This is a genomic window from Pseudomonas sp. Sample_20, from assembly GCF_004307585.1.
Taxonomy (GTDB): Bacteria; Pseudomonadota; Gammaproteobacteria; order Pseudomonadales; family Pseudomonadaceae; genus Aquipseudomonas; species Aquipseudomonas atacamensis.
In genome coordinates this window covers 1-112,875 of the sequence record NZ_RCOA01000073.1, presented here as the reverse complement: position 1 = coordinate 112,875, position 112,875 = coordinate 1, and the positions used below count along the sequence as shown (strand labels likewise).

General features: G+C 60.6%; 106 protein-coding genes (1 of these 106 only partly in view). 48 read left to right on the top strand and 58 right to left on the bottom strand.

The features are described 5' to 3' along the window. The 3 genes from D8U70_RS16525 to D8U70_RS16515 all read left to right on the top strand — a co-directional run. Positions 1–542, top strand: the 3' portion of a protein-coding gene (locus D8U70_RS16525; RefSeq protein ID WP_162999803.1) for an arylesterase. The gene continues 64 nt to the left of window position 1, outside the view; 542 of the gene's 606 nt are visible here — the last part of the coding sequence; its start codon lies off the left edge, out of view; the stop codon is at positions 540–542. A 57-nt stretch (positions 543–599) separates the two neighbouring features. Beyond that, positions 600–893 carry a hypothetical protein gene (locus tag D8U70_RS16520; protein ID WP_016770881.1) on the top strand — a complete coding sequence of 98 codons (294 nt, stop codon included), beginning with the start codon at positions 600–602 and terminating at the stop codon, positions 891–893. A gap of 212 nt (positions 894–1,105) precedes the next feature. Further along, the gene (locus D8U70_RS16515; protein WP_024013783.1) at positions 1,106–2,077 is read left to right on the top strand and encodes a L,D-transpeptidase family protein; all 972 of its coding nucleotides are present in this window, start codon (positions 1,106–1,108) and stop codon (positions 2,075–2,077) included. A 125-nt stretch (positions 2,078–2,202) separates the two neighbouring features. Here D8U70_RS16515 and oprI read toward each other — a convergent pair whose 3' ends face one another. Beyond that, complete coding sequence (gene oprI, locus D8U70_RS16510; RefSeq protein ID WP_003183784.1) at positions 2,203–2,454, bottom strand: outer membrane lipoprotei OprI; 252 nt, start codon at positions 2,452–2,454, stop codon at positions 2,203–2,205. A gap of 639 nt (positions 2,455–3,093) precedes the next feature. Here oprI and D8U70_RS16505 point away from each other — a divergent pair. Further along, on the top strand, positions 3,094–3,375 hold the full coding sequence (locus D8U70_RS16505) for a GNAT family N-acetyltransferase (RefSeq protein WP_016770879.1): 282 nt from the start codon (positions 3,094–3,096) through the stop codon (positions 3,373–3,375). Positions 3,376–3,435: 60 nt separating this feature from the next. Here the strand turns inward: D8U70_RS16505 and D8U70_RS16500 are convergent, their stop codons facing one another. Further along, positions 3,436–4,512 carry a 3-deoxy-7-phosphoheptulonate synthase gene (locus D8U70_RS16500; protein WP_130929314.1) on the bottom strand — a complete coding sequence of 359 codons (1,077 nt, stop codon included), beginning with the start codon at positions 4,510–4,512 and terminating at the stop codon, positions 3,436–3,438. Between the two features lie 129 nt (positions 4,513–4,641). After that, positions 4,642–5,085: a PilZ domain-containing protein gene (locus tag D8U70_RS16495; protein ID WP_130929313.1), complete on the bottom strand. Its 444-nt coding sequence runs from the start codon at positions 5,083–5,085 to the stop codon at positions 4,642–4,644. Between D8U70_RS16495 and D8U70_RS16490 the strand changes: the two genes are divergently transcribed. The 5 genes from D8U70_RS16490 to cysB all read left to right on the top strand — a co-directional run bounded on the left by D8U70_RS16490 (position 5,084) and on the right by cysB (position 9,040). Next, positions 5,084–5,470 carry a thioredoxin family protein gene (locus D8U70_RS16490; protein WP_073472427.1) on the top strand — a complete coding sequence of 129 codons (387 nt, stop codon included), beginning with the start codon at positions 5,084–5,086 and terminating at the stop codon, positions 5,468–5,470. The genes D8U70_RS16495 and D8U70_RS16490 overlap by 2 nt on opposite strands. After that, complete coding sequence (locus D8U70_RS16485; protein WP_130929312.1) at positions 5,467–6,423, top strand: putative 2-dehydropantoate 2-reductase; 957 nt, start codon at positions 5,467–5,469, stop codon at positions 6,421–6,423. The genes D8U70_RS16490 and D8U70_RS16485 overlap by 4 nt, the downstream gene beginning before the upstream one ends. A 22-nt stretch (positions 6,424–6,445) precedes the next feature. Further along, a complete protein-coding gene (locus D8U70_RS16480; protein WP_039759920.1) occupies positions 6,446–7,351 on the top strand; it encodes a 5'-nucleotidase in 906 nt (301 codons plus the stop codon). Positions 7,352–7,448: 97 nt separating this feature from the next. After that, positions 7,449–7,952: a universal stress protein gene (locus D8U70_RS16475; protein WP_016770874.1), complete on the top strand. Its 504-nt coding sequence runs from the start codon at positions 7,449–7,451 to the stop codon at positions 7,950–7,952. A 113-nt stretch (positions 7,953–8,065) separates the two neighbouring features. Continuing rightward, positions 8,066–9,040, top strand: a complete 975-nt coding sequence (gene cysB / locus D8U70_RS16470) for an HTH-type transcriptional regulator CysB (protein ID WP_016770873.1) — start codon at positions 8,066–8,068, stop codon at positions 9,038–9,040. A 9-nt stretch (positions 9,041–9,049) separates the two neighbouring features. On the opposite strand, the gene D8U70_RS16465 is transcribed toward cysB, so the two are convergent. After that, on the bottom strand, positions 9,050–9,532 hold the full coding sequence (locus D8U70_RS16465; protein ID WP_110646061.1) for a GreA/GreB family elongation factor: 483 nt from the start codon (positions 9,530–9,532) through the stop codon (positions 9,050–9,052). A gap of 2 nt (positions 9,533–9,534) precedes the next feature. Then, the gene (locus D8U70_RS16460) at positions 9,535–9,951 is read right to left on the bottom strand and encodes a hypothetical protein (protein ID WP_056788478.1); all 417 of its coding nucleotides are present in this window, start codon (positions 9,949–9,951) and stop codon (positions 9,535–9,537) included. Positions 9,952–10,076: 125 nt separating this feature from the next. On the opposite strand from D8U70_RS16460, the gene earP reads away from it, so the two are divergent. Both earP and D8U70_RS16450 read left to right on the top strand, forming a co-directional pair. Next, positions 10,077–11,219 carry an elongation factor P maturation arginine rhamnosyltransferase EarP gene (gene earP, locus D8U70_RS16455; RefSeq protein WP_130929311.1) on the top strand — a complete coding sequence of 381 codons (1,143 nt, stop codon included), beginning with the start codon at positions 10,077–10,079 and terminating at the stop codon, positions 11,217–11,219. 48 nt (positions 11,220–11,267) lie between these two features. After that, positions 11,268–11,837 carry an elongation factor P gene (locus tag D8U70_RS16450; protein ID WP_003226785.1) on the top strand — a complete coding sequence of 190 codons (570 nt, stop codon included), beginning with the start codon at positions 11,268–11,270 and terminating at the stop codon, positions 11,835–11,837. A 178-nt stretch (positions 11,838–12,015) separates the two neighbouring features. Here D8U70_RS16450 and D8U70_RS16445 read toward each other — a convergent pair whose 3' ends face one another. The 4 genes from D8U70_RS16445 to D8U70_RS16430 all read right to left on the bottom strand — a co-directional run bounded on the left by D8U70_RS16445 (position 12,016) and on the right by D8U70_RS16430 (position 15,301). Then, positions 12,016–13,026 (bottom strand): alpha/beta hydrolase, encoded by a 1,011-nt coding sequence (locus D8U70_RS16445; RefSeq protein WP_122707264.1) that lies wholly within the window; start codon positions 13,024–13,026, stop codon positions 12,016–12,018. A gap of 37 nt (positions 13,027–13,063) precedes the next feature. Further along, complete coding sequence (locus tag D8U70_RS16440; RefSeq protein ID WP_007940002.1) at positions 13,064–13,483, bottom strand: organic hydroperoxide resistance protein; 420 nt, start codon at positions 13,481–13,483, stop codon at positions 13,064–13,066. 329 nt (positions 13,484–13,812) lie between these two features. Continuing rightward, a complete protein-coding gene (locus D8U70_RS16435) occupies positions 13,813–14,268 on the bottom strand; it encodes a MarR family transcriptional regulator (RefSeq protein ID WP_073472431.1) in 456 nt (151 codons plus the stop codon). A 76-nt stretch (positions 14,269–14,344) separates the two neighbouring features. Then, entirely contained in the window at positions 14,345–15,301 is a 957-nt protein-coding gene (locus D8U70_RS16430; protein ID WP_016770867.1) for a LysR family transcriptional regulator, read from the bottom strand. Positions 15,302–15,409: 108 nt separating this feature from the next. Between D8U70_RS16430 and D8U70_RS16425 the strand changes: the two genes are divergently transcribed. Further along, the gene (locus tag D8U70_RS16425) at positions 15,410–16,159 is read left to right on the top strand and encodes a sulfite exporter TauE/SafE family protein (RefSeq protein ID WP_016770866.1); all 750 of its coding nucleotides are present in this window, start codon (positions 15,410–15,412) and stop codon (positions 16,157–16,159) included. On the opposite strand, the gene D8U70_RS16420 is transcribed toward D8U70_RS16425, so the two are convergent. Continuing rightward, positions 16,149–17,003 (bottom strand): LysR substrate-binding domain-containing protein, encoded by an 855-nt coding sequence (locus D8U70_RS16420; protein ID WP_172667885.1) that lies wholly within the window; start codon positions 17,001–17,003, stop codon positions 16,149–16,151. The genes D8U70_RS16425 and D8U70_RS16420 overlap by 11 nt on opposite strands. A 97-nt stretch (positions 17,004–17,100) precedes the next feature. On the opposite strand from D8U70_RS16420, the gene D8U70_RS16415 reads away from it, so the two are divergent. Together D8U70_RS16415 and D8U70_RS16410 are read left to right on the top strand one after the other, a co-directional pair. Continuing rightward, positions 17,101–17,322 carry a DUF1127 domain-containing protein gene (locus D8U70_RS16415; RefSeq protein WP_130929310.1) on the top strand — a complete coding sequence of 74 codons (222 nt, stop codon included), beginning with the start codon at positions 17,101–17,103 and terminating at the stop codon, positions 17,320–17,322. 64 nt (positions 17,323–17,386) lie between these two features. Further along, complete coding sequence (locus D8U70_RS16410) at positions 17,387–18,613, top strand: winged helix-turn-helix domain-containing protein (protein ID WP_130929309.1); 1,227 nt, start codon at positions 17,387–17,389, stop codon at positions 18,611–18,613. Positions 18,614–18,744: 131 nt separating this feature from the next. Here the strand turns inward: D8U70_RS16410 and D8U70_RS16405 are convergent, their stop codons facing one another. Continuing rightward, positions 18,745–20,091, bottom strand: a complete 1,347-nt coding sequence (locus D8U70_RS16405; protein WP_038861070.1) for a 3-deoxy-7-phosphoheptulonate synthase class II — start codon at positions 20,089–20,091, stop codon at positions 18,745–18,747. 151 nt (positions 20,092–20,242) lie between these two features. Between D8U70_RS16405 and D8U70_RS16400 the strand changes: the two genes are divergently transcribed. Next, complete coding sequence (locus D8U70_RS16400) at positions 20,243–20,998, top strand: spermidine synthase (protein WP_024013768.1); 756 nt, start codon at positions 20,243–20,245, stop codon at positions 20,996–20,998. Between the two features lie 109 nt (positions 20,999–21,107). On the opposite strand, the gene D8U70_RS16395 is transcribed toward D8U70_RS16400, so the two are convergent. Beyond that, positions 21,108–21,899 carry a crotonase/enoyl-CoA hydratase family protein gene (locus D8U70_RS16395; protein WP_073472434.1) on the bottom strand — a complete coding sequence of 264 codons (792 nt, stop codon included), beginning with the start codon at positions 21,897–21,899 and terminating at the stop codon, positions 21,108–21,110. A gap of 419 nt (positions 21,900–22,318) precedes the next feature. Between D8U70_RS16395 and D8U70_RS16390 the strand changes: the two genes are divergently transcribed. Further along, positions 22,319–23,992 (top strand): DEAD/DEAH box helicase, encoded by a 1,674-nt coding sequence (locus tag D8U70_RS16390; protein WP_130929308.1) that lies wholly within the window; start codon positions 22,319–22,321, stop codon positions 23,990–23,992. Between the two features lie 106 nt (positions 23,993–24,098). Here the strand turns inward: D8U70_RS16390 and D8U70_RS16385 are convergent, their stop codons facing one another. After that, positions 24,099–24,866 carry a class III extradiol ring-cleavage dioxygenase gene (locus tag D8U70_RS16385; protein WP_130929307.1) on the bottom strand — a complete coding sequence of 256 codons (768 nt, stop codon included), beginning with the start codon at positions 24,864–24,866 and terminating at the stop codon, positions 24,099–24,101. Between the two features lie 103 nt (positions 24,867–24,969). Between D8U70_RS16385 and D8U70_RS16380 the strand changes: the two genes are divergently transcribed. Continuing rightward, complete coding sequence (locus D8U70_RS16380) at positions 24,970–25,626, top strand: thiopurine S-methyltransferase (protein ID WP_130929306.1); 657 nt, start codon at positions 24,970–24,972, stop codon at positions 25,624–25,626. A gap of 172 nt (positions 25,627–25,798) precedes the next feature. Here D8U70_RS16380 and htpX read toward each other — a convergent pair whose 3' ends face one another. After that, positions 25,799–26,686, bottom strand: a complete 888-nt coding sequence (gene htpX, locus D8U70_RS16375) for a protease HtpX (protein WP_007908619.1) — start codon at positions 26,684–26,686, stop codon at positions 25,799–25,801. A gap of 303 nt (positions 26,687–26,989) precedes the next feature. Next, entirely contained in the window at positions 26,990–28,201 is a 1,212-nt protein-coding gene (locus D8U70_RS16370; protein ID WP_016770856.1) for a pyridoxal phosphate-dependent aminotransferase, read from the bottom strand. Between the two features lie 224 nt (positions 28,202–28,425). Between D8U70_RS16370 and msrB the strand changes: the two genes are divergently transcribed. From msrB to D8U70_RS16355, 3 genes are all read left to right on the top strand, one after another. Continuing rightward, the gene (gene msrB / locus D8U70_RS16365) at positions 28,426–28,821 is read left to right on the top strand and encodes a peptide-methionine (R)-S-oxide reductase MsrB (protein WP_016770855.1); all 396 of its coding nucleotides are present in this window, start codon (positions 28,426–28,428) and stop codon (positions 28,819–28,821) included. 104 nt (positions 28,822–28,925) lie between these two features. Beyond that, entirely contained in the window at positions 28,926–29,411 is a 486-nt protein-coding gene (locus D8U70_RS16360) for a glutathione peroxidase (protein WP_016770854.1), read from the top strand. Next, a complete protein-coding gene (locus D8U70_RS16355; protein WP_130929305.1) occupies positions 29,408–29,866 on the top strand; it encodes a MarR family transcriptional regulator in 459 nt (152 codons plus the stop codon). Before D8U70_RS16360 ends, D8U70_RS16355 begins: the two co-directional genes overlap by 4 nt. Here D8U70_RS16355 and D8U70_RS16350 read toward each other — a convergent pair. Beyond that, positions 29,850–32,171, bottom strand: coding sequence for a response regulator (locus D8U70_RS16350; protein WP_130929304.1), 2,322 nt, complete (start codon positions 32,169–32,171; stop codon positions 29,850–29,852). The two genes, D8U70_RS16355 and D8U70_RS16350, sit on opposite strands and share 17 nt — an antisense overlap. Positions 32,172–32,336: 165 nt before the next feature. Here D8U70_RS16350 and D8U70_RS16345 point away from each other — a divergent pair, with 165 nt between their 5' ends. Next, positions 32,337–33,227, top strand: coding sequence for an ATP-binding protein (locus tag D8U70_RS16345; protein WP_073472440.1), 891 nt, complete (start codon positions 32,337–32,339; stop codon positions 33,225–33,227). Beyond that, complete coding sequence (locus D8U70_RS16340; RefSeq protein ID WP_073472444.1) at positions 33,224–33,706, top strand: GAF domain-containing protein; 483 nt, start codon at positions 33,224–33,226, stop codon at positions 33,704–33,706. The genes D8U70_RS16345 and D8U70_RS16340 overlap by 4 nt, the downstream gene beginning before the upstream one ends. Here the strand turns inward: D8U70_RS16340 and D8U70_RS16335 are convergent, their stop codons facing one another. The 8 genes from D8U70_RS16335 to D8U70_RS16300 all read right to left on the bottom strand — a co-directional run bounded on the left by D8U70_RS16335 (position 33,707) and on the right by D8U70_RS16300 (position 45,075). Further along, positions 33,707–36,652 carry an HD domain-containing phosphohydrolase gene (locus tag D8U70_RS16335; RefSeq protein WP_130929303.1) on the bottom strand — a complete coding sequence of 982 codons (2,946 nt, stop codon included), beginning with the start codon at positions 36,650–36,652 and terminating at the stop codon, positions 33,707–33,709. It lies immediately after the preceding gene. A gap of 49 nt (positions 36,653–36,701) precedes the next feature. Continuing rightward, positions 36,702–40,346 (bottom strand): transporter substrate-binding domain-containing protein, encoded by a 3,645-nt coding sequence (locus D8U70_RS16330; RefSeq protein WP_130929302.1) that lies wholly within the window; start codon positions 40,344–40,346, stop codon positions 36,702–36,704. A gap of 8 nt (positions 40,347–40,354) precedes the next feature. Then, on the bottom strand, positions 40,355–40,981 hold the full coding sequence (locus tag D8U70_RS16325; RefSeq protein ID WP_016770847.1) for a response regulator transcription factor: 627 nt from the start codon (positions 40,979–40,981) through the stop codon (positions 40,355–40,357). Positions 40,982–41,354: 373 nt separating this feature from the next. Next, on the bottom strand, positions 41,355–42,683 hold the full coding sequence (locus D8U70_RS16320; RefSeq protein WP_016770846.1) for a deoxyguanosinetriphosphate triphosphohydrolase: 1,329 nt from the start codon (positions 42,681–42,683) through the stop codon (positions 41,355–41,357). A gap of 69 nt (positions 42,684–42,752) precedes the next feature. Then, entirely contained in the window at positions 42,753–43,916 is a 1,164-nt protein-coding gene (locus tag D8U70_RS16315) for an EAL domain-containing protein (RefSeq protein ID WP_016770845.1), read from the bottom strand. Positions 43,917–44,036: 120 nt separating this feature from the next. Beyond that, positions 44,037–44,375, bottom strand: a complete 339-nt coding sequence (locus D8U70_RS16310; protein ID WP_016770844.1) for a hypothetical protein — start codon at positions 44,373–44,375, stop codon at positions 44,037–44,039. Then, positions 44,372–44,758, bottom strand: coding sequence for a phage holin family protein (locus D8U70_RS16305; RefSeq protein ID WP_008079909.1), 387 nt, complete (start codon positions 44,756–44,758; stop codon positions 44,372–44,374). The genes D8U70_RS16310 and D8U70_RS16305 overlap by 4 nt, the downstream gene beginning before the upstream one ends. 2 nt (positions 44,759–44,760) lie before the next feature. Then, positions 44,761–45,075 carry a YqjD family protein gene (locus tag D8U70_RS16300; protein WP_016770842.1) on the bottom strand — a complete coding sequence of 105 codons (315 nt, stop codon included), beginning with the start codon at positions 45,073–45,075 and terminating at the stop codon, positions 44,761–44,763. A gap of 301 nt (positions 45,076–45,376) precedes the next feature. Here D8U70_RS16300 and D8U70_RS16295 point away from each other — a divergent pair, with 301 nt between their 5' ends. Then, positions 45,377–46,585, top strand: coding sequence for an ammonium transporter (locus D8U70_RS16295; protein ID WP_130929301.1), 1,209 nt, complete (start codon positions 45,377–45,379; stop codon positions 46,583–46,585). Here the strand turns inward: D8U70_RS16295 and D8U70_RS16290 are convergent. Next, positions 46,582–48,294: a monovalent cation:proton antiporter-2 (CPA2) family protein gene (locus D8U70_RS16290; protein WP_016770839.1), complete on the bottom strand. Its 1,713-nt coding sequence runs from the start codon at positions 48,292–48,294 to the stop codon at positions 46,582–46,584. The two genes, D8U70_RS16295 and D8U70_RS16290, sit on opposite strands and share 4 nt — an antisense overlap. Before the next feature lie 198 nt (positions 48,295–48,492). On the opposite strand from D8U70_RS16290, the gene D8U70_RS16285 reads away from it, so the two are divergent. The 3 genes from D8U70_RS16285 to D8U70_RS16275 all read left to right on the top strand — a co-directional run bounded on the left by D8U70_RS16285 (position 48,493) and on the right by D8U70_RS16275 (position 50,120). Further along, positions 48,493–48,732, top strand: coding sequence for a glutaredoxin family protein (locus D8U70_RS16285; RefSeq protein ID WP_130929300.1), 240 nt, complete (start codon positions 48,493–48,495; stop codon positions 48,730–48,732). A 109-nt stretch (positions 48,733–48,841) separates the two neighbouring features. Beyond that, complete coding sequence (locus D8U70_RS16280; protein WP_016770837.1) at positions 48,842–49,159, top strand: hypothetical protein; 318 nt, start codon at positions 48,842–48,844, stop codon at positions 49,157–49,159. 70 nt (positions 49,160–49,229) lie between these two features. Then, complete coding sequence (locus tag D8U70_RS16275; RefSeq protein ID WP_110646798.1) at positions 49,230–50,120, top strand: pseudouridine synthase; 891 nt, start codon at positions 49,230–49,232, stop codon at positions 50,118–50,120. Positions 50,121–50,202: 82 nt separating this feature from the next. Here the strand turns inward: D8U70_RS16275 and D8U70_RS16270 are convergent, their stop codons facing one another. Next, positions 50,203–50,424 carry a YgdI/YgdR family lipoprotein gene (locus D8U70_RS16270; RefSeq protein WP_016770600.1) on the bottom strand — a complete coding sequence of 74 codons (222 nt, stop codon included), beginning with the start codon at positions 50,422–50,424 and terminating at the stop codon, positions 50,203–50,205. Between the two features lie 78 nt (positions 50,425–50,502). Next, positions 50,503–51,105 carry a molybdenum cofactor guanylyltransferase MobA gene (mobA, locus tag D8U70_RS16265; RefSeq protein WP_130929299.1) on the bottom strand — a complete coding sequence of 201 codons (603 nt, stop codon included), beginning with the start codon at positions 51,103–51,105 and terminating at the stop codon, positions 50,503–50,505. An 81-nt stretch (positions 51,106–51,186) separates the two neighbouring features. Between mobA and moaB the strand changes: the two genes are divergently transcribed. Together moaB and glp are read left to right on the top strand one after the other, a co-directional pair. After that, entirely contained in the window at positions 51,187–51,726 is a 540-nt protein-coding gene (gene moaB, locus D8U70_RS16260) for a molybdenum cofactor biosynthesis protein B (protein ID WP_016770598.1), read from the top strand. Next, positions 51,710–52,936 (top strand): gephyrin-like molybdotransferase Glp, encoded by a 1,227-nt coding sequence (glp, locus tag D8U70_RS16255; RefSeq protein WP_130929298.1) that lies wholly within the window; start codon positions 51,710–51,712, stop codon positions 52,934–52,936. Before moaB ends, glp begins: the two co-directional genes overlap by 17 nt. A gap of 59 nt (positions 52,937–52,995) precedes the next feature. Here glp and D8U70_RS27755 read toward each other — a convergent pair whose 3' ends face one another. After that, positions 52,996–53,304, bottom strand: coding sequence for a hypothetical protein (locus D8U70_RS27755; protein ID WP_016770834.1), 309 nt, complete (start codon positions 53,302–53,304; stop codon positions 52,996–52,998). A gap of 315 nt (positions 53,305–53,619) precedes the next feature. On the opposite strand from D8U70_RS27755, the gene yegS reads away from it, so the two are divergent. Then, on the top strand, positions 53,620–54,537 hold the full coding sequence (gene yegS / locus D8U70_RS16245) for a lipid kinase YegS (RefSeq protein ID WP_122700120.1): 918 nt from the start codon (positions 53,620–53,622) through the stop codon (positions 54,535–54,537). Here the strand turns inward: yegS and D8U70_RS16240 are convergent. The 3 genes from D8U70_RS16240 to D8U70_RS16230 all read right to left on the bottom strand — a co-directional run bounded on the left by D8U70_RS16240 (position 54,521) and on the right by D8U70_RS16230 (position 57,005). Further along, positions 54,521–55,180, bottom strand: a complete 660-nt coding sequence (locus tag D8U70_RS16240; protein ID WP_130929297.1) for a response regulator transcription factor — start codon at positions 55,178–55,180, stop codon at positions 54,521–54,523. The two genes, yegS and D8U70_RS16240, sit on opposite strands and share 17 nt — an antisense overlap. Further along, positions 55,177–56,070, bottom strand: coding sequence for a sensor histidine kinase (locus tag D8U70_RS16235; RefSeq protein ID WP_073472462.1), 894 nt, complete (start codon positions 56,068–56,070; stop codon positions 55,177–55,179). Before D8U70_RS16235 ends, D8U70_RS16240 begins: the two co-directional genes overlap by 4 nt. Positions 56,071–56,534: 464 nt before the next feature. After that, the gene (locus tag D8U70_RS16230) at positions 56,535–57,005 is read right to left on the bottom strand and encodes a hypothetical protein (RefSeq protein ID WP_110601741.1); all 471 of its coding nucleotides are present in this window, start codon (positions 57,003–57,005) and stop codon (positions 56,535–56,537) included. 454 nt (positions 57,006–57,459) lie between these two features. Here D8U70_RS16230 and D8U70_RS16225 point away from each other — a divergent pair, with 454 nt between their 5' ends. Then, positions 57,460–58,395: a chemotaxis protein CheV gene (locus D8U70_RS16225; protein WP_016770829.1), complete on the top strand. Its 936-nt coding sequence runs from the start codon at positions 57,460–57,462 to the stop codon at positions 58,393–58,395. A 186-nt stretch (positions 58,396–58,581) separates the two neighbouring features. Beyond that, positions 58,582–59,388, top strand: a complete 807-nt coding sequence (locus D8U70_RS16220) for an MOSC domain-containing protein (RefSeq protein WP_130929296.1) — start codon at positions 58,582–58,584, stop codon at positions 59,386–59,388. Between the two features lie 72 nt (positions 59,389–59,460). Here the strand turns inward: D8U70_RS16220 and D8U70_RS16215 are convergent, their stop codons facing one another. From D8U70_RS16215 to D8U70_RS16180, 8 genes are all read right to left on the bottom strand, one after another. Continuing rightward, positions 59,461–59,745 (bottom strand): pyrimidine/purine nucleoside phosphorylase, encoded by a 285-nt coding sequence (locus D8U70_RS16215; protein WP_039759849.1) that lies wholly within the window; start codon positions 59,743–59,745, stop codon positions 59,461–59,463. Between the two features lie 71 nt (positions 59,746–59,816). Beyond that, on the bottom strand, positions 59,817–60,359 hold the full coding sequence (locus tag D8U70_RS16210) for an exonuclease domain-containing protein (RefSeq protein ID WP_016770826.1): 543 nt from the start codon (positions 60,357–60,359) through the stop codon (positions 59,817–59,819). 70 nt (positions 60,360–60,429) lie between these two features. Further along, the gene (locus tag D8U70_RS16205) at positions 60,430–62,391 is read right to left on the bottom strand and encodes an acetyl/propionyl/methylcrotonyl-CoA carboxylase subunit alpha (protein ID WP_130929295.1); all 1,962 of its coding nucleotides are present in this window, start codon (positions 62,389–62,391) and stop codon (positions 60,430–60,432) included. 112 nt (positions 62,392–62,503) lie between these two features. Beyond that, positions 62,504–63,301 carry an enoyl-CoA hydratase-related protein gene (locus D8U70_RS16200; RefSeq protein ID WP_130929294.1) on the bottom strand — a complete coding sequence of 266 codons (798 nt, stop codon included), beginning with the start codon at positions 63,299–63,301 and terminating at the stop codon, positions 62,504–62,506. Continuing rightward, positions 63,298–64,455: a citronellyl-CoA dehydrogenase gene (gene atuD, locus D8U70_RS16195; protein ID WP_056788533.1), complete on the bottom strand. Its 1,158-nt coding sequence runs from the start codon at positions 64,453–64,455 to the stop codon at positions 63,298–63,300. Before atuD ends, D8U70_RS16200 begins: the two co-directional genes overlap by 4 nt. 30 nt (positions 64,456–64,485) lie before the next feature. Further along, positions 64,486–66,102, bottom strand: coding sequence for a geranyl-CoA carboxylase subunit beta (atuC, locus tag D8U70_RS16190; RefSeq protein ID WP_130929293.1), 1,617 nt, complete (start codon positions 66,100–66,102; stop codon positions 64,486–64,488). Between the two features lie 3 nt (positions 66,103–66,105). Continuing rightward, positions 66,106–66,975, bottom strand: a complete 870-nt coding sequence (locus D8U70_RS16185; RefSeq protein WP_130929292.1) for an SDR family oxidoreductase — start codon at positions 66,973–66,975, stop codon at positions 66,106–66,108. 12 nt (positions 66,976–66,987) lie between these two features. Further along, positions 66,988–68,772, bottom strand: coding sequence for an acyclic terpene utilization AtuA family protein (locus D8U70_RS16180; protein ID WP_130929291.1), 1,785 nt, complete (start codon positions 68,770–68,772; stop codon positions 66,988–66,990). 184 nt (positions 68,773–68,956) lie between these two features. Between D8U70_RS16180 and D8U70_RS16175 the strand changes: the two genes are divergently transcribed. From D8U70_RS16175 to D8U70_RS16165, 3 genes are all read left to right on the top strand, one after another. Beyond that, entirely contained in the window at positions 68,957–69,580 is a 624-nt protein-coding gene (locus D8U70_RS16175) for a TetR/AcrR family transcriptional regulator (RefSeq protein ID WP_122707222.1), read from the top strand. Between the two features lie 93 nt (positions 69,581–69,673). Further along, on the top strand, positions 69,674–70,471 hold the full coding sequence (locus D8U70_RS16170) for a transporter substrate-binding domain-containing protein (RefSeq protein WP_122707220.1): 798 nt from the start codon (positions 69,674–69,676) through the stop codon (positions 70,469–70,471). An 85-nt stretch (positions 70,472–70,556) separates the two neighbouring features. After that, complete coding sequence (locus D8U70_RS16165) at positions 70,557–71,570, top strand: GNAT family N-acetyltransferase (RefSeq protein WP_130929290.1); 1,014 nt, start codon at positions 70,557–70,559, stop codon at positions 71,568–71,570. 136 nt (positions 71,571–71,706) lie between these two features. Here the strand turns inward: D8U70_RS16165 and D8U70_RS16160 are convergent, their stop codons facing one another. Beyond that, entirely contained in the window at positions 71,707–72,261 is a 555-nt protein-coding gene (locus D8U70_RS16160) for an RNA polymerase factor sigma-70 (RefSeq protein ID WP_008088195.1), read from the bottom strand. A 370-nt stretch (positions 72,262–72,631) separates the two neighbouring features. Between D8U70_RS16160 and D8U70_RS16155 the strand changes: the two genes are divergently transcribed. From D8U70_RS16155 to D8U70_RS16145, 3 genes are all read left to right on the top strand, one after another. Further along, the gene (locus D8U70_RS16155; protein ID WP_130929289.1) at positions 72,632–85,630 is read left to right on the top strand and encodes a non-ribosomal peptide synthetase; all 12,999 of its coding nucleotides are present in this window, start codon (positions 72,632–72,634) and stop codon (positions 85,628–85,630) included. 192 nt (positions 85,631–85,822) lie between these two features. Further along, on the top strand, positions 85,823–86,638 hold the full coding sequence (locus D8U70_RS16150; RefSeq protein WP_130929288.1) for an alpha/beta fold hydrolase: 816 nt from the start codon (positions 85,823–85,825) through the stop codon (positions 86,636–86,638). Between the two features lie 168 nt (positions 86,639–86,806). Continuing rightward, complete coding sequence (locus D8U70_RS16145; RefSeq protein ID WP_073472493.1) at positions 86,807–87,835, top strand: ParB/Srx family N-terminal domain-containing protein; 1,029 nt, start codon at positions 86,807–86,809, stop codon at positions 87,833–87,835. Positions 87,836–87,865: 30 nt separating this feature from the next. Here D8U70_RS16145 and dsbG read toward each other — a convergent pair whose 3' ends face one another. The 4 genes from dsbG to D8U70_RS16125 all read right to left on the bottom strand — a co-directional run bounded on the left by dsbG (position 87,866) and on the right by D8U70_RS16125 (position 92,016). Further along, on the bottom strand, positions 87,866–88,636 hold the full coding sequence (gene dsbG / locus D8U70_RS16140) for a thiol:disulfide interchange protein DsbG (protein WP_095182173.1): 771 nt from the start codon (positions 88,634–88,636) through the stop codon (positions 87,866–87,868). Further along, positions 88,612–89,493 carry a TlpA disulfide reductase family protein gene (locus D8U70_RS16135; protein WP_130929287.1) on the bottom strand — a complete coding sequence of 294 codons (882 nt, stop codon included), beginning with the start codon at positions 89,491–89,493 and terminating at the stop codon, positions 88,612–88,614. Before D8U70_RS16135 ends, dsbG begins: the two co-directional genes overlap by 25 nt. Continuing rightward, positions 89,493–91,226 carry a protein-disulfide reductase DsbD gene (gene dsbD, locus D8U70_RS16130; RefSeq protein ID WP_130929286.1) on the bottom strand — a complete coding sequence of 578 codons (1,734 nt, stop codon included), beginning with the start codon at positions 91,224–91,226 and terminating at the stop codon, positions 89,493–89,495. Before dsbD ends, D8U70_RS16135 begins: the two co-directional genes overlap by 1 nt. 97 nt (positions 91,227–91,323) lie before the next feature. Continuing rightward, a complete protein-coding gene (locus D8U70_RS16125) occupies positions 91,324–92,016 on the bottom strand; it encodes a hypothetical protein (RefSeq protein WP_130929285.1) in 693 nt (230 codons plus the stop codon). Between the two features lie 253 nt (positions 92,017–92,269). Between D8U70_RS16125 and D8U70_RS16120 the strand changes: the two genes are divergently transcribed. From D8U70_RS16120 to D8U70_RS16100, 5 genes are all read left to right on the top strand, one after another. Further along, a complete protein-coding gene (locus D8U70_RS16120; RefSeq protein WP_016770812.1) occupies positions 92,270–92,950 on the top strand; it encodes a response regulator in 681 nt (226 codons plus the stop codon). Next, positions 92,950–94,272, top strand: coding sequence for an ATP-binding protein (locus tag D8U70_RS16115; protein ID WP_038860405.1), 1,323 nt, complete (start codon positions 92,950–92,952; stop codon positions 94,270–94,272). The genes D8U70_RS16120 and D8U70_RS16115 overlap by 1 nt, the downstream gene beginning before the upstream one ends. 215 nt (positions 94,273–94,487) lie before the next feature. Then, on the top strand, positions 94,488–95,009 hold the full coding sequence (locus tag D8U70_RS16110) for a GNAT family N-acetyltransferase (protein ID WP_122707202.1): 522 nt from the start codon (positions 94,488–94,490) through the stop codon (positions 95,007–95,009). A 106-nt stretch (positions 95,010–95,115) separates the two neighbouring features. Then, the gene (locus tag D8U70_RS16105; RefSeq protein WP_122707200.1) at positions 95,116–96,528 is read left to right on the top strand and encodes an aspartate aminotransferase family protein; all 1,413 of its coding nucleotides are present in this window, start codon (positions 95,116–95,118) and stop codon (positions 96,526–96,528) included. 82 nt (positions 96,529–96,610) lie between these two features. Continuing rightward, the gene (locus D8U70_RS16100; RefSeq protein WP_122707198.1) at positions 96,611–96,835 is read left to right on the top strand and encodes an MbtH family protein; all 225 of its coding nucleotides are present in this window, start codon (positions 96,611–96,613) and stop codon (positions 96,833–96,835) included. Positions 96,836–97,011: 176 nt separating this feature from the next. Here D8U70_RS16100 and D8U70_RS16095 read toward each other — a convergent pair whose 3' ends face one another. From D8U70_RS16095 to soxR, 10 genes are all read right to left on the bottom strand, one after another. Further along, positions 97,012–97,917 carry a zinc ABC transporter substrate-binding protein gene (locus tag D8U70_RS16095; protein WP_024013667.1) on the bottom strand — a complete coding sequence of 302 codons (906 nt, stop codon included), beginning with the start codon at positions 97,915–97,917 and terminating at the stop codon, positions 97,012–97,014. After that, positions 97,918–98,817: a metal ABC transporter permease gene (locus D8U70_RS16090; RefSeq protein WP_007917717.1), complete on the bottom strand. Its 900-nt coding sequence runs from the start codon at positions 98,815–98,817 to the stop codon at positions 97,918–97,920. After that, the gene (locus D8U70_RS16085) at positions 98,817–99,668 is read right to left on the bottom strand and encodes a metal ABC transporter ATP-binding protein (protein WP_130929284.1); all 852 of its coding nucleotides are present in this window, start codon (positions 99,666–99,668) and stop codon (positions 98,817–98,819) included. The genes D8U70_RS16090 and D8U70_RS16085 overlap by 1 nt, the downstream gene beginning before the upstream one ends. Continuing rightward, a complete protein-coding gene (locus D8U70_RS16080; RefSeq protein WP_056788579.1) occupies positions 99,665–100,594 on the bottom strand; it encodes a metal ABC transporter substrate-binding protein in 930 nt (309 codons plus the stop codon). The genes D8U70_RS16085 and D8U70_RS16080 overlap by 4 nt, the downstream gene beginning before the upstream one ends. 35 nt (positions 100,595–100,629) lie before the next feature. Next, positions 100,630–101,205, bottom strand: a complete 576-nt coding sequence (locus tag D8U70_RS16075; RefSeq protein WP_110646819.1) for a DUF6162 family protein — start codon at positions 101,203–101,205, stop codon at positions 100,630–100,632. After that, positions 101,202–101,540, bottom strand: coding sequence for a hypothetical protein (locus D8U70_RS16070; RefSeq protein ID WP_110646820.1), 339 nt, complete (start codon positions 101,538–101,540; stop codon positions 101,202–101,204). Before D8U70_RS16070 ends, D8U70_RS16075 begins: the two co-directional genes overlap by 4 nt. Continuing rightward, positions 101,537–102,079, bottom strand: coding sequence for a thiamine pyrophosphate-binding protein (locus D8U70_RS16065; protein WP_073472512.1), 543 nt, complete (start codon positions 102,077–102,079; stop codon positions 101,537–101,539). Before D8U70_RS16065 ends, D8U70_RS16070 begins: the two co-directional genes overlap by 4 nt. Beyond that, the gene (locus D8U70_RS16060; RefSeq protein ID WP_130929283.1) at positions 102,076–103,275 is read right to left on the bottom strand and encodes a PepSY domain-containing protein; all 1,200 of its coding nucleotides are present in this window, start codon (positions 103,273–103,275) and stop codon (positions 102,076–102,078) included. Before D8U70_RS16060 ends, D8U70_RS16065 begins: the two co-directional genes overlap by 4 nt. A gap of 214 nt (positions 103,276–103,489) precedes the next feature. Beyond that, on the bottom strand, positions 103,490–103,948 hold the full coding sequence (locus tag D8U70_RS16055) for a VOC family protein (RefSeq protein ID WP_130929282.1): 459 nt from the start codon (positions 103,946–103,948) through the stop codon (positions 103,490–103,492). Positions 103,949–104,059: 111 nt separating this feature from the next. Further along, entirely contained in the window at positions 104,060–104,512 is a 453-nt protein-coding gene (gene soxR / locus D8U70_RS16050; RefSeq protein WP_122881004.1) for a redox-sensitive transcriptional activator SoxR, read from the bottom strand. Between the two features lie 93 nt (positions 104,513–104,605). Between soxR and D8U70_RS16045 the strand changes: the two genes are divergently transcribed. The 5 genes from D8U70_RS16045 to D8U70_RS16025 all read left to right on the top strand — a co-directional run bounded on the left by D8U70_RS16045 (position 104,606) and on the right by D8U70_RS16025 (position 109,304). Beyond that, complete coding sequence (locus D8U70_RS16045) at positions 104,606–104,968, top strand: antibiotic biosynthesis monooxygenase (protein ID WP_110646821.1); 363 nt, start codon at positions 104,606–104,608, stop codon at positions 104,966–104,968. A gap of 101 nt (positions 104,969–105,069) precedes the next feature. Then, on the top strand, positions 105,070–105,339 hold the full coding sequence (locus tag D8U70_RS16040; RefSeq protein WP_073472521.1) for a hypothetical protein: 270 nt from the start codon (positions 105,070–105,072) through the stop codon (positions 105,337–105,339). Positions 105,340–105,440: 101 nt separating this feature from the next. Continuing rightward, entirely contained in the window at positions 105,441–106,055 is a 615-nt protein-coding gene (locus D8U70_RS16035) for a LysE family translocator (protein WP_130929281.1), read from the top strand. 205 nt (positions 106,056–106,260) lie between these two features. Continuing rightward, entirely contained in the window at positions 106,261–107,427 is a 1,167-nt protein-coding gene (locus tag D8U70_RS16030; RefSeq protein WP_073472526.1) for an aminotransferase class V-fold PLP-dependent enzyme, read from the top strand. A gap of 68 nt (positions 107,428–107,495) precedes the next feature. Then, on the top strand, positions 107,496–109,304 hold the full coding sequence (locus tag D8U70_RS16025) for an aminopeptidase P family protein (RefSeq protein WP_130929280.1): 1,809 nt from the start codon (positions 107,496–107,498) through the stop codon (positions 109,302–109,304). A gap of 44 nt (positions 109,305–109,348) precedes the next feature. Here the strand turns inward: D8U70_RS16025 and D8U70_RS16020 are convergent, their stop codons facing one another. Both D8U70_RS16020 and D8U70_RS16015 read right to left on the bottom strand, forming a co-directional pair. Further along, the gene (locus tag D8U70_RS16020) at positions 109,349–109,945 is read right to left on the bottom strand and encodes a 2-hydroxychromene-2-carboxylate isomerase (RefSeq protein WP_130929279.1); all 597 of its coding nucleotides are present in this window, start codon (positions 109,943–109,945) and stop codon (positions 109,349–109,351) included. Between the two features lie 41 nt (positions 109,946–109,986). Then, positions 109,987–110,715 carry an SDR family oxidoreductase gene (locus tag D8U70_RS16015; RefSeq protein WP_041478480.1) on the bottom strand — a complete coding sequence of 243 codons (729 nt, stop codon included), beginning with the start codon at positions 110,713–110,715 and terminating at the stop codon, positions 109,987–109,989. 91 nt (positions 110,716–110,806) lie between these two features. Here D8U70_RS16015 and D8U70_RS16010 point away from each other — a divergent pair, with 91 nt between their 5' ends. Further along, complete coding sequence (locus tag D8U70_RS16010) at positions 110,807–111,376, top strand: TetR/AcrR family transcriptional regulator (protein ID WP_130929278.1); 570 nt, start codon at positions 110,807–110,809, stop codon at positions 111,374–111,376. On the opposite strand, the gene D8U70_RS16005 is transcribed toward D8U70_RS16010, so the two are convergent. Together D8U70_RS16005 and rhtA are read right to left on the bottom strand one after the other, a co-directional pair. Further along, positions 111,377–111,658, bottom strand: coding sequence for a hypothetical protein (locus D8U70_RS16005; protein ID WP_016770791.1), 282 nt, complete (start codon positions 111,656–111,658; stop codon positions 111,377–111,379). It abuts the gene before it with no gap. A gap of 169 nt (positions 111,659–111,827) precedes the next feature. Further along, positions 111,828–112,715 (bottom strand): threonine/homoserine exporter RhtA, encoded by an 888-nt coding sequence (gene rhtA / locus D8U70_RS16000; protein ID WP_016770790.1) that lies wholly within the window; start codon positions 112,713–112,715, stop codon positions 111,828–111,830. Positions 112,716–112,875 lie beyond the last annotated feature (160 nt).

Sequence of the window (112,875 nt, the reverse complement as noted above, 5' to 3'; positions counted from 1 at the left end):
GTACTGTCCTGATCGTTGGCGATAGTATCAGCGCCGGTTTCGGCCTGGATACCCGTCTGGGGTGGGTGTCGCTGCTCGAGCAGCGGCTCAAACAGGAGGGTTTCGACGATAAAGTGGTCAACGCCTCGATCAGTGGCGACACCAGCGCCGGAGGCCAGGCGCGGCTGCCGGCGCTGCTTGCAGAGCATAAGCCGGAGTTGGTGATCCTCGAGCTGGGTGGCAATGACGGCCTGCGCGGGATGCCGCCAACGCAATTGCAACAAAATCTTGCCTCGATGATCGACAGCTCGCGGCAGAGCGGCGCGAAAGTGCTGCTGCTCGGCATGCAGTTGCCACCCAATTATGGCAAGCGCTACACCGATTCGTTCGCCGAGGTTTACGGCAAGCTCGCCGAAGAGAAAAACATCCCGTTGGTGCCGTTTTTTCTCGAAGGTGTCGGTGGTCATCCGGAGCTGATGCAGGCCGACGGTCTGCACCCGGCCGCCGGGGCTCAGGGCAAGTTGCTGGAAAATGTCTGGCCGACGCTAAAACCGCTGTTATGAGGCTTTTCTAGAGGCAGGCTTTCGGCTAATGTGGCGCCCCCTAATTTGGAGCCCCCGATGCCGCGTCCTGCCTGGTCCCTGTTTGCCTACCAACTGATCGAGCCTGACGAGCAGCTGGATCTGTTCGCCTGCCAGGAAGTGCGGGTGCATCTGGTGACGCGTCAGCTGGAACTCGGTGGCTCGGCCGATCGCACGCTGTGCGGCACTCTGCTGCCGGCGCAACCGCGCTGGTCGAATGTTGATCGGCGGGTGTTCCAGGATCAGCGTCTGTGCTCGCTGTGCCGGGCGATTCTCGAATCGCAGAAGCGCGGCACCTCGCCGATCTGGCCTGAGCTGCGTTTCGAACTCTGAGCGCTGAAGATCAAAGTGTGGGAGCGAGCCTGCTCGCGAAGGGGTTTTATCAATCGACATTTATGGTCGCTGATACACTGCTTTCGCGAGCAGGCTCGCTCCCACCTTGAACGCACCCTGTCGCCAATAGCGGTGCTACCTCCCCGAATCCCCAAGCCGCGGTGTACAATCGCGCCCTTATACCCTTGATGATCATGCGAAGGATTTTCCGGATGTTGCCGCGCTTTCCTGCCGTCACCCGCTGCCTGTCACTTGCCGCCCTGTGTGTGGCCGGCCCCGTTGCTGCATTGGAGCTTCCCTTGCCACCACCCGGCGAAGACATCGTCGGCCAGGTGCAGGTGATCAAAGCCAAGTACGAAGACACCTTCGCCGATCTGGGTACCACCTACGATCTGGGTTATTCGGAAATGGTTGCGGCCAACCCGGGCATCGATGCCTGGCTGCCGGGCGCCGGTACCGAGATCGTCCTGCCGACGCGCTTCATCCTGCCGCCTGGCCCGCGTGAAGGCATCGTCATCAACCTCGCCGAATACCGTCTCTATTACTACCCGAAAGGCCGTGACGTGGTGTACACCTTCCCGCTGGGTATCGGCCGTGAAGGCTGGGGCTCGCCGATCGCGCACACCTCGATCATCGCCAAGACACCGAACCCGACGTGGACGCCTCCGGCCTCGATCAAGGCCGAACACGCCGCTGACGGTGATCCGCTGCCGAATGTGGTGCCGGCCGGTCCTGATAACCCGCTGGGGCCGTTCAAGTTCACCCTCGGCACGCCGGGCTACCTGATCCACGGTTCGAACAAGAAGTTCGGCATCGGCATGCGCACCAGCCATGGTTGCTTTCGCATGTTCAACAACAACGTGTTGGAGATGGCCGGCATGGTCCCGGTCGGCACCTCGGTGCGCATCATCAACGACCCGTACAAGTTCGGTCGCAGTGGCGGCAAGGTCTATCTGGAAGCGCACACGCCGCTCGACGACAAGGGCAATCCGTCGGTAGTCGACAAGCACACCGCGGTAATCAACGCGATGCTCAAGCGTGAAGACATCACCAGCAACCTGCGCATGAACTGGGATGTGGTGCGTGATGTGGTTGCCGCCGAAGACGGCCTGCCGGTAGAGATCGCCGTGCCGAATACCTCGGCGCCAATGGTGAGCAGTGCACCGATCGACCTGCAGCAATAAGAGCTGATCGAAACCCGCCGATGCGTGCAGCGTCGGCGGGTTTTTTATTGCCCGGAGAAAAGCACCGGGCACAAAAAAGCCGACCCGGAAAACCGGATCGGCTCGATAACAATCCCGAGGGATTATTACTTGCGGCTAGCTTTTTCCAGCATGCGCAGAGCACGCTCGTTAGCTTCGTCAGCAGTCTGTTGTGCTTTTTGAGCAGCAGCCAGAGCTTCATCAGCTTTACGGTAAGCTTCGTCTGCACGAGCCTGGGAGCGAGCAGCTGCGTCTTCAGTAGCGGTCAGACGTGCTTCGGTTTCTTTCGATGCGCTGCTGCAACCGGTAGCCAGAACTGCGGCCAGAGCCAGAGCAGAGAATTTCAGAACGTTGTTCATCGTGTTCCCCTTCAAGGACTTTCAAATTAAGTGGCTGTCTCCTCACGATTGAGGAAATAGCCGGCGTACATACTACCCATTACTTGTAGTAAGTAAACTGACGTAGCGCAAGAAGCAAAAAAAATTGTAGGCGTTGATTCTTTTTCGAGCAACTTTTAACTGCGCTGTATAAAAAATATCCAGCTGCAAGCCCCGGCGTGAGCGACTCAAACGGAAAAAGTTCCCGCCCTCGTGCGCTGTTTTTGCGACTTCGGCTAAAGTCTTTCTAAATGAATTCGTCCACACTTTTGTTCAGGTTCTGCGAAGCGCTTCGCGTATCTTTGTTGATGTACAGGTGACTTTAAAAAAGGTCGCACGTCTTAAGTCTCAACATTCCGGCAATGTTCAGGCAAACGGCACGCAAAGATTGTCTTGCGGCCGAACCTGCGACCATCGATGCCAATGCACGCAAACCATCCGATGACGAGCGTACCTTGAGCATTTTCGCCAATGGTGCCTACTATTCAGCAGGTGTCAGATTGCGCGAGATCGGTGTGGCTCTTCTCAGTGTCCATCAGGCACGGGGTGGCGTAGATGTTCCTTCGCCGGAAAAACATCGGTAAGGTAGGGGTCACAATTCAAGACCCGCGAGGAGTAGTGATGAGCGAGGCGTTGTCCATCCACCATGACCAGGCTGGTCATCAATTCGAGACCACTGTGGACGGTCATCGTGCTTACCTGACCTACATGGATCTGGGCAAGCAGACCCTGGATATCTATCGCACCTTCGTGCCCAACGCCCTGCGCGGCCGTGGCATTGCCGCAGCGCTGACTGAACGCGCGCTGCAATACGCCGAAGAAATGGGCTACACGGTGATCCCGTCATGCTCCTACGTCGAGCGCTATATGGAACGTCATCAGCGCCGCGCTGCGAAGATTTGAACCGCACACACAAAAACGCCGGACAATGTCCGGCGTTTTTTTATGCGCGTAAAACGCAGCTTACGTGCGCTGACGCTTCGGCAATACGTCCTTGAGCTTGGCGTGCATGCTGCGCAAGGTGTTTTCGGTGGCGGACCAATCGATGCAGGCATCGGTGACCGACACGCCGTATTGCAGGTCGGCGAGATCTTTCGGGATTGCCTGGCAGCCCCAGTTCAAATGGCTCTCAACCATCAGGCCGATGATCGACTGGTTGCCTTCGAGGATCTGGTTGGCGACGTTTTCCATCACCAGCGGTTGCAGGGCCGGGTCCTTGTTGGAGTTGGCGTGGCTGCAATCGACCATGATGTTCGGCTTGATCTTCGCCTTGTTCAGCGCCTGCTCGCACAGCGCCACGCTGACCGAATCATAGTTCGGCTTGCCATTACCGCCGCGCAGCACCACGTGACCGTAGGCGTTGCCTTTGGTGGTAACGATCGACACGCCACCTTCCTGGTTGATGCCGAGGAAACGGTGCGGGCTGGACACCGACTGCAAGGCGTTGATCGCCACGGTCAGGCCGCCATCGGTGCCGTTCTTGAAGCCGACCGCCGAGGACAGGCCGGAAGCCATTTCGCGGTGAGTCTGCGATTCGGTGGTACGCGCGCCGATGGCCGACCAGCTGATCAGATCCTGCAGATACTGCGGGGAGATCGGGTCGAGGGCTTCGGTGGCAGTCGGCAGGCCTTTCTCGGCCAGGTCGAGCAGCAACTGACGACCGATGTGCAGACCGTCCTGGATCTTGAACGAGTCGTCCAGATACGGATCGTTGATCAGACCTTTCCAGCCGACGGTGGTACGCGGCTTCTCGAAATACACACGCATGACCAGATACAGCGTGTCGGAGACTTCCTCGGCGAGCACCTTGAGTCGATCGGCGTATTCGTGGGCAGCCTTGATGTCGTGAATCGAGCACGGGCCGATCACGACGAACAGACGGTGGTCGGTGCCATCGAGAATGTTGCGAATGACTTCGCGGCCCTTGGTGACGGTGCGCAGGGCGGCGTCGCTCAGGGGGATATCACGCTTGAGCTGATCGGGAGTGATCAGGGTCTCGTTAGAGGCGACGTTTAGGTCGTTGATCGGTAAATCAGCCATCGTTTACTCGTCAGGTCACGGGTGCCGGCCGCCAGCGATCCCCGCGCGGCGGAGCACAGCAGATTTAGCGCGTCGGGGGAGCCGAACCTTAGCGCGTCAGAGGCGGCTCGACAATGGGCAAACCGTGCTTTAGTCCAGCGCTGGCTGCGCAAAAGCCTTGCGCAGGTTGTCGTGGGAGAACTCTTCGGCGTGCTTCTCGACCCATTGCAGGGCCAGCGCCTGACTATCCTGCAGATCGTCGTGGCTGTCCTGCATGCGCGAATAGCGTTCGATCTGACACACCTGCTCACCCATTCGCGCGCTGAACAGGGTCTGTTCATCAGTGAAAGCGATGCCCACCAGATAGCCTTTTTTACGCCGCAGACACCAGGCCACATAGCCCGGATAACAGAAGTCGGCATTCAGCGTCGGCATGCGCACTTGCAGCGCAGTGCCATGGCGCCAGGCGCGGTGGTAATTGCAAGCGATGCCGCCGAGGCTGATAGTGTGCAGCTGTTGTCTGGAAATGCATTCAGGCTTGAGTAACGTCAATTCAACCGGCACTTCGTCCGGATGAGGAATGAAACGTCCCATGAGCACAGACTCCCTGTGTCGGCCATCTGACATTGTTTCCCCCAGTATAGTGGTCGAATCCGAGCTGACCGACTTCGACGCCGACCAGCGGCTGCTGGCGATGCGCGGGGTTTCTCTGGTGATCTTCACCAGCGTCGGCTGTGCCAGTTGTCGTTATGCCCGCGAGGTGTTGCCGGGATTGCCGCTGGCGATCGATCGGCTGTGCTGGATCGACGCCGGCAACAACGGCGGCCTGGTCGAGCGTTATCAGGTGTTTCATTTGCCGGCGCTGTTTGTGGTGCGCGACGGCGAGTTCTTTGGCGCAGTGCACAGCCGCCTGACGGTTGCCGAGCTCAACCAGGCAGTGGCACAGGCGCTGGGTCGAATTGCAGAGGAGTTGCCATGAGCGAGACAGTCAGCAAACCGGTGGTGGGAATTATTGGCACCGGTGCGATCGGCGGGTTTTACGGGGTGATGCTGGCGCGTGCCGGTTTCGATGTGCATTTCTTGTTGCGCAGCGAATTTTCCGCAGTGGCTGAGCGCGGTTTGCAAATCAACAGTGCGGTGCACGGCCCGTTGACGCTGCATCCGGCCAATGCCTATTCCGCTGCCGAAGACATGCCTCCCTGTGACTGGCTGCTGGTCGGCACCAAGACCACCAGCAACGCCGGTCTGGCCCCGGCGATCATTCAAGCGGCCAAACCTGATGCAAAAGTGCTGTTGCTGCAGAACGGTCTGGGTGTCGAAGACAGCCTGCGACCACTGTTGCCGGATTCGCTGCATCTGCTCGGTGGTCTGTGCCTGATTTGCGTGCACCGCGAAGGGCCGGGGCAGATCACCCATCAGGCCCTTGGCGCGGTGAATGTCGGTTATCACAGCGGCTCGGCCATTGATGAAGTAGCGCGCATGGCGATCGTCGAGGAGGGCGCCGGACTGTTCCGTGCCGCCGGCATCGACTCGCAGGCGATGGCCAACCTGCATCAGGCGCGCTGGCAGAAACTGGTGTGGAATATTCCTTATAACGGACTTTCGGTATTGCTCGGCGCGGGAACCGAAGCGCTGATGGCTGATGCTGACAGCCGCCTGTCGATTCAGGCGTTGATGGCGGAAGTGGTGCAGGGCGCCCGGGCCTGTGGATACGAGATCCCGCCCGGCTATGCCGAGTACCTGTTCACCATGACCGAGAAAATGCCCGATTACTGGCCGAGCATGTACCACGACTTTGCACACAAACGCCCGCTGGAGCTGGAGGCGATCTACGCCCGGCCACTGGCGGCGGCGAAAGCGGCGGGGTGCGAGTTGCCGCGCATCGAGGCGTTGTATCGCCATTTGGGTTTTATCGGCCGACGCAATACCTGAGTCGGTTGTTCTGGGGGAAGGCATGGCCAATAACATCGATGACAAACTGGTGCTGGCGATTTCCTCGCGCGCCTTGTTCGACCTGAGCGAAAGCCACAAGGTCTACCTGTCGAGCGGCGTCGAAGCCTATCGGCAATATCAGATCGAGCACGAAGACGAAATCCTCGCGCCGGGCGATGCGTTCCCGCTGGTGGAAAAACTCTTGAGCCTGAACAGTCGCCTCGGCCGCGCGCGGGTCGAGGTGATTCTGGTCTCGCGCAACAGCGCCGACACCGGTCTGCGCGTGTTCAATTCGATTCATCATTACGGCCTGGCGATTTCTCGTGCGGCGTTCGTCGGCGGGCGCAGTCCGTATCCGTATCTGAAAGCGTTTGGCTGCGACCTGTTTCTCTCGACCCACGCCGAAGACGTGCGTGCCGCGCTGGACGCCGGGTTCGCCGCCGCGACGATTCTGTCCGGTGGCGCCAGCCGCGCGGCCAGCGATGAATTGCGTATCGCCTTCGACGGTGACGCGGTGATCTTCTCGGACGAGTCCGAGCGCGTCTATCAGTCCGGCGGCCTGGAAGCGTTTCAGGCCAAGGAACGCGAATCGGCGCGCGAGCCATTGCGTGGTGGGCCGTTCAAGGGCTTTCTGGCAGCGCTCAATCTGTTGCAGCGCGAGTTTCCCGATGACGATTGCCCGATCCGCACGGCGCTGGTGACCGCGCGTTCGGCGCCGGCCCATGAGCGGGTGATTCGCACCTTGCGGGAATGGGATATTCGTCTCGATGAGTCGCTGTTTCTCGGTGGCCTGACCAAATCGGCGTTCCTCGAAGCCTTCGCCGCCGACGTGTTCTTCGATGACCAGACCGGCCATTGCGAACTGGCTCGCGAAGTGGTCGCCACCGGCCACGTGCCCCATGGCATCAGCAACGAACCGTCGATCTAGAGCCTTTTCATTCAGGACGTTGCGTCGCACGTCGTACTCGCCAAGGCACTGCTAAGCTGAATCAATCTCCGCCATCGTTGGCTCGCGAGGAGGTCCCATGATTCGCTCAATGCTGTATGCCACCGACCTCGGTCTGTACGCACCGTTCGTGATGCAGCATGCCCTGGCCTTGGCGCGCACCTTCAATGCCGATCTGTATGTAGTACACGCGGTGGAACCCATGGGCCTGTTTGCCGAGTCGGTGCTGCAAAGCTATCTCGACGAACAGGCATTGAACGAATTCCATAGTCAGGGTCTGAAAACAGTCATCGCCAATATCGAACAACGGGTGCTCGACAGCTTTCGTGAAGAACTGGGGGACGACGGCGAACAGGATCTGCAGCGCATTCGCGCGGTGCGCGTGCTGCAGGGTGATCCGTCGCAGGTGATTCTCGACCAGGTGCACAAGCTCTCGGTCGATCTGCTGATCGTCGGCAGTCACAGCCATGGCGTCGGCGCGGAAACGCCGTTGGGGCGCACGGCGGCGCGGGTCCTGCAGTTGGCCAAGGTGCCGGTCTATCTGGTGCCGCTGATGGAACGTCGGCGGCGTGAGGATCGCTGAAGCAGGAATAATGGCGTTTTGATAAAAAAGTTCTAGATTTATTCTTCGAACCATTAATATAGTTATATACCGTCGCTGATGCCCGTGGCGTCTACCTGCTTTGAGGGATTGATATGAAGCTTCAACAACTGCGCTACATCTGGGAAGTGGCGCACCACGACCTCAACGTTTCCGCTACCGCTCAAAGCCTGTACACCTCGCAACCGGGCATCAGTAAGCAGATCCGCCTGCTGGAAGACGAGCTGGGCGTCGAAGTCTTCGCCCGCAGCGGCAAGCACCTGACCCGCGTCACCCCGGCCGGCGAGCGCATCATCACCACCGCTGGCGAGATCCTGCGCAAAGTCGAAAGCATCAAGCAGATTGCCCAGGAATTCTCCAACGAGAAGAAGGGCACCCTGTCGATCGCCACCACCCACACCCAGGCGCGTTATGCGCTGCCGCCGGTGATCAGCAATTTCATCAAGCAATACCCGGACGTGGCCCTGCACATGCATCAGGGCTCGCCGATGCAGATCGCCGAAATGGCCGCTGACGGCACCGTCGATTTCGCCATTGCCACTGAAGCGCTGGAGCTGTTCGGTGATCTGGTGATGATGCCGTGCTACCGCTGGAACCGCTGCGTGGTCGTACCCCATGGCCACCCGCTGACCAAGCTGCCGAAGCTGACTCTCGAAGCGCTGGCCGAATATCCGATCGTCACTTACGTGTTCGGTTTCACCGGCCGTTCCAAGCTCGACGAAGCCTTCAGCCATCGTGGCCTGACGCCGAAAGTGGTGTTCACCGCTGCTGACGCCGACGTGATCAAAACCTACGTGCGTCTGGGGCTGGGCGTGGGCATCGTCGCTAAAATGGCGGTCGACACCAAGCTCGATAACGATCTGGTGGTGCTGGATGCCAGCGAACTGTTCGAGTCGAGCATCACCAAGATCGGTTTCCGTCGTGGCACCTTCCTGCGTGGCTTCATGTGCGACTTCATCGAGAAATTCGCCCCGCACCTGACCCGCGAAGTCATGGCCAAGGCCATTCAGTGCCACAACAAGCAAGAGCTCGAAGAGCTGTTCGACGGCGTCGAACTGCCCGTTCACTAAGCACCCGCTTCAGAGCACCTCGGTGACAGCAAACTGTTGCCGGGTGCCCGCCACCAGAATCTCCACCTCATCGCCCGCGAACTTGCCCAGCAGGCTTTTGCCCAGCGGCGAGCGCGGGGTGATGACGGTAACCGGCTGACCGACCACGTCGACTTTCAGCCCCGCCGCATCCGGCGCCAGAAACAGCCATTGCTCGCGACCCTTTTCGTCCTCCAGACCGAGCAGGGCGCCGACTTCGATGCCGCGATTTTCATCGTAGGCACGCAAGGTCAGGTTCTGGCACAGCGCCAGTGACTGACGGATTTCCTCAACCCGCTTCGCCTGACCCGCCGCCAGATACGACGCCTCCAGCCCCAGCGTGTCGTACTTGTTTTCGGCGATGTTTTCTTCGTGGGTCGCGGTTTCGTAAGCGGTTTGCGCGGCGCGCTCGGCGATGTCGAGGTCAATGCGCAGCTTGTCGAGAATCAACTGGTGGACACTGTGTTTGTTCATGATCAATCGCAGAATTGCAAAACGTTGGCGCGGCTCTTTTCCGTCGGCGCGGTCTGGTCCTGCTGCAGCCAGAACTGGCATTTCGGGTTCGACGCATTACGCGAATTGGCGCGCGCCTGATCCAGTCGGGCCTGCTGTTCATTCTTGCGCAGGTTTTCTTCGTACTGTTGGAACAGCGGACTTTGCGGCGGAATGTCCGGCTGAACCTGCACGGGCGCCACAGCCGGGGGATTGACGCGCTGCTGCACCGCTTGCGCGACAGGGGCCAGTTGCTCGGGAAAGATAAAGCGCGAAAGCAGCCAGCAGGTCAGCGCAATCGCCAGGAACCCCAGCCACAGGCCCAGCGCAATGCTGCCGGTCAGATGCAGCGCGCTAAGCTGAACAGGCAAGGGACGACGGGGATTGGGACGGTAGGGCATGGCGGCCTCCTGGCGGATGGTTGCGGGCAAGCGGCGATTGTCGCACGAAGATTAATCGCCGTCGGCTCTTCTGCGCGAGCGCATTTATGCGGACAATCGAGGTTTTTTGCCAACGGGAGAACGGCATGGCTAAAGCGAAACCCCGCTGGGATATTTTTTGCACCGTGGTCGATAACTTCGGCGACATCGGCGTGACCTGGCGCCTGGCCCGGCAGCTGGTGGCCGAGCATGCCTTGCCGGTGCGCCTGTGGGTGGATGATCTGCGCGCGTTCGAGCGCCTCTGTCCTGAGATCGATATTGATCTTGCGCAGCAGTGGCAGCAGGGTGTCGAGGTGCATCAGTGGCCGAGCGAATGGCTGCACGCCGAGGCGGCCGACGTAGTCATCGCCGCCTTCGCCTGTCAGTTGCCCGCCGACTACATGGACAGCATGGCCGCACGGGAAACGCCACCGCTGTGGCTCAATCTCGATTATCTCAGCGCCGAAGACTGGGTCACCGGCTGCCACGGCTTGCCGTCGGTAAAATACAAAACGGTGCAGAAGTTCTTTTTCTTTCCAGGCTTCAAACCGGGCACCGGTGGCCTGCTGCGCGAACGCGGACTGCTCGAACAGCGTCGGCAGTTTCAGCAGGATCGACCGGCTCAGCGACATTTCCTGCAAGGTCTGGGTATTGATCCCGCGCCCGATGCGCAACTGATCTCGCTGTTTGCTTATGAAAACGCCGGGTTGGCCAGTTGGCTGGATGTGCTGGCGGCCGATGCACGGCCGACTCACCTGCTGGTGCCGGAAGGGCGGATTCTCGGCGATGTGGCGCGCTGGCTGGAGGTAGAAACCCTGACGGTCGGCGCAATTCACGTGCGCGATTCGCTCACCGTGCAGGTGCTGCCGTTCGTCCGGCAGGACCAATACGACCATCTGCTCTGGTGCTGCGATTTCAACGCGGTGCGCGGTGAAGATTCATTCGTTCGCGCGCAATGGGCGGGGCGGCCGATGCTCTGGCACATCTATCAGCAGGACGATGACATCCATCTGGACAAGCTTGATGCTTTTCTCGCGCTCTACACCCAAGGCCTTCCGCCCGCTGCGGCGCAGGCGATGAACGGTCTGTGGCGAGCGTGGAGTGCCGGGCAACCGATCGGCGAGCACTGGCTGGCGGTGCGAAATCATTGGCCGGAACTCGAGAAAAACGCCGAGGCATGGTGTCTGGAACAGGCCTTGCAGGCGGATCTTGCCACGGCGCTGGTACAGTTTTATGTAAATTGGATATGATACGCGGCCTAGATTTTTGTAAATCCCATCCAAATTCGGATATTCGCAATGAAAACTGGTAAAGAACTCAAACCCGGTACCGTGATCCGTATCGACAACGATCCTTGGCTGGTTCAGAAAGCTGAATTCACCAAGTCGGGCCGTAACAGCGCGATCATGAAGACCAAGCTGAAGAACCTGCTGACCGGTTACAAGACCGAAACCGTTTACGGTGCGGACGACAAACTGGACGACGTGATCCTGGATCGTAAAGAAGCCACCCTGTCGTTCATCAGCGGTGACACCTACACGTTCATGGACACCACTGACTACACCATGTACGAGCTGAACGCCGAAGACATCGAAAGCGTTCTGCCTTTCGTTGAAGAAGGCATGACCGACGTTTGCGAAGCCGTGTTCTTCGAAGAGCGTCTGGTTTCCGTAGAGCTGCCGACCACCATCGTGCGTCAGGTTGACTACACCGAAGGCTCCGCTCGCGGTGATACTTCCGGCAAGGTGATGAAGCCTGCCAAACTGAAGAACGGTACCGAGCTGTCGGTTGCCGACTTCATCGAAATCGGCGACATGATCGAGATCGATACCCGCGAAGGCGGTTCCTACAAAGGCCGTGCGAAATAAGCACTGCTTTTTGCGGAAAGAAAAAACCCGACCATTGAGTCGGGTTTTTTTGTGCCTGTAAGAAACACTCGGAACCCTGTGGGAGCGAGCCTGCTCGCGAATGCGGTGTGGCATTCAATGAAGCGCTGTCTGACGGGACGCTTTCGCGAGCAGGCTCGCTCCCACAATGGGACGGTGGTTACTTCAAGTGTTGCTTCAGTTCTTCAGACGCCTGCAACATCGCCGAACGCACCGCCGGTACCTGGCTGACCACGTTGAGCAAACCGTAATCGTGGATCATGCCGTTGAACCGCACCGACGTTACCGGTACTCCGGCCTCATCGAGTTTGCGCGCATAGGCTTCGCCTTCGTCACGCAACACGTCGGCGCTGGCAGTCTGCACCAGTGCAGGCGGCAGACCTTTGAGTTGCGCGGTGGTGGCGCGCAGCGGTGAAGCGTAGATCTCGTTGCGCTGCTTGGCGTCGGTGGTGTAGTTGTCCCAGAACCACTTCATCATGTTGCGGGTGAGGAAGTGCCCTTCGGCGTACTGGTTGTACGAACCGGTGTCGAAGTTGGCATCGGTCACCGGCCACAGCAGTACCTGGAATTTGATCGCCGGGGTGCCCTTGTCCTTGGCCATCAGCGCAACCACTGCGGCCATGTTGCCGCCGACGCTGTTGCCGGCCACGGCCAGGCGCTTGCCGTCGACATTGATCTCTTTACCGTGTTCCGCCACCCATTTGGTCGCAGCGTAGGCCTGGTTGATCGCCACCGGGTAATGCGCTTCCGGCGAAGGGGTGTAGTTGACGAACACCGCCGCCGCACCCGAACCGACCACGAGATCGCGCACCAGACGTTCGTGAGTCGGGAAGTCCCCCAGCACCCAGCCGCCGCCATGGAAGAACATGAACACCGGCAGCTCACCCTTGACCCCGGCCGGCCGGACGATGGTCAGGCTCAGCGGTTGGCCATCGACCTGGATGGTCTTCTCGCTGACATCGGCTTTGGGCAACGTCAACTTGACCCCGGACTGCGCGCCGACCAGCACGGCGCGGGCATCCTTGGGCGACAGCTGCTCGATCGGCTTGCCGCTGCCTGAATTCAGCGCATCGAGGAATGCTTGGGTGTTGTGTTCGACATCACCGGCGAAAGCGCTGTGTACCGACAGGGCGAGAAGGGTACCGGTCAAGACTTTGCTGAAAGTGTTCATGTTCATTTTTCCTTGTTCGGGCCGGGGGCTTGGGTGATTACACAGTCACGTGCAGACGGACATCGACGTTGCCACGGGTGGCGTTGGAGTACGGGCAGACCTGGTGAGCGGCGTCGACCAGCGACTGCGCGTCGGCTTGTTCCAGGCCCGGCAGGCTGATGTGCAAATCGATGTCCAGACCGAAACCGCCAGGGATTTGGCCGATGCCGACATGGGCGGTAATCGACGCGTCGTCAGGAATCTTGCGCTTGGTCTGGCTGGCGACGAATTTCAGTGCGCCGATGAAGCAGGCCGAGTAACCGGCAGCGAACAGTTGCTCAGGGTTGGTCGCCGCACCGCCAGCACCGCCGAGTTCTTTCGGGGTGGCCAGTTTGACGTCGAGTACGTTGTCGCTGGAGATCGCACGACCGTCACGGCCGCCAGTGGAAGTTGCGATTGCGGTGTAGAGAGTTTGCATGGTGTGAGCCTCATTGGTTGTGGTTTTGTGCGCTAATTGTTTGCGCGCTAAGTAGGTGTGAAGAGAATGTATAGCGCTAATGTTTAGTGCGCAAGATAAATTTTTAATAAAAATCGCGTTTTGCTCAAGGGCATAGCGTGGAAGGGGCGGGTAAGGCTTGATTTAGAGCGCTTGGCGAGGGAATGCAGGCGGGGAAAATTTTTTTTGTTGGCGCTGAAATCACTGTGGGAGCGAGCCTGCTCGCGAAGGCGGTGGAACATTCAACGACTCGCTGTCTGATCGGACGCTTTCGCGAGCAGGCTCGCTCCCACAGGGGAATGTAGCGGGGCTTAATTCAGGCTGTCTTGCAGATGTCCGCGCAGCGCTTGCAGCTCGGCCTGCAATTTCTGCAGACGTTCCAGGGTGAAGCCACTGGCGCCAAGAATGCACTGCGGCACCGTCTGCGCCTTGTCTCGCAAGGCTCGGCCCGCTGCGGTCAGTTCGACAATCACCACCCGCTCATCTTCGCGACTGCGGGTGCGGCTGAGCAGGCCTTCGGCTTCCAGGCGTTTGAGCAATGGCGTCAGCGATCCCGGATCGGTCAGCAGGCGTGCGCTGATTTCTCCGACAGTCAAACCGTCCTTCTCCCACAACACCATCATCGCCAGATACTGCGGATAGGTCAGGCCCAGCGCCTGCAACAGCGGCTTGTAGACCTTGGTCATCATCAGCGAGGTCGAATGCAGGGCGAAGCACGCCTGATTGTCGAGCAGAAGGTCGTCGCAGTTGTCGCGTTCGCAAGTCATTGTCAAAGCCTTGATCGTTGATCGTTTTTTAATCTAGCGCTCGAATCTTTAAGGCGCCAGATAAATATGTCCGGCGTCAGTGCCGGGCGAATTGCCGTTGCAGCGCCAGATCCCACGGCGGCACCGGGCTGAAGCGGGTTTTCAGATATTCCAGCAACAACCGACTGCGCGAATGGACCTGCTGTTCCATGCGCAGCGCGTAAATGCCGGTGGACTCCGGAGGCGGCAGGCCATTTTCACAAAACAGCGGCACCAGCTCGCCACGCAGCAGGTATTCGCTGGCCAGCCAGGTCGGCAAGTGTGCGACGCCCAGACCCGCCGCCGCGCCACACGCCAGAGCTTCGGCATTGTTGGCGCTCAGACGCACCCGCGATGGCCGGTGCAATTGCATTTGCCCGTCCACTTCGAATTTCCAGGCAAACGGCGGCGCAAGGCCCTCCCAGTCGAGCCCGTCGTGTTCACTCAACTGCGCCGGGTGCTCGGGCACGCCGCGCTGCTTGAGATAGTCAGGGCTGGCGCAGGCGACGCGGACCATGCTCGCCAATGGCGTGGCGACCAGGCGCGAGTCAGCCAACTGGCCGGTACGCAGCACCAGATCGACTTTGCCCAGGCTGCTGCCGGCCATGTCGCTGAAGCTGTCGATCAGATGCATCTGCACATCCAGTCCCGGGTACAGCAGGAGAAAATCGGCAATCACCGGCGCCAGATGCCGCCTCCCGAAAGCTGCTGGCGCATCGATGCGGATCAGGCCTTCCGGTGCGCTGCTCAATGACACCGCTTCGGCACGCGCCAGTTGCAACTCGGCGATGATCCGTCGCGCCCGCTCGGCAAAGGCCAGGCCGGCCGAAGTCGGCAGCACGGCATGGGTGCTGCGCACGAACAGCTGACTGCCGACGGCACTTTCCAGGCTATCGATGCGCCGGGCTACGGCGGAAGGTGTCAGCGGATGGCGGCGCGAAGCGGCAGAAAAGCTGCCACTCTCCAGCACATCGAGAAACAGGCCGAGCTGATCGGTCAATTGGTTGGGATTCATGGAAACCACGCTTGTGCAAAATCGGCATAGCCATTGTGCGTTGCTATGCGTTTCCCCGCTAGGCGCGAGTGCGTAGCATTGGTTGCCTGTCGTTAGAGGATTACCGTTGTGATGGATTTTCTGTTGTACCTGCTGTTCGGCGCCGCCCTGGGCACATTGGGCGGGATTTTTGGCATTGGCGGTGGCTTGATCGCGATTCCGTTGCTTGGTGTTTGGTTTGGGCTTGATCAGCAGATCGCCCAAGGTACGGCGCTGGTGATGGTAGTACCGAACGTGATGCTGGCGCTGTGGCGTTATCACCAGCGCAATCGCATCGAATTGCGCCATGCGCTGCCGCTGGCAGTGATGGGTTTCTGCTTTGCCTGGCTCGGCTCGATCTGGGCGGTGGGCATCGATGCGCAGACCATGCGCATCGGATTTGTCGCCTTTTTGGTAGCACTTTCGGCCTACAACCTGTTGAAGATGTTCGGTCCGCGACCAGCGCCGACTGCCGAGATGCGCTATTCGTGGCCGTGGTTGGGCGTGCTCGGCGCCGCCTCGGGGACCATGGGCGGTTTGTTCGGCGTCGGCGGCGCAGTGGTGGCGACGCCGGTGCTGACCAGCCTGTTCGGCACCAGCCAAGTGGTTGCTCAGGGATTGTCGCTGGCGCTGGCCCTGCCGAGCACTGGTGTAACCCTGGTGACCTACGCCGTGCACCATGAAGTCGACTGGATGATCGGTCTGCCTCTGGCGGTCGGAGGTCTGCTCAGCATCAGTTGGGGCGTGAAAGTTGCCCACGCCATGCCGGAAAAAATTCTGCGTGGGCTGTTCTGCGGCTTTCTGGTGCTGTGTGCGGTGATGCTCGCGTTTAAAGTTTGAAGCCCTCGACGATGTGCTCGGCCAGGCACTCGGTGATCGGCGACGGGTTGTTCAGATTGCGGATCAGCATGATGCTCGCCTCGGGCAACAGTGGCAGGTCTTCGGCGGCGCCAAGGATGCGCATGTCCGGGGTGATCAGGCTTTCGAGTTGCGCGGTGATCGCCAGCCCCGCGCTGACTACCGCCATCAGCGCCGACAGGCTGCTGCTGTTGTAGGCGATGCGGTAATCGCGGCCCATCGCGTCCAGCGCATTGCACGCCCACAGGCGGCAGAAACAATCACTGTTGAACATCGCCAGGGGCAGCGGCGTCTGTTCATGGGCGCTGAAGTTCTGCGCCTCGGCCCAGACAAAGCGCTCCTTGCGCAGCAACTGGCCGATCTCGTTGCCCGGCTCACGGGTGACGATCGACAAGTCCAGATCGGTGCGTTGCAGCAACTGCTTGCTCGACTCGCAATGCACCTCGATCTGGATCAGCGGATAGAACTGCGCGAACCGCGACAGGATTCCCGGCAGAAAACGCATCACATAATCATCCGGCGTACCGATGCGCACGGTGCCGACCATGTGCGGCTCGCGCAGGGTGTTGAACACCTCACTGTGCAGTTTGAGGATGCGCCGCGCATAACCAAGCAGCACTTGGCCTTCAGCCGTAAGCCGCACCTGACGGCCATCGCGCTCGAACAGCTGGCGCTGCAACACGTCTTCTTCCAGACGTTTCATCTGCATGCTCACCGCCGACTGGGTGCGGTTGACCATCTCGCCAGCACGGGTGAAACCGCCCTGATCGGCAATCGCGACGAAGGTGCGCAGGACATCGGTATCGATACTGGGGTAGGCGGACAATTGATGAATCTCCGTGATGCATGCCATCAGAAACATTCGTTGGATTGATCTTAGCGCCGGCGCGAGACTTGAGCCATCCACAAAAGGAGGCAAGGCGATGAAAGGTCAAAGAGAGTATGCAAACCAAGAGCAGCTGTCCGGCCACGGCCATATCGTGTCCGATCTGCTGCACAAATTCAGCCGTTGGTATGAGCTGCATCGCGAACGGGAAATGCTCGCCGGTCTGAGCGATGAGGCGCTGAAGGACATCGGCATCAGCCGCGCCGATGTCGAACACGAAACCGTGCGGCCGTTCTGGGACGACCCGATGCATAAATGATGAGGCTATCGCTACACAAACCCCTTTCAGGTGAGGTAGGTTGCGAGCAGACATGGAGGAATAAATGCCCGCGACAGTGTCCTTTTCCCTCAAACAGGCGCGACGTCTGGCGCTGGCTGCCCAAGGGTTCAACGGGCGCCAGCCGCCGAACGTCAATGCCAGTCATCTCAACCGGCTGATCGAACGGCTGGGTCTGCTGCAAATCGATTCCGTCAATGCCGTGGTGCGCTCGCACTACCTGCCGCTGTTTTCCCGTCTCGGTTCCTATCCATCTGACTTGCTCGACCAGGCTGCCTGGAGTTCGGGGCGTCGGCGCACGCTGTTCGAATACTGGGGCCATGAAGCGTCGCTGTTGCCGCTGTCGATGTACCCGTTGCTGGGCTGGCGTATGCAACGGGCCAAGCGTGGCGAAGACATCTATCAGCAATTGGCGAGGTTTGGTCGCGAACAACAGGAAACCATTCGCCGCGTGCTGACTGCGGTTGAGGAGCGGGGCGCGCTGGGTGCCGGCAGTCTGTCGACCCGCGAAGACAAGGCCGGGCCATGGTGGGACTGGAGTGCCGAGAAACATGCGCTGGAATGGTTGTTCGCCGCTGGTGAAGTCACAGTGGCGGGGCGACGCGGTTTCGAGCGCTTGTACGATTTGCCCGAGCGGGTGATTCCTGCTGCGATCCTGCAACAGCCCACGCCGGACGAGGCCGAGGCGCAACGCGGTTTGCTCTTGCATGCGGCGCAAGCATTGGGCGTTGGTACGCAAAAAGACCTGCGCGATTACTTTCGCCTGAACCCTGCGGATGCGCGCCCGCGTCTGACTGAGTTGGTTGAAGCTGGTCAATTGCAGATGTGTGAAATCGCCGACTGGCGGCAGATCGCCTATTGCCTGCCGGAGCCCAAAGTGCCGCGCAAGGTCATTGCCAGTGCGCTGCTGTCGCCGTTCGATTCGCTGATCTGGGAGCGCAGCCGCACTGAGCGCCTGTTCGATTTCCGCTATCGCCTGGAAATCTACACACCGCAGCCCAAGCGGGTTTACGGCTATTACGTGCTGCCGTTTTTGCACAACGAGCGGATCGCCGCGCGGGTTGATCTGCGTGCCGAACGGGCGGCAGGGCAGTTGGCGGTGCATGCGGTGCATGAGGAAGAATCGGGACTGGACGAGGAGGGCAGGCTGGCGCTGGCGCTGAATTTGCGGCGGATGGCGGGTTGGCTGGGGCTTGAGCGGGTGCAGTTGAATTGTCGACGGGAGAGTGCAGCTCGGCTTGGGGTGGCATTGGCGCAGATCGGGTGCGACTGAGCTGACGCCATCGCTGGCAAGCCAGACTCCCACAGGTTCTGTGCCGGATACATAAATTGCATACGACACGAACCCTGTGGGAGCGGGCTTGCCCGCGAAGAGGCTAGTTCAGGCAATAAAGAACGCCAACCTCATCGCCGGACCTGCTTCAGAGTCTCGGCAATCAAAAACGCCAATTCCAGCGACTGGTCGGCATTCATCCGCGGATCGCAGTGGGTGTGATAACGATCGGACAAGCCATCCTCGGTAATCGGCCGCGCGCCGCCGATGCACTCGGTGACGTTCTGTCCGGTCATCTCGATATGAATGCCGCCGGCATAACTGCCTTCCGCTTCGTGCACCTGGAAGAACTGCTTCACTTCGCCCAGGATCTGCGCGAAGTCACGGGTCTTGTAGCCGCTGCTGGCCTTGATGGTGTTGCCGTGCATCGGATCGGAGCTCCACAGCACCTGCTTGCCTTCGCGCTGGACCGCGCGGATCAGTGCCGGCAGATGATCGCCGACCTTGTTCGCGCCCATCCGTGCGATCAGGTTCAAGCGGCCCGGATCGTTATCCGGGTTGAGCACGTCGATCAGGCGGATCAGGTCATCAGGGTTCATGCTCGGGCCGACTTTGACCCCGATCGGGTTGTTCACCCCCCGCAGGAATTCGACATGCGCGCCGTCGAGCTGGCGGGTGCGGTCGCCGATCCACAGCATGTGCGCCGAGCAATCGTAGTAGTCGTTGGTCAGGCTGTCGCGGCGGACGAAGGCTTCTTCGTAATTCAGCAGCAGCGCTTCGTGGGCAGTGAAGAAACTGGTTTCGCGCAGTTGCGGCGAGCTGTCCATGCCGCAGGCGCGCATGAACGCGAGGGTTTCATCGATGCGGTCGGCGAGGTGGCTGTACTTCTCCGCCAGCGCCGAGTTGGCGATGAAATCCAGGTTCCACTTGTGCACTTGATGCAGGTCGGCAAAACCGCCCTGGGCGAAAGCGCGCAACAGGTTCAAGGTTGCTGTGGACTGATGATAGGACTGCAGCAAACGCTCCGGATCCGGCACGCGGCTCTTTTCGTCGAAGCCGATGCCGTTGACGATGTCGCCACGGTAGGCCGGCAGGGTTACGCCGCCGATGGTTTCGTCGTTGGCCGAACGCGGTTTGGCGAACTGGCCGGCCATGCGCCCGACCTTGACCACCGGGCAGCCAGCGGCGAAGGTCATGACGATTGCCATTTGCAGCAACACTTTGAAGGTGTCGCGGATCTTCGCGGCGGAAAATTCGGCGAAGCTTTCCGCGCAATCGCCGCCCTGCAACAGGAACGCGCGACCCTGGGTGACTTCGGCGAACTGGCGGCGCAGCTCGCGCGCTTCGCCGGCGAACACCAGTGGCGGATAGCTGGCCAGGGTTTGCTCGACCTGGCGCAGGTGCGCGGCGTCGGGGTATTGCGGTTGTTGCTGGATCGGCAGGGCGCGCCAGCTGTCAGGGCTCCACGGTTGGCTCATCACGGTCTCGAAGTTCGTACGCAGGGAAGCGCCATGTTAGCAGCAATTAGTGCGTGACCTGCTCCCGCCCCATCGCCGACAATCGCCGCTTTGCCACGGCGCCACAGCGGTGCCATCGCGTCACCGCGCCCGGTGACCATCAGGAGACGAAATGACTGAGGAGCGCGTCGAGCATCTGCTCGCCGAAGTACAGGATGAGTTCGGCGTGATTCGCGTGCTGGAAGTGGCCGATTACCGCTTTCTCGAGTTCGGCGATGCGATCGAGCAGAGCTGCGTGTTCACTGCCGACCCGAGCTGGCTGGAGTACGACTACACCCGCGCCATGCTGATCGGCGCGCTGTGCCACGAGCAGCCGGAGAGCGCGCTGTTTCTCGGTTTGGGTGCGGGCACGCTGACCCAGGCTTGCCTGAAGTTTCTGCCGCTGGAAGACGTCGAAGCCATCGAACTGCGCCCGGACGTGCCGCGCCTGGCCATTGAATATCTCGGTCTGGATGATGATCCGCGGTTGTATATACGCGTCGGCGATGCGCTGGAATTGCTGCCGACTGCCGAGCCGGCGGATCTGATTTTCGTCGACCTCTATACCGATGTCGGTCCCGGTGTCGGGCATCTGGCCTGGAGTTTTCTCGGCGATTGTCAGAAGCGCCTGAATCCGGGCGGCTGGCTGGTGATCAACCAGTGGGCCACCGACGATGGCAAACCGCTGGGCGCGGCGTTGTTGCGCGGGCTCTATCACCGGCATTACTGGGAGTTGCCGGTGAAGGAGGGCAACGTGATTCTGATCGTTCCGGCGGATCTCGATCAGGCGCTGGACATGCAGGCGCTGACCCAGCGGGCCGAAGCGCTGGCGCCGCAGCTGGGTTATTCGTTGCAGTCGTTGATCAACGCGATTCGCCCGGCGACCTGAGCCGGCAGGACCGCCCCCTTCGCGAGCAGGCTCGCTCCCACATTTGAAATGCGTTCTACCTGTGGGAGCGAGCCTGCTCGCGAAAAGGCCCTGACAGGCAGCAGAATCTTCAGATGCCTTTGAAGATCCCCGGACGCCGCTCCACCAACGACCGCACCCCCTCCCGGGCATCCTCAGTGGCGAGCAACTTCTTCACCAGCGCCGGTAATGCCTGCGCCGCCGCTGTCTCACCCTCATAACGCGCCTGTCGCGCTGACATCAAGGTCGCCTGCACGCCCAGCGGTGCCTGCCGGGCAATCCGTTCGGCCAGCTCGATCGCGCGGGGCAGCAAGTCTTCGCTGGCCATCACTTCCTGGACCAAGCCCAGATGCAACGCATCGTGGGCATCAAATTCATCGCCAGTGAGCAACCAGCGCATCGCATTGCCCCAGCCGGCAATCTGCTGGAAACGCAAAGTCGCGCCGCCAAACGGAAAGATCCCACGCTGCACTTCCATCTGCGCGAAGCGAGTATTGCTCGCGCACAGGTTGATGTCCGCCGCCAGCATCAGCTCGATGCCGATGGTCAGGCAGTAACCCTGCGCGGCGACGATGACCGGTTTGCTCACTCTCGGGCCGACGAAAACACCCCAGGGATCGCAACCGCCGCTTGGAACCTGCCAGCCTTCGGCCAGCGCCGCGCTGGCATTGACCAGATCGAGCCCGGCGGTGAAGTGTTCGCCATGGCCGAACACCACGGCGACCCGCGCTTCGCGGTCGGCTTCGAATTCGCCGTAGGCCAGGCTCAGGTCGTTGAGCAGGTCGATATCGAAAGCGTTGCGCTTGGCCGCCCGATCGAGGCCGATCAAGTGCACATGACCACGACGTTCTCGGCTGACGCGGCCGGCGCAGGGCTGATTCATGGCTAAATCCTCAAGCGGGAAGGGCGGGTGCGCGGCGCTTTGCCGCAGGTCGGTGAACCGTTTAAGCGTCATCGCCCGCAGGGCCGGGCCTTTGCAAAATAGACCGTTGCGCGATTATCCGCAAAACCCCGTTACACGGCGGTGACACACGGATAAGGGCCACAAAAAAAGCTCCCTTTTCGGGCGAAATCCGGTATAGTGCGCGCCGGCCTTTAACCGGGCCGCGTTTAGGTAGCGCATTTCCCGAAGTCAGCTTCGGCTGCACGTCCGCATTGCGGGCTCTTCCTTGACGATTCATCTTCATTCATTCGTTTTCGCAAATCCCCGCCGACAAAGCTGCCAGGGCGACTCTTGAGTCTCAACACGGCATGCGCAGCTTTGGAGCATGGGTCTTTGCGGATGCACTTAGAGGCAGACCCATGACCCAGGAAACCGGCGGATTCGCCGCTTTTAATCTCAACCCGAATATTCTTGCAGCCGTCGCAGCGACTGGCTACGAAGAGCCTTCGGCGATTCAGCAGCAATCGATCCCGATCATCATGGCCGGCCAGGACATGATTGGCCAGGCGCAAACCGGTACCGGTAAAACCGCCGCGTTCGCACTGCCTATTCTGCACCGCATCGATCCTGCCAAGCGCGAACCGCAAGCCCTGATCCTGGCGCCAACCCGAGAGTTGGCGCTGCAAGTAGCAACCGCTTTTGAAACCTACGCCAAGCAAATGCCAGGCGTCACCGTCGTGGCTGTCTACGGCGGCGCGCCGATGGGCCCGCAACTCAAGGCAATCCGTAATGGCGCACAGATTGTTGTCGCTACTCCGGGTCGTCTGTGCGACCACCTGCGTCGCGACGAGAAAGTCCTGTCGACCGTGAACCATCTGGTTCTCGACGAAGCTGACGAAATGTTGAAGCTGGGCTTTATGGATGACCTGGAAGTCATCTTCAAGGCTCTGCCATCGACCCGCCAGACCGTGCTGTTCTCGGCGACCCTGCCGCAGTCGATCCGCGCCATTGCCGAACGCCACCTGCGCGATCCGCAACACGTCAAGATCCAGACCAAGACCCAGACCGTTACCGCGATCGAACAGGCTCACCTGTTGGTTCACGCTGACCAGAAAACCTCGGCCGTACTCAGCCTGCTGGAAGTCGAAGACTTCGACGCCCTGATCATGTTCGTGCGCACCAAGCAAGCGACCCTGGACCTGGCCAGCGCCCTGGAAGCCAAAGGCTACAAAGCCGCTGCGCTGAACGGTGACATTGCCCAGAACCAGCGTGAGCGCGTCATCGACTCGCTCAAGGATGGCCGTCTGGACATCGTTGTCGCGACCGACGTTGCTGCCCGTGGTCTGGACGTTCCGCGCATCACTCACGTGTTCAACGTTGACATGCCGTACGACCCGGAATCCTACGTACACCGTATCGGCCGTACCGGCCGTGCCGGTCGCGAAGGTCGTGCACTGCTGCTGGTGACTCCACGTGAGCGCCGCATGCTGCAAGTGATCGAGCGCGTAACCGGGCAGAAAGTTGCCGAAGTACGCCTGCCAGACGCTCAAGCCGTTCTCGATGCACGCATCAAGAAACTGACCAACAGCCTGTCGCCGCTGGTTGCTGATGCCGAATCGACTCACGGTGAACTGCTTGATCGCCTGACTGCCGACATCGGTTGCACCCCGCGTGCACTGGCTGCTGCGCTGCTGCGCAAGGCTACCAACGGTCAAGCGCTAAACCTGGCAGCGATCGAGAAGGAACGTCCACTGGTGCCGAACAACGCACCGCGTGGCGACCGTCCTGAGCGTTCCGGTGATCGTCCTGATCGTGGTGACCGCGAGCGTCGCGCGCCAATGCCTTTGGGCGAAGGCCGTGCTCGTTGCCGTACCGCGCTGGGTGCGCGTGACGGTATCGCTGCGAAAAACCTGCTGGGCGCCATCCTTAACGAAGGCGGTCTGGCCCGTGAAGCGATCGGTCGCATCCAGGTGCGTGACAGCTTCAGCCTCGTCGAGCTGCCGGAAGAAGGTCTGGAAAAACTCCTGACCAAGCTGAAGGACACTCGCGTGGCTGGTAAGCAGCTCAAGCTGCGTCGCTACCGCGAAGATTGATCCGCCTTTGGGCTGATTGATCGAACATAAAAAATCCCCGACTGGTTCGGGGATTTTTTTTGCCTGTTCATTGGCTACCGTGGGAGCGAGCCTGCTCGCGAAGGCCTCAACCGAAGCGATAAATATCCATGCCCAGCGCCCCCATCGTGAAACCCTGATGCGCCACGCTGAAAACCCCGCCAGCACCGCGAGCAAAATACAACGGCAACAGATGCTCATCACTGGGGTGACTGCGCACGGCGTTCGGCGCCTGCTGGCGATAATCATGCAGCGCCGTTTCATCGTCGGCCGCCAGTTTGTCGATCATCCAGTCACGAAAATCCCGCGCCCACGGTTCAATGCTTTCCGGGCCGGCATGCCAGTCCAGCTCGCGGAGGTTGTGGGTGATGCTGCCGGAGCCGATCAACAGAATGCCGTGTTCGCGCAGGCTCGCCAGTGCACGGCCAACCCGCGTCTGTAACGTCGGTCCGCCGCGACTCGGCAGCGAAACCTGCACCACCGGAATGTCGGCTTGCGGATACATCAACGACAGCGGCACCCAGACACCATGATCGAACGGTCGTTGCGGATCGAGCCGCGCCGGCAAGTCATGGGCGCTCAGCAGTTCAGCCACTTCTGCGGCCAGATGCGGATTGCCCGGTGCCGGGTACTGCACTTCAAACAGCGCACGGGGGAAACCGCCGAAGTCGTGCCAGGTTTCCGGATGCGGGTGGCTGCTGACCAGCAGTTCCTGGCTTTCCCAGTGCGCCGAGACGATGACGATGGCTTTGGGGCGCGGCAGTTCAGCGGCCAGTCGCGCCAGTGCCGGGCCGCTGGCACCGGGCTCCAGCGCGAGCATCGGTGAACCGTGGGAGATAAACAGGCTGGGCAACATGGACGGGCTCCTGAGCGCTAAGATGAGCCATCTTCAGTCAGATCATCGATCTGAATCCAATATAAGTTTCTGCGGTTTTTCATCGGTTTTTCGGGAGTGATCCATGCAGCCTGAGTTTTGGTACAAGAAATGGGATTCGAACCAGATCGGCTTTCATCAGGCCGAGGCCAACCCGTATTTGCAGCGCTATTGGCCGGAGCTGACGATTGCACCGTCGGCCCGTGTGCTGGTGCCGCTGTGCGGGAAGAGTCTGGATCTACTCTGGCTTGCCGGGCAGGGACACCAGGTGATTGGGGTTGAGCTAGCGGAAAAGGCTGTCGAGGAGTTTTTCAGCGATCATCAATTGCAGCCGCAGATCAGCGAGAAGGGCGCATTCAAGATTTACCGCAGTGATGCCATCGAACTGTGGTGCGGGGATTTTTTCGCGCTGACGGCAGAGGATGTTGCCGGTTGCACCGCGCTGTACGACCGCGCCGCGCTGATTGCCTTGCCGGACGCGATGCGCCAGCGCTACGCGGCGCATTTGCAGCACTTGCTGGCGCCGGAGATGAAAGGGCTGGTGATTACCCTGGATTACGATCAGACGCAGATCCCGGGACCGCCGTTTGCGGTGAATGATGATGAGGCGCAGCGGCTGCTGGGCCAGGGTTGGCAGCTGGAGAAACTGGAAGAGCGGGATATTTTGGCTGAGAGCCCGAAGTTTGTGCAGGGCGGGGTTGAGTGGTTGGTGGAGCGGGTTTATCGGGTTTCTTCCAGATAGTTTTCTGTCAGCAGCTCCGGCGTCTTCGCGAGCAGGCTCGCTCCCACAGGGGAATGCATTTCAAAGGTGGGAGCGAGCCTGCTCGCGAATGGGACTTTGCCGACAACGCATGATCTGAAGAAACAAAAAAAGGCCCGCATCGCTGCGGGCCTTCTTTTTCACTTCGGTCAAATCAACCGCGACGACGCAGTGCGTCAATACGCTCTTCCAGCGGCGGGTGGCTCATGAACATGCGGGCGAAGCCCTGTTTGATGCCACCGTTGATGCCGAAGGCGTTCAGGGTGTCGGGCATGTGCACCGGCAGGCCCTGTTCGGCACGCAGACGTTGCAGAGCGCCAATCATCGCGCTGGTACCGGCCAGGCGGGCGCCGGCTTCGTCGGCACGGAATTCGCGTTTGCGCGAGAACCACATGACGATTGCGCTGGCGAGGATGCCCAGCACCAGTTCGGCGAAGATGGTCGCCACGTAGTAGGCGATGCCCTGGCCTTCTTCGTTCTTGAAGATGACCTTGTCGACGAAGTTGCCGATGATCCGCGCGAAGAACATTACAAAGGTGTTCACCACGCCCTGGATCAACGCCAGCGTGACCATGTCGCCGTTGGCGACGTGACCGATTTCGTGGGCCAGTACGGCTTTCACTTCATCGGGCGAGAATCGCTCGAGCAGGCCCTGGCTGACCGCGACCAGCGCGTCGTTCTTGTTCCAGCCGGTAGCGAAAGCATTCGCTTCGTAGGCCGGGAAAATCCCGACTTCAGGCATCTTGATCCCGGCTTCGCGGGACAATTGCTCGACCGTTTGCAGCAGCCATTGCTCATGACGGGTGCGTGGCTGGCTGATGATTTGCGTGCCGGTGCTCATCTTCGCCATCCACTTGGAGATGAACAGCGAGAACAGCGAGCCGGCGAAACCAAAGACCGCACAGAAAACCAGCAGCTGACTGAGGTCGAGGTCGACCCCGTTGGCCGCCATGAACCCGTTGAAGCCGAACAGGCTCAGGGTGATGCTGGCTATCAGCACGACCGCCAGGTTAGTGGCCAAAAACAGCAGGATGCGCATCATGGTTGTAGAACTCTCCTCAAGCTAAAGATGTAGCGTACTGCGGGGTATATAAGGTGCGGCACCGGGCTATTCAACCGAGTGACTATTTCAAACTGTGTCCTACAGCGGTTTCTTGAGGAAAAAGAAAATTCCCACCCTCGATTCCGACACGGATGACACAGCCTTTCGCCCCGCCGCCATTAGGTCAGATACGTCTGTACGGCTCGCATCGCAAGTGTAGAAGGGCTGCAAAGGCGCGGAACAAAGATGTGTTGCTGAATCAGACAGTGCGCAACAGTCAATCCGTTGCGCACTGCTGGCCCATTACTGGCGGTAGGACTTGAGGAAGTTGCCGATGCGGCCGATGGCCATTTCCAGATCATCGACGCGGGGCAGGGTGACCACGCGGAAGTGGTCCGGCCACGGCCAGTTGAACGCTGTGCCCTGCACCACCAGCAGCTTCTCGGAAAGCAGCAGATCAAGCACGAATTTCTCGTCGTTATGGATCGGGCAGACCTTCGGGTCGATTTTCGGGAACGCATACAACGCGCCCATCGGCTTCACGCAGCTGACGCCGGGAATGTCGTTGAGCAGTTCCCACGTGCGGTTACGCTGCTCCAGCAGGCGACCCTGCGGCAGCACCAGATCGTTGATGCTCTGGTAGCCGCCCAGCGCGGTCTGGATCGCGTGCTGGCTCGGCACGTTGGCGCACAGGCGCATATTGGCCAGCATGTCGATGCCTTCGATGTAACTCTGCGCGTTGTGTTTCGGCCCGGAAATGGCAATCCAGCCGGAGCGGAAACCGGCCACGCGGTAGGATTTCGACAGGCCGTTGAAGGTCAGGCAGAGCAGGTCCGGCGCCAGAGAAGCGGTGCAGATATGCACGGCGTCGTCATAAAGAATCTTGTCGTAGATCTCGTCGGAGAACACCACCAGATTGTGCGCCCGGGCGATTTCCAGCATGCCCAGCAACACTTCCTTCGAGTACACCGCACCGGTCGGGTTGTTCGGGTTGATGATCACCATGGCCTTGGTGTTCGGGGTGATCTTGGCCTTGATGTCGGCCAGATCCGGGAACCAGTCGGCGCCTTCGTCGCACAGATAATGCACAGCGTTACCGCCAGCGAGGCTGACGGCAGCGGTCCACAGCGGATAGTCCGGGGCTGGCACCAGCACTTCGTCGCCGTTGTTGAGCAGCGCCTGCAGCGACATCACGATCAGCTCGGACACACCGTTGCCCAGATAGATGTCTTCGATGCCGACACCTTCAACCTGCTTCTGCTGGTAGTACTGCATCACCGCCTTGCGCGCGCTGAACAGGCCTTTGGAATCGCTGTAGCCCTGCGCGGTCGGCAGGTTGCGGATCACGTCCTGGAGGATTTCGTCCGGCGCTTCGAAACCAAACGGCGCCGGGTTGCCGATGTTCAGCTTGAGGATGCGCTGGCCTTCCTCTTCCAGTCGTTTGGCGTGCTTGAGCACCGGGCCGCGAATGTCGTAGCAGACGTTGGCGAGCTTGTTCGATTTGCTGAACTGCATGGCGATGTGATCCCGAAAATGAACGATCCAGGCGGCAAATGGACAACCGTACTGGGATTGCTGCGTCTTCGCACAGGCGGAGGTCTGGCGCTTTTGCGCTCAGAATCCGTTTGAATGCGCCCGGTCTGGCTGCCAGACTGGCGCGTGACGAGGCGCAATCATACGTGCCGCCCGATCCGTGGAAAAGGTACAGATCGGGCTTTTTCAGCCGCTGAGGTGTGATGATGGAAAAGTTGCAGAAAACCCTGGAAGAATGGCGTGCCATGCTCGACCCCGAGCAGTACAACGTCTGCCGTCTGAGTGCCACCGAGCGTCCGTTCTCGGGCAAATACAACGACACCAAAACCGACGGTGTCTACCACTGTGTGTGCTGCAACGAGCCTTTGTTCGACTCGAAGACCAAATTCGACTCCGGCTGTGGCTGGCCGAGCTTTTACGCGCCGATCGGCGATAGCGCGATGGCTGAGATCCGCGACACCAGCCACGGCATGATTCGCACTGAAGTGAAGTGCGCGCGCTGCGATGCGCATCTGGGGCACGTGTTCCCGGATGGCCCGCCACCGACTGGCTTGCGTTATTGCATCAACTCGGTGTGCCTGAATCTCGAGCCGCGGGAATAACCGAAACAGGCGACATCGCGTCGCCTTTTTATCGAGCAATTAGATTGCACGCAATTCAATTGCTCGTTATGTTTGCGCCTTCCTCACCATTGCGGAGCCGACCCATGAGCGACAACCTGCTGAATATCCCGTGCACCACCATCAAGGGTGAGCAAAAGACCTTGGCCGATTTCGCCGGTAAAGCGGTGCTGGTGGTCAATACCGCGAGCAAGTGTGGCTTCACTCCGCAATACAAGGGCCTCGAAGAACTCTGGCAAACCTACAAGGATCAAGGGCTGGTGGTACTGGGTTTCCCCTGCAACCAGTTCGGCAAGCAGGAGCCGGGCAATGAGGGCGCCATCAGCGAATTCTGCGAACTGAATTTCGGCGTCAGCTTCCCGCTGTTCAAGAAGATCGACGTCAACGGCGCCGATGCTCACCCGCTGTTCGTGCAGTTGAAGAAGCGCGCCCCGGGCCTGCTCGGCTCGCAGGGCATCAAGTGGAACTTCACCAAGTTCCTGATCGGCAAGGATGGCCAGTTGGTCAAGCGTTTCGCCCCGACGACCAAGCCGCAGGACCTGAGCGGCGAGATCGAAGCTTTGCTGAAATGAGTCAGCCGAGTGATTCGCTGAAGCTCGACAGCCAGTTGTGCTTCAAGCTGTACGCGGCCTCGCGGGCGGTGATTCGCGCCTACAAGCCGATGCTCGATCAGTTGGGCCTGACGTATCCGCAGTACCTGGCGATGCTGGTGCTGTGGGAATGGCAGGATGCTGCGCCGGAGCAACCGACGGTCAAGGCCTTGGGCGAACGTCTGGCGCTGGACTCGGGGACGTTGACGCCATTGCTCAAGCGTCTGGAGCAGATCGATCTGGTCCAGCGTCGGCGCTCGGCACGTGATGAACGCGAAGTGCATTTGAGCCTGACCCCTGCCGGAGCAGCATTACGCGAGCAGGTCGGGCCACTCAAGGCGCGCCTGCTCTGCGACAGTGGCGTTGATCTTGACCGGCTCAACGACTTGCGCGCCGGCCTCGATCATTTGCTTGGGCAAATCAAAGCGCTGACGTAGTCGGCATCCACTGATCGAGCAGCGCGGCGAGTTCTTCGCGGCGAAACGGTTTGGCCAGATAGTCGCTCATGCCCGCCGCGCGGCAGCGTTCGCGTTCCTCGGACATGGCATTGGCGGTCAGCGCGACAATCGGCAGATTCGGCCAGCGCCCGCTCTGGCGAATCTGCCGACTGGCTTCATAGCCATCCATCACCGGCATATTGCAGTCCATCAGCACCAGATCGAAATCGGCAAACTCCAGCTGATCCAGCGCCTCGGCGCCATGCCCCGCCACCACCACATCGCAGCCAAGCTTGCCAAGCATGCCTTTTGCCACCAGTTGATTGACCGGGTTGTCCTCGACCAGCAGCACCTTGCCCCGGCGCGCGGATGGCGAGGCGTCCGCTTGCGCTTCGGTGAGGGCGGCGACCTCCGGTTGCAGAATCCGTCGCAGATGCTGGTACAGCGCGTTGCGCGCCAGCGGCCGGGCTTGCTGCTGCAAGGGGGCGAGGGCGGCGGCTTCTTCGCTGGGCAGAAAACTGCCGTAAGCAGTCACCAGCAGAATCGGCGCAGTGATGCTCGGGCGCAGACCGAACAGGCATTCCGGACAATCGGTGATCAGCACATCCGGATTCAGGCCCAGCAGCGAATCATCAATGGTGCGCTGCGTGTATTCCAGGCCCCACACCGGCAACAGGCTTTTCAGCAATTCCGCCAGACCACTGCTGGCAGCGGTGATGGCGAGGACCTTGCCGCGTAATGGCTGCGGTGGGAGGGCGCGGGTGTGAGAGGGCAGTGGCAGTTCGGCGCAGAACTGGCTGCCGAAGCCGCTTTCGGAGCTGATGGTCAGCCGACCCTGCATCGCCTCGCACAGGTTGTACGTCAGCGCCAGTCCCAGCCCGGTGCCGCCGTACTGACGGGTGATACCGGCGCCGGCCTGGGTGAACGGCTGGAAGATTTTCACCTGCGCTTCCTGGGCAATGCCGATGCCGGTGTCGCAGACTTCGATGCGCACGCCACCCTTGTACGCCGACAGACGCACATCGACCCGACCGAAGCGGGTGAATTTCAGCGCGTTGGACAGCAGGTTGCTGACGATCTGCCGCACCCGGGTGGGGTCGCCCAGCACCAGCGCCGGGAAGTGCGGCTCGATCAGACAGGTCAGCTCGACGCTTGGCGCGGCGTTCTGCGAGAGCAGGTTGGCAGTGTCTTCGATCAGCGAACCGAGGTCGAAGGGGATGTTTTCCAGCTCCAGTTGCCCGGCGTCGAATTTCGACAGGTCAAGAATATCGTTGAGCAGTTCCACCAGCACCTTGCCCGAGTCGTGGGCGATCGACAGTTGTTGCTGCTGCTCGGCGTTGAGCGGGCCATCCAGCGACAGTGCGATCATCCCCAGCAAACCGTTGAGCGGTGTGCGGATTTCATGGCTCATATTGGCCAGAAACGCCGAACGCGCTTCGGCCATGTCCAGCGCTGTGCGGCGTGCTACTTCCAGTTCTTCGTTTGATTGACTGAGGCGGGCGTTGATTGCCTTGAGCTCGGCGGTGCGCGCCGAGACGATGTCTTCCAGTTGCGCGAGGTATTCGGTCAGGCGGTTTTCCGCGGTTCGCCGCTGCTGGATTTCGGTGGCGATGTTCTCGAACTGCTGATTGGCGACCTTGACCAGCACCCCGATCTCATCGTTGCCGTGGCCGGCCGGGCACTCGAGCGTGGTCGGCTCGGCGCTGCGCGGGTCGCGACCGCTGAGCTCACGGATGACCCGCACCAGTGGCTTGGTCAGCATCACGTAGAACAGCGCCAGGAGGATCCCGGTCAGCAGCAGACTGCGGGCGAAACCGTTGAGCAGGGTGACTTCCGCGCGGCGCAAGAAGCGGCTGCCAAAGGCGTAAGTGTCGACTTCAAGCTTGAGAACGCCGAGGGATTCGTTGGGCAAGTGGTCGAGGTACAGACGATCTTCGAAATGACGCTTGGCGCCGAACAGGAAGTCGCTGATCAGCCGATAGCTGCTCTGCAGTTCCGGGCGTTTGACGTTGGCCAGGACGGTCTCGTTGTTGTCGATCAATTGCGCGGCGATGATCGCCGGCGAGCGCAGCAGGCCGAGGGTGAGCTCCTGCGCCAGTTCGGCATCGATGTTGTAGGCGATGCGCGAGGCCGGATTGTGGCTGATTTCCAGCAGTGCGAGGATTTCCCGGTTGATGGAAGCGTCTTCGCTGGCATAATCGATGCCGATCTGCAGCAGACTGAGCAGGGTGCCCAGAATGAACCCGACCAGCACGGTAAGCCTGGCTTGCTTGTAAGACAGCCGGTGGGTGAATTTGATATCCATGGGTTGTTGAACCACTTCCGTTTCCCTTCGCTGCTCAAGCATAGTCGATCATGCAGGGATACCGAGGTTCCCGAATCGCCTTGTAACAAGGCTTGCTGAGGCGATTTTATCTGTATGTCGTCGCTGGATCGTCATCATCACTGTGAAAGTGCCCGAGGAGAAGACGTGGATTCCCGATTGAATGCTTTTCTTGAACGCGCCGAGTCGGTTCTGGCGCGAATCGAACCACTGTTGCCGGCACCGCGCCCCATCATTGACTGGAACACATGCCTGGCAGCGCGCTGGCAGCGTGACGGTCGCAGCGGCTACCTGTTGCCGCTGGAAGTCAGCCTCGACATGCGTCTGTCCGACCTGATCGGCGTTGACCGGCAGCTGGAGCAGTTGGGGCGCAACACACAACAATTTCTTGATGGCATGCCGGCCAACCACGCCTTGCTCTGGGGTTCGCGCGGTACCGGCAAGTCTTCGCTGGTGCGTGCGTTGCTGGCCGAGCACGCCGGTGCCGGCCTGCGTCTGATCGAGATCGAACGCGATCACCTGGCTGACCTGCCACGGGTGGTCGAGCAAATTGCCAAATTGCCGCAACGTTTCGTGCTGTTCTGCGATGACCTCTCGTTCGAATCCGGCGAAGGCGACTACCGCGTGCTGAAAAGCGTGCTCGACGGTTCGCTCGAGCAGGCCCCCGACAACGTCTTGCTGTACGCCACTTCCAACCGCCGCCACCTGGTGCCGGAAAAGGAAAGCGACAACGAAAACTGGAAGCGCGTCGACGGCGAACTGCACCCGAGCGAAGCGGTGGAAGACAAAATCGCCCTGTCGGATCGTTTCGGCCTGTGGCTGTCGTTCTACCCGTTTACCCAGGAACACTTTCTCAACGTCGTCGAGCACTGGATCGGCCAGTTGGCCGCCAAGGCCGGCCTGAGCTGGCAGCGCGACGAAGCACTGGACATCCTCGCCGTGCGCTGGGCCACCGGCCGCGGTAATCGCAACGGACGTTGCGCGTATCAATTCGCCCGCTACTGGGTGGGACTGAAATTGCTGGAGCACAAGGCATGATTGATTTGCAACAAAGCGGCCAGGGCCTCGAAGGCTACGGTATGTTGGCCGCGCAACTGGAATCGCTACTGGCGGACGAACGCGACTTCGTCGCCAATGCCGCGCAGTTTTCCGCATTCCTGTTCAACCAGCTCGATGATTTGAATTGGGCCGGTTTCTACCTCAATCGTAACGAAGAGCTGGTGCTCGGCCCGTTTCAGGGCCAGATCGCGTGCGTGCGCATCCCGTTCGGGCGCGGTGTTTGCGGCGCTGCTGCTGCCAGCCTGCAAACCCAGCGCGTCGAGGATGTGCATGCCTTCCCGGGCCACATCGCCTGCGACAGCGCGTCCAACAGCGAACTGGTGGTGCCGTTGATCAAGGACGGTCGCCTGATCGGCGTGCTCGACCTCGACAGCCCGAAGCTGGCGCGTTTCGGCGCCGAGGATCAGGCCGGCATTGAGCAACTGGCGGCGATTTTCCTGCGCCTGACCGACTGCTGATCAACCGCTGAGGCCAGCCTTGTGCAACAGGCTGGCCGTATCCACGCTGTCGATTTGCGCGGGATCGAGAAACCGCGTCGCGTACTGCATGTACACACCCTCATTGATGAACAGGCCGAACAACGGCGCGTCGATGTGCGCTTCACGGCACATGGTCGCCATGATCCCCAGCGCTTCGCTCAGCGACTTGGCTTTCTTGTAAGGGCGATCGGCGGCAGTCAGCGCTTCGAAAATATCGGCAATCGCCATCATCCTCGCCGGCAGGCTCATCTCCTCGCGCTTCAGCCGTTTCGGATACCCGGTGCCGTCCATTTTTTCATGATGGCCGCCGGCGATCTCGGCAATGCTGTCCAGGTGACCGGGGAAGGGCAGGTGGCTGAGCATCATGATCGTCTGCACCATGTGATGGTTGATGATGTAGCGCTCTTCGCGGGTCAGCGTGCCGCGGGCGATCTTCAGGTTGTACAACTCGCCGCGGTTGTACTTGTACGCGGGCACATCGAGTTTGAAGCCCCAGGGGTTGTCCTCGGGGATCAGCTCTTTCTTGTCACGTTCGATCAGATGCTCGGGTTTGTCGGCCAGCAGACTTTCACTGACGGGCAGCAGCTGCGCAGGGGTTTTCGCCTGGCGGCGGTTTTCTTCCCAGGACACACCGAGGCGATCATCAAGTGTGCGCAGCCATCTGCGTTGCGCCACTCGTTCGAGGCGCAGCAGATCGGCCTCGGCCATGGCCTCGCCACCGAGATTGCAGCGGGCGACAAAGGCGAAGTCGTCATCGAGCATCAGCAACTCACTATCACGGGCGCGGGCCAGCGCCGCTTCGTCTGCACCGCTTGCCAGCGTCTGCCAGTAGTTGATCCACACGTCACGCTTGAGCACTTCGAAGCGGGTGCGGATTTCGTGGATGCGGTCGTTGATGGTCTCGAGCTTGGTGGCTTTGTCGACCACGTATTCCGGCGTCGTGACCTTGCCGCAATCGTGCAGCCACGCAGCGATGTGCAACGCCTCCCATTCATCCTCGCTCGGCTGGTAGCCGCAGAACGCCGGGTCATGGCTTGCCGCAGCAGCCTGGGCGAGCATCAGCGTCAACTCCGGCACCCGCTGGCAATGGCCACCGGTGTAGGGGCTCTTGGCATCGATCGCGCTGGCGAGCAGTTGGATGAAGGCGTCGAGCAGTTGTTTCTGCCGCGCTTGCAGACGCTGACTTTCGATGCTCACCGCCGCTGCGCCGGACACCGCCTGCAAGAAGGCGATACGGTCGGGGCGCAGTTTTTCCAGATCGCCCGGCGCGCCGCTGTCATTGACCAGCAGAATCAGCAGGCCGATGGTTTCATCGTGCTGGTTGTGCAGGCGGATGCCGATCAGGTGAATGCGCGGTGATTCCATGGCCAGGAGGATTTTCTGCAAGTCGCCGGCCTGATCGAAGCCCAGATGGCTGACGGTATTGTTGGCGCTGGCCAGTTGCTCGAACCACGCCGGGCCAGTGTTCTTATGCAACTCGCGTCCCTGAATGTCGAACGCCTCCAGCTTCTGCGGCACGCCATCAATCACCAGTCCATAGGGTTCCATGCGCGCGCCGTCGGCTTCGCGCAGGTAGATCAGACCGGCCTGTGCCTGAGCAATCTGTACGGTTTCGAACAGCACGCGTTCGAGCAGCGGGGCAAAACGGGTTTCGGCGCACAGGCTGTCGGTGATGCGGAAGAAACTGCCCAGGGTTTCTTTCATCCGCGCCATCGACAGGCTTAATTGATCGACTTCCAGTACGGGCGAGCGGCGCGCCAGCGGAGAACTGAAGTCGAAGCTGCGGATCGCGTCGGCTTCTTTGACCAAGGCATGCAGCGGCTTGACCAGAATCCGCGAAATCACCCAGCCCAATGGCAGGCACAGCAACAGGATGGCCAGGGTGATCAGCGCGCCTTGCCAGCGCATCCGGAACGCATCCACCAGTAATTCGTCTTCCGGCACCAGCAGCGCCAGTTGCAGGCCTTTCGGCCCGCCTTCCTCAATGCTGGTGCGCGCGACGATCCATTGCCGGTCGTTTACTTGCAGACGCTTGCCGATAGTGTCGGAGCTGAGCAGCGTGTTCAGCTCAGGGCTGAGATCGGCCGCTCTGGCCAGACGCGCAGTGCGGTCATCGACGATCAGGCGATGGCTGTCGGGGTAGGCCACGGCGTTGCCGTCGGTATCGTACAGTGCGATCTCTGTCGAAGGCGTTACCCTGTGCTTGCCCAGGGCGGTCGACAGCGAAGCGAGGGTCAGATCGGCGCCGATCACCGCGTTCTCGCCGCTGCGCCGGGCCAGCGTGGTGCCGACATTGTGGGTCGAGAAAAATACATAGGGCTCGGTGGTGATTTGCCCGGCCTGTTGCAGGGCGTCGCTGAACCAGGTCCGGCTGCGCGGATCGTATGGCTCGCCTGGATGATCGCGGCGGCTGAGCGGCGTCAGCGCCTGATCAAAGAACAGTGATTGCGAGCGTACAGTGCCTTGCGGCTCGTGCTCGATGCTCCAGACTTGATAGGCCGCCGCTTCCGGCGCCTGAAGCTGTGCCTTCAGAGCCGGAGTGCGCAGCGCGCGCACCATGAAGAAATCGCCATTGGTATAACCCAGATACAGCGATGCCAGCGCCGGGTTGTCGGTGAGCGACTGGCTGAAGGGTTTGAGCAACGGCAGGCGTTGTTCCAGACTACTCGCCTGGGCCGCCGGGGTGTCTGCCAGCAGGCTCAGCAGGTTGCGGATCGGCTGATAGGTTGCCTGCAGATCGAGGCGTACATCCTGCTCGATGCGGTCAAACAGCTTTTCGCTGCTCGACAGGATGATCTGCGTGGTCTGGTGGTAATTGAACAGGCCCAGCACCACGCCCGTGAGCAATAAAAGAAAGGTGAACATGACGCTGATGTGCACGTGCAGCGGCAACCGGCGTTGCTCGGGGCGCAGTGGGCTGTGCATTGCAGGCTCTCCATGAATGTTTAACTCACTGCTCAGCGTCCAAGCATAGTTAAGACTCGCTGACTGTGCCTTGATCGGCCAGGGTCAATTGCTGCTGCAGGGCCTGCGCCAGTTCGAGCATCGCCTGGCTGGTTGCCGCCCAGCGACGGGCCATCTCCTGTGGCGCGAGCGCTTGCTCGCAAGCGGCCTCAAGCTCATCACAACATTCAATCAGCCGCGAGGCCTGCGCGATGCGTGCTGCGCCCTTGATCTTGTGCGCAACCACTGCCAGCGCTTCGCGATCATCCTCGGGCGACAGCCTGAGCAGTTCCTCGCGGTCGAGGCGGCTGCTCTTGAGCAGCTCCACCAGCATGCGTCGGGTCTGCGCCGGGTTGTTACCGGTCAGCAAGCTCAGACTTTGCAGGTCGAACACTGAGGCCGGTGATGCCGGCGTGATGCTGTCGATCCACTGTCCGAGCAGGGTCAGACTCAACGGTTTGAACAGGCAGTCGTTCATGCCGGCGAGCTTGCAGCGCTGGACTTCTTCCGGCTGGGCATTGGCGGTGAAACCCAGCACGGTGCACGGCGGGCGATGGTTTTGCAGTTCAAGCTGGCGAATCCCACGGGTCATGTCATAGCCGTTCATCAAGGGCATGTTGCAATCGACGATCACCAGATCGAAATGATCGGCCTTCCACCGCTCAAGGCCGCTGCAGCCATCTTCGGCAATGCTGAAGCGATGACCGAGAAACTCCAGTTGCTGACACATGAGCAGACGGTTGGCCGGATGGTCGTCGACAACCAGGACATGTAACGGCGTTGTCGCAGGCTTGATCAACGGTTCGCTTTTCGGCGGATTCGCCTTTGCCGGCAGGCTGTCCAGCGGCAGCGATATGCACACCTGAGTGCCGATGCCGGGCTGGCTGCTCAACTGCAGTTGTCCGCCCATCATTTCGCACAGGTTGCGACTGATGACCAGCCCCAGTCCGGCGCCGTTTTTTGCCTGCCGACTGCCGTTTTCCGCCTGCGAGAATGGCTCGAACAAGCGCTGTTGATCTTCGGCGCTGATGCCTGAGCCGCTGTCCTGCACGGTCAGTTGCATCAATATTCGACCAGCAGCGTCTGCCGGGATCAGGTCGAGGGTGATCCGCACGTGGCCGCTTTCGGTGAACTTGATAGCGTTGCTGACCAGGTTGGACAGCACCTGCTTGAAGCGCAGCGGATCCAGATGTACATCCACAGCCGGGTGCGGCGGGTTGAAGACGACTTGCAAGGCAAGGTTTTTCTGCCGCGCGAGGCCGTCGAATATGCGTGCAACGGAGGTTACTGTGTCGACCAGATTGATCCACTCCGGGGACAGGCTCAGACGTCCCGACTCAATGCGGGCAATGTCGAGGATATCGCCGATCAGCCCGAGCAGATCCTTGGCCGAATGGTAGGCCGTGTCGATCGATGCGCGATCGGGGTGTTGCGGATCGATGCGTCGCAGGGTCAGTTCGAGCATGCCGATTACGGCGTTCATCGGCGTACGGATCTCATGGCTCATGGTTGCCAGGAAGGTACTTTTGGCCCGGTTCGCCTCATCCGCCTGTTCTTTGGCTGCACGCAGTTTTTCAAACAATTGGCGGCGTTCACTGATGTCTATCCAGCCGCCGATAATCCCTTGAACGTCACCGCTGGAGTCGCGGTAGGGAAGAATCCAGTGGTAAATCGTCAACCGGCGGTTGCCGATGTGCAGGGGCCGGTCGAGGATCAACGGAGTGCCTTCGGCAATGACTCTCTGGTAATCGGCCTGGAATGCCTCGGCCTCGCATGCGTTGCTCAGGGTGCCCTGCATCACGCCTTTGCCGATGATGTCCTCGCGTCTGGCGTTGAACGCTTCGAGATAACTGTCGTTGCAACTTTGCAGCAGACCCTGGCGATCTCGCACGTAGATCGGGTGCGGCGTGCCGTTGACCAGCGAGCGCATGAACTCCAGTTGATCGTTCAGTGCTCGTTCGGCAGCCTGGCGTTGTTTTATCTGGTGGCGCATGTAGGCGTTCCAGGTCAACAACAGCAACAGGATCAGACCGGCGGCTGCGACCACTTGGTAGAACAGGCGCTGGTAGTTTTGCCAGATGTTCTGTGATGCCGTGGAGTAACCGCGCCAGCGGCCGTTGATCACGCCGAGCTCCTCGGGAGCGATGCTCAGCAGCGCCTTGTTGATGATCGAGGCCAGTTCGGTGTTGTCACGGGCGGTCGCCAGCGAGAAGGCTGCCTGACTGGTGCCGATCGTGGTGGTGATTTGCAGTGGCCGATCGAATATGCGCGAGGAGATGAAATAGTTGGCGATCACCAGCGAGTTCACCGCACCGTCGACATGGTTGTCGGCCAGCATCGACACGGCGCTGAACGTGTCGGGGGTTTCGATCAGTTCGATGCCCGGAAAATTCTCATGCAAGTAGGCGACCAGCGGATTGCCTTGGGCGATCGCCAGACGCTTGCCTTTGAGTTGGCCTAGATTGGTCGGGCTGTCGGCGCTTTTGCGGGTCAGCAGCACGTAGGAATTTTCCAGATACGGGCGACTGAAACTCAGGTTTTTTTCACGTTCGGCGCTGGGCAGCAGGGCGGCAATCAGATCGGCCTTGTGATTGTCGATCTGCCTGATCATTTCCGCATCGTTGCGGCTGCGCTGAACCTCGAAACGCAGGCCGGTACGCAAGCGGATCAGCTCGAGCAGGTCGGCGCTGATGCCGCGGAAATTGCCGGCGCTGTCGAAGAAGGTCAACGGTGCGTAAGCTTCATTGACCACCACGCTGACGACGGGATGCTGCTTGAGCCAGTTTTCCTCACGATCTGTCAGCTGCAGTTTTCTGTCAGTGAGCAGCAGGTCGCTGCCGGCGCTCCAGCGCTTGGCGATGTCGTCGCGCTGACTGCTCGGGATCGCTGCGAGCACCGTGTCGATGATGCCCAGCAGCTGCGGATTGCTGCGCCGCACGGCGAAGCTGAAGCCATGGGCTTCCTGCTTGCCGAAGTTGGCCATACGGACATTGTTGAGATAGCCCTTGTTGATCATGTAATGGGTGGAGAGGGTGTCGCCGAGAAACACATCGGCCTGGTCGAAGGCCACCGCGTTGATTGCGTTCTGGTAGGACGGATAGCAGGTGATCAGCGCTTTGGGATACAGCGCTTTGATCTCGGGCACCGGCAGGTAGTGATACACCATGCTCAGGCGCAGCCCGGCGAGGCCTTCGGTCAGCGAGCGGGTTTCGTCCTCGCGGGTTACCAGTACCGGCTGATCGACCGCATAGGGTCTGGAAAGCGCGAGGTTGGCATTGCCTGCTTCGTAGCCGTTGGCTGTGCCAAGCAGGTCGATCTGGCCATCGAGCAAGGCGCGAATTGCAGCCTCGCGCGAGGGAAAGCGTTGCACGCGAATCGGCAAACCGGTGGCCTGACCGAGAATCCCAGCGTAATCGGCGGTCAGTCCCTCGTAGTCCTGGCCACTGACGGTCATGTCGAATGGCGGGTAATCAGGTGCGGAGGTACCCAGTTTCAGTTCGCTGCGAGTCTGCAGCCATTGCCGTTGTGACGGCTGCAGGACAGTTTGAACAGCCTCGGTGGCCGAGCGGCTGAGCAACGCATAGTCCGGTGAAGCGCTTGGCGCGGCGAGGGCATTGGCGCTCAGATACAGAACGGCGCTCAAGGTGATCAGGTAGTCCTTCAGACGGCTGGGCATGTGGGGTCTCACACGAGTGCGTTGCGTTTGGCCATCTCGATAAGTTCTACAAGGGATCTGGCTTTGAGTTTTTGCATCAGGCGCTTTTTGTAGGTACTGACGGTCTTGTTGCTAAGAAACATGCCCTTGGCAATTTCCTTATTGGTGCGTCCTTGTGCAAATAACTGCAATACCATCAGCTCGCGATCATTAACGGATTTGAACAGTTCAAGTTCAGCGTATCGAGTGTCGTCGGCGCGAACCGGATTAAGTGCCTGACTGGGAAAGTAGTTGTAACCGGAAAGTACCGCTTTGATTGCGCTGACCAATTCGCTCAGGTCTTCCTGCTTGCAGACATATCCCGATGCACCGGATTGCATGCAGCGGATACCGAACAGCGTAGGACACTGCGCCGTCAGAATCAGAATCTTGAAATTGGAACCCATGGTGTTGAAGCGGGCCAGCACTTCGAGGCCGTCCAGCTTGGGGATGCTGATATCGAGAATGACCAGGTCGGGCATGCATTCACGGACCATCTGCATGGCATCGACACCGTTATCGGTCTCGCCGACGACCTTGTAGCCTTCATGTTCCAGGAGCATTCGCACGGCGAGGCGAATCACCGGATGATCGTCCACAATAAAAACGGAGTTCATAAATAGAGTCCCATGCAAGCATGAATAAAGCGCGCACCTTAGCTCAGATGCACGAGCACTCGCATGGACTGGTAGTGTCGCGACTACGTTATCGGATTAATCCTACGCGTAATGAGGAAAGAGACTACGTTGAAATTAGGTTCGGCGTAAGGAAGGGCGAGCAATCAATTGGCCGAAGATTGAAATGATCCGAAGGCCAATATTGATATTCAATTATTTGTCGATGTTTAAAGTTGCGTTTAATTAGCGGTGTTTATTTGATCGGGTTAATGGGTCAAGCGTAGTTGAATCTCACCTGGTTCACAGGGGCATTCAGCGAAAACTCTCATGGTGGTCAGCCGGTCAGATCAGTGACCGGCTGACCCCACCAGACTCAGTGGCTTGAACGCCCGGTCATTTCCAGTGCCATGTCACTGGCGTAACTGTCGGTCATGCCGGCGATGAAATCGATCATGCGCAGAAACGAGCTGTGCAACGAACCCTGCGGATCCGGCGCATTGTTGCCAAGCAAATCGAGGATGCGCCGGCTCTTGAACGACGGCGTGCGACCGTTGTGCTGCTCCAGCGCGGCGCCGCAGAACGAATTGAGCAGGATCTCCAGCGTCGTGTACGCGCCGATCTCATGCAGGGTCTTGCGTTTGTCCTGAAAGATTTTCTTGCGCGCGATGTCCTTGGCGTTCAACACGCAGCGCTTCGCCGGCCCGTGCATGTGTTCGACCAGATCGCCATGCAGCGTGCCGGCGAGCAGAGCATCCTGTTGTTCGACAAATGCCCGCGCCGCCGCGTTGGTCAGGTGCTCGATGGCCTTGCCGCGCAGGATCGCCAGTTTGCGCCGCCGGGAATCCTGCGGGCCGAGCTGGCGATAGGTTTCCGGCAAATCGTCGCCGACCAGACCGAGCAGCAGTGACTCGACTTCGGCGTATTCGAGCAACTCCATTTCCAGACCGTCTTCGAGATCGATCAGCGCATAGCAGATGTCATCGGCCGCCTCCATCAAGTACACCAACGGATGGCGTGCCCAGCGCTGGTCTTCGATTTGCGGCAGGCCGAGCTTGTGAGCGATCTGTTCGAGCAGCGGCAGCTCGCTCTGATAGCAGCCGAACTTGTGTTTCTTGTAGCCGAGGGAGTCGGCGTGGCGCGCGGTCCACGGGTACTTCAGATAGGTGCCCAGCGTCGCGTAGGTCAGGCGCGTGCCGCCGTCGAACTGGTGATATTCCAGCTGCGTAAGCACGCGAAAGCCTTGAGCATTGCCTTCGAAATTGAGGAAATCACCACGCTCGGCCTCGCTCATGCCGTCCAGCCAGCCGCGCCCGGCGGCTTGCTGGAACCAGTGGCGGATGGCGTCTTCGCCGGAATGGCCGAACGGCGGGTTGCCGATGTCATGCGCCAGGCAAGCCGATTGCACGACCATGCCGAGGTCGGCCGGGTCGCACCAGTCTGGCAGCGCGCTGCGCAAGGTTTCACCGACACGCATGCCCAGCGAGCGGCCGACGCAGCTGACTTCCAGCGAGTGGGTCAGGCGGGTGTGAATGTGATCGTTGCTGGTGACCGGGTGCACTTGGGTCTTGCGCCCGAGGCGGCGGAAGGCACCGGAGAAAATGATGCGGTCATGGTCTTTGTGAAAAGGGCTGCGGCCGAGTTCTTGCGGGCTGTGCAGCGGCTTGCCGAGGCGTTCGCGGTTGAGCAGGGTAGGCCAATCCAAGGCTGATTCTCTCCGTCTGGTGACTGATCACCCTAGCTTCCCGGTTCGGCTGCGCGCCTGCAAGCGGAACTACAGACCCGCCGCATCGATATCGATCAGCAACAGCCGTTCGCCGTTATCGAAAAACTGCCCCGCAGTCAGGCAATACTGGTTGCTGGTGGCATCGCGATAAGTGTTCGACAGGGTCAGGCGGCGTTCTTCCCAGCCTTCGGCCAGCAGATGATAGAAGTACGGTCGCCACGACCAGTTGTGTCCCAGATAGCGGTCATCGGCGAACCAGCCGTCATGGCGCCATTCGAGGTTGGGCGTCAGTTGCGTGCCGTGGCGGTCGCACTGATAAAAGCGCAGCAGCCAGGGAAACGCCTGCAATTGCGGCAAGGCGCTGAGCGGCGCCCGGGCCTGCGCCCATTGCTGCAGAATCGCCATCAGCTCGCTGAGCTGCTGACGCATTTGCATCAGCCGCCCGCGCTCGCTGAGTTTCTGCTTCACGTAGCGTTGCCGCAATTGCGCGAAATGCGCAACGAAGGCATCGGTAGCGAAGAATTCTTCTTGTGCCCGGGCGAAGAGAAATCCCTGCACATAGCGCGAGCCGCACTCCAGCGCGAAATTCAGCTGCGCTTCGGTTTCGACGCCTTCGGCGATGATCCAGCAGCCGGTTTTCTCGGCCATCTGGGCGAGAGCCTTGACCACATCGCTGCTCGGTCCGCCGAGGGCAGCAGCCTGAAACAGGCGCATGTCGAGCTTGAGAATGTCCGGTTGCAGGGCCAGTACCCGATCCAGCTGCGAATAGCCTGCGCCAAAATCATCAATGGCGATTCTTGCCCCTGCGTCACGGTAGCGCCCGACCACGTGGGCCAAGCGTTCGCTGTTACCGCCCAGTTCGGTGATTTCGAAAACGATGCGCTGCGGATCAACCTGGTGTCGCGCCAGTTGTTTGAGGCTTGGCAGCGCTTGATCGGCGCGCAGGCGGCTGATCCAGCGTGGCGACATGTTCAGACTGAGAAACCACTCGGCCGGCGCTTCATGCAGGCGGCTGAGGGCGTGATCACGGATTTGCCGGTCGAGACGGCGCAAGGCAGTGGCCGGCGTGCGCGGATCGGCGAACAACGGTCCTACCGAGGTCAGTTGACCATCGCTCTGACGCAGGCGACCCAATGCTTCGACGCCTGCAATGCGGCCGGTGGCGGTATCGATGAAAGGCTGAAAACAGGCGAGCGGTTGCCCGTCGATCACGGCAAGTCCTTAATCTTGTTTTTGGTTTGGCCGCGCTTGCCGGATAGGCACGCGGGATGGAATCTCCCGATAAGGAGATTCATCCCGGCGCTATTGCAAGAATGTAGCCAGATGGGCGCTTCAGCGTTTGCCCGAGCTGTGCATGACCAGTCTGATCAGCGGCCCAAGCGTCGTGCCCAGACGCAGCAGTCGAGTCAAACCGCCACCACTGCTGCGTTTCGAGCCTTTGCCGGTGAGGAAACCCAGCAGCGTCACCGCCGCCACGCCCCACAACGGCGCGTGCTTGATGCCAAAACCGTCCTGCACGTTCTGCTTCATGCCACGCATGCGCTGCAACGGTTGCAACACTTGCGCGGTCTCGTGGCGGATTTCCTGACGGTGCATTTCCATGCGCAGGCGGATCAGCGCCTTGCGCATTTCCCGGCGCGAGCTGTTGTGCGGAAGTTCAGGCAGGCTCATGGCAGCAGACGCTCCCGGTCGTTGGCCAGCTCTTCGAGCGTGCCGTGGAAAGGTGAGGACTCATCGAAAATCGCCGCTTTGAGGCGCAGGCCGCAGAAGATCGACGCCAGTGTATAAAACACGCACAGGCCGATGATCGCTGCCAGGCGGTAGGTGTCCCAGAAGATGATCATCACCAGCGTCGACAGACCTACCAGCAACAGCAGGGCAAACACCAGCGCCAGGCCGGCGAACAGCAGCAGGCTGACAGTGCGTGATTTCTGCTCCTGCAGTTCGATGCCGAACAGTTCGACATGACTGTGCAGCAGGCCCAGAACGGCAGCGCCGAGACGACGCGTGGAGGAGGCGGTGCCCGCAGTCGGGCCGGATTCACCGATCGACATGATCAGCGCCGAGTTGCCAGCAGGCCGATCAGAAAGCCGACGCCGGCAGCGATGCCCACCGACTGCCATGGGTTGGCCGACACATAGTCTTCAGTAGCGGTTACGGCCGCCTGACCGCGCTCACGCAGCGTGTCTTCGGTCACCTTCAGGGTTTCCCGGGCACGCAGCAGGCTGTCATGAATCTGGGCACGCAGCTCATCGGCCTGATCACCCGCGAGGGTCTTGGTGTGCTCAAGCAGGCGTTCGGTGTCGGCAACCAGAGTCTGGAAGTCGTTCATCAGGATTTCTTGAGCAGTCTTTGCCTTGATGCTGGCCATGGGTGGATCTCCGTAGGTGGCTTTGAAGCGTTCGAGTATGAGCCTTGCGCGAAGGTTCAGTGCAAATGCCTGGTACAACTTTTGCTGTGTCGTGGTGCGTCGCTCGGCGTATGTGCGCTGTTGCCGGGCGTCCGAGCAGAAAAACTCTAATTCATTTGCTAGCCGTTTGTGATCGGGCATCGATATATGCGCCAAATCAGTTCATCAACCCTGCGGTTGTATGACTGATGAGTCGTAATTTGGTGCATGAAATGCCCGCATGAACCGCTTTGGTGCCTTTTAGCCTTGGGTCTGCCTCCTCATGGAAAATCTGCAAAGCGCTGTGGACACGCTGGTTCACAGCTCCAACACGTTGTTCATTCTGATCGGTGCGGTGATGGTACTGGCGATGCACGCCGGTTTCGCCTTTCTGGAGGTCGGCACGGTCCGGCAGAAGAACCAGGTCAACGCGCTGGCGAAAATCCTCAGCGACTTCGCCGTCTCGACCCTGGCCTATTTCTTTATAGGCTATTGGATCTCCTATGGCGTCACCTTCATGCAACCGGCAGCGGTGCTCACGGCTGACCATGGCTATGGACTGGTGAAGTTTTTCTTTCTGCTGACCTTCGCTGCCGCCATCCCGGCGATCATTTCCGGCGGCATTGCCGAGCGCGCGCGTTTCGTCCCGCAGTTGTGCGCGACGGCGCTGATCGTGGCGTTTATCTATCCGTTTTTCGAAGGGCTGATCTGGAACGGCAACTTCGGCTTGCAAGGTTGGCTGACGGCGCAGTTTGGCGCGGCATTCCATGATTTCGCCGGCTCGGTGGTGGTGCATGCCGTGGGCGGTTGGCTGGCGTTGGCCGCTGTTCTGCTGCTCGGCCCGCGCAATGGTCGCTATCGCGATGGACGCCTGGTCGCGTTCGCGCCGTCGAGCATTCCGTTTCTCGCACTGGGCTCGTGGATCCTGATTGTCGGCTGGTTCGGCTTCAACGTGATGAGCGCGCAGACGCTGCAAGGCGTCAGTGGCCTGGTCGCGGTCAACTCGCTGATGGCCATGGTCGGCGGTACCGTCGCGGCGTTGATCGTTGGGCGCAATGACCCGGGCTTTCTGCATAACGGTCCGTTGGCGGGATTGGTGGCGGTTTGTGCCGGATCCGACCTGATGCATCCGGTCGGTGCGCTGGTAACGGGCGCGATTGCCGGAGCCTTGTTTGTCTGGTGCTTTACCGCTGCGCAAGTCAAATGGCGTATCGATGATGTCTTGGGTGTCTGGCCGCTGCATGGTTTGTGTGGCGTGTGGGGCGGGATTGCCTGCGGCATCTTCGGTCAGTCTGTGCTGGGTGGCCTGGGCGGTGTCAGCCTGATCAGCCAGTTGATCGGCACTACGCTTGGCGTCGCGGTCGCGCTGGTCGGAGGCTTCGTCGTCTACGGCGCGATCAAGGCATTGCATGGGCTGCGCCTGAGTCAGGAACAAGAGTATTACGGCGCCGACCTGTCGCTGCACAAGATCGGCGCGGTGAGTCAGGACTAGATTTCCTCATCATTGGCTCCGGGATAGAAACCGTGGAGCAGGCGATAGCGATCGATACGCACTTGATCGACCTTCTCCTGCACTTTGTGCGCGGGCAGGCCGAGCATGATCAGCGCGTGTGAAGCGAGCATCAGGCTCGACTCCAGAAGCTCCGGCACCACCTCGGTGGCGCCGGCGGCTCTGAGTTCCGCCGATTGGCTGTCGTCACGGGTGCGTACCAGAATCGGCACCTGTCGGTTGAGTCGCCGGGCTTCGCGCAGAATGCGCAACGCCACGTCACTTTGATCCACGGCAATCACCAGCAGCCTGGCGCGCAACAGGCCAACCGCAGTAAGCAGATCGCCACGCGCCGAGTCGCCGTAATGTACGTCGCTTTCCGCAGATGCGGCTTCCTGCACCCGCACCGGATCGTTGTCCAGCGCAACATAGGCTTGCCCGGCATTGCCCATGAAGCGGCCGATGGACTGGCCGACGCGACCGTAGCCGCAGATCACCACGTGCTGGTCGAGGTCGGCGTTGAGCGCGCTGATTTGTTCGATCTGCGCTTCCTGATTGGGCTTGCGGTGCAGCACGGCGGCGATGCGCGGCGCCGCACGCAAAAGCAGTGGCGTGAGCAGCATCGAACAGAACGTCGCCGCGAGCAGCAGGGCGCCCGGTTCGGCCGGCAACAGGCTGTTCTGCTGCATCTGCGCCATCAAGGCAAAACAGAACTCCCCGCCCTGGGCCAAGGCGAGACCGCTGCGCCATGCGGTTTCGCTGTCACTGCCGCGCCACTTCACCAGCAGCGCGACCACGATGCCTTTGATCAGCATCAGGCCCAGCGTCAGGCCGATGATCAACAGGCTGTGACTGACAAACAATTGCAGGTCGATCAGCATGCCGATGCTGACGAAGAACACGCCGAGCAGAATGTCGCGAAAGGGCCGGATGTCGGCTTCGATCTGGTGCCGGTAATGGCTTTCCCCGAGCAACATGCCGGCGAGGAAAGCGCCGAGTGCAGGCGACAGCCCCAACAAGTGCGTGAGCCAGGCAGTCAGCAGCACGATTACCAGCGCCAGCAGGACGAACAGCTCCGCAGAGCGCGAAGCCGCCACCTCATGAAACAGCCGTGGCAATAACCAGCGACTGGCGAGCAGCAGGCCGAAGAAAAGCACCACGGTTTTGCCCAGGGTCAACGGCAAGGCCCAGTACCAGGCCTGCTCGCTGGTGCCGGCGAAGACCGGAACCAGTGTCAGCAGCAATACCGCGACAACGTCCTGAAACAGCAACACGCCGACCGCGTTCTGGCCGTGGCTGCTGAATACTTCACCAAGACTGCCCAGCTCCTTGGTCACGATCGCCGTGGATGACAGCGATAACCCTGCACCGAGCAACAGCGCCGGCATCAGCGGCATGCCCAGGCCCATCAACAGTGTGCCGAGCAGCGCTGTGCTGATCAGCACTTGCTGACTGCCGAGGCGAAACACCACCTGACGCAGCGCAATCATCTTCGACAGGGAGAACTCCAGACCCAGCGAAAACAGCAGAAACACCACGCCCAGCTCGGCGACATCGGGCAGATGTTCGCTCTCGTTGACCCAGTCGAATGCGTTCGGCCCGACCAGTAATCCCACGCACAGGTAACCCAGCACCGGCGGCAGTCGCAGGCGCCGGAACAGGGCAATCACCACCAGGGATGAGGCGAGGATGATCAACAGATTTGCAAACACGGGACACTCCGCTGTCAGGGCGTTGGCCTCTGAAGCGTAGAGGCAAAAAGTCCGCGAGGATGACGCATTTGCAATTTGCGCTGAATGATTTGCGTCAGGATTTTGCGCCGGGAGCGCTGGGTCCTTTGGGCGGCGCCGGGTCGACGAGGGTTTAGTGGCGTCCTAGAATGGGCTCACTTGTTTTCCGGTAATGCCGTCATGCCTCCTGAATGTCAGCTGTTCGGCACCCTCGGGTGTCATCTGTGTGAAGTTGCCGAAGCCGAGCTGATGCCCTTCGTCGAGCATGGTCTGCTGGTTGAATTGGTGGACATCACCGAAGACGAATCGTGGTTCGAAAAATACAGCTTGCGCATCCCGGTACTGCGGCGGGTCGACACTGGCGCTGAGCTGGATTGGCCGTTCAGTGGCGACCAGGTAGTGGCATTTTTAGGCTGTTGATTTTGCCTTGATCCTTCCGCTGGTCGCAGCGATACATCCTTGCGTTGGCGCTCGCTGAATTCTTCGGTTACTGTATGTCCATACAGCAATCGAGTCAGAGGGATGAACCGTGGTCAATGTCGAACAGTTGAAGAGCAGCGTTAACCGGATGTCGGTGGACGTGGTGCGCGAGGCCGTCCTCGAATTGCGCCTGGACGGGCTGGTCACGGAAGGCAAGACGCCATTCAACAAGCTGCATTTCAATACCTGCTTTGCCGAAATCGAAGCCCTTTTTCAACGCGCCGGTTATCACAAGCAGCTGGATGTGGTCGGTTATCAGGGACTGTTATACGCGTTGTACGATCCAGGGCGTTGGGAAGCGGTCGATGTGTTGCGCTGGCTGAAGGAGTTCACCGAAGCGGCGGCCCTCAAGTCGATTCCGGCCTGATGAAACTGCGCTAGGTGGCTTTGCCTCACTGTTGGATAATGCCGGCTTGCATTGAGGAATTCTGTTTCGTATGTCCAGTCCCGTATTTTCCGCTGCGCACAATCAGGCCAGCACCTTGTACCTGCCGCCCGGTTCCTGGCTGACGGTACTCGATTGCCTGTGCGAGCACTTCAGTGCCATCGGCCGCGAACAGTGGCTTGACCGGATTGCTCGCGGACGGGTGCTGGATGCGCAGGGCCAGCCAATTGCGCTGGACTTGCCGTACAGGGAAGGGCTGCGCATTCATTACTTTCGTGAGGTGCCGGACGAAAAGCCGATCCCGGTTCTCGAGTCGATTCTCTATGCCGATGAACACTTGGTGGTGGCCGACAAACCTCACTTTCTGCCAGTCACCCCGGCCGGAGAATATGTCGAACAAACCCTGCTGCGGCGGCTGATCCGTCGGCTGGACAATCCGCATCTGGTGCCGCTGCACCGCATTGACCGGCACACCGCAGGGCTGGTGATCTTCTCGGCCAATCCGCAGACCCGCTCGGCCTATCAGTCATTGTTCCCGACCCGGCAGATCGACAAGCGCTACGAAGCGATCGCCCCGGCGCTGCCCGAGCTGGATTTCCCTTTGGTGCACAAGAGCCGTTTGATCGATGGCGAGCCGTTTTTCCGTATGCAAGAAGGGCCTGGCGCCTGCAATACCGAAACGGCGGTCGAAGTGCGTGAGAAAAATGGTGATCTGTGGCGCTATGGCCTGTATCCCGTGACCGGCAAAAAGCATCAGCTGCGGGTGCACATGACGGCGCTGGGAGCGAGTATTTGCAACGATCCGTTTTATCCGACTGTGTTGAAAGATGTCGAGGACGACTACGCCAACCCGTTGAAGCTGCTTGCGCAGGGCCTGCGCTTCATTGACCCGGTGACCGGGGAATTGCGGGAGTTCGAGAGTCAAATCACCTTGCAGTGGTAATGCTGAAACTGCTTTCCGAGCGCCCATGAAAAAGCCCGCATGACAATGCGGGCTTTTCTGTATCCGGTAACGACGCGGAGCCTTACAGCTCTTTAACGGTACGAACCTGATCCTTGTTGATGCGGGTCTCTTTGCCGTCCAGCTGCTGGAACTCGTAGAAGCCCGAATCATCATCGTATTTCGGGGTGTCGACGGCCTGGATTTCGCGACCGTCATTCAAGGTGATCACTGTTGGCGAGGAGCAACCTGCGAGGGTTGCCAGGCCCAGTGCGAGCATGAAAGTGGCGAGGGTCCGTTGAGTCATGAGTGTGTCTCCGAATGGGAAATCTTCTGGTTACTGAGCTTGAGACGTAAACAAGGCGTGAGAGTTCCTTGGATAATGTCAGTCTGACACAGTGTTGTGCAGATGTAACAATTCGGGGGTGTTGAGGTTGGCCAGTCGCGGGTCGTTGTCAGGGCATTGCAATGCGCCGGCGCCGAGGCTGCGCATTACCCGCCCCGGGCTGCGCTCGCCTGCATTCCAGGCTGCTTCGAACGCTGGCAACAGCGCCACCGGAATCACGCACAACAGCGGTTCCCAGTGCTCGCCGTGGCGCAGCATTAAAGGTTTTTCACGTTGCAGATCGGCAGTGGTCAGCATGTCTTCCAGCAACGCCGTGTCGATTCGCGGCACATCGCATGGCAACACCAGCAAATGCGCATGGCGCGCCGCTTTCAGTCCTGCACGAATACCGGCCAGCGGCCCGGGGAAATCGCCTTCATCATCCATTACCAACTGATCGGCAAACCCGGCATAACGCTCGCGATTGCGGTTGCACGAGATGATCAGATCGTCGGTCAGCGGCAGCACCTTGCGCTGCAGATGCGCGATCAACGGCTCGCCCAGCCACTCGATGAGGCCCTTGTCCTGACCGCCCATGCGTTGACCGCGTCCACCGGCCAGAAGCAGGACGGAGCAGGGTGGCAATGGGTTGTTCGAGGGCATGACGACTCTCCAGAGGGGCGGCGGAAAAATGAGCCGCTGTGATATAACACCGGGCTGTTTCCCCTACAACTGGAAGAGCCTATGAAAGCCAAGGCTGATGTACCTTTCGTGCCGCTCAATATTGCGGTGCTGACTGTCAGCGACACCCGAACCCTGGAAACCGATACCTCCGGCCAGGTCTTCGTTGATCGCTTGATCGCGGCCGGTCACGCGCTGGCCGAGCGGGTTTTGCTTAAAGATGATCTCTACAAAATCCGTGCGCAAGTCGCCAACTGGATTGCCGACGATGTGGTTCAGGTTGTGTTGATCACCGGCGGCACCGGCTTCACCGGGCGTGACAGCACGCCGGAAGCGGTGGCATGCCTGCTCGACAAACAGGTCGACGGATTCGGCGAACTGTTCCGCCAGATTTCCGTGGCCGATATCGGCACTTCGACCGTGCAGTCCCGTGCCTTGGCAGGCTTGGCCAACGGCACGCTGGTGTGCTGCCTGCCGGGTTCGACCAATGCAGTGCGCACCGGTTGGGACGGCATTCTCGCTGAGCAACTGGACGCCCGTCATCGTCCCTGCAACTTCGTCACCCATCTGAAGCAGGCGGCGCCTTGTGAATCCCGTGGGTAAGCCGGGCAAGACCGGCAGTTTGCTGCCTGTCGAAACGGCGCTCGAGCGTTTGCTGGCCATGGCCGATGCGTCGCGCATTGTCGAGCGCGAGCACTTGCCGCTGGCTCAAGTCGAAGGGCGGGTGCTGGCGGAAGATCTGATCTCGACGCTGGATCTGCCGCCATGGCCGAACAGCGCCATGGACGGCTACGCCTTGAACCTGGCGGATTGGCAAGGCGAGCCGCTGCCGGTCAGTCAAAAGGTCTTCGCCGGGCGATCTCCACAACCTTTGGAACCAGGCACCTGCGCACGCATCTTCACCGGGGCACCGCTGCCGCCGGGTGCCGACTGTGTCGAGATGCAGGAAAACGCCGAAGTTCAGGCCGACGGCCGAGTGCGCTTTCTTGAACCTTTGAAAGCCGGGCAGAACATTCGTCCGCAAGGGCAGGAAACCACGGTCGGCGAATTGGTGCTGCAAGCTGGAACCCGGCTCGGACCGATTGAGCAAGGCCTGGCTGCTTCGCTTGGCTGTGCCGGGGTTAACGTCGTGCGCAAGCCGCGGGTGGCGGTTCTGTCCACTGGGGACGAACTGGTTGAACCCGGTCAGGCATTGGGGCCGGGCCAGATCTATAACAGCAACCGCGTGCTTTTGTGCAGCTGGCTGCAGCGTCTGGGTTGTGAAGTGATTGATGGCGGAATTCTCCCGGACGATCTGCCCACCACGCGGGCGCGGCTGGGCGAATTACAAGACGTCGATCTGATTCTGTCTACCGGCGGTGTCTCGGTCGGTGAGGCGGATTTCCTCGGCATTGCCCTGCGTGAAGAAGGCGAACTGGCCTTGTGGAAGCTGGCCATCAAGCCGGGAAAACCATTGACGTTCGGTCATTTCCGCAACGTGCCGGTGATTGGCCTGCCCGGCAATCCCGCCTCTACGCTGGTGACGTTCGCCTTGCTGACGCGGCCTTATCTGTTGCGACGCCTGGGTGTGCAAGATGTCGAGCCGCTCAAGTTTGCAGTGCCAGCAGGCTTTGTCTGGCCGGTGGCCGGCAACCGTCGTGAATATTTGCGCGGGCGTTTGGAGCAGGGGCGCGCAATCATTTACCGCAACCAGAGTTCGGGTGTGCTGCGTAGCGCGGCGTGGGCCGACGGGTTGGTGGAAGTCCGAGAGGGCCGCACGCTGAGCGAGGGTGATGAAGTGAGCTTCATTCCCCTCAGTGACCTTCTGGGGTAGGCCATCTCGTCCATGCACGCGTCGGCTGATACGCACGGCGCGTGCAACGAATGATTCGGTCAGTTGCTGATCAACGTCACCAACTGGTCGAATCGGCTGTTGGCCACCCATCCCAGCAGTCCAAGGATGACAGCGGTGGCACCCGCCGAATACGCCAGACGGTGTTTGATCGTCCGCACATCATTGAGCACTTCGTCCATGTCGCGGCGCATGTATTTGAAGTGAGTCTCCAGCTCGCTGACTCGGGGTTCCATATCAAACTCTCCAGGGGTCTTGGCGCTGTTACAGAAGTCTGGTTTCTTGCTGGCACGACTTTCGGCGAGAGCGGCGACCGGGCTCACCGGTGCCTTGGTTTCATGGTTGCGCATGGAAGTACTCGCTGGTCGTAGCAACTGCACGCTTGCTGATTATTCCATTGCTCGATTCATGGAAATGAATCGCGGGGTATCCGTTCATTACCGGCACATCCTTGTGTTATTGAGTTGAAAGTTGGTGCTGCCGGCACACGGTGACCCATGGGGTGGGCGGGGTCAATTAAGCCGATTCCTCTTGTTTCGTAAGAAAAAATACCGCTGTGTAGGACGCCAGCAGTTGGACGAAGAATTAATTGCCAGCTCGGTGGCTTTTTTAAGGCGCACAGTGGTCAAGATGTTTCAATCGATTTCAATTCTTGGAGTGACGTTATGAGTGAACGCCGGGCACTGCTGATCTTGCATGGCAAACAGGCACTCAACGAGGATGTCCGCGCTGCCGTCGAAGCCAAGCGTGAGCAAGGCTGGGAGCTGGCTGTGCGAGTGACCTGGGAGGCCGGCGACGCCCAGCGTCTGGTCGAGGAAGCGTTGGCGGCCGGCTACAGCAAAATCATCGCCGGTGGCGGTGATGGCACCTTGCGCGATATTGCCGAAGCGCTGGCGCAGCATCCGCAAAAAGCCAGTCTAATCCTCCTGCCGCTGGGCACCGCCAACGATTTTTCCCGTGCCGCCGGTATTTCCCTGGAGCCAGCCGAAGCCCTTGAGCTACTGGACGTTCAGCCCTCGGATATCGACTTGGGCGAGGTGGGCGGGCAGATTTTCCTGAACATGGCGACCGGCGGATTCGGCAGCCAGGTGACCGCCAATACTTCGGAAGACTTGAAAAAGGTTTTGGGCGGCGCCGCTTATCTGTTTACCGGCCTGACCCGGTTCAGCGAGCTGCATGCCGCTTACGGCGAGTTGCAAGGCCCGGATTTTCATTGGCAGGGTGAACTGCTCGCACTGGGAATCGGCAACGGACGGCAGGCGGGTGGCGGCCATGTGCTGTGCCCCGAGGCGCGAGTCGACGATGGTTTGCTGGATATCAGCATTTTGCCAGCACCGCAGGAGCTGGTCGGCACGTTGAAGAATCTGCTGAGCGAGGGCTTCGGCCTCGACAATATGTTTGTGCGAGCGCGATTGCCGTGGGTCGAGATCAAGGTCGCCGAAGGGCTGAGCATCAATCTCGATGGCGAGCCGCTGGAAGGCGACAGTCTGCGATTTGTTGCGAAACCTGCAGCGTTGCAGGTGCATCTGCCGAAGGACTCGCCGTTATTGGGCCAACAACCGTCAATCAGTCATCAAGGCTGATGATCTGTTCACGCACAGCGAACAGCACCAGACCCGCCACGTCGTAGATTTGCAGGCGTTTCATGATCTGCGCGCGGTGGGTTTCCACGGTCTTGACGCTTAAGCCCAGGCCGTTGGCAATTTCCCGGGTCGATTTGCCGCGCACGATCAGGCGAAGGATTTCCAGCTGGCGCGCGGTCAGATTGTGCGAATCGGCGATGTCCGGCTGGCTTTTCTGGTTTCGCGTCAGTGCCTGATTGATCACCGTATGAGCGATGGCCGGGCTGAGGTAGCGTTCGTTGTTGCGCAGGGCTTCCAGCGCGTGCTCGAGCTCGGTGGCCGTGGTGTCCTTGAGCAGGTAGCCATGGGCACCGGACTCCAGCGCCTGCATGATCAGCGCCGGATCGGTGTGCATCGACAGAATCAGCACTTTGCTCTGCGGCCGCACGCGCTTGAGCCGTTGCAGCGCTTCCAGGCCGCCGGTTTCTCTCATTGAGATATCCAGCAATACGATGTCAGGAACCAATTGCTCGACCATTTCAAGCAATTGCGAACCATCACTGGCTTCGCCGATTACCGCGTAACCGGGAATATCCAGTACCAGAGCGCGCACGCCGGCTCTGATCAGCGAGTGGTCATCCACTAGAAGTAAGTTACAAGTCAACGCATAACCTTATTCGTACTGGCCCGTTCGAGTGCCCGAGGCGCCCACGGGAATAGTGCTTCGATTCGAGTGCCTTTGCCCGGCTCGCTGACGACATTCAACGTGCCGCCCAGTTGTTCGATACGCTCGGCCATTCCGGCCATGCCGCGTTGACCTTCTCTGGCCGGGTCGGCAGCCGGGGCAAAACCCAGGCCGTCATCACTGATCAACAGCGTCAGACCTTGCGGCAATCGCTGTACCCGAATCAACAGGTTTTTTGCCTGTGCGTGCCGGAGGATGTTGGTCACGGCTTCCTGGGCAATGCGAAACGCGGCGACGGCCATTTCCTCGGGGATGCCGTTGAGCCGCTGCTGGCAGTCGAGACTCCAGTTGACCGGCGTGTTGGCCAGTGTCTTGAGCAAGTGCGCACGCAGGCTGGCTTCGAGGCCCAGACTGGTCAATTGACGTGGATTGAGAATCGCCGAGACGTCACGCACCTTGTTCAGGGTTTCATCCAGCGTGTCGCAGAGGACCTTGCATTGTTCCTGCAAATCTTCCGGCAGGCGGCGTTTGAGCCAGTCACTTTGCAGCTTGGCGGCGGTGAGCAACTGGCCGATATCGTCGTGCAATTCACGGCTGAGGCGATGTCGTTCGTTTTCCTGGACTTGCAGCAGTCGATCAGCCAACTCTTGTGGCTGAAACTTGATCGATTTGCGCGACAAGCGATATTGCACCCAGACGCACGCGGTGGCGGCGATGTCGAGTGCCAGCAATCCCAAGGGAAGGCGTGCGGAAACAACATACGCCAGCAGGCTGCCCAAGGTCGCCAGAACACACAGAACAAGTGTGAAGCGCCGGGCGTTTTCCCGAGAAGGTGGCCATGTAATGAGTGACTTGAGACTGGCGTACATAACGGATGGAGCCAATGGATGTTCGCTGCGGGCAGACCGACCGGTGACTGGCGGATCTCTGTGTGGAAATACTGTCAATTATGTTATTGATTCATACCGCATTCGTTAAGCAATCATTGACCGGCAGTAACATTGCTAATGAAACGCTGAAGTCACTGTGCCATTAAACAGCAGGTAATTAACCGGCGGCATAATACCACTTAACATACCGTTGGTCGCGGTCGCTATATATGTCCATTCAGTCAGGAAATACCGGATCGTGGACGCAAGTTCCATATTGGAAAAAGTTGGAGTTTTTGTAGTTGGACGACTTCGATTTTGCCTGGAAGTGTCTCGGGGAGCACACAGGGAAAACCCTGATGGCGGCATCTGGAAATCAGCCGTTGGTCGGGCAGATTATTTGCCTCGGATTGTCGCTGGCAGGTATGCACTATTCAATTACGACAGTTTCGCGGCCGGTTTTCTCAAGCCTGGTGAGCTATCAGAGACCCAGAGAGCAAACGTTTGCTCATCATCTTCGGCTCGAACGTGTCCTGGCCCATTTGTGCCGCGAAGGCCTCAAGCAGGGCTGTCTGCTCGCTGCCATCAAGGCTCAGTTGTCCGGTTTTATGATCGACCAGCTCAAGCTGCCATGCCATCAGGGTGAAACAGTCTCGCAAGGCATCGAGGGCCTGTTCGTGCAGGTCGACGCGATCCTGGGTCAGATTCAGCAGACTGTAGATGTGCAGGGAAAACTCGGAGATTGCTTCCAGTGCCAAGGCTTCGGCGCGGCCGGCCAGCTTCAGCAGAGTGCCGAGCATGCAGTCGATGGCATCCTTGTCATTGCTGATCAGTTGCAGATGGCTCAGGCATTCTTCGGACTTGGCGAGAAGCGTTTCGGCCTCGACCAGAAATTCGGGGAAGCGTTGCGCCCAGTCTTTACGGTCGATTGGCATGTTCATCTCCACCACGTCGTGTTGGTTGACGGATGGCCGTGTGTGGCGACGATCGTGAATCGTCGGCAGATCGCGCCCGGCGGTGCAGGTGCACGGACCGAGGGGTTCCAGAGGGTGGGTTGCCACTGAATTGCGATCGCACACAATAGCCTGACTCCGTTCATGCAATGAGAATGGCGTCACAGTAATGGCTATTGGAAATGGCGAATATCAGGTTGGGCCTGATTGATCCTAGGGGAATCCCTTAGGCGCGGGAACCTAACGTGCAAACCGAGGTCGCGCCGCAATGAATCTAGCAGATGAAATCACGATTGCCAGTAAAGCATGATGTCAGTGTGACATCAATGGCCGTTTATGGCATTTTTAGCGACGCGCTTTACAGCAATCAAGATTAGCTGAATGCAGCCGATAAACCCCCATAGTGAATTCATCAGAACAAGCCCAGGAGTCATTGATGGCCGGCATTCTCGACACGGTAGACCAACGCACGCAACTGGTGGGTGAGAATCGCCTGGAAATCCTCATGTTTCGCCTGGCCGGACGCCAGCTGTTCGCGATCAACGTGTTCAAGGTTCAGGAAGTGCTGCAACTGCCCAAGCTGACCCTGATGCCGCAGCGTCATCCCTTCGTCTGCGGCGTGGTCAATCTGCGCGGACAGACCCTGCCGGTGATCGACCTGTCCCAGGCAATCGGCATGCGCCCACTGGTGCCGGGCCCGAACAGCACGATCATCGTCACCGAATACAACCGTTCGGTGCAGGCCTTCCTCGTCGGCGGTGTCGACCGCATCGTCAACATGAACTGGGAAGCCATTCTGCCGCCGCCGACCAGTGCTGGCCGCCAGCATTATCTGACCGCGATCAGCAAGGTCGACGATCAACTGGTGGAGATCATCGACGTCGAGAAAGTCCTCGCTGAAATCGTCCCGTACAACGCCAAGGTCTCGCGCGAGAAACTCGACGACCCGGTACTGGAGCGCGCCCGTGGCCGCGAAGTGTTGCTGGTGGACGACTCCAACGTAGCGCTATCGCAATTGCGCGATACCCTCGGCCAGCTCGGGGTGAAGATGCACATTGCCAGCGACGGTCTGAAAGCCTTGAACATGCTCAAGGCCTGGGCCGATACCGGCGTGCACATGACCGACAAACTGCTGATGATCTTCACCGATGCGGAAATGCCGGAAATGGACGGCTATCGCCTGACCACGGAGATCCGCAACGACCCTCGCCTGCGTGGCCTGTACGTCGTGCTGCACACCTCGCTATCGGGCAGTTTCAACGACTCGATGGTGAAGAAGGTCGGCTGCGACAACTTCCTCTCCAAATTCCAGCCGGACAAACTGGTCGACGTGGTGCGCCAGCGTTTGATGCTCGACGCCGTGCCGGCCTGAAACACGCACATCTTGCTTCCTGTGCGAGCCTGCTCGCGAAAGCGCAGGGTCGGACACATTGATGGTGAATGTGCCGGCCTCTTCGCGAGCAGGCTCGCTCCCACAGAACTGTACTTACATTAATGACGGCTTTGATTCGGTATCGAAGCTCGTATAGGGTGGCGTTTTTCCATCAGGGAGCTGGCCATGCTGCGTCTGAGCGCGCTTTATCGTTACCCGTTGAAATCCGGCAAGGGCGAAATGCTGCAAAGCATTGAGCTGGACAAGCTCGGGCTGGCGGGCGACCGACGCTGGATGCTGGTGGACGAGGCCAGCGGGCGCTTTCTGACCCAGCGTGCCGAAGCGAAGATGAGTCAGTTGTCGGCGTTATGGAATGCCGGCGGCGGTTTGACCCTCAGCGCTCCCGAGCAGGGATCTATCGAAGTCGCGCTGCCCGCTGCCGACGCCGAGCTGCGCGGTGTGACGATCTGGCGTGACACCCTGCGGGTGCCGGACGCCGGTGATCAAGCCGCGCGGTTTGTCAGCGACTTCCTCGGCAAGCCGACACGTCTGGTGCAGATGCCGCTCGAGCGGGCACGCACCACGCAGTCGGGGTTCGGCAAGGATGACGATCAAGTGGCGTTCGCCGACGGTTATCCATTGCTGCTGATCGGCGAAGCCTCGCGGCTGGCCCTCTCGGAAACGGTAGGGCGAGAGCTGGAGATGCTGCGCTTCCGTCCGAATCTGGTGATCGAAGGCAGCGCGCCTTACGCCGAGGACCAATGGAAACGCATTCGCATCGGCGATATCGAATTCCGCGTGGTCAAGCCGTGCGCGCGTTGCATCATGACCACTGTTGACCCGCAAACCGGTGAACGCAGCGCCGATCGCGAGCCGTTCGCGACGTTACAGAAACATCGCTCAACCGCGGATGGCGCGATGTTCGGACAGAATCTGGTCAATGACGGCAACGGCCGCCTGGAAGTCGGCATGCCGGTGGACATTCTCGAATAGAGTTTCCCTGAAACGAAAAATGCCCGGGTCTTTTGGACGCGGGCATTTTTTTGCGCTGTGAAACCGGCGGGATCAGCCGCGGTATTCGCACAGGTAAGCGGTATCGACCGCGACCTTCAGCTGGAACTTGCTGTTGGCCGGGACGTTGAACTGGCTGCCGGCGGCGAAGGTTTCCCAGTCGCTGCTGTCTGGCAGTTTTACGCTCAGCGCGCCGGAAACCACATGCATGATCTCGCGCTGGCTGGTGCCGAATTCGTATTCGCCCGGGGCCATGACGCCAATGGTCGCCGGACCTTCAGCGGTGCCAAAGGCGATCGACTTGACGGTGCCGTCGAAGTACTCGTTGACTTTAAACATGGGCGGATTCCTCGAAAAGGGCTTAAAAGGGGGCGGCCAGTATGCACAAGGCTTTTCGCGCCGTCACGCGTCTAAAGCGGCAGGACCAGCGGCAATAACCGCGCGGTATTGCGGGCATCTTCCAGCGCGCGATGTTGTTGGCCGTTGAACTGCATGCCCGCCAGTTGCAACGCGCCGTTGAGCCCCAGCGGTCGTTCCAGGCGGCGGGCCTTGGCGAAGCGCTGTTTGAGGTTCATGTGCGGGACTTTGCTCAGGCCGCTGTCGATGTTCAGGCGTTGCCACTCCTGCAGCAATTGCTGGCGATCGTAACCGCCCCAACTGGCCCAGCCTTCCAGACGGGTTTGATGCTGCGCCAGCCAACGCTCAAAGGCCGGCCAGACCTCGCTCAGCGGTTGCGCCGAATCGATGTTGGCCTGGGTGATGTGTGTCAGCTCCCGACAGAATGGCGTCAGCAATGGCCGGCGGGTCGGTTTGACGAAGCGCTGGAAGTGATCCTGCTCGCGCCCGGCGCGGTCGACCAGGGTCGCACCGATCTCGATAATTTCCATCTCCGTGACCGGCCAGCCACCCTCGTCTGTGGTGGCTTCCAGATCTATGACCAGCCAATGGGGCATCGCAGGGTTCCTGATTTCCGCGTTCTGATTTATCAGAGCGTAGTCAAACCCCGCGCTTGTGCCCGGGCGACTACTCGACCTGCAACAGAACCTGACGATTTTTTACCTGATCGCCAACCTTCACTTGCACCCGTTTGAGCACGCCATCGATGCCGGCCTTCAGCGGATGCTCCATTTTCATTGCCTCCAGCACCACCAGCAATTGACCCTTGCTGACCGTACTGCCCTCGCTGACCAGCACGTCGACAATGGCACCGTCCATCGGCGCTTTAAGGGTGCCGGAGGCGACGCTGGTCTGACTGTCGATCGGCGCATGAGTTCGATCCTCCAGGCGCAGGCTGCCCGGATGGGTGAACAGCCACAGCTGCCGATCGTGCAGACGATAGGCGTGGCGCTGGCGCAGGCCGTCGATTTCCATGGTTACCGATTGCGCGGTGTGCTTGATGATTTTCAACTCCAGCGTGCGTTCTCCCAGCTGCACGACACATTCGCCGGATTTGCGCGCCAGCACCGACAGCGTCCAGTCCTGCTCGTCACTGCCGAGTCGATAGTGCAACGGCACGCTGGCGTTGTTGCGCCAGCCGTTCAACGGGGCGCGATGGGGCAGGGCGCTGGCCTGATAGAACAACACCACAGCAATCGCCAGTTGCTCCGTCGTCGGCACATAAGTGTTGAGGCTGGCATGGCTGGAAAAGTGGTGCTGGATGAAGGCGGTGCTGAAATCGCCGCTGATGAACTGCGGATGTTGCAACAGGCCCTCGAGCAAACGTTGATTGCTTTGCACGCCGAGCAGCACGGTGTCCTGCACCGCACGCAACAGCTTGCGCCGCGCCTCTTCGCGGGTTGCACCGTGGGCGATCAGTTTGCCCAGCAGCGGGTCGTAGAACGGGCTGACCGACTGGCCTTCAAGCAGACCGTGATCGATCCGTGCGCCGTGATCAGAAGCCGGCTGCCATGCGGCAATTCGGCCGGTTTGCGGGAGAAAATTCGCAGCGGGATCCTCAGCGTAAAGGCGCACTTCCATGGCGTGACCGTCGAGACGGATCTGCTCCTGGGTCAGCGGCAGCGGCTGGCCCTCGGCAACCAGCAGTTGCCACGCGACCAGATCCAGCCCGGTGATCAATTCCGTCACCGGATGCTCGACCTGCAGACGGGTGTTCATCTCCAGAAAGTAGAACTGCCCGCGTGCGTCGAGGAGGAACTCCACGGTGCCAGCGCCGACGTAATCCACCGCGCGCCCGGCCTTGAGCGCCGCTTCGCCCATGGCCTGGCGCAGCTCGGCGGTCATCACCGGGCACGGCGCTTCTTCGATGACTTTCTGATGGCGGCGCTGGATCGAGCAATCACGTTCGCCGAGATAGACCAGATGGCCGTGCTGGTCGCCGAACAGCTGTACTTCGACATGGCGCGGGTCGATCAAGGCCTGCTCGAGAATCAACTCGTCGCTACCGAAACCGTTCATTGCTTCGGACCGCGCGGTGCGCAGTTGCGCCGCCAGTTCGCTGGCCTCGTGCACCAGACGCATGCCACGTCCACCACCACCGGCACTGGCCTTGATCATCAGCGGATAGCCGATGCGCTCGGCTTCGGCCAATAGGGTCGCGTCGTCCTGCGCTGCTCCCTGGTAGCCGGCAATGCACGGCACGCCCGCGTCGAGCATGGCAATTTTCGACAGGCGTTTGCTGCCCATCAGTTCGATAGCTTTGACGCTGGGACCGATGAAGATCAGCCCGGCTTCGGCGCAGGCGCGGGCGAAATCGGCGTTTTCCGAGAGGAAGCCGTAGCCCGGGTGAATCGCATCGGCACCGCTGCGGCGGGCGGCGTCGAGGATCGCCGCAATGTTGAGGTACGACTGCTGCACCGGCGCCGGGCCGATGTGCACGGCTTGGTCGGCCATTTGCACGTGTAGCGCATCGGCGTCGGCGTCGCTGAACACGGCGACGGTGCGATAGCCCAGCGCCTGGGCCGTGCGCTGGATGCGGCAGGCGATTTCACCGCGGTTGGCGATCAGGATTTTGTGGAGGGTAGGCATGGTGGGGTTCCTGAAATGATAGCGGTGAATGGAATGGCCTCATCGCGAGCAGGCTCGCTCCCACATTTGGAATGCATTTCGACCTGTGGGAGCGAGCCTGCTCGCGAAGCTTTTAGCTGACCCACCGAGGTTTGCGTTTCTGCATAAAAGCCATGGTCCCCTCGATTCCCTCGTCTCCAGTCACCGCCGCGCTGAACCACTGCGCCGCCTCATCAAGCAAGTCACTCGATGGCTGTCCGGCACTCGCCAGCAACAATTTTTTCGTCATCGCATTCGCTTCCGGTGCGCAGCCCAGCACCTGTTGCAGGACCTCATCCAGTCGCTCGGCCAACGCTTGCGCATCCTGTTCAACGAAATGCACCAGCCCCAATCGCTGCGCCTCGGCGCCATCGAAACGCGCCGCCGTCAGCGCCAGTCGCCGGGTTTCGGTCAAGCCGATCCGTTGCACCACAAACGGTGCGATTTGCGCCGGGATCAGGCCGAGGCTGGTTTCCGGCAAGCCGAACTGCGCCTGGTGATCGCTAATCGCAATATCGCTGACGCAGGCCAGGCCGAAGCCGCCGCCGAGCACGGCGCCTTGCAACACGCAGATCAGCACCTGCGGCGTGTGCTGGGCTTCCTCCAGTAACGCGCCAAACGCCCGGTTCAACTCGCGGTAAGCGTCCGCGCCCTGAGCCCGGGCATTGGCCATGTCCTTGATGTCGCCGCCGGCGCAAAAATGCCCGCCGGCACCGCTGAGCACCAAGGCCCGCACTGTGCGGTCATCGTGCACCGCCGTCAGCAGCGCGCGCAGTTCGGCGACCATTTGCAGGCTCATCGCGTTGCGGCTGTCCGGGCGGTTGAGGGTGATGTGCAGCACGCCGCCATGCAGTTCCAGCAACAGCGTCTGGCAATCGGGCAGGCGGCTCATTTCTTTTTCCCCGGCAGAATGCCCATCAGTTTGCAGATGATCCCCAGCATGATTTCGTCGGCGCCGCCGCCAATCGAGACCAGGCGCACATCGCGATAGGCGCGGGCCACCGGGTTGTCCCACATGAAGCCCATGCCGCCCCAATATTGCAGGCAGCTGTCGCTGACTTCACGGCCGAGGCGTCCGGCCTTGAGCTTGGCCATCGATGCCAGGCGCGTGACGTCCTGGCCTTTGATGTATTGCTCGGTGGCCTGATAGACCAAGGCGCGCAGGCATTCGATTTCGGTCTGCAATTCGGCGAGGCGGAAGTGGATCACCTGGTTGTCGATCAGCGCGTTGCCGAAGGTCTTGCGCTCCTTGCAGTACTCGATGGTGCTGTCGATGCAATATTCCAGGCCCTTGATCATGTTCGCCGCGCCGAACAGACGTTCTTCCTGGAACTGCAGCATCTGCATCATGAACCCCGCGCCTTCATGGCCGATGCGGTTGCGCTGGGGCACGCGCACGTTGTCGAAGAACACCTGCGCGGTTTCCGAGCTGCGCATGCCGAGCTTGTCCAGGTGCGAGCTGAGGCTGATCCCGGGGGTGTTCATCGGCACCATGATCAGCGACTTGTTGATGTGCGGCTTGTCGTCGGAAGTGTTGGCGAGCAGGCAGATGAAATCGGCGCTCGGCGAGTTGGTGATCCACATCTTGCTGCCGTTGATCACGTAGTCATCGCCGTCCTTGCGTGCCGTGGTTTTCAGCCCGGCGACATCGGAGCCGGCGCCGACTTCGGAAACGCCGATGCAACCGACCTGTTCGCCAGTGATGGCCGGACGCAAAAATTCTTCGCGCAGTTCATCGGAGCCGAAGCGCGCCAGCGCCGGGGTGCACATGTCGGTCTGCACGCCGATCGACATCGGAATCCCGCCGCAATGAATGGTGCCGAACTCTTCGGCGGCGACGATCGAATAGCTGTAATCGAGGCCCATGCCGCCGAATTTTTCCGGCTTGGAAATGCCCAGCAGGCCCAGCTCACCGGCCTTGCGGAAAATTTCGTGGATGGGAAAGCGCCCGGCCTTTTCCCATTCTTCGACGTGCGGGTTGATCTCGTGCGTGACGAACTGGCGGACGGTGCGGCGCAGGGCTTCGTGTTCCGGGGTGAAGATCATTGTTGTTGTTCTCCGTAGGATCCGTGGCGGTCAGAAGCGGCTGACGCCGAAGCTGTTGGGTTGCAGCGTGCGCGTGTCGGCTTCGTGGCAGATATCCAGCAAGTAACCGAGCAGGGTGCGGGTGTCGCGCGGATCGATCAGGCCGTCGTCCCACAGGTTGGCGCTGCCATACAGGGCGGTGGATTGGCTGTCGAGTTTCTGCGCGGTCATCTGTTCGAGCATGTCGAGCATTTTCGGATCGGGCTCGATGCCGTCCTTGAGCTGTTTGGCTTCGGTAACGATGCGCAAGACCTTGCCGGCCTGTGCGCCGCCCATCACTGCCGTGCGGCTGTTGGGCCAGGCGAAGATGAAGCGCGGATCGAGCCCGCGCCCGCACATGGCGTAGTTGCCGGCGCCGTAGGAACCGCCGACGACAATGGTCAGTTTAGGCACCCGTGCGTTGGCCACCGCTTGAATCAGTTTCGAGCCGTGCTTGATCACCCCTTGCTGTTCCGATTCGGTGCCGACCATGAAACCCGTGGTGTTGTGGAAAAACAGTAGCGGCGTCTGGCTCTGGTCGCACAACTGGATGAACTGCGCCGCCTTGCTCGCACCTTGCGGGGTGATCGGGCCGTTGTTGCCGATGAAGCCGCAGGCGCGGCCCTGGATTTTCAACTGGCCGCAAAGGGTTTGCTGATCGAACTCGCCTTTGAATTCGAGAAAGTCCGATTCATCGGCAATCCGCGCGATGATTTCGCGCACGTCGTAGGGCTTTTTTGCATCGTCCGGGATCAGCCCGAGCAGTTCGTCGACGGGGTAAAGCGGCTCTTTGAATTGCGGCTGCGGCAGCCAGGGCAATTGCTCGTTCCAGGGCAGCATGCGCATGATGTCGCGGACCTGGCGTATGCCGTCAGCGTCGTTTTCAGCGAGATATTCGGCAGTGCCGGCGACTTGCGCGTGCATTTCGGCGCCTCCGAGTTCTTCATCGCTGGCCACTTCGCCGGTCGCCGCTTTGAGCAACGGTGGGCCGGCGAGGAACAGCTTGGCCTTGCCGCGCACCACCACCACGTAATCCGACAATCCCGGTTGATAGGCGCCGCCCGCCGTGGCCGAGCCGTGTACCACGGTGATCTGCGGCAAACCCATGGCTGACATGCGCGCCTGATTGGCGAAACTGCGCGCACCTTCGACAAAAATCTCCGCCGCGTAATTGAGGTTGGCACCGCCGCTTTCGGCGAGGGTGATCATCGGCAGTTTGTTTTCCCGAGCAATCTGTTGCAGGCGCAGGGATTTTTTCAGGCCGCTCGGCGAGATCGTGCCGCCCTTGATCGCGCTGTTGTTGGCGACCACCATCGCGCGGATGCCGCTGACATAACCGATGCCGGCAATCAGCCCGCCACCGGCCGAACTGCCGTCCTTGTCGTCATGCAATTTGTAGCCGGCGAGGCTGGCCAGTTCGAGGAACGGCGCACCGGGGTCGAGCAACAGGTTCAAGCGCTCCCGGGGCAACAGTTGCCCGCGTTTGCTGAATTTTTCTTTGGCTTCGGCGGCCTTGTTCAACAGGTTCTGTTCAAGCTGCTGCACCTGCTCGATGGCGGCGAGCATGGCCGCGCGGTTGCGCGCGAACGCTTCGCTGTGCGGATCGAGTTGCGACTGAATCTGCGCCATGGCTTATTCCTTGTCCTTGAGCACGTCAGGTAGATAGGCGCGGTGGAAACCATTGAACGATTCGCTGTGGCTGGCCTTGTGCAGCGGCCAGGCGCGACTGCCGAGGCTGGCGGCGCCGTCGATTTTCACTGTGGTGCCGCTGATGAATGCCGCCGCCGGGCTGAGCAGAAACACGATCGCTGCACTGACTTCCGATTCGGTGCCGATACGCTTGAGCGGCACATGCTCGCGCAGGGTCGGAATCACCGCTTTGAATGCGCCTTCGTAAGTGTCCATGCCGCTGGACGCAATCCAGCCCGGCGCCACGGCGTTGACCCGGACCCCGGCGTAACCCCACTCGAACGCGGCGGTCTTGGTGAAATTGTCCATGCCCGAACGCGCTGCCCCCGAGTGGCCCATGCCGGGCATGCCGCCCCACATGTCAGCGAGCATGTTGACGATGCTGCCGCCATGTTTGCTCATCGACTGGTTGTACACTTCGCGGGCCATCAGAAAGCCGCCGACCAGATTGGTCCGCAGCACCGTTTCAAAGCCTTTCTGATTGATCGAGGCCAAGGGCGACGGGTATTGGCCGCCGGCGTTGTTGACCAGGCCGTGGATCGGCCCGTGTTCGGCGATCAGCTCTTTGACCAGTTGCTTGACCGCTTCTTCATCGCGGATATCGCAGGCCTTCCAGTGCGCGCGGCCGCCGTCCTCGGTGATTTCGGCGGCGACTTTTTCGAGCTTTTCCGGCTTGCGCCCGACCAGCAGCACATTGGCGCCGAGCGCCGCCAGTTCATGGGCGGTGCAGCGACCGATGCCGCTGCCGCCACCGGTGACAATCAGATTCTGGCCGCTGAACAGATCGGCGCGAAAAATCGACGCGTAAGCCATGCACACCATCCTCTAGTCGAGCTGTTCGGCGATGCTCTGCGGCACCGGAATCTGGATTTCCAATAGTTGCTGGGCGAAGGCTTTGCCCTGCGGGTCGATGCGCAGGCTGGCGACACCGCCACCGCCAAGGGCGTTTTCCAAAAGAAAATTAAGGCTGTGGGTGCCGGGCAGATACCAGCGTTCGACACGCCCGAGAAGCGGATCGAGGACGTGGCGCATCCAGTCGACCACCACCGAAGGGGTCAGCGCTTCGGCGATCCATGGCAGGTAATCGGGATGGCGCGGCATCACGCCGATATTGCTGTGGTTGCCCTTGTCGCCGGAGCGCGCCACCGCCAGTTTCACCAGCGGCACACTGGCATCGGCGCGGCCTTGGGGTTTGGGTGGCTGATGGGCGAGCGGCAAATCTGCGCTGTCGAGGGCCACTGGGTCGGGTAGGGCGCAAGGATGACGTTCGCCTGCGATGTCGACTTGCAGGGCGCAGGCGCTTTTATCGACGAGGAACGAGAACAAGCGGATGACTGGGTACACGGTCGGACGTCCGCCGACAATGCCGGTCAGACCGGGCGCCATACCGGTCGCGGCCTGGGCGATCTCTTTGGAAAACAGCACCAGCGCGCGTTTGTCAGGATGGCGTACGGCGATTTTGATCACCACTTCACGGCTGTCGCGGCGCTGGCCGTGGGGGCCGTAGGTGGCTTCGCTGCCGAGCAGTTCGACATGGGTTTCGCTGTACGGCGCCCAGCCGCGCAGGCTGAACATCTCGGCGGTCTTGTCGATGATCGCCTGACTGACCCGCCGCGCCTTGTCCACCGCGTCGATGCCGGCCATCAGGCAACTGGCGGTGCAGCGAAAACCGTCCGGGTACGTGGCGCTGACCTTGTATTTGTCGCTGGGCGGCAGGCCTTTGGCACCGTGCACGTGCACGACGTTTTTGCCCTGTTGCTGGAGTTTGACCTGGCTGAAATCGCAGATCACGTCGGGTAACAGATAGGCCTGCGGATCGCCGATTTCGTAGAGCATCTGCTCGCCGACCGTCAATGGTGTGACCAGTCCGCCGGAGCCTTCGGGTTTGCTGACGAGGAACTGGCCATCGGCGCTGACCTCGACGATCGGAAAACCGATGTGCTCGTAATCCGGCACCTCGCGCCAGTCGGTGAAATTACCGCCGGTGCACTGCGCGCCGCATTCGATGATGTGCCCGGCCAGCGCGGCCTGGGCGAGTTTGTCGTAGTCATGCCACGACCAGCCGAATTCGTGGACCAGCGCCGCGCTGACCACGGCGCTGTCGACCACCCGGCCGGTGATGACAATGTCGGCACCCAGGCGCAGCGCTTCGACAATTCCCGGCGCGCCGAGGTAGGCGTTGGTCGACACGCACATGCGCGGAAGCGGCGCGCCGCTGAACATTTCGCGGATATCGGCGGGGTTTTTGAGCTGTCCTTGCAAGTCGTCGCCGAGCAACACGGCGATCTTCAGCTGGACCCCAGCCTGGTCACAGGCCGCTTGCAGGGCCGCCGCGCAAGCCTGCGGATTGACCCCGCCGGCATTGCTGATCACGCGGATGTTCTGTTCGGCCAGTTGCGTCAGCAGCGGCGCCAGCACTTCAACGAAGTCACCCGCGAACCCGGCCTGCGGGTCTTTCAGGCGCGCGCCGGCCATCAGCGACATGGTGATCTCGGCCAGATAATCGAACACCAGATAATCCAGGTTTCCGCCGGAGACAAGCTGGGCGGCAGCAGTGGAAGTGTCGCCCCAAAAAGCACTGGCGCAGCCGATTCGCACGGTGGTTGGCATTTTTATCTCCGACTCAGGGACCTGCGACAGAAGTGTCTGGAGGCTACCAAGCAAGCGCTTGGTTTGTAAACAGGCGAAACATTCTTCTGCCCAAGCGCTTGCTTGGTGCCCGCGCGCGGCTTAAATTGCGCGCAACCCTGCGGTTACAGGGGGCAACACACTGATCGACTGTAGGAGAGAACGGGTGGACGAGCAAAAAGCCCTGCGGGTCATGCGCGAACTGGTCGACCAGGGCCAGTTGACCGACCCGGACAGCGCCCGCGGCAAATTGCTGCAAGTGGCGGCTCACCTGTTTCGCAACAAAGGCTACGAGCGCACCACGGTGCGCGATCTGGCCAGCGCTGTGGGCATTCAGTCGGGCAGTATTTTTCATCACTTCAAAAGCAAGGATGAAATTCTCCGCGCGGTGATGGAGGAAACCATCCGCTACAACACCGCGCTGATGCGCGCAGCCCTGGCCGAAGCCAGCGACGTGCGCGAAAAAGTGCTGGCGCTGATTCGCTGCGAATTGCAGTCGATCATGGGCGGCAGCGGCGAGGCGATGGCGGTGCTGGTGTACGAATGGCGCTCATTGTCCGAAGACGGCCAGGCTAAAGTCCTTGCTTTACGTGACGTTTATGAAGACATCTGGCTGCAGGTTCTGAGCGAGGCCAAGGACGCCGGCTATATTCGCGGCGACGTTTTTATTACCCGACGTTTCCTTACCGGCGCACTGTCCTGGACCACCACCTGGTTCCGTGCCGGCGGCAGTTTGAGCCTCGATCAGCTCGCCGATGAAGCGCTGATTCTGGTCCTCGAAGCGCGTTGAACGGTTGTCGGACCGGCCGACAAACTGGCTAAGTCGGCGAAACCGCCTAGCTTGAATGCATTGATCGCTATTTTTTTCGGGGAGTGGGGTGTTTTGAAGTCTTCGCCAATTCGGACAGCCGCCGGGCTGATGCTCGCCGCGCTGGCTGCGTTATGGGTATTGCCCGCTCAGTCAGCGCAATTGGTCCGGGTCGGCGCCGCGCATTTCCCGCCCTATACGATCCGCCCGGAAAACGGCGCCGACACCGGCCTGTTGCCGCAATTGATCGAGGCGCTGAACCGCTCGCAGAGCGACTATCAGTTCGTCCTGGTGCCGACCTCGATCCCGCGCCGTTTCGGTGATTTCAAGCAGGGTCGCATCGATATGGCGATCTTCGAAAATCCCGAGTGGGGCTGGAAGGACATTCCCCACGACGATGTCGACATGGGCCTGGAAGACGCCGAAATCTTCGTTGCACAACGCGAAGACGGCCGCCAGCAAAACTACTTCTCGAGCCTGTCGGGCAAACGTCTGGCGCTGTTCAGCGGTTATCACTACGAATTCGCCGACTTCAACGCCGACCCGAAATACCTCGCGCACAACTACAACGCCACGCTGACCTATTCCCACGACAGCAACCTGTTGATGGTCCTGCGCGGGCGCGCCGACATTGCCCTGGTCACACGTTCCTATCTGTTCGATTACCTGCTGCGCAACGAGAAAGTCCGCGATGAGCTGTTGGCTTCGCAGCGCACCGATCAGATCTATCACCATTACGCGATTCTGCGGCCAAGCGCTCCGATCACCGGCGACGCCTTCGGCAATCTGTTGCAGCGTCTGCGTGACAATGGCGAATTGCTGAAGATTTTCGAACCCTACAGGATTGCGGTAGTGCCGGTGCCGCATCACTGAAGCGCTGTTTTCGTCCCGCGCTTAAATTTCCCTTCCCGGCTCACGTCACTTCGTCGAACTGTCGACGATTACGTGAGCCCGACCCATGTCCAATCTGAATGACCTGACTGCCCTGGCATTGCCCTCGGGCAGTCAATTGATCGCTGATGCTACCGAGAGCCGCTTGAGCCTGAGCCTGGACGGGCAACCGCTGATTCGGCTGCGCCTGGACCGCGAGGCCAATGGCCCGATCCAGCTTGATGAACGTTTTGCCCTGCCGCCCGGGCAAGCCTTGTGGGCCGCCTGTTATTGGTTGTTCGCCCGTGACCCGGCGTGCCAGCAATTGACCTGGCAACTCGATCAGCCGCCGACCGAAGCCTTGCGCAGTGGTCTGCTGATCAATACCGAAGTCGCCGGAGAGTATCGCTGCGAGCGCACGCTGTTCTGGCAACTGCCGCAGCCGTGGCTGGGCACTTCACTGACCGGCAGCTATCCGCAGCAAATGGTCATCAGCCACGGCAAGCGCCATCCGCTGCGACCGGTGAAGCCGCGTGGTGAAGTCTATCGGCGTTTCGATGCGCGGCTCGGCGCATGGATTTCCTTGCGAACGCTGGAAATCGAGGAAGATCTGTCGCGCTTCAATCGCTGGCAGAACAGCCCGCGCGTGGCGAGTTTCTGGCAGGAGGAGGGCAGCCTTGAGCAGCATCGCGAATACCTCAACAAGCTCGATGCCGATCCGCACACGCTGACGCTGATCGGCTGTTTCGATGATCAGCCGTTCGCTTACTTCGAAGCCTACTGGGCCAAGGAAGATCGCATCGCGCCGTTCTACGATGCCGGCGATTACGACCGTGGCATTCACATGCTGGTCGGCGAGGAACGTCATCGCGGCCCGCACAAAGTGGCGAGCTGGTTATCGGCGCTGGTGCATTACCTGTTTCTCGATGATCCACGAACCCAGCGCGTGGTCGCCGAGCCGCGTGCCGACAACGCGAAGATGATCGGCCATATGCACAACCAGTGCTTTCACTGCGAGAAGGAATTCGATTTTCCGCACAAGCGCGCGGCGCTGATGATGCTGGGGCGGGAGCGGTTTTTTGATCGGTGCAGCCTGGCCTGATGCGTTCGGCCTCGGTATTGCGTTGAGTCTGAGGCCGCTTTCGCGAGCAGGCTCGCTCCCACACCGGATTTGTGTCATTCATCAAACCCTGTGGGAGCGAGCCTGCTCGCGAATGGCTTGACGCAGAATCCGGATCCTAACGACGCCCCGCAATCACCGCATCCCGCCGACTGCCCGAGACCTTGCGGCAGTGCACCAGCGCATCACGAATCATGAAGTTGACCAGGGTGGGCGATACGCCCAGTTCCTTGGCGATGTCCTTTTGCGGCACGCCGTGCAGACGGTACATCTCGAAGGCATAACGGGTGCGGCTGGGCAGCTCGGTCAGCGCATCGGCGATGTGTTCGAGGGTCGAGAAGTTGATGTGCGAAGTTTCCGGCGAAGCGCCCTGAATCACCACGTTCAAGCCTTCCTCTTCCGGGCCTGAGTATTTCTGTTCGAGCGCCTGCTTGCGGTAGTGATCGATGGCGAGGTTGCGCACGATCTGGAACAGGTAGCTCAGTTGAGCCTTGATCGACGACGTGATCGGCGGCGCCGATTGCAGTCGGAAAAACGCATCCTGAACCACATCTTCGGCACGAGACCTGCAACCGGTAATGCGGGCTGCAATCTTGACCAGAATCAGTCGATTGTCGACGAATGCCTGAAGTAGCGGTGAATCGCACCTGCTTGTGGATACTTGTTCCGTCATGGAAATCACCTTGCTGCCAATAGGTTAGTGGGAGGGCCTCGGGGGACGGCGCCGTCCTACACATCGAGCGACAAATTATGTTGAATGATAATGATTGTCAAATGAGAAAGAGAAGTAGTGCTGTAAGTCGATGTGTTTTGCGAACTGCGACACGCCGCCGCACCTTGGCCCCGCTGGACGTCGTGCCTGCCGACTAATTATTTCCACAGTCCATCCGTTCTCATTGGTGAATGGCCCGGGTGCAGATCCCCGGCCTCAGCGCATTCCGATGCCTTGCGCGGTCGGCACAGACCGCGCCCCGCACGCCTCTCGACAGGTGTGACGCAGCCACCCGATTCCACTTGCAAGCCGAATTCAGGCAGGAAACCTCATGACCGACGCGTTCGAACTCCCCAGCACCCTGGTCCATGCCCTCAAGCGTCGCGCAGTTCTGACGCCGGACCGACTGGCCTTGCGTTTTCTCGCTGAAAACCCGGAGCAGACCGTTGTGCTCAGCTATCGCGAACTGGATCAACGCGCGCGCACCATCGCCGCTGCGCTGCAGGCTCAGGCTGGATTCGGTGAGCGTGCGGTGTTGCTGTTTCCCAGTGGCGCGGATTACGTCGCGGCGTTTTTCGGCTGCCTGTATGCCGGTGTGATTGCGGTGCCGGCCTATCCGCCGGAATCCGCGCGTCGTCATCATCAGGAGCGTTTGCTGTCGATCATCGCCGACGCCGAGCCCAAGCTGTTGCTGACCAGCGCCGACCTGCGCGATGCCTTGCAACAAATCGACGGCGCGCCGCCGCTGTTGTGTGTCGACACTCTCGACAGCACGCTGGCCGAACAGTGGGTTGAACCGAGCCTGCCAGCCGAGCACATCGCCTTTCTGCAATACACTTCCGGCTCCACCGCGCTGCCCAAGGGCGTGCAGGTCAGCCATGGCAATCTGGTCGCCAATGAACTGCTGATCCGTCGCGGCTTCGGCATCGACGTCAACCCGGACGACGTCATCGTCAGCTGGTTGCCGCTGTACCACGACATGGGTTTGATCGGTGGCCTGCTGCAACCGATTTTCAGCGGCGTGCCGTGCATTCTGATGTCGCCGGCCTACTTCCTCGGCCGTCCGTTGCGCTGGCTGGAAGCGATCGCCGAATACGGCGGCACCATCAGCGGCGGGCCGGATTTCGCCTACCGTTTGTGCAGTGAGCGGGTCAGCGAATCGGCCCTTGAGCGCCTCGATCTGAGCCGTTGGCGCGTGGCCTATTCCGGTTCCGAGCCGATCCGTCTCGATACCCTCGAGCGCTTCGCGGAAAAATTCGCTGCTTGCGGTTTCAGCGACAACAGTTTCATGGCCTCGTACGGTCTGGCCGAGGCCACCCTGTTTGTCGCTGGCACACCGCGCGGCACCGGCATCCCGGCGTTGCGCATGGACGATCAGGCGCTGGCGCAAAACCGCGCCGAGCCGGGCGACGGCAGCGCGGTCATGAGTTGCGGCATCAGCCAGCCTGAGCACGCGGTGCTGATCGTCGAACCCAATACCCTCGAAGAACTCGCCGATAACGCCGTCGGCGAAGTCTGGGCCGCCGGCCCGAGCATCGCCCACGGTTACTGGCGCAACCCCGAAGCCAGCGCCAAGACTTTTGTTCAGCACGCCGGCCGTACCTGGTTGCGCACCGGCGACCTGGGTTTTATCCGTGACGGCGAACTGTTCGTCACCGGGCGCCTGAAAGATATGCTCATCGTCCGTGGCCACAACCTCTACCCGCAGGACATCGAGCAGACTGTCGAGCGCGAAGTCGAAGTGGTGCGCAAGGGCCGCGTGGCGGCGTTCGCGGTCACTCAAAACGGCGAAGAGGGCATCGGCATCGCTGCGGAAATCAGCCGCAGCGTGCAAAAAATCCTCGCGCCAGATGCGCTGATCAAAGCCATTCGCCAAGCCGTGGCCGAGGCGTATCAGGAGGCGCCAAGCGTGGTGGTGCTGCTCAATCCGGGCGCGTTGCCGAAAACCTCCAGCGGCAAACTGCAGCGCTCGGCGTGCCGCAATCGTCTGGCTGATGGCAGCCTCGACAGTTACGCGCTGTTCCCTTCGATCACAGCCGCAACGGAAAACGCGACCAGCAGCACTTCGGACCTTGAAGCGTTGATCGGGCAAATCTGGGCCGAGCAACTCAACGTCAAGCAGGTCAGTGGCGACGACCATTTCTTTCTGCTAGGCGGCAACTCGATCGCTGCCACGCAAGTGGTCGCGCGGGTTCGCGAAGCACTCGGTGTCGAGCTGAGCCTGCGCCTGTTGTTCGAAGCGCCAACCCTGTCTGCCTTCGCCGCCGCTGTGGCGCAGCTAAAACAGGACGGCGGCAGCGCCCAAGATGCAATCAGCACGTTGTCGCGCAGTGAGCCGATGCCGCAGTCGCTGGCACAAAACCGTCTGTGGATCACTTGGCAACTCGATCCACAGAGCAGCGCCTACAATATTCCCGGCGGCCTGCGCCTGCGTGGCGAGCTGGACGAAGACGCCGTGCGCAGCAGCTTCCAGCAACTGATCGAACGCCATGAATCACTGCGCACACGTTTCTTCGAACGCGACGGTGTGGCATTGCAGCAAGTGCTTGCCGCTGCCGCATTCAACCTGCAACTGATCGACATCAGCGACCTGTCAGCGCCAGAGCGTGAAGCCCGTGCCGAGCAGATTCGCGAAGACGAAGCGCGCACTCGGTTCGATCTGGAAAAAGGCCCGTTGCTGGCGGTGACACTGGTGCGTCTCGATGATGAAGAGCATCAGTTGCTGGTGACCCTGCATCACATCATCGCTGACGGCTGGTCGCTGAATATCCTGCTCGACGAATTCTCGCGTCTCTATGCCGCCGCTACCCAAGGTGCAACGGCGACGCTGGCAGCGCTGCCGGTGCAATACGCCGATTACGGCAACTGGCAGCGGCAATGGCTGGCGCAAGGCGAGGGCGAGCGGCAACTGGCGTACTGGAAAGCGCAGTTGGGCGAAGAACATCCGCCACTGGAACTGGCCACCGATCACCCGCGCTCGGCCAGACACAACCACAGCGCCACGCGCCACAGCGTGCGCTTGAGTACCGAACTCAGCGAGGCGATCCGCCAGACTGCGCAGGCCCACCAGGCCACGCCGTTCATGCTTCTGCTCGCTGCGTTGCAAAGTTTGCTGCACCGCTACAGCGGTCAGCGCGACATTCGCGTCGGCGTGCCCAACGCCAACCGTCCGCGCCTGGAAACCCAAAGCCTGATCGGCTTCTTCATCAATACCCAGGTGTTGCGTGCGCAGATCGATTCGCGCCTGACATTTGCCGAGCTGCTGAACCAGACCCGCCAAGCCGCACTCGGCGCCCAGGCCCATCAGGATCTGCCCTTCGAACAACTGCTCGAAGCGTTCCCGCAGGCCCGCGATCAGGGCTTGTTCCAGGTCATGTTCAACCATCAGCAGCGCGACCTCAGTGCGCTCAAGCGCCTGCCCGGTCTGCTCGCCGAAGAGCTGCCGTGGCACAGCCGCGAGGCCAAGTTCGATCTGCAATTGCACAGCGAAGAGGATCGCAGCGGTCGTCTGAGCTTGGCGTTCGACTACGCCAGCGAACTGTTCGATGCTGCGACCATCGAGCGTCTGGCCGAGCATTTCCATAATCTGCTCAGCGAGGTCTGCGAACAGCCACAGCAGGCCATCGGCGATCTGCGCTTGCTGGCCGCCAGCGAGCAGAATCAGCAGAAGGACTGGAGCGTCGCTCCGTGCACCCCGGCGCAACAATGGCTGCCGGAACTGCTCGAGCAACAATTGCGCAACACCCCGCAACGCACCGCGCTGGTGTGGGACGGCGGTAGTCTGGATTTTGCCGAGCTGCACGCGCAGGCCAACCGGCTCGCCCATTACCTGCGCGACAAAGGCGTTGGCCCGGACGTGTGCGTGGCCATTGCTGCCGAGCGTTCGCCGCAACTGCTGATCGGTCTGCTGGCGATCATCAAGGCCGGCGGCGCCTATGTGCCGCTTGATCCGGATTATCCGGCCGAGCGTCTCGCGTACATGCTCCGCGACAGCGGCGTCGAACTGCTCCTGACTCAGACGCAATTGCTCGAGCGTCTGCCGGCCAGCGATGGCGTCAGCGTGATCGCCATGGATGCCTTGCACCTGGATAAATGGCCGAGCCAGGCACCGGGCCTGCGACTGCACGGCGACAACCTCGCCTACGTGATTTACACCTCGGGTTCCACCGGGCAACCGAAAGGCGTCGGCAACACCCACGCCGCGCTGGCCGAGCGCCTGCAATGGATGCAGGACACTTACCGTCTCGACGAAACCGACGTGCTGATGCAAAAAGCGCCGATCAGTTTCGACGTCTCGGTGTGGGAATGCTTCTGGCCGCTGATCACCGGCGCGCGTCTGCTGCTTGCCGCCTCCGGCGAGCACCGCGACCCGCATCGCATCGCGCAACTGGTCCAGCAATACGGCGTGACCACGCTGCACTTCGTCCCGCCGCTGCTGGCGCTGTTCATCGACGAGCCGCTGAGTGCCGAATGCACCAGCCTGCGCCGGGTGTTTTCCGGCGGTGAAGCCTTGCCCGCCGAGCTGCGCAACCGTGTGCTGACGCAACTGCCGGCGGTGCAATTGCACAACCGTTATGGCCCGACTGAAACCGCGATCAATGTCACCCATTGGCACTGCACAACTGCCGATGGTGAGCGCTCGCCGATTGGCCGGCCGCTGGGCAATGTGGTCTGCCGCATTCTCGATGCCGATCTCAATCCGGTGCCGGCGGGTGTGGCGGGTGAGCTGTGCATCAGCGGCATCGGTCTGGCGCGTGGTTATCTCGGCCGTCCGGCGTTGACCGCTGAACGCTTCGTCGTCGACCCACTGGGCGAGCAGGGTGCCCGTTTGTACCGCACCGGCGACCGTGCGCGCTGGTCCTCGGATGGCGTGATCGAATACCTCGGCCGTCTCGATCAGCAGGTCAAACTGCGTGGCTTTCGCGTCGAACCGGAAGAAATCCAGGCGCGACTACTGGCGCAAAATGGCGTCGCCCAAGCCGTGGTGCTGGTGCGGGAAACCGCTGCCGGTGCGCAACTGATCGGCTACTTCACGGCGACCGATGCGCATGAAAATGCCGATGAGCAAATCATTCGGCTGAAAGCTGCCCTCGCTGCCGAGCTGCCGGAATACATGGTGCCCGCACAATTGCTGCGCCTTGACGCGATGCCGCTGAGCCCCAGCGGCAAACTCGACCGCCGCGCCTTGCCCGAGCCGCAATGGCAAGTGCGTGAACACGTCGAACCGGTCAGCGAACTGGAGCAACAAATCGCCGCGATCTGGCGCGAAGTGCTGGGTCTGAAGCAGATCGGCCTGCGCGATGATTTCTTCGCCCTCGGCGGTCATTCGCTGCTGGCCACGCAGATCATTTCACGCACACGTCAGGCCTGTGACGTCGAACTGCCGCTGCGCACCTTGTTCGAGCACAGCGAACTGGGCGATTACGCCGAACAGATTCGCCTGATCCAGGTCAGCGGCCGCACCAACCAACAGTTGCCGATCGCAAAAATCGACCGCAGCCAAGCGGTGCCGCTGTCCTATTCGCAGCAGCGCATGTGGTTCCTCTGGCAGATGGAACCGGACAGCCCGGCTTACAACGTCGGCGGCATGGCGCGCTTGCGCGGCGTGCTGCATGTCGAGCATTTCGAGGCGGCGTTGCAGGCGCTGATCCTGCGCCACGAAACCCTGCGCACTACCTTCCCCAGTGTTGACGGCGTCGCCCGCCAACAGGTGCATGCCGAGACCGGCGTGCGCATGGGCTGGAAGGATTTCTCCAGCCTGCCGGCAGAAGTCCGGGAGCTACAAGTCCAGCAACTGGCCGATGCAGAAGCGCACCAGCCGTTCGATCTGGAAACCGGCCCGCTGCTGCGTGCCTGCCTGGTCAAGACTGCCGAGCACGAGCATTACTTCGTCCTGACCCTGCACCACATCGTCACCGAAGGCTGGGCGATGGACATCTTTGCCCGTGAACTCAGTGCGCTGTATGAAGCGTTCGTCGATGAGCGCGAATCACCGCTCGCGCCGCTGCCGGTGCAATACCTCGACTACAGCGTCTGGCAGCGCAACTGGCTGGAGTCCGGCGAGCGCCAGCGCCAGCTCGATTACTGGACCGCGCAGCTCGGTCGCGAACATCCGCTGCTGGAACTGCCCGGCGACCGCCCGCGTCCACCGGTACAGAGCCATCAGGGCGAGCTGTTCCGTTTCGACCTCAGCGACGATCTCGCTGCGCGGGTGCGGGCGTTCAATGCGCAAAACGGTCTGACCCTGTTCATGACCATGACCGCCGCACTCGCCACGCTGCTCTACCGCTACAGCGGCCAGACCGACCTGCGCATCGGCGCGCCGGTGGCCAACCGCATTCGCCCGGAAAGCGAAGGGCTGATCGGTGCGTTCCTCAACACCCAAGTGCTGCGTTGCCAGCTCGACGGGCAGATGTCGGTCGGCGAACTGTTCGAGCAGGTGCGCCACACCGTGATCGAAGGCCAGTCCCATCAGGATCTGCCGTTCGATCACTTGGTCGAAGCCTTGCAGCCGCCACGCAGTGCGGCCTACAACCCGCTGTTCCAGGTGATGTGCAACGTGCAGCGCTGGGAATTCCAGCAGAGCCGCACCCTCGCTGGGATGACTGTCGAGTATCTGGCCAACGATGCGCGCGCGACCAAGTTCGACCTCAATCTGGAAGTCACCGACCTCGACCATCGCCTCGGCTGCTGCCTGACTTACAGCACCGATCTGTTCGACGAGCCGACCATCGAACGCATGGCCAGGCATTGGCGCAACCTGCTTGAAGCGTTGATCGCTGATCCGCAGCAACGCCTCAGCGAACTGCCGTTGCTCGACAGCACTGAGCAACAGCACCTGCTCGACAGCCTCGGCATCGAGCCGGGCGAGCATCGTCTCGATCAGTGCATTCATCATCTGTTCGCCGAACAGGCACTGGCGCGCAAAGACGCACCAGCACTGACTTTCGCTGGGCAGACCCTGAGCTACGCCGAACTCGATGCCCGGGCCAATCGTCTGGCCTGGGCGCTGCGTGAGCGTGGGGTCGGCCCGCAAGTGCGGGTGGGTCTGGCGCTGGAGCGTTCGCTGGAAATGGTCATCGGCCTGCTGGCGATTCTCAAGGCGGGCGGCGCTTATGTGCCGCTGGATCCGGAATACCCGCTCGACCGTCTGCATTACATGATCGAAGACAGCCGCATCGGCCTGCTGCTCAGCGATCGGGCGATGTTTCAGGCCCTGGGTGACTTGCCGTCAGACGTGGCGCGCTGGTGTCTGGAAGATGACAGCCCGGGATTGGCCGACTACCCGGCCAGCGAGCTGCCGTTTATCAGCCTGCCGCAACATCAGGCCTACTTGATTTACACCTCGGGCTCGACCGGCAAACCGAAAGGCGTGGTGGTCTCCCACGGTGAAATCGCCATGCACTGCCAGGCCGTGATCGAACGCTTCGGCATGCGCCCGGACGACTGTGAACTGCATTTCTATTCGATCAACTTCGACGCTGCCACCGAACGTTTGCTGGTGCCGCTGCTCAGCGGTGCGCAGGTGGTGCTGCGGGCGCAAGGGCAGTGGGACGCGGAAGAAATCTGCGGCTTGATTCGTGCGCATCGGATCAACGTCCTCGGCTTCACGCCGAGCTACGGCAGCCAGTTGGCGCAGTTCCTTGCCACGCAGAATGAAGTCCTCCCGGTGCGCATGATCATCACCGGCGGTGAAGCGCTGACCGGCGAGCATCTGCAGCGCATCCGCGCGGCATTCCAACCGGCGCAGTTTTTCAATGCTTACGGCCCGACCGAAACCGTGGTCATGCCGCTGGCCAGTCTGGCGCCGCAGGTACTGGAAGAGGGCGCCGGCAGTGTGCCGATCGGCAGCGTGATCGGGGCGCGAGTCGCCTACATTCTCGACGCCGATCTGGCCTTGGTGCCGCAAGGCGCGACCGGTGAATTGTTCGTCGGCGGCGCCGGTCTGGCTCAGGCCTATCACGACCGCCCGGGCATCAGCGCCGAGCGTTTCGTCGCTGACCCGTTTGCCGCTGATGGCGGACGCATGTACCGCACCGGCGACCTGGTGCGCCAGCGTGCCGATGGTCTGGTCGAGTATCTGGGGCGCATCGACCATCAAGTGAAAATCCGTGGCTTCCGCATCGAACTGGGCGAAATCGAAACGCGCCTGCTCGATCACCCTTCGATCCGCGAAGCGGTGGTGCTGGCGCTGGATGCGCCGAGTGGCAAGCAGTTGGTGGGTTACCTCGTTACCGATGTCGCCGGGCAAGGCGAAGCGCAACAGGCTGAACTGCGCGAAGCGCTCAAGTCGCACCTCAAGGCGCAACTGCCGGACTACATGGTGCCGACCCACCTGATGCTGCTGGCAAGCATGCCGCTGACCGCCAACGGCAAACTCGACCGCCGCGCCTTGCCGGCGCCGGATCCGCAGCTCAATCGTCAGGACTATGTCGCGCCAAGCAATGAGCTGGAGCAAACCCTGGCGCAGATCTGGTGCGATGTGCTCAACGTCAGGCAGGTCGGCCTCAACGATAACTTCTTCGAACTCGGCGGCGACTCGATTCTGTCGATTCAAGTGGTCAGCCGCGCGCGTCAGCAGGGCATTCACTTCAGCCCGCGCGACCTGTTCCAGCACCAGACCGTGCAAACGCTCGCCGCCGTGGCCAGCCGCACCCAGCAAGTGACGGCCGAGCAGGGCCTGGTGGTCGGCGAGTCGCGTCTGACGCCGATTCAGCACTGGTTCTTCGATACGGACATTCCCCAGCGCCAGCACTGGAATCAGGCGCTGTTGCTGGAACCGACTGCGCGCCTCAAGCCGCAACGATTGCAGCAAGCTTTGCTGGCGGTGATCGAGCAGCACGATGCCCTGCGTCTGCGTTTCACTGAAACCGATGATGCATGGCAAGCGACGCATCAAGCGCTGACGAATGAGGATGTGCTCTGGCAAGTCAGCGTCGATTCGCTGGATCGGTGCGAATCTCTGTTCGCCGACGCGCAACGCAGTCTGCATCTGCGCAACGGCCCGTTACTGCGCGCGGTGCTGGTCGATGTTGCGGATGTTCAGCAACGCCTGTTCATCGCCATCCACCACTTGGTCGTCGACGGCGTTTCCTGGCGCGTGCTGCTGGATGATCTGCAAACCGCCTATCGCCAGCTCGACGCTGCGCAGCCGCTGAAACTGCCGGCGAAAACCAGCGCCTTCAAGGACTGGGCCGCGCGTTTGCAGGCCTACGCCGGCAGCGAATCCCTGCGTGAAGAACTCGGTCGGTGGCAAACGCAACTGGCCGGGCCAAGCGCTGATCTGCCTTGCGAAAACCCGCAGGGCGGTAGGCAGAATCGCCATGCGCAAACCGTCAGCGTACGCCTCGATGCCGAGCGCACCCGACAGTTGCTGCAACAGGCACCGAGCGCTTACCGCACTCAGGTCAACGACCTGCTGCTGACCGCACTGGCTCGTGTGCTGTGCCGCTGGAGCGGCCAGCCCTCGGCGCTGATTCAACTGGAAGGACACGGTCGCGAAACCCTGTTCGACGAGATTGATCTGACCCGCACCGTCGGTTGGTTCACCAGCGCTTATCCGCTGCGCCTGACTCCGCACAATGTCGAAGAGGCCGCCGGGCAGGGCGCTTCGATCAAGGCGATCAAAGAACAATTGCGCGCCGTTCCGCATAAAGGTCTCGGTTATGGCGTGTTGCGTTATCTGGCTGATGACGGCTGCCGCCAGAACATGGCCGCGCTGCCGCAGGCGCAGGTCACCTTCAACTACCTCGGCCAGTTCGACCAGAGCTTCGGCAGCGATGCGCTGTTCCGTCCGCTGGATGAAGCGGTCGGTGCCGCCCACGATCCGCAGGCGCCGTTGCCCAACGAGCTGAGTGTCGACAGTCAGATTTACGGTGGTGAATTGCTGCTGCGCTGGACTTTCAGTGCCGAGCGTTACGAGGCGCAAACCATTAACGATCTGGCCGATGCCTACCTCGGTGAGTTGCAAAGCCTGATCGCCCATTGTCTGCAAGACGAAGCCGGCGGCCTGACGCCATCGGACTTCCCGCTGGCCAGACTGACTCAGGCGCAACTCGATGCGCTGCCGGTGCCGGCCGCGCACATCGAAGATGTCTACCCGCTGACGCCGATGCAGGAAGGCATGTTGCTGCACACCTTGCTCGAGCCGGGCACCGGTCTGTACTACATGCAGGATCGTTACCGCATCAACAGCGAGCTCGATCCCGAGCGTTTCGCCCAGGCCTGGCAAGCGGTGATCGCCCGTCATGAAGCACTGCGCGCGTCGTTCTGCTGGAACGTCGGCGAAGACATGCTGCAAGTGATTCACACGCCGGGGCGCACGCCGATCGAGTATCTGGACTGGAGCGCCGTCGCCGAGACCGAGCAGGAACCGAAGCTGCAAGCGCTGCTGAAAAGCGAGCGCGAGGCCGGGTTCGATCTGCTCAATCAGGCGCCATTCCACCTGCGCCTGATCAAGGTCGGCGCGGCGCGTTACTGGTTCATGATGAGTAACCACCACATTCTCATCGACGCCTGGTGCCGTTCGCTGCTGATGAACGACTTCTTCGAGATCTATACCGCCCTCGGTGAAGGTCGCGAAGCGCAGTTGAGCGTGCCGCCGCGTTATCGCGATTACATCGGCTGGCTGCAACGCCAGAGTCTGGCCGAGGCGCGGCAGTGGTGGCGGCAGAATCTGCAAGGCTTCGAGCGCACCACGCCGATCCCGAGCGACCGGCCGTTCCTGCGCGAACACGCCGGTGAAAGCGGCGGCATGATCGTCGGCGACCGTTACACCCGCCTCAATGTCGAGGACGGCGCACGGCTGCGGGAACTGGCACAGGCCCATCAACTGACCGTCAACACTTTCGCCCAGGCTGCGTGGGCTCTGGTTTTGCGGCGCCTGAGCGGCGATCGCGACGTGCTCTTCGGCGTCACCGTCGCTGGTCGGCCGGTAGACATGCCGGAAATGCAACGCACCGTCGGCCTGTTCATCAACAGCATTGCCCTGCGCGTGAAGATGCCGGCGGACGATCAGCGCAGCAGTGTGCGTCAATGGCTCAGCGCGTTGCTCGACAGCAACATGCAACTGCGCGAGTACGAATACCTGCCGCTGGTGAATATCCAGGAACAGAGCGAATTGCCCAAAGGCCAGCCGTTGTTCGACAGCCTGTTCGTCTTCGAAAACGCCCCGGTGGAAGTCTCGGTGCTTGACCGTGCGCAGAGTTTGAATGCGACCTCGGATTCCGGCCGTACCCACACCAACTTCCCGCTGACGGCGGTGTGCTACCCGGGCGATGACCTTGGCTTGCACCTGTCCTATGACCAGCGTTACTTCGACGAGTCGACGGTCGAGCGCATGCTCAGTGAGTTCAAGCGCCTGCTGCTGGCGCTGGTCGACGGCTTCCATGGCGACATGGCCGATTTGCCGCTGCTGGGCGACGAAGAACGCGACTTCCTGTTGCACGGTTGCAACCAGAGCGGCCATGACTATCCGCTGGAGCAAAGCTACGTGGCGTTGTTCGAAGCGCAGGTCGCGGCGCATCCGCAGCGCGTTGCCGCCAGTTGCCTCGATCAGCAATTGAGCTACGCCGAGCTGAACCACAACGCCAACCGCCTCGGCCATGACCTGGTCGCTGCCGGTGTGCGCATGGATCAACCGGTGGCGCTGCTGGCCGAGCGTAATCTCGATCTGCTCGGCATGATCATCGGCAGCTTCAAGGCCGGCGCTGGTTATCTGCCGCTGGATCCGGGCCTGCCGAGCCAGCGTCTGAGTCGCATCATTGAGCTGAGCCGCACGCCGTTGCTGGTGTGCAGCGCAGCCTGCCTTGAGCAGGCGCATACCTTGCTCGAAGAGTTTGGCTGTTCGAATCGTCCGCGCCTGCTGGTGTGGGAAGAGGTGCAGTCGTCGGCGGCAGCGACGCACAATCTCGGCATCCACAGTGGCCCGGACAATCTCGCCTATGTGATCTACACCTCGGGTTCGACCGGGCTGCCTAAAGGCGTGATGGTCGAGCAGCGCGGCATGCTCAACAACCAGTTGAGCAAACGCCCTTACCTCGACTTGAGCGAGGCCGATGTGATCGCGCAGACCGCCTCGCAAAGCTTCGACATTTCCGTCTGGCAGTTCCTAGCCGCGCCGTTGTTCGGCGCACGGGTCGACATCGTGCCGAATGCGATTGCCCACGATCCGCAAGGTCTGCTGGGCCATGTGCAGGCGCAGGGCATCACCGTGCTGGAAAGTGTGCCGTCGCTGATTCAGGGCATGCTTGGCTCCGAGCGTCTGAGCCTCGACGGCTTGCGCTGGATGTTGCCGACCGGTGAAGCGATGCCGCCGGAACTGGCCCATCAATGGCTGCTGCGTTACCCGGACATTGGTCTGGTCAATGCTTACGGCCCGGCGGAATGCTCGGATGACGTGGCGTTCTTCCGCGTCGACATGGCGTCGACGCGCGGCAGCTATTTGCCGATCGGCACGCCGACCGACAATAACTTGCTGTTCGTGGTCGATGGCGCGCTGGAACTGGTGCCGTTGGGCGCGGTGGGTGAGTTGTGTGTCGCCGGGATCGGGGTCGGTCGCGGTTATGTCAGCGATCCGTTGCGCACCGCGCCGGTGTTTGTGCCGAATCCGTTCGGCGCGCCGGGCGAACGCCTGTACCGCACCGGTGACCTGGCACGGCGCCGCACCGACGGCGTGCTGGAATACGTCGGCCGCGTCGATCATCAAGTGAAGATTCGCGGCTACCGCATCGAGCTCGGTGAAATCGAAGCGCGCCTGCATGAACAACCGGAAGTGCGCGACGCGGCGGTTGCTGTGCAGGAAGGCGTCAACGGCAAGCATCTGGTGGGCTACCTGGTCGCGGCCGATGCGGCGCTCAATCCGGGCGAACGCCTGGAGCGGATCAAGCAGCGCCTGCGCGCCGAACTGCCGGAATACATGGTGCCGCTGCACTGGCTGTGGCTGGAGCAAATGCCACTCAATGCCAACGGCAAACTCGACCGCAAAGCCTTGCCGGCACTGGAAATCGGTCAGTTGCAGAGTGCGGATTATCTGGCGCCGCGCAATCAACTGGAGCAGACCCTGGTTGATATCTGGGCTGAGGTGCTGAAAGTGGAAAAGGTCGGCGTGCGCGACAACTTCTTCGAACTGGGCGGGCATTCCTTGCTGGCTACGCAAATTGCATCGCGGGTACAAAAAACCCTGCAACGCAACGTGCCGCTGCGCGCGATGTTCGAATGCAGCACGGTGGAGGAACTCGCCGAATACATCGATGGGCTGGCGGCCAGTGACATTACCGAGGAGAAGGTTGATCGGTTGAATGATCTGATGGCGGAGCTGGAGGGGCTGTAGTTCTTCAGCGCCTGGGCCGGCCTCTTCGCGAGCAGGCTCGCTCCCACACAGGATCTGTGGTGTTTACAAAACCCCTGTGGGAGCGAGCCTGCTCGCGAATGGCGTCTGTACATTGCCGTACATTTCCATCCTTGACGATCAACAACCGGCAGCTCAGTCTGCCGGTTCTGTTTTTTCTCGCGGAGGTGGTCGATGCCCTTTTTCACGGTTGACGGACAAGCACTGCACTACATTGATCAAGGCTCCGGCCCCGCCGTGTTGCTGGCCGGCAGTTACCTTTGGGACCAAGCGATGTGGGCGCCGCAGATCGCCGCGCTGACCCCGCACTATCGCGTCATTGCCGTGGATCTGTGGGGGCATGGCGAGTCCGGCAAGTTACCCGAAGGCACAACCTCGCTGGACGACATTGCCCGTCAGACGCAGGCCTTGCTCGATCATCTGGACATTGATCGCGTCACCCTCGTCGGACTATCCGTCGGTGGCATGTGGGGCGTGCGTTTGGCACTGTCCGCACCGCAACGTCTCAACGGTCTGGTGCTGATGGACACCTACGTCGGCGTCGAGCCGGAACCGACCCGGCAATATTACTTCTCGTTGTTCAAGCAGATCGAAGACAGCGGCACTATCTCCGAACAATTGCTCGACATCGTCGTACCGATCTTCTTCCGCCCGGGCATCGACCCGCAGTCGGCGCTGTATCAGGACTTCCGCGCGAAATTGAAGAGCTACTCGCCCGAGCGTCTGCGCGACAGCATCGTACCGATGGGACGCATCACGTTTGGCCGCAACGACCTGTTGCCACGTCTGAGCGAGCTGAACCCGGCGACGACGCTGGTATTGTGCGGCGATCAGGACAAACCACGGCCACCCTCGGAAGCCCGGGAAATGGCTGAATTGATCGGTTGCCCGTGCGTGCTGGTACCGGAGGCGGGGCATATCTCCAATCTGGAGAATCCCGAGTTTGTCACTGAGGCACTGCTGGCGTTTCTGGCCGAGCGCAACCGCTAGACCGAGTGAATTCCAATCGCGGGCAAGCTCGCTCCCACAGTTAACCGCATTCCTTCAGCATGAATGCAATTCCTGTGGGAGCGAGCCTGCTCGCGAAGGGGCCTCTCAGGTCACCATGCAATCACGAGTGTGAAACTCATCTATAAAAGCATTTGATAAGGGAATGACGTGCAACAGTTCTGGTGGCGTGACCTCAGGGATCTTGAGGACAAGTGGGTTGGGTTGAGTATTGAGGTCAACCGACCGAAATCAAGCAAACCGCCGCTTCATCTGCAAAGTGGTAACAACGGGCGGATGAAGTTGATGCTCAATGAAAGCCCACTCTTCTGGGCGACCATTGCCACCTCATATTACGGTGCTTGGCTGGTTCGCAATCCGCGGCCCGTTCAACTGGAATCGCCATCCGTGCCACCCATCGGTTCGGCTGACGTTCAGGAGCACTTTGAATTACCCGTCCAAGAGCGCTTCCCGCGCTGGTGTCGTTATTTCATCAACCAGTTGATGAACAATCAGGCGGACTTTCTCTATCCCGGCCACTGGGTGGCGCGCCCTTTATTGCCAGCAGTTAGCCGATACAAACCCGTTGCCGGTCCGGATGGCTGGTATTTTTCCACCCCGGCCGAGGCGTCCAGCCATCTGCCCAACTGGTACGCGCGCGGCGAGGGCATTCTCGACAATGTGCAACCGCACACCGTGCATTGGCTTGATTGGGATCTGGGGCACTTGATCGGGCTGCACACGGTGGACCCTTTGGCAGGTCGCCTCAAATGGTGGCGCAAAAAAGCCAGGGAGGGCAGCTTGCCGCCGATCCTGCTCTGGTATGTGGGCGGACTGTGTTCTTACGTGGTCATCGATGGACATTACCGATTGCAGGCCGCGCTCGATGAAGGTGTCAAACCTGATTTCATTGTCCTGAGCTCGACCAAAGCCCAGCAAATCAAACCATGCGAAGTAACGCAACAACGCGTGTTCAGTTCGTTGATGTTGCAAAACGCGAGAAACCCCAAGTTCAACGTTCACACATTCAATCAGGCGCTGATCAATACGTTTGACGACCGTCCCTGGCATTGGGCAGGGACGCACGCTTGGGCCGGTATTCCTTCAGACCAAGCGTGGTGCGCTGAGGTGACAAGCTTTCTCACGGAACAGGGAAACACCGAGCACTTGCAGGACATTATCGAGCGGTGTGAGTACTGATAGACCCGCACCGGTCAGTGGTTGTGAAGACTATTTCGGCCCGAGAATCTTCACCAACTTGTCCGGCGAGGGCGCGCCTTGCTGTTGTTGCAACTCGCCTTTGTCGTCCATGTAGAAAATCGCCGGGGTGGCTTGCAGTTCGAGGTCTTCCATCAACTGCATGTTCGCCGCGAGTCTGGTTTGCACGGCGACCGGGATGTCTTTCAACGCCTTGAGGGCGCTGCCCTTACCGGCGCTCTCATGATCTTGCAGGGCTTTGGCCGGGTCTTTCGCCGCCAGCAGCGCGGCTGATTTGCCCGGGCTGTCTTCGCGGATGATGCCGACCATGATGTGGCGCAACTGCACTTTGCCGGCCTTGACCCATGGCCGCGCCTGTTCCCAGAACATGTTGCAGTAGGGGCAATTCGGATCGCTGAACAGGTACACCGTGCGCGGTGCATCCTTGTTGCCGTCCTGAATCCAGTTGCTCGCCTCGAACTTGGCCCAGACTTCCTTGGACATCGGCGCGTAGACCAGTTTCTGCAAGGGCTCGCTGCTCAGATCCTTGCCGTCGGCGTCGTACAGATTACCCACCACGACGTGTTTGCCGTCCGGAGTCAGGTACAGCGCCATGCCGCGATTCTGGTATTGCGCGGCGTACCCGCGCAGGCCATCGGGGGCGTCGAACTGGCCGACGATTTTCGCGCCCTTGGCTTCGATCTTTTTGATTGCGGCGGGCAGTTCTTCAGCAGCCTGCACCGACGGCAAGTGCAGCAGGGCAGTGCCCAGGGTCAGCGTCAGCAGGTGGCGGAGGCGGGGCATGGCAGTTTCCTTGCAGAGTTGGCCGGGGCAACGGCCTGATTCGGGCTTGAAGGCGAAGTGTCGAAGGTTTCCAGGGCGCGGGCGAGGCTGGCGTTCGACAGTTCGCCGAGGTGACTGGTCAGCAAGCGACCGTCCGGGCTATAGAACAGCGTAGTCGGTAACGCCATGGAACCCACGGCCTGACCGAGACGGCCGCCGCGGTCGAACAGCACGTTGTTCAGGCTCAGGCCCTGGGTTTCTAGGAACGTGGCCACGCTTTGCATGCTCTCGGCCTGATTGACGAACAGAAACGTCAGATCAGGGCGCTGTTGCTGGGCATTCTCCAGCACCGGCATTTCTCGCCGGCACGGCGGGCACCAGGTCGCCCACAGGTTGATCACCAGCGGGCCGCCCTGATAGTCGCTGAGCTTGATCTTTTCCCCGGCGGCGTTGCGCAGGGCAATATCCGGCAGCCGGGTGCCCTGTTCGTAGATATTCAGCGACAGGGTGGCAAGCAGCCAGAACGCCACGCCACTGACCACGCCGAAGCCCAGCGGACGGCGCAAAGCGGGCCGGCGCCAGCCGCGATACAACGCCGCCAGCAGCAGCACGATCACTCCGGGCCAAGCGAGGAAACCGCCGTCGCGCAGATCGATGATCTGCCACGGGTCATTGCGATAGTGCGACCAGTACAGCGCGACAAACGCAATGCGCGCCGCGAGCATGCCCAGCAAGAACAGGCTGAACAGCGCTGACTCGGGGTTATCGCCGCCGCGCTTGGCCACTCGCCAGCCGACAAATGTCGCCAGCGCCAGAGCACTGATCAGCAGCAGGTGGTTGAGCGCGATGGCGAAGGTGCCGAGGGTGAACGTCAGCATCAGTTGGCATCTCGGGTGGCGGACCAGCGTTGCAGGAAGGTGTCGGCATCGACCTCGCCGGTGATGCGCTGGCTGCGGCGTTCTTCGCCGTCAGCGCCGATCCAGATGAACGTCGGCGGCCCCGGCACCTTATAGCGATTGAGCAGCTCACGGCTCGCAGCGTTGTCGGCGGTCACATCCAGGCGCAGCAGGCGCACATCGCTCAGGGCCTGCATGACCTTGGCTTCACCGAACACCTTCTTCTCCATGACCTTGCACGACACGCACCAGTCGGCGTAGTAATCGAGCAGTACCCACTGGCCTTGAGCCTTGGCTGCATCGAGTTCGCGTTGCAGGGCGGCAGGTTCCTTGATCGTGGTGAAGGAATCGTGACCCGTCGGCGCCGCGCTGGCGACAGGGCCGGCGCTGTAGACCTGCAATGGCTGATACGGATCATCACTGCCGCCCGCCGCACCGATCACCAACAAGCTGCCCCACAAACCGAGCAACAAGGACAGGGCGCCAAACATCTGCGCGACGCGGCCAAACCCTGCGGATTGTTTCCAGGCGCTGTAAGCGGCGATCAACAGCAGAGCGCCGCACAGCCCCAGCCACAACGACGGGTCCAGTACCGGGCGCAGCATCAACAATGCAGTGGCAAGAAAGAGGAAGCCGAATATGCCCTTGAGCAGATTCATCCACGCCCCGGGTTTTGGCAGGAAGCGGTTGCCCACGGTGACCAGCAGCAACAGCGGCAGACCGATGCCGATGCCCAGTGCAAACAGAATCAGACCGCCGTGCAACGCGTTACCGCTCTGTGCGATGTACAGCAGCGCGCCGGCCAGTGGCGCGGTCATGCACGGCCCGACCAATAGACCGGACAATGCGCCCAGCACGCCGGCGCCGATCAGGCTGCCGCCGCTGCGGCTGCGCGACGCATGTTCAAGACGATCACGCAGGGCCACCGGCAGTTGCAGCTCGAAGAAGCCGAACATCGGCAATGCCAGCACCACGAAAATGGCGGCAAATGCTCCGAGTAACCAAGGATTCTGCAACCACGCCTGCAGGTTCGCACCGAGCAGCGCAGCAATTACGCCCATCGCCGCATAAACCAGCGCCATGCAGATCACGTAGCTGCAGGCCAAGGCAAAACCGCGCCGTGGTGTGGCGCCACTGCCGACAATCATCCCCGCCAGAATCGGCAGCATCGGCAGCGAACACGGGGTAAACGCCAACAGCAGGCCGAGTCCGAAGAACACCAGCAAGCTCCAGCCCAGCGCCCGTTGTTGCAGACTGCTGGCCAACGCCTGATCCGGGGCTTCAGCGCCTGTTGTTGCTGCGGCTTTGCCACCCAGATCGATCACCCTGGTTTGCGGTGGATAGCACAGACCGGCATCGGCGCAGCCCTGATAACTGACCTTGATCTGACCGCTGGCGGCCGCCGGGATTTTCACTTCCAGGCCTTGGCGATAGACCGGCTGCTCGCCGAAGAACTCATCGCTGTGGGATTCGCCTTCAGGCAACACTGGCTGCTGGTCGGCGGCCAGTCCGTCGAATTTCAAACGTTTCTGATACAGGTAGTAGCCGTCAGTGATCTGCCAGAACAGCTGGGTTTCGCCCGAGTCCAGACGCTCGGAGGTGAGTACGAATGCCTTGTCGACGGGTAAAAAATCCGGCTTGGACTCGAACGGATTGTTTCCGGCCTGAGCCAGACCGGAAACCAGTAGAGCAAACAGAAGAAAAAAATGACGCATGGAGGAGCCTTGTCCCTGTGCAAGTGGGGTGCAGGATGGGCGGCGGCGATTAACCGATAATTAACCCTATCCTACTAGGCTCTCCGGGATTGACCAATCAACTACGCAGCAGGCCGGGCCAATTGCCGTCATCAATGGTTCTGGGGCCGGCAACGAGTCGATCGGACTGAATGTTGTAAGTGAGGTACTGATTATTGGTCAGGAAGATATACCAGTAACTGTCTGCAAATGTCCGGTCATTCTGCGCCGCTGTGATTATCCGGTCCTTGTAAGGTTTCAGCGCGCCCAGCTGATATTCGCCGAAACGGTTGTACTTGACGGTCTTGGCCTTGTAGTCGAAAGACAGGTAGTGGCCGTCATCGAGGATGAATCGAAACAGGAAAGGGTAGCCGGTCAGTTGAAACCAGGTGCCGGCGATGATCTTGTCAAAATATGGAAGAATCGGCTTCCATACCGAGTCGGCTACCTTGTAGAAGGCGGCAACTTTATCGCTGTCCTGATCGTATTTGCAGACCATCGGAGTTGTTCCGTCATAGAAGAAAAGCCAGGCAATATCCTCGTCACTTCCGGCGTTCCAGCCGAAGGAAGTGGTAGTCAAGCCAAAGCGCAGATCTTTGGTATACGGGGCAAAGTTGTCCCAGTTGCCTGCCGTGGCGGCTGGATAATTGGATGGGACACTATTGTCGCCAATATCAAAGCGCGAATAGGTATCGGTGTCCTTGAAGAAAAAATAAATTCGATCAGGGCCGGAGCGCCAGTCTATGGCAACAAAGTTATTCAAGTTGGTCATGTTTAAAAGTCCATTTAAGTTTGGGGTTGAAGTTGCCGGTTGAAACTAGATGAAGTTGCATTGGCGATAAAGGCTGGAATTGTTTCCGGATGGGTAACGGGGTAATAAAGTTTGCATGGCATGCTCGCGTCGGTTGCTGGGCTGCGACAACCTGACTGCATTCTCGTGCAGCTTTGCGAAGTCGACGTGTGCCGCCATAATTGCCCCTTAATCCTTGCCTGCTTCACTCGCCTTTTTTATTTCCGGAGCCCCTATGCACGTACTGGTTTGCGAAGACGATGAGCTGATCGCCAGCGGCATCGTCGCCGGGCTCAAGGCACAGGGCCTGACCGTCGAGCATGTCAACACCGCGTCCAAGGCGCGGGCGATGCTCAAGGTCGCCGAATTCGACGTGATGGTTCTCGATCTCGGGTTGCCCGACGAAGATGGCCTAAAGTTGCTCCAGCAATTGCGGCAGAGCGGCCTGGAAATCCCGGTTCTCATCCTCACTGCCCGTGACTCGGTGACCGATCGTGTCGACGGTCTGCAGGCCGGCGCCGACGACTACCTGCTCAAGCCTTTCGACCTGCGCGAACTGTTCGCTCGCTTGCAGACGCTGTTGCGCCGCGTGGCCGGGCGCAGCGTGAATCTGATCGAGCATGGCGCGCTTACTTACGACCCGAGCAGCCGCGAAACCCGCCTCGCCGGGCAACCGGTGGACCTGTCGCGCCGCGAGCAGTCGCTGTTGCAGGCATTGCTGCACAATCGCGGCCGGGTGCTGTCCACCGAACAGTTGAAGGACAGCGTCTACGGCTTCAACGATGAACTGGAAAGCAACGCACTGAACGTGCACATCCATCACCTACGCAGCAAGCTTGGCAAAGGCATCGTCGAAACCGTGCGTGGTCTGGGCTATCGCCTCGGGCCTGCCGATGGCGGAGAGCAAGGCAAGTGATGAGTCTGCGCCTGCGCCTGAGCCTGACGCTCGGCGCTGCCTTCGCGCTGATCTGGGCGCTGGCGGCGGCGTGGATGCTCAGCGATCTGCGCAATCAGATGATGTTCTCCCTCGACCAGCGTCTGGTCGCTTCGGCGCGCATGGTCGCCGGTTTGCTTGAGCAATTGCCGACGCTGCCGAGCAAAGGCGAGGGCACCCACTTCAGTGCTGAACAGCTGAACATTCCCGGCGGCATGGCCTGTCAGGTCAGCTCATTGCGCGGCGAGATTCTCGCGCGCAGCCACAACAACCCCGAGCAAGCGCTGGAAGCCGAGAAAATGGGCTTCCACGATCAAATGATCGACGGCGCCCCGTGGCGCAGTTTCACCCTGGCCCGGGGCGATGTGCGCATCACTACGGCGGATCGGCAGATTGAGCGCGAAGCCTTGAACATGTCGATTCTGCTCGCTGCTTCGGTGCCGGTCGGTGTGGCCTTGCTGGGCTGCCTGTGCCTGCTGTGGCTGGGCATCGGTCAGGGTCTTGCACCACTCAATCGTCTGCGCGAGGCGCTGATGCGGCGCAATGCCGATTCCCTTGAGCCATTGCAGCTGCAGGCGTTTCCCAGCGAATTGAAGCCGCTGCTGGAAACCCAGAATCAGTTGTTCCAGCGCATCGGCAAGACCATCGAGCGTGAGCGTCGCCTCACTGGTGACGCCGCGCATGAACTGCGCAGTCCGCTGACGGCGATCAAGACTCACCTGCAAGTCGCGCGCATGACCGACGGCAGCGCCCGCGATCAATCGCTGGCCCGCGCCGAGGAGGGCGCCGATCGCCTGCACCGCACCCTTGAACAGTTGCTGCTGCTGGCGCGGGTCGAAGGCAGCCTGTCGTTTGATGACGGCTCGCAATGCAGCGCCGAGCAAGTGGCCAGACTGGCGATTCAGGACGCCACTGGCGGCGAGCGGCTGCGGATCAAACTGCACGTGCCGGACGACTTGTCCGCCGCGCCGCTGCAAATGCCTGCGGTGCTGGCGATTGCTGCACTGCGTAACCTGCTCGACAACGCCTTGCGTCACACACCTGAAGATTGCGCGGTCGAGGTCCATCTGGAAAACATCGGCAATCGTGTGCGTTTTGTCGTGCGTGACCATGGCCCCGGCATTGCGCCAGATGATTTGCAGCATCTGACCCAGCGCTTCTGGCGCAACGGCCAGAGCACCGGCTGCGGCTTGGGGCTGGCGATTGTCCAGGCGATTGTCCAGCGCTGTGACTGCGCCCTGCATTTCGACAGCCGCCCGGATGGCTTGCGGGTCGAACTGACCATGCCGTTGCAAACTCTCTGATCTCACCTCAGATCCCCTGTGGGAGCGAGCCTGCTCGCGAATGCGGAAGTCATTCAACATCGACGTTGACTGGCCTGACGCTTTCGCGAGCAGGCTCGCTCTCACAAAAGAACATGTTCTGCCACATCAAATGTAACTTCTCGGCGTTCGCTATCCGCCAGGGTTGGGGCTAAGGTCAACCCAGCTTTGACTCAATGGATTGAGGGAACTGCGCCATGGAAGCACCCGTCTGCATACGTCCGGCCACCCTGGCCGACACCGGCATCATCAACCGTATTGTCGAGCGTTCGATCCGTATCGGATGTGCACTCGATCACCGCAACCATCCACTTCTCGTCAGCGACTGGCTCAACCGTTCTCCCGCCGATTTCATCAGTAGCCGGCTCGCCGACCCACATTTCTATCTCTGCGTCGCTTTGCTTGATGACAAACCGGTTGGTGTCGGCATGGCTCGGGTCAGTGGCGAAATCCTGCTGTGTTACGTCCAGCCGGAATCCTTCCGCCGAGGCGTCGGCCGGGCGCTGATGCAGAATGTCGAAGGCTGGTTGCGGGTTCGCGGTGTGCGCAATGCTCACCTCAACAGCACGCGCACCGCCGAGGGATTCTATCGGCACCTGGGTTACCAACAGGCAGCGCTACCCGGTCTCTGCAACGGCTTGCAAACCGTGCCGCTGCGCAAACCTTTGTCCTCACCGGCCGGACAACTCGATCACGGGTGTAAATCCGCACCGCGCTGAAGCGTTTCCAGAACAGGAAAACCTGCAAGTGCGCCCCGCGACCGGAACGCGCACCTGTCGGTGTGCTGTTCTGGTCACTATCCATAGCGAATTGAGGGGTCGAGAGATGTCAGTCGCCACCAGTCTTATCGAAGCGTCGTCGGCCCGGGTCGCCTCGGCGCCGGCGGAAACGTTATTCGAATTCAATGAATCACCGTTGTTGGCGCGGCAGAGCCGGCAGGAGTCCAACGCGCGCAGTTATCCTCGGCGTATTCCCTTGGCGCTCAAGCGTGCCAAGGGCTTGTATGTCGAGGATGTTGAAGGACGTACATTCATCGACTGCCTGGCTGGAGCCGGCACGCTGGCGCTGGGGCATAACCACCCGGTGGTGATCGAGGCGATCCAGCAAGTGCTGGCCGATGAGTTGCCGCTGCACACCCTCGACCTGACTACGCCAGTCAAGGATCAATTCGTCCAGGACCTGTTCGGGCTGCTACCGACGGAGTTGGCGGCGCAAGCGAAGATCCAGTTTTGTGGCCCGACCGGCACCGACGCCGTGGAAGCAGCGCTGAAACTGGTGCGCACCGCAACCGGGCGCAGCACCGTGCTGTCATTTTCCGGCGGTTATCACGGCATGAGTCAGGGGGCGTTGAGCCTGATGGGCAGCCTGGGGCCGAAAAAACCACTGGGTGCGTTGCTCAGCAACGGCGTGCAGTTCATGCCTTTTCCCTACGATTACCGTTGCCCGTTCGGTCTCGGCGGCGCAGCGGGCGTCAACGCCAATCTGAGTTATCTGGAAAGCCTGCTCAACGATCCCGAGGCCGGGGTGCAATTGCCGGCGGCGGTGATCGTTGAGGCGGTACAGGGTGAGGGCGGGGTGATTCCAGCGGATGTCGAGTGGTTGCGCGGCTTGCGCCGGATCACCGAGAAGGCCGGTGTGGCGTTGATCGTTGATGAGATCCAGAGCGGTTTCGCCCGTACCGGCAAGATGTTTGCCTTTGAACACGCGGGTATCGTTCCGGATGTGGTTGTACTGTCCAAAGCCATCGGTGGCAGCCTGCCGTTGGCGGTGGTGGTTTACCGCGACTGGCTCGACACCTGGCAACCCGGCGCCCATGCCGGCACGTTCCGTGGCAATCAGATGGCCATGGCCGCCGGTTCAGCGGTGATGCGCTATCTGCTGGAGCACAAGGTTTGCGAGCACGCAGCCGCCATGGGTGATCGACTCAGCGAGCATCTGCACATCCTGCAACGCGACTTCCCGCAACTCGGCGATATTCGTGGTCGCGGCCTGATGCTCGGCGTCGAACTGGTCGACCCGAACGGCGCGCCCGACGCGCTCGGTCATCCGCCAGCGTTTGCGCGTCTGGCGCCGCTGGTCCAGCGTGAATGCCTCAAGCGTGGCCTGATTCTGGAGCTGGGCGGTCGCCATGGCGCAGTGGTGCGCTTCCTGCCGCCGCTGGTGATCACTGCCGCGGAAATCGATCGGGTGGCCGAGATCTTCGGCCGCGCATTGGCCGCTGCCACCACCGCGCTGTAAATTTTTCCGCGCGGCGAACGTTCTTTCTACATACCCGGCTGCATTCTTTGTGCAGCCGACCTTACAACGATGGAGAACCAGCATGACGTCAGTATTCGACCGCGAGGACATCCTCTTTCAGGTCGTGGTCAACCACGAAGAGCAATACTCGATCTGGCCCGATTACAAAGCTGTGCCGCAAGGCTGGCGCACCGTGGGCAAGAGCGGCCTGAAAAAGGAATGCCTGGCCTACATCGAAGATGTCTGGACCGACATGCGTCCGTTGAGCCTGCGTCAGAAGATGGATGCGCAAGTCGCGGCGCAATAAGCGACCGGGCATAAAAAACCCGCTGGACCAGTGACGGTCAGCGGGTTTTTTCATGTCTGGAGAGTGACGTTGTGGGTGCGGGCCTCTTCGCGAGCAGGCTCGCTCCCACAGGGAATCGCATTTCAACTGTGGGAGCGAGCCTGCTCGCGAAGAACGATCACGCGGACTTACTGAAACTACGCTCCGCTCAACCCCTTGAGCAACAAATCCACATTCCCCTCCAGCTCCGCCAGCGGATCTGCCGCATCGGTACTCAACACCACCAGGCGGCTGCCGGATTCGGCAATCGCTGCTTTCACCGGCTCCGCGGGCTGGCGATGGTGCAGCACCACCGCCACGTCATTGTCCTTGAGCGTCGCTGTCAGCTTCTTCAACTCCTCTGGGGTCCAATCGGCATCGGGACGCGCATCCTGTCCAGCCAGTTCAAGGTTGAGGCTGCCAATCAGATAGCCGAAGTGATCGCTCAGGCTCATCACGCTCAGGTTGTCCGCCTCGGCCAGACGCGCTTCGGTGTCCGCGCTGAGTTTCAGCAAACGCTGTTTCAACGCCGCCAGGTTGGCTTCGATTGCAGGCTTGGCGCTCGGCGCCAGGCGCACCAGGTCCGCCGCCATCACATCGGCCATGCGCCCCATGTTGTTGCTCGCCAGCCATGGCTGACTGTTCAGACCATCAACCTGCAGGCCCGGCTGCACGGCGATGCCGGGCAGGGCGCCGTCGACCGGGCGCGCAGCATCGACTTCGACGATACGGATGTTGCTGCGCCGCGCGATCGGGTACAGCGGATCATCGGCCCACAGCGAACGCAGACCGATTACCGCGTCCGCGTCGGTGGCCAGTTTGCTCAGCGCCGGAGCGCCACGGCCGGTGAAATACGCAGTCTGACGGCTACCCGGAAGGTTGGCCGGCGCCGCACGTTCAAGTTTGACGTCGGTACCCTTGAGCAATGCTTCGCCCAATCCATAGGTGATCGGTAACGAGGCCAGAACGCGCAACGGTTTCGCAGTTTCAGCCGCCATCAACGGAGTGCAGACCACGCCACACAGGGCCATGGCCAGAGTCAGGTTACGCAATGAAAAAGCCATTTATCCAAGGTTCCCTTTCAGGCTGGGGACGACGCCGCGCGCAATGGCGGCGAGGGCGAAAGCGATGCCGGCGACCAGAATGATCGCGGCGCCGGACGGGATCGGCAGATCGAATACGATCGGCGCAAGAATCCCGCACAGGGTGCTGACGGTAGCGATCAGCACCGAGCACCAGAAAAAGCCTTTCAGCGACTGACTGAGCAAGCGCGCCGCCGCCGCCGGAATCACCAGCAAGGCGCCGACCAGAATCGCGCCAATCACCTTCACTGCCGCGACGGTGATCAAGGTCACCAGGATCACGAACAGGTAATCCAGGGTCTTCACCGCTACGCCACGCACCGCCGCCAGTTGCGGATTGAAACTGGCGAGCATGATGCGGTTGTACAGCGGCAGGGCGAGCGCCATCACCAGCGAACCGACGATGGCCAGCACCGCCAGATCATTGCCGTTGACGGTCAATACCGAACCGAACAGCACGTTTTCCAGAATGTGCACGTTGATCTTGCCGGCGAGAATCAGCAGCAGGCTCGCGCCCAGTGCCAGTGACACCGAGAGAAACACGCCGATCAGCGTATCCGGTGCCAGTCCGGTGCGGTTGCGCAAGTAATTGAGCAGGATGCCGAACAGCAGGCAGTAACCGAACAGGCTGCCGTAGGGGCCGGTGTAGGGTTCGCCGAGCAGGATGCCGATGGCGACACCGGTCAACGCGGCATGGCCGACTGCTTCGGAAAAGAATGCAAAGCGCTTGACCACCACCAGCGTGCCGAGCCCGCCCAGCACCGGGCCGATCAGCAGGCCGGCGAGCAGGGCGTTGACGACAAAGCCGTAGGCCAGCGCTTCCGGCAGATAACCGGAAGACGCCCAACCCTGGACCATCAAACGAAAGGCTTCGTAACTCATCAGACCGCGCTCCGTGGATGGGTGGAAAACAGCGTCAGCAGACGTTCCGGAGTCAGCGCCTGTTGCGGTGTGGCATCGAACAGCACGCGGCGGTTGAGACCGGTAACCCGATCGGCCAGCCGACCCACCGCTTCCAGGTCATGCTCAATCCACAACACCGTGATCCCCGCCGCGCGCCAGTCAGTCAGCAGACGTTCGAACACCTGGATTCCGGCCTCATCGAGGGCCGACATCGGCTCGTCGAGCACCAGCAATTGCGGCGCCGGAATCAAACCCTGCGCGAGCAGCACCCGCTGGCGCTCACCGCCGGACAGCGCGCCCATGCGCCGCTTGCGCTTGTCCTGCATGCCGACGCGCTCCAGTGCCTCGCCGATGGCGCCGGCGTAGTGTTTGCTTAAACCGAGAAAGGCCGGACGGCGTTGACACATGGCGGCCATGAAATCGTCGACGGTCATCGGCAAGCCGCGATCGAACTCCAGCGCCTGCGGAACGTAACCAATGGTGCCGGGCTCGCCGGGCCAGTGCAGGCTGAGCTGGCCCTGATGCGGCATCTGCTCCAGCAGCGTTTTGATCAGCGAACTCTTGCCGCCACCATTGGGGCCGACCAGCGCATGCACGCTGCCGGGCTGCACCTGGAAGCTGACCTTGTCGAGAATCGTCGTGCGCCCCAGCGTCAGGCTCACTTCCGTAAACTCCAGCGATGGCCCGGTTATCCCCTGTGGGAGCGAGCCTGCTCGCGAATGCGGTGCGTCATTCAGCGAAGATGTTGCCTGATCCGGCGCCTTCGCGAGCAGGCTCGCTCCCACCGGGTTATTGGTGTTGTCAGGGATCAAGGTTTCTTTCGACGTCATGCCCCCGACTCCTGAATCGCCCGAACCACGGTGTTGAGGTTGCCGGTCATTTCCTTTTCGTACTTGTCGGCGGTGTATTCGCCGTAGGAAATGTGCGACAGCGGGTACAGCTTCACCCCGGATTCGCGCTGGATGGTGTCGACGTAGCTGGACGGGAAATCCATCTCCGAGAAGATCACTTTGACGTCGAGTTCACGCAACTGGTCGATGGTCTTTTTCAGCTGACTCGGGCTTGGCTCGATGCCGTGGGCCGGCTCGACCACGGCCGTCACTTCCAGACCGAATTCACGCAACAGATAGTCGTAAGCCGCATGCACAGTGGCCACGCGCAGTTCGGCGTTGGGCGCCTGGGTCAGTTTGGCCAACGCGTCGGCGCGCATCTGCCGCAGGCGTTTGCCATAGGCGCGCGCGTTTTGCGTGTAGGTCTTGGCGTTGTCCGGATCGATCTTGCCCAGCTCGCGGGCGATGTTGTTGACCTGGGCGATGGAGGCGCTGATCGACAGGAACGTGTGCGGATTGACCACTTTGCCGGCGCCGCGCGCAGCGACACCGGTGGCCGCCAGCAATGGCACGTTTTCGTTGGCTTCGATGGTTTTGACGTTGGGAGTTTCGCTGGCGGCGATCATCCGGTCGGCGAAGTCGTCATGACCGACGCCGTTGAGCACGATCACGTCCAGTCCGCTGATGCGCTTGATGTCTTCGGCGCGCGGTTCGTAGGCGTGCGGATTGAAGCCCGCAGGAATCAGCGGCACCACTTCGGCCTTGTCGCCGACGATGTTGGCGACGTAGCTGTAATACGGATGCAGGGTGATGCCGATGCGCAGGCGTTTGCCTTGCTCGGCGCTGGCCAACGGGCTCAGCAGGCAGGCGCACAGGCCAAGCAGAAACAGGCGTAACAAGGGACGGCGAGGAGATGAAATGGACATGGGCAAGCAGTCTTCTCTCGGATAAAGGCGAGGAATCAATGGCGATGTTCGCGGGTAACCCCGGCATCGAATTGCGCGACGATCTGTTTCCAGCCAGCGGCGGACAGCGCGGCGTCAGACAGATCTTCAGCAGGCGCGGGATCGGCGCTGCGCTTGAGCCAGATGTCCGGCGCCGCGTTGGCGTCAGTGCCGACACGCATCAGAAATGAACCGGCGACATCAGGCGTCGCACTGCGTCCGAAATAGGCGCGTTCGGCGAGCATCTGCCATGCGTGACCACCACGGCTGACCGAACTGGCATCCTGCGCGAACGGCGCAAAGCCTTCGTCGGCGAGCATTTGTGGCGTCGGCAGGGCTTTTTGCTCTTCGCGCAGCAAGCGGATTTCGTCGAGGGTCACGCGCAGGTCGGCATAGATGCCTTGCTCGGCGGCGCTGAGATCGCGGCGGGCGTCGTACTGGTTGCTGGCGACCGGCTCCGGTTCATGGGAAACCCCGCGCCACGCCACCACCGAGCCGGCGACCGCGAGGATCAGCAGGCACAACAGCAGCACGTTGAGGGTTTCATGGCCGGCGCCGGCCGGGCGTACCACTTGCGTCGTCGGGGTACTCATGGGGCTTCGATATCCGCCTGGTCGATTTCCACAACGTGGCCTGGGCCAGCGTCGAACAGCACATAGAACTCGCTGCCGGGCTTCTTGAACGTCAGCGTCGAGTCTTCGCCCAGTTTGCCCGGCACCAGAATGGTTTCGTCGTAGCCGATCACGTCGAGCGTCACCCCCGGCGCGCCGCTGCCATCGGAGAAACCGCCGGTGCATTTGATCTGTTCGGCATCGATGGCTTTGCATTCGCACATCGGGTTGTGCGCCAGGGCGCTGGCACTGAAACCGGCGCTCAGCAGCAGCGCGGCGCTGGCGAGCAAACGGGTCTGAAGGGGCGAGCGAGTCATGGTTTGGCTCCTTGTTTGTTCAGCCACGCAACCGTGGCGGGGGAGGCTTGGCTCAGGGGAATCGCGGCCTGGTGCATGCTGCCGTCCCAGCCTTCCATGGTGATCCACAGCTCGGCGTCAGGTTTGGTCTTCGCCGGGATCGGCATCTGCGTGCCCATGCGATACGGCGTACCGAAGAAGATCGTGCCAGCGGCGCGCAGACTGCGCGGCTTGCCGATGCGCAGGTAAGTAGCCTTGACCTGTTCGACGCAGGTATCACAAACGGCGGCAGTGAAATCCTTCATATAGCCGGCCGGACCGCTCAGGTGCGGCGCCTCGTCACGCAGTTCGGCCAGGCGCAGGCTCCACGGGCCGACCTGAACGTTGCCTATTTCACGCTGGCCCAGGCCACTATCGCCGCGAAACAGCGAGGCATCGGCAAAGTATTTCGGCATGAAGCCCAGCGGGATCAGCAACAGCAGGACATTGATGTGGAAACGCCACTTGTGCCAGAAACGCGACAGGCGCGACGGCGGTGTGACCGAGATGGCTTTATTCACAGGCTCGCCTCCGAAGTTTCACGGCGCAGCGCCGGTTGGGCGGTGACGCGGTTTTTCTTGTCCTCGCGTTTCAGCGCATTGGCGGTGGCCAACGCGGTGCGCTTGGTCCAGATCAGCAGGCCGCTGAGGATCATCGTGCTCAGCAACAGACCGAAGAAGAACCAGATCAGCTTGATCCAGATGCCGCCGAAGTCGCCGGTGTGCAGCGGGCGCATGGACTCGGTGACGAATTCCAGCGAGGACCGATCGGACAGCAACCGTGAGGAAGCCATTTCGCCGTTGTACGGGTTGAGAGTCGCGGTCTGGTACATCAGCGGATACCAGCCACGGCCGCTGACGCTCATGTGCGAGTAGGCATTGCCCGGCAGGTTGACGTAGCTGGCTTCCAGCCCCGGAATCTTCTGCTGGGCGATTTCGATGGCGCGGTCCAGGCTGATGCGCGGCGGCGGGGTGCCGGCGGCCGAGATCGGCACACTTTCGCGGGACATCGCCGGAATGATCGGTTCGCTGGAAATGGAAATCTGGTTATCGAACAGGATCGCCTTGATCAGGAACCAGATGCCGGTGATGGAAATCACCGCGATGAACCAGATCGACCAGATGCCGCACAGGCGATGAAAGTCGCCCCAGAAAATCCGCGCGCCGTGGCGCACGCGCAGGGTCGGGCGCAGAAAACCTTTCCAGAAGCGCTTGTACACCACCAGCCCGGTAATCAGCGACACCAGCATCGGCACGCCGAGCAGCGACACAAGATACCAGCCCCAGCTGTAGCCATTGGTGAACGGCACCAGCCACCAGCCATGCAGGGCGCGGGTGAACGCTTTGAAATCGAAGGCCGGCGCGGTGCCCTGGATGACGCCGGTGTACGGATTGACATAGACCGTCAACGAGCGCCCGTCGGGGTAGCTGACTTCGACATCGAGGGCAAAGTGCGACTCGTCCGGACGATTGATGCTCTGCACCAGGGTTTGCGGCTCGGCCTGTTTGATCGCGGCGAGAATCTGGTCGTAGCTAAGTCGCGGCGCATCGTCCGACGGCTGACTGGCGCGCATTTGCGGGTTGGCCAGCCAGACAATCTCCTGGCTGACCACCGCCAGCGTGCCGGTGACACAGACGATCAGCACAAAGAACCAGATCGGCAACGCCAGCCAGCTATGCACCAGGAACCACAGTTTGGAACGGGATTTCTTCGACATGATTGCGCGTCTTGATTGCGGTGGAAGGGGCCGGGCTACGGGCTTCGCAGCACGGAACTCCCCGGGAGGCCGTTCGTGGCTTTTGCCTACGCGAACGGCCTGCATTCCTATAAGACGGATGAGCGAAGAAAATCCCGAAAGCGGATATGAAAGTAAATGTTTCGCAATTACATCGGCAGTGCATTTTTGCCGGTTGATCCGAGGTAAAAAAACCTCAACCTTGGCTGAACATCTCCATCGCCCGCTGGCGAATCTGCTCTTCGCTCAGATCCTCTTTGTGCGTGGCGAGAAACCACAGATGGCCGAACGGATCTCTCAGCGTGCCGCTGCGATCACCGTAAAACTGGTCTTTGACCTCGGAGACGCTTCGCGCGCCGGCATCCAGCGCCTGTTGAAAGGCTTGGTCGACATCGGTGACATACAGGTGCAAGCCGATCGACACTGCCTGCTGCGGATTGCTCAACGGCCCTTGGTCGCAAGGCGTGCCGAGCATGATCGCGCTGTCGCCGATGCGCAGCTCGGCGTGGCCGATGTTGCCGTCGGGCATGGTCAGGCGCATGACTTCGCTGGCATTGAAGGCTTTCTTGTAGAACTCGATGGCCTCGGCGGCCTGTTGGATGCCGAGATACGGGGTAATGCTGTGATACCCCTCGGGAATGGGTTTGACGCTCATGACGTTCTCCCTGTTTTTGTTTTCAACAGATGTGGTTAAACCGGATTTACCCGGAGCAATCACTATAGAACCGTCCTCGCTGCGCAAATTGTTCGCCGACGAGCAGCCTCATCACTCATCGCGAAAGTGCGGGCCTGGCCCTCGGTCACCGAGCATGTCGCCTTTATTGCGTAACGGACACGCCTCCATGGACAGACAGCCGCAGCCGATGCACCCGGTGAGCTGATCGCGCATCAACGTAAGTTGCCTGATCCGTTCATCGAGCTCGCGCTGCCATTGTTCAGATAGCGTTTTCCAGTCAGCTGCAGACGGCGCGCGATCCTGCGGCAGGATCTTCAGCGCTTCGCCGATTTCCGCCAGCGGTATCCCCAGCCGTTGCGCGACTTTGATCAACGCCACCCGGCGCAGGACGGCGCGCGGATAGCGGCGCTGATTGCCGGCATTGCGCTCACTCTTGATCAAACCTTTGGCTTCATAAAAATGCAGCGCGGTAACCGCGACGCCACTGCGCGCCGCAACCTCGCCCACGGTGAGAGGCTTGTGCACCCGCTCCTTGCTGATCATGCTGAAAATGCTCTTGACCTTGACTTAACTAGAGGTTTTACCCTGCAGCTCTTCGGGTCGCAAGGCTCGCTTCAAGATGAGTGGGGGCTTTCCATGAGCAATCGCAGCTTTACCCAATTGATCGAATTCGAAATCGAACCCCGTCAGCAAGCAGCGCTGGTCTCGGCACTGGCCACGCAGACCGAGGGGCTGGCCCAGCGTTACGACGGGTTTCTCAGCGCCAGCGTGCAGGCCAGCGACGACGGCCGCCGCGTGCTGAGCTTTTTGCAGTGGCAAAGTCGCGAAGCGGGGGAGGCGGCCTTTCGCAGTTTCGAAAGCGGCGAGGAGGATTTCTGGCAAATGATCCGCACCCATCGGGCGAAAACCGTGACCTTCAATTCGTTCCAGGTTCACAGCAGCATTGCCCGCAGTCACGACGATGCGCTGCACTGCCGTCTGCCTGTCAGCCAGTATTAGCGCAAAGCTGATAGCCACTATTGAGAGCGTTGATTTCTGCGCGAGCGTGCCCGGGCGTAGCCTTTCTCCATCGACCCCACATTGCTCGCCAGGACGCTCCCATGAACCGTTTACTGACTGTTTCGCTGATGCTCGCTGTTTCCGTACTCGCCGGTTGTGCCGGCCATGTTTCGCCCGAGCTGCGCCCTTACACCGCTGAAGAATCCCGCGAACTGGCGCTGGAAGCGCTGAACCGCAGCGGCCTGTCGTTCGACGAATACCACGCGAAAAAAGCCCGATTGCTCGGTCAGCCGCAGAAGACTTTCGGCTTCGACCAACAGGGTGAGATGAGCGCCGAACGTGCCATACAGCTGCACGGTCGTCCGAGCTGAAAGCAAACTGTACTGCTTGAAGTTTTCCCTAACTGTCCGTGGGTTTGCCGGGCCGTGTGGGATAGGGTCAACAGCTGAATGACCCTGGATGGACTGCCTCGATGAACCTCTCGCTTGATCTGCTGTTCGGCTTTGCCCTGTTTGCCCTTGTCACCTCGATCACACCGGGGCCGAACAACACCATGTTGCTGGCATCCGGAGTGAATTTCGGTTTCAACCGCACCATTCCGCACATGCTCGGCATCAGCTGCGGCTTCTTTTTATTGGTGGTAGCGGTGGGCTTCGGCCTTGGCGCGGTGTTTCAGGCCTATCCGATTCTGTATACGGTGCTGCGTTATGTCGGCGCGGCGTATTTGTTGTATCTGGCGTGGAAGATCGCCCACTCCGGCCCGGTCGGCGACAGTGCCCACGGCGAGGCGAAACCGATCAGCTATCTGGGCGCCGCGGCGTTCCAATGGGTCAATCCAAAGGCGTGGATCATGGCCATCGGTGCCATCAGCACGTACACGCCGATGCATGGTTATTTCTATAACGTCGTGATCATCGCGGCGGTGTTCGCCATCATCAATCTGCCCAGTGTCGGCCTGTGGGCGGCGTGCGGCACGCTGTTGCGCAATGTGCTGAAAGATCCGCGCTGGTTGCGCGTGTTCAATTGGGGCATGGCGGCGCTGTTGGTGATCTCGCTGTATCCGTTACTTCTGGAAAGCTTTCACTGACGCATTGCTTCAATCGCCGGCCCGATGCCTGTTAAGCTCGGTTTCAGGAGCGTTCCTACGCACTTTTAAATGAAGCCCTACTTCTTTAACGGCATCCGATCAGGTATTGATGACGCTCTCGAACCCATGCACAGCTCACGAGGCTGTGCATCGTCGTTTGCAGACACGAGCCTCCTGATCCCGGAACACGCTCTGCGAGTCCTTTATGAACACACGTCCGTTGTATTTCGATTACGCCGCCACCACCCCGGTGGACGAGCGGGTCATCCAGGTGATGATCGAATGTCTGGGTTTTCACGGTAACTTCGGTAACCCGGCGTCCAGCTCCCACGCGTTTGGCCGGCAGGCCCGGCAGACGGTCGAGCAGGCACGTCGGCAAGTCGCCGATCTGGTCGGCGCGCAGCCTGAGCAGATTGTCTGGACCTCCGGGGCCACCGAATCCAACAACCTCGCTCTCAAAGGCGTTGCTCAGGCCCGTGGCGTTTGCGGCGGGCACATTATTACCAGTCAGATCGAACACAAGGCTGTTCTCGACACCGCGCGGCAATTGCAGGACTCGGGCATTGCCGTGACCTATCTGGTGCCGGACGCCCAAGGCTTGATCACGCCGCAAGCGGTCAGCGAAGCGATGCGTGACGACACCTTTCTGGTGTCGCTGATGCTGGTCAACAATGAGTTGGGCACGGTCAACGATGTCGAGGCGATTGGCGAAGTGGTGCGCAGTCGGCAGGCGTTGTTTCATGTGGATGCGGCGCAAGGCGCGGGCAAAGTCGCGATCGACCTGAGCCGCTGGCCGGTGGATCTGATGTCGTTTTCCGCACACAAACTCTACGGCCCCAAGGGCATCGGCGCCCTGTATGTCGGCCCGCAGGCGCAGCAACGCTTGCAGGCACAGATCCACGGTGGCGGTCATGAAGGTGGCCTGCGCTCCGGAACCCTGGCGACTCATCAGATTGCCGGGATGGGCGCTGCTTTCGCTTTGGCCGCCGACGCATTCGATGAAGAGAAAAAATCCATCATCGCTTTGCGCGAACGCTTGCTCGAGCAGCTTTTGAAGTTGCCCGGCGTGCGCCTCAATGGCAGTGCCTCGCAACGTATTCCGCACACCCTGAGCCTGACCTTCAGCGAAGGCGAGTTCAACAGCGCGGCATTGAGCCATTCGATCGCGTTTTCCGCGACGTCGGCGTGTAATTCCGCAAGTAATGCGCCGTCCCACGTGCTGCTCGCGCTCGGACACGATGCGCGGCTGGCGGGGCGCACCATTCGCTTGAGCCTCGGGCGGTTTACCACCGTTGAGGATGTCGACAAGGCCGTTGACCTGATCACAACCGCCTGCGCCAGTGCTCCGGCATTCTGGGCGACAGGGCTCTAAACAGCAGACGCTTTCCATGGCCGCGAAGGCTACGAACAATAACGATGACGCGATTAGCAGGAGACATGATGAGTTCCCACACCTTGACCGAAGGATCGGTGCCTCAGCGCCTGGCGCATACCCGTGAACTGATGCGCCGCGAAGGCATCCATGCGCTGCTGGTGCCGTCCGCCGACCCGCATCTTTCGGAATACCTGCCGGGCTACTGGCAGGGCCGGCAATGGCTGTCGGGTTTCCACGGTTCGGTCGGTACGCTGATCGTCACTGCGGATTTCGCCGGCGTGTGGGCCGACAGTCGTTACTGGGAACAGGCGACCAAAGAGCTCAACGGCAGCGGCATCGAACTGGTCAAGCTGCAACCGGGGCAACCGAGCCCGCTGGACTGGCTGGCCGAGCAAACCCCCGAGGGCGGCGTGGTTGCGGTCGATGGTGCGGTAATGGCGGTGGCTTCGGCGCGCACACTGAGCAGCAGGCTCGAGGCACGCGGTGCTCGCCTGCGCACCGATATCGACCTGTTGCAGGAAGTCTGGCGTGATCGCCCGAGCCTGCCGAACGCGCCGATCTATCAGCATCTGCCGCCACAAGCGACCGTCAGCCGTGGCGAGAAACTGGCGAAATTGCGCGAAACCTTGCAAGAGCGTGGCGCCGATTGGCATTTCATCGCCACCCTGGATGACATTGCCTGGCTGTTCAACCTGCGTGGCGGTGATGTTTCGTTCAATCCGGTGTTTGTTTCGTTCGCCTTGATCAATCAGCAACAGGCCACGCTGTTCGTGGCGCTGAGCAAGGTCGATGCCGATCTGCGCGCGGTACTCGAGCAGGATGGCGTAACGCTGCGTGACTACAGTGAAGTGGCCGATGCGTTGCGTGCTGTGCCGAGCGGCGCGAGCCTGCTGGTCGATCCGGCGCGAGTGACCACGGGGTTGCTGGATAACCTGGACAGTGGCGTAAAACTGGTCGAGGGTCTCAACCCGACTACGTTGGCCAAATCGCAGAAAAGCGAAGCCGACGCTCAACACATCCGTAAAGCCATGGAGCAGGATGGCGCGGCGTTGTGCGAATTTTTTGCCTGGCTGGAATCGGCGTGGGGGCGCGAGCGCATCACCGAACTGACCATCGACGAGAAACTTACCGCTGCCCGTGAGCGGCGTCCCGATTACGTTTCGCTGAGCTTCAACACCATTGCCGCGTTCAACGCCAATGGTGCGATGCCGCACTATCACGCTACTGAAGAGGAGCATGCGTTGATCGAGGGTGATGGTCTGTTGCTCATCGATTCCGGTGGTCAATACCTCGGCGGTACCACAGACATCACGCGCATGGTCCCGGTGGGTACGCCGACTCAGGAGCAGAAACAGGATTGCACGCGCGTGTTGAAGGGTGTGATTGCGCTGTCGCGGGCACGATTCCCGAAAGGCATTCTGTCGCCGCTGCTCGACGCCATCGCTCGTGCGCCGATCTGGGCTGACAACGTCGACTACGGTCACGGCACCGGTCATGGCGTGGGCTATTTCCTCAACGTTCACGAAGGTCCGCAGGTGATCGCCTATCAAGCGGCACCGGCGCCGCAAACGGCGATGCAGCCGGGGATGATCACCTCGATCGAACCCGGCACTTATCGCCCGGGCCGCTGGGGCGTGCGCATCGAGAACCTGGCGATGAACCGCGAGGCCGGCAGCAGCGAATTCGGCGACTTCCTCAAGTTCGAAACCCTGACGCTGTGCCCGATCGATACTCGCTGCCTGATTGCTGACCTGCTGACTCAGGAAGAAAAGCAGTGGCTCAATGCTTATCACAGTGAAGTACGCGAGCGTCTGAGCCCGTTGCTGGATGGCGCGGCGCTGAGCTGGCTGAACGAGCGCACTGTGGCCATTTGATCGATTTACCCAAGGCACCGCTCGCGGTGCCTTGGGTCTCGGCTTCAATCCTGGCGCAATGCCTCTTCCAGGAAGTCGAGTCGATCCTGACCGAAGAACAACTGATCGCCGATAAACATGCTGGGGGCACCGAAAACGCCGCGCTTGATCGCGGCTTCGGTGTTTTCCTTGAGTGCGGCTTTTACTGATTCATCGTTGGTCAGCGCCATTATCTCTTGGGGGTCGAAGCCGTTTTCAGTCAGCACGGCGGCAATGGTTTGCGGATCGTTGAGGTTACGACCTTCTACCCAAAGCGCCCTGAACAGGCAATCGACGAATTCGGCGAAACGCTGCGGCTGGCGCATCTGCATGCCAGTGACGGCACGCATCAATATCAGTGTGTTGATTGGAAAGTGCGGATTGAATCTGAGCTGTACGCCGTAGCGTTTGGCGAAGCGATCGAGGTCCTGAAACATGTAGCGACCCTTGGCCGGAATCATTGCCGGCGAAGCGTTGCCGGTGGCTTTGAACACGCCACCCAACAGCATCGGGATGTAGATCAGTTCGCTCTGGGTATCGGCGCAGATTTTCGCTAGCTGGGTGTGCGCCAGATAGGTGGTGGGGCTGCCGAGGTCGAAATAGAATTCCACGGTTTTCGTCATGATCAAATCGCTCTCTTATTGTTGTAATGAGGGGGGAGGGCTTACCAGCGTTCGTTCCATGGGCGCAGGTCCAGCTCAAAGGTCCAGGCATCCCGTGGCTGACTGTGCAGAAACCAATAGTTTTCGGCGATGTGCTCTGGATCGAGAATGCCGTCCTGATCCTTGGTCGCGTATTTCTCGGGAAAGCTGTTGCGGATGAAGTCGGTGTCGATCGCACCATCAACCACGACGTGGGCGACATGGATGTTCATCGGCCCCAACTCTCTCGCCATGCTTTGCGCCAGTGCGCGGATGCCGTGTTTGGCTCCAGCGAAAGCGGCAAATCCAGAGGCGCCGCGCAACCCGGCCGTGGCACCGGTAAACAGAATCGTGCCGCGCTGCCGAGTGACCATGCGCTTGGCCACTTCACGGGCATTGAGAAAACCGGAGAAGCAGGCCATCTCCCAGATCTTGAAATATTTGCGCGCGGTTTCTTCGAGAATGCTGCACGGTACGTTGGCGCCGATGTTGAAGACAAAGGCCTCGATCGGGCCGACGCGGGTTTCGATGTCTTCGATCAAGGCGATGACGTCTTCTTCCTTGCGCGCATCGCAGGCAAAACCATGGGCCTCACCGCCCTCAGCGATGATCGCGTCAACCAGAGGCTGCAATTTGTCGGCGCTGCGCCGGGTCACACAGGCTATAAACCCCTCACTGGCAAAGCGCTTGGCAATCGCCCCGCCCGTGGCATCACCGGCGCCGACAACCAACACGACCTTCTTGTTATTCATGCGTGAATCCCTTTTGGTTAACGATCGTTTAGTTAACGAACGTTATGCTAGGATTCGGGCAGCGTCAAGGCGAGCTATTTCAGGAGAGGACATGCGTTATTCGGCCGGACACAAATCGGAAACCCGCGAACGATTGCTGCTAAGCAGCGCGCTGTCGGCAAAGAAATCGGGGTTTTCCACGATGGGCGTGGATGGCCTGATGAAAGCCATCGGTTTGAGTGGCGCCGCGTTCTACAGCCACTTTTCGTCCAAGGATGCGTTGTTCGCTGCCATCGTCGAGCGAGAGTTGAGTGAAAGTCTTGAGCGCCTTGGTGGCCAAGGCGGTGCAGATCGGCAGCGGCTGGAGCGTTGTCTGAAGCAGTACCTGAGCATGGCCCATGTCGAGCAACCCGAGGCCGGTTGCGCGCTGCCGACATTGGGCGCGGAGATTGCCCGTGCGGATGTACAGGTGCGTGAGCAGGCTGAAGAATGGATCTGCCGCCTTCAGCAGGGCTGGGCCGAGATACTGGAAAGCGAGAGTCTGGCCTGGTCGGTGCTGTCGCAATGCGTGGGCGCATTGGTGGTCGCGCGGATGCTGGCAACACCGGACGTGCAGCGTACGGTGTTGCGCTCGAGTCACGAGGAAATTACACGTCAGCTCGCTTTGCCACGGGCCGAGTAGTTATTTGCAGATGACGATCATGCTGCGGCTGGTATAACCGGCGGGGTTCAGGCCGAACGGATAATCGCCAGGTTCTTCTACGGTGTCCCCGGATTTGGCGATCACCTTGTAGCCCTTGGGCGCGCAGGAATTGGCGGCGCTGGTGTAGCACTTGTCCCATGAGGATGAAAGTCCGGAACAGTTGATATGCAGCCCCTTCTTGCCGCGTTTGACCTGGGTTTCCGAGGTCGCTGCGCAGCTCGCGATCGCCAGCAGGGCGATCAGTAGCAAAATTCGTTTCATTACCATCCTTAATAGCGGCCACGAGTCTGGTGCTCGGGTCTGCCTGTATTCGCTCGCGTTTGCAGCGTTGTGCCGTCCTTTGCGAAAAAATCCATGCCTGGCGATGGGTTACGAAGCTAAACATGGCCTAAATGAGCGCCAATTACCAGACCCCACTTTCTATAACGCTTCAGTCGGCCGCGACAGCAGGCTTTGCTCCGCTGCCCATGGTCATGGTTGCGCCCACTGACGCCAGAATAATGCACAGGATGGCCAGCCATTGTGACAATGAAAGGTATTCCTGGAGAAAAAGCAGACCTGATAGTGCTCCGAAGGCCGGTTCGATACTCATGAGCGTGCCGAAGGTGCGCGCGGGCATACGCGTCAGGGCGACCATCTCCAGCGTATAGGGCAGGGCGGTGGACAGAATGGCGACGCCGATAGCGATCGGAATCAGTGATGGTGTAAGCAGCGCAGCGCCGGCATGAACAATGCCGATTGGCGCCACAAACAGCGCGGCGATCATCACGCCGAGGGCTGCGGTCGTCACCCCGTTGTCGGCGCCGGCCTTTTGCCCGAACAGAATGTACAGCGCCCAGCACACTCCGGCGCCCAGCGCATAGCCCGCTCCGACCAGATCAATGCCGGCAGTGGTAGCCCCGGTGGGTATCAATAGAAGCAAGCCGGCCGCAGCAAGCGCAATCCATACAAAATCGATGGCGCGGCGAGAGGCATATATAGCTACAGCCAGAGGGCCGGTGAATTCCAGCGCAACGGCGATGCCCAGCGGCACTGTGCGCAGCGACATATAGAAGAGGAAGTTCATTCCGCCCAATGCCATTCCGTAGACGATCACGGTACGAAGAGACTTGGCGGTCAGCTTTGCACGCCATGGGCGCAGTATCAGCAGCATGATCACGCTGGCAAAGATCAAGCGAAGAGTGGTTGTTCCTTGTGCGCCGATAATGGGGAACATGCTTTTGGCCAGAGAAGCGCCCGACTGGATGGACGCCATGGCTATCATGAGCAGGCAAACCGGAAACAATGTGGAAGCAAGGGAGCGAGGTTGATCATTCATTGCGCGGCAGCATCCAAGGCAAAAACACAGTATTGTTGTGGTAGTGGGCAATATACTGCGCATTGGATGGGGGCGCGTCTATATATAGAAAGCGTTTTTGCTGATTTGAAAGAAAAGCGAAATTAACGGTTGACGGCAGATTCCAGAGGTCTATAATTCG

What these genes read in the sequence shown, in the direction of transcription:
- D8U70_RS16395 (WP_073472434.1), bottom strand. Translation starts at nt 21,899, where the DNA reads ATGAATCAGCCCTGCGCCGGCCGCGTCAGCCGAGAACGTCGTGGTCAT.
- D8U70_RS16185 (WP_130929292.1), bottom strand. Translation starts at nt 66,975, where the DNA reads ATGGCTTACGCGTCGATTTTTCGCGCCGATCTGTTCAGCGGCCAGAAT.
- D8U70_RS16385 (WP_130929307.1), bottom strand. Translation starts at nt 24,866, where the DNA reads ATGTTGCCCAGCCTGTTTATCTCCCACGGTTCACCGATGCTCGCGCTG.
- soxR (WP_122881004.1), bottom strand. Translation starts at nt 104,512, where the DNA reads ATGATCAGCAAGGAGCGGGTGCACAAGCCTCTCACCGTGGGCGAGGTT.
- D8U70_RS16200 (WP_130929294.1), bottom strand. Translation starts at nt 63,301, where the DNA reads ATGAGCCGCCTGCCCGATTGCCAGACGCTGTTGCTGGAACTGCATGGC.
- cysB (WP_016770873.1), top strand. Translation starts at nt 8,066, where the DNA reads ATGAAGCTTCAACAACTGCGCTACATCTGGGAAGTGGCGCACCACGAC.
- D8U70_RS16445 (WP_122707264.1), bottom strand. Translation starts at nt 13,026, where the DNA reads ATGAACACTTTCAGCAAAGTCTTGACCGGTACCCTTCTCGCCCTGTCG.
- D8U70_RS16305 (WP_008079909.1), bottom strand. Translation starts at nt 44,758, where the DNA reads ATGTCGATCGGTGAATCCGGCCCGACTGCGGGCACCGCCTCCTCCACG.
- D8U70_RS16160 (WP_008088195.1), bottom strand. Translation starts at nt 72,261, where the DNA reads ATGACGGAACAAGTATCCACAAGCAGGTGCGATTCACCGCTACTTCAG.
- D8U70_RS16025 (WP_130929280.1), top strand. Translation starts at nt 107,496, where the DNA reads ATGAGTTCCCACACCTTGACCGAAGGATCGGTGCCTCAGCGCCTGGCG.
- yegS (WP_122700120.1), top strand. Translation starts at nt 53,620, where the DNA reads ATGAGTGAACGCCGGGCACTGCTGATCTTGCATGGCAAACAGGCACTC.
- D8U70_RS16080 (WP_056788579.1), bottom strand. Translation starts at nt 100,594, where the DNA reads ATGTCCATTTCATCTCCTCGCCGTCCCTTGTTACGCCTGTTTCTGCTT.
- D8U70_RS16335 (WP_130929303.1), bottom strand. Translation starts at nt 36,652, where the DNA reads ATGCACAGCCCACTGCGCCCCGAGCAACGCCGGTTGCCGCTGCACGTG.
- dsbD (WP_130929286.1), bottom strand. Translation starts at nt 91,226, where the DNA reads ATGCGTCATTTTTTTCTTCTGTTTGCTCTACTGGTTTCCGGTCTGGCT.
- oprI (WP_003183784.1), bottom strand. Translation starts at nt 2,454, where the DNA reads ATGAACAACGTTCTGAAATTCTCTGCTCTGGCTCTGGCCGCAGTTCTG.
- htpX (WP_007908619.1), bottom strand. Translation starts at nt 26,686, where the DNA reads ATGATGCGCATCCTGCTGTTTTTGGCCACTAACCTGGCGGTCGTGCTG.
- D8U70_RS16355 (WP_130929305.1), top strand. Translation starts at nt 29,408, where the DNA reads ATGAGTCAGCCGAGTGATTCGCTGAAGCTCGACAGCCAGTTGTGCTTC.
- D8U70_RS16330 (WP_130929302.1), bottom strand. Translation starts at nt 40,346, where the DNA reads ATGCCCAGCCGTCTGAAGGACTACCTGATCACCTTGAGCGCCGTTCTG.
- D8U70_RS16350 (WP_130929304.1), bottom strand. Translation starts at nt 32,171, where the DNA reads ATGGATATCAAATTCACCCACCGGCTGTCTTACAAGCAAGCCAGGCTT.
- D8U70_RS16410 (WP_130929309.1), top strand. Translation starts at nt 17,387, where the DNA reads ATGCCCGCGACAGTGTCCTTTTCCCTCAAACAGGCGCGACGTCTGGCG.
- D8U70_RS16100 (WP_122707198.1), top strand. Translation starts at nt 96,611, where the DNA reads ATGACGTCAGTATTCGACCGCGAGGACATCCTCTTTCAGGTCGTGGTC.
- D8U70_RS16220 (WP_130929296.1), top strand. Translation starts at nt 58,582, where the DNA reads ATGCTGCGTCTGAGCGCGCTTTATCGTTACCCGTTGAAATCCGGCAAG.
- D8U70_RS16500 (WP_130929314.1), bottom strand. Translation starts at nt 4,512, where the DNA reads ATGGCTGATTTACCGATCAACGACCTAAACGTCGCCTCTAACGAGACC.
- D8U70_RS16440 (WP_007940002.1), bottom strand. Translation starts at nt 13,483, where the DNA reads ATGCAAACTCTCTACACCGCAATCGCAACTTCCACTGGCGGCCGTGAC.
- D8U70_RS16230 (WP_110601741.1), bottom strand. Translation starts at nt 57,005, where the DNA reads ATGCCAATCGACCGTAAAGACTGGGCGCAACGCTTCCCCGAATTTCTG.
- D8U70_RS16270 (WP_016770600.1), bottom strand. Translation starts at nt 50,424, where the DNA reads ATGACTCAACGGACCCTCGCCACTTTCATGCTCGCACTGGGCCTGGCA.
- msrB (WP_016770855.1), top strand. Translation starts at nt 28,426, where the DNA reads ATGGAAAAGTTGCAGAAAACCCTGGAAGAATGGCGTGCCATGCTCGAC.
- D8U70_RS16370 (WP_016770856.1), bottom strand. Translation starts at nt 28,201, where the DNA reads ATGCAGTTCAGCAAATCGAACAAGCTCGCCAACGTCTGCTACGACATT.
- D8U70_RS16210 (WP_016770826.1), bottom strand. Translation starts at nt 60,359, where the DNA reads ATGCCCCATTGGCTGGTCATAGATCTGGAAGCCACCACAGACGAGGGT.
- D8U70_RS16010 (WP_130929278.1), top strand. Translation starts at nt 110,807, where the DNA reads ATGCGTTATTCGGCCGGACACAAATCGGAAACCCGCGAACGATTGCTG.
- D8U70_RS16310 (WP_016770844.1), bottom strand. Translation starts at nt 44,375, where the DNA reads ATGAGCCTGCCTGAACTTCCGCACAACAGCTCGCGCCGGGAAATGCGC.
- D8U70_RS16275 (WP_110646798.1), top strand. Translation starts at nt 49,230, where the DNA reads ATGTCCAGTCCCGTATTTTCCGCTGCGCACAATCAGGCCAGCACCTTG.
- D8U70_RS16070 (WP_110646820.1), bottom strand. Translation starts at nt 101,540, where the DNA reads ATGACTCGCTCGCCCCTTCAGACCCGTTTGCTCGCCAGCGCCGCGCTG.
- D8U70_RS16380 (WP_130929306.1), top strand. Translation starts at nt 24,970, where the DNA reads ATGCAGCCTGAGTTTTGGTACAAGAAATGGGATTCGAACCAGATCGGC.
- D8U70_RS16400 (WP_024013768.1), top strand. Translation starts at nt 20,243, where the DNA reads ATGACTGAGGAGCGCGTCGAGCATCTGCTCGCCGAAGTACAGGATGAG.
- D8U70_RS16150 (WP_130929288.1), top strand. Translation starts at nt 85,823, where the DNA reads ATGCCCTTTTTCACGGTTGACGGACAAGCACTGCACTACATTGATCAA.
- D8U70_RS16325 (WP_016770847.1), bottom strand. Translation starts at nt 40,981, where the DNA reads ATGAACTCCGTTTTTATTGTGGACGATCATCCGGTGATTCGCCTCGCC.
- D8U70_RS16225 (WP_016770829.1), top strand. Translation starts at nt 57,460, where the DNA reads ATGGCCGGCATTCTCGACACGGTAGACCAACGCACGCAACTGGTGGGT.
- D8U70_RS16360 (WP_016770854.1), top strand. Translation starts at nt 28,926, where the DNA reads ATGAGCGACAACCTGCTGAATATCCCGTGCACCACCATCAAGGGTGAG.
- mobA (WP_130929299.1), bottom strand. Translation starts at nt 51,105, where the DNA reads ATGCCCTCGAACAACCCATTGCCACCCTGCTCCGTCCTGCTTCTGGCC.
- D8U70_RS16505 (WP_016770879.1), top strand. Translation starts at nt 3,094, where the DNA reads ATGAGCGAGGCGTTGTCCATCCACCATGACCAGGCTGGTCATCAATTC.
- D8U70_RS16520 (WP_016770881.1), top strand. Translation starts at nt 600, where the DNA reads ATGCCGCGTCCTGCCTGGTCCCTGTTTGCCTACCAACTGATCGAGCCT.
- D8U70_RS16015 (WP_041478480.1), bottom strand. Translation starts at nt 110,715, where the DNA reads ATGAATAACAAGAAGGTCGTGTTGGTTGTCGGCGCCGGTGATGCCACG.
- D8U70_RS16060 (WP_130929283.1), bottom strand. Translation starts at nt 103,275, where the DNA reads ATGTCGAAGAAATCCCGTTCCAAACTGTGGTTCCTGGTGCATAGCTGG.
- D8U70_RS16480 (WP_039759920.1), top strand. Translation starts at nt 6,446, where the DNA reads ATGGCCAATAACATCGATGACAAACTGGTGCTGGCGATTTCCTCGCGC.
- D8U70_RS16205 (WP_130929295.1), bottom strand. Translation starts at nt 62,391, where the DNA reads ATGCCTACCCTCCACAAAATCCTGATCGCCAACCGCGGTGAAATCGCC.
- D8U70_RS16020 (WP_130929279.1), bottom strand. Translation starts at nt 109,945, where the DNA reads ATGACGAAAACCGTGGAATTCTATTTCGACCTCGGCAGCCCCACCACC.
- atuC (WP_130929293.1), bottom strand. Translation starts at nt 66,102, where the DNA reads ATGGCGCAGATTCAGTCGCAACTCGATCCGCACAGCGAAGCGTTCGCG.
- D8U70_RS16045 (WP_110646821.1), top strand. Translation starts at nt 104,606, where the DNA reads ATGAGCAATCGCAGCTTTACCCAATTGATCGAATTCGAAATCGAACCC.
- rhtA (WP_016770790.1), bottom strand. Translation starts at nt 112,715, where the DNA reads ATGAATGATCAACCTCGCTCCCTTGCTTCCACATTGTTTCCGGTTTGC.
- D8U70_RS16110 (WP_122707202.1), top strand. Translation starts at nt 94,488, where the DNA reads ATGGAAGCACCCGTCTGCATACGTCCGGCCACCCTGGCCGACACCGGC.
- D8U70_RS16035 (WP_130929281.1), top strand. Translation starts at nt 105,441, where the DNA reads ATGAACCTCTCGCTTGATCTGCTGTTCGGCTTTGCCCTGTTTGCCCTT.
- D8U70_RS16155 (WP_130929289.1), top strand. Translation starts at nt 72,632, where the DNA reads ATGACCGACGCGTTCGAACTCCCCAGCACCCTGGTCCATGCCCTCAAG.
- D8U70_RS16040 (WP_073472521.1), top strand. Translation starts at nt 105,070, where the DNA reads ATGAACCGTTTACTGACTGTTTCGCTGATGCTCGCTGTTTCCGTACTC.
- atuD (WP_056788533.1), bottom strand. Translation starts at nt 64,455, where the DNA reads ATGATCTTCACCCCGGAACACGAAGCCCTGCGCCGCACCGTCCGCCAG.
- D8U70_RS16235 (WP_073472462.1), bottom strand. Translation starts at nt 56,070, where the DNA reads ATGTACGCCAGTCTCAAGTCACTCATTACATGGCCACCTTCTCGGGAA.
- D8U70_RS16430 (WP_016770867.1), bottom strand. Translation starts at nt 15,301, where the DNA reads ATGAATCCCAACCAATTGACCGATCAGCTCGGCCTGTTTCTCGATGTG.
- D8U70_RS16490 (WP_073472427.1), top strand. Translation starts at nt 5,084, where the DNA reads ATGAGCACAGACTCCCTGTGTCGGCCATCTGACATTGTTTCCCCCAGT.
- D8U70_RS16300 (WP_016770842.1), bottom strand. Translation starts at nt 45,075, where the DNA reads ATGGCCAGCATCAAGGCAAAGACTGCTCAAGAAATCCTGATGAACGAC.
- D8U70_RS16515 (WP_024013783.1), top strand. Translation starts at nt 1,106, where the DNA reads ATGTTGCCGCGCTTTCCTGCCGTCACCCGCTGCCTGTCACTTGCCGCC.
- moaB (WP_016770598.1), top strand. Translation starts at nt 51,187, where the DNA reads ATGAAAGCCAAGGCTGATGTACCTTTCGTGCCGCTCAATATTGCGGTG.
- dsbG (WP_095182173.1), bottom strand. Translation starts at nt 88,636, where the DNA reads ATGCCCCGCCTCCGCCACCTGCTGACGCTGACCCTGGGCACTGCCCTG.
- D8U70_RS16120 (WP_016770812.1), top strand. Translation starts at nt 92,270, where the DNA reads ATGCACGTACTGGTTTGCGAAGACGATGAGCTGATCGCCAGCGGCATC.
- earP (WP_130929311.1), top strand. Translation starts at nt 10,077, where the DNA reads ATGGCTAAAGCGAAACCCCGCTGGGATATTTTTTGCACCGTGGTCGAT.
- D8U70_RS16465 (WP_110646061.1), bottom strand. Translation starts at nt 9,532, where the DNA reads ATGAACAAACACAGTGTCCACCAGTTGATTCTCGACAAGCTGCGCATT.
- D8U70_RS16075 (WP_110646819.1), bottom strand. Translation starts at nt 101,205, where the DNA reads ATGAGTACCCCGACGACGCAAGTGGTACGCCCGGCCGGCGCCGGCCAT.
- D8U70_RS16495 (WP_130929313.1), bottom strand. Translation starts at nt 5,085, where the DNA reads ATGGGACGTTTCATTCCTCATCCGGACGAAGTGCCGGTTGAATTGACG.
- D8U70_RS16215 (WP_039759849.1), bottom strand. Translation starts at nt 59,745, where the DNA reads ATGTTTAAAGTCAACGAGTACTTCGACGGCACCGTCAAGTCGATCGCC.
- D8U70_RS16090 (WP_007917717.1), bottom strand. Translation starts at nt 98,817, where the DNA reads ATGAGTTACGAAGCCTTTCGTTTGATGGTCCAGGGTTGGGCGTCTTCC.
- D8U70_RS16475 (WP_016770874.1), top strand. Translation starts at nt 7,449, where the DNA reads ATGATTCGCTCAATGCTGTATGCCACCGACCTCGGTCTGTACGCACCG.
- D8U70_RS16165 (WP_130929290.1), top strand. Translation starts at nt 70,557, where the DNA reads ATGTCCAATCTGAATGACCTGACTGCCCTGGCATTGCCCTCGGGCAGT.
- D8U70_RS16415 (WP_130929310.1), top strand. Translation starts at nt 17,101, where the DNA reads ATGAAAGGTCAAAGAGAGTATGCAAACCAAGAGCAGCTGTCCGGCCAC.
- D8U70_RS16115 (WP_038860405.1), top strand. Translation starts at nt 92,950, where the DNA reads ATGAGTCTGCGCCTGCGCCTGAGCCTGACGCTCGGCGCTGCCTTCGCG.
- D8U70_RS16180 (WP_130929291.1), bottom strand. Translation starts at nt 68,772, where the DNA reads ATGCCAACCACCGTGCGAATCGGCTGCGCCAGTGCTTTTTGGGGCGAC.
- D8U70_RS16285 (WP_130929300.1), top strand. Translation starts at nt 48,493, where the DNA reads ATGCCTCCTGAATGTCAGCTGTTCGGCACCCTCGGGTGTCATCTGTGT.
- D8U70_RS16405 (WP_038861070.1), bottom strand. Translation starts at nt 20,091, where the DNA reads ATGAGCCAACCGTGGAGCCCTGACAGCTGGCGCGCCCTGCCGATCCAG.
- D8U70_RS16030 (WP_073472526.1), top strand. Translation starts at nt 106,261, where the DNA reads ATGAACACACGTCCGTTGTATTTCGATTACGCCGCCACCACCCCGGTG.
- D8U70_RS16390 (WP_130929308.1), top strand. Translation starts at nt 22,319, where the DNA reads ATGACCCAGGAAACCGGCGGATTCGCCGCTTTTAATCTCAACCCGAAT.
- D8U70_RS16450 (WP_003226785.1), top strand. Translation starts at nt 11,268, where the DNA reads ATGAAAACTGGTAAAGAACTCAAACCCGGTACCGTGATCCGTATCGAC.
- D8U70_RS16005 (WP_016770791.1), bottom strand. Translation starts at nt 111,658, where the DNA reads ATGAAACGAATTTTGCTACTGATCGCCCTGCTGGCGATCGCGAGCTGC.
- D8U70_RS16105 (WP_122707200.1), top strand. Translation starts at nt 95,116, where the DNA reads ATGTCAGTCGCCACCAGTCTTATCGAAGCGTCGTCGGCCCGGGTCGCC.
- D8U70_RS16055 (WP_130929282.1), bottom strand. Translation starts at nt 103,948, where the DNA reads ATGAGCGTCAAACCCATTCCCGAGGGGTATCACAGCATTACCCCGTAT.
- D8U70_RS16125 (WP_130929285.1), bottom strand. Translation starts at nt 92,016, where the DNA reads ATGACCAACTTGAATAACTTTGTTGCCATAGACTGGCGCTCCGGCCCT.
- D8U70_RS16460 (WP_056788478.1), bottom strand. Translation starts at nt 9,951, where the DNA reads ATGCCCTACCGTCCCAATCCCCGTCGTCCCTTGCCTGTTCAGCTTAGC.
- D8U70_RS16295 (WP_130929301.1), top strand. Translation starts at nt 45,377, where the DNA reads ATGGAAAATCTGCAAAGCGCTGTGGACACGCTGGTTCACAGCTCCAAC.
- D8U70_RS16085 (WP_130929284.1), bottom strand. Translation starts at nt 99,668, where the DNA reads ATGACGTCGAAAGAAACCTTGATCCCTGACAACACCAATAACCCGGTG.
- D8U70_RS16095 (WP_024013667.1), bottom strand. Translation starts at nt 97,917, where the DNA reads ATGGCTTTTTCATTGCGTAACCTGACTCTGGCCATGGCCCTGTGTGGC.
- D8U70_RS16135 (WP_130929287.1), bottom strand. Translation starts at nt 89,493, where the DNA reads ATGCTGACGTTCACCCTCGGCACCTTCGCCATCGCGCTCAACCACCTG.
- D8U70_RS16485 (WP_130929312.1), top strand. Translation starts at nt 5,467, where the DNA reads ATGAGCGAGACAGTCAGCAAACCGGTGGTGGGAATTATTGGCACCGGT.
- D8U70_RS16435 (WP_073472431.1), bottom strand. Translation starts at nt 14,268, where the DNA reads ATGACTTGCGAACGCGACAACTGCGACGACCTTCTGCTCGACAATCAG.
- D8U70_RS16340 (WP_073472444.1), top strand. Translation starts at nt 33,224, where the DNA reads ATGATTGATTTGCAACAAAGCGGCCAGGGCCTCGAAGGCTACGGTATG.
- D8U70_RS27755 (WP_016770834.1), bottom strand. Translation starts at nt 53,304, where the DNA reads ATGCGCAACCATGAAACCAAGGCACCGGTGAGCCCGGTCGCCGCTCTC.